Below are 110,311 nucleotides of genomic sequence, written 5' to 3' on the forward strand. Positions count from 1 at the left end.
GACGCGGATCATCAGTTCGACGAGGTCCAGCCCCGTGATGCACTCCGTCACCGGATGCTCCACCTGCAGCCGCGTGTTCATCTCGAGGAAATAGAAGCTCTGGTCCTTGCCGACCACGAACTCCACCGTGCCCGCGCTCTGGTAGTTCACGGCCTTGGCCAATTGCACCGCCTGCGCGCCCATCGCCTTGCGCGTGGCATCGGTGATGAAGGGCGAAGGCGCCTCTTCGATCACCTTCTGGTGGCGCCGCTGGATCGAGCACTCGCGCTCGTTCAGGTAGATCACATTGCCATGCGAATCGCCCAGCACCTGGATCTCGATGTGGCGCGGCTCCTCGACGAACTTCTCGATGAACACGCGGTCGTCGCCGAAGCTGTTGCGCGCCTCGTTGCGGCACGAGGTGAAGCCCTCGAAGGCCTCCTTGTCGTTGAAGGCCACACGCAGGCCCTTGCCGCCGCCGCCGGCCGAGGCCTTGATCATCACGGGATATCCGATGTCCTTGGCGATTTCGACAGCGCGCTCGGCTGTCTCGATGGCGTCGTTCCAGCCGGGAATCGTGTTGACCTTGGCTTCGTTCGCGAGCTTCTTCGAGGCGATCTTGTCGCCCATCGCAGCGATCGAATAGTGCTTCGGTCCGATGAAGGCGATGCCCTCTTCCTCGACCTTGCGCGCGAAGGCTTCGTTCTCCGAGAGGAAGCCGTAGCCCGGGTGCACCGCCTCGGCGCCCGTCTGCTTGCAGGCCGCGATGATGCGGTCGGCCTGCAGATAACTCTCGCGGCTGGGCGCGGCACCGATGTGCACGGCTTCGTCGGCCAGCTCGACGTGGCGGGCCTCCTTGTCGGCGTCGGAGTAGACGGCGACGGTGAGGATGCCCATCTTCTTCGCGGTCTGGATGACGCGGCAAGCGATCTCACCGCGGTTGGCTATCAGGATCTTCTTGAACATGTTCTTCTTCTCCGTGCCGTTCACAGCGGAATGTTCCCGTGCTTGCGCCACGGGTTCTCGAGCTTCTTCTCGCGCAGCATCACGAGCGAGCGGCAGATGCGCTTGCGCGTCTCGTGCGGCAGGATCACATCGTCGATGTAGCCGCGTGCACCGGCCACATACGGGTTCGCAAAGCGTGCCTTGTATTCGGCTTCGCGTGCAGCGAGTTTCTCGGGGTCGTTCTTGTCTTCGCGGAAGATGATTTCCACCGCGCCCTTGGCGCCCATCACCGCGATCTCGGCGCGCGGCCAGGCGAGGTTGACGTCGCCGCGCAGGTGCTTGGAAGCCATCACGTCGTACGCACCGCCGTAGGCCTTGCGCGTGATGACGGTGATCTTCGGCACCGTGCACTCCGCATAGGCGTAGAGCAGCTTGGCGCCGTGCTTGATGATGCCGCCGTACTCCTGCCCGGTGCCGGGCATGAAACCGGGCACATCGACGAAGGTGACGACCGGAATGTTGAACGCATCGCAGAACCGCACGAAGCGCGCGGCCTTGATGCTGCTCTTGATGTCCAGGCAGCCCGCCAGCACCAGCGGCTGGTTCGCCACGATGCCGACCGTCTGGCCTTCCATGCGCGCGAAGCCGATCACGATGTTCTTCGCGTAGTCGGGCTGCAGCTCGAAGAAGTCGCCGTCATCCACCACCTTGAGGATCAGTTCCTTGATGTCGTAGGGCTTGTTCGGGTTGTCGGGCACCAGCGTGTCCAGCGAGTAGTCGGGCCGGTCGGCCGGGTCGCCCTGGCCGTTGTTGCCCAGGCGCACCGGCGGCTTCTCGCGGTTGTTGAGCGGCAGGTAGTTGTACAGGCGCCGCAGCATCATCAGCGCCTCGACGTCGTTCTCGAACGCCATATCCGCCACGCCGCTGCGGGTGGTGTGGGTGACGGCGCCGCCGAGTTCCTCGGCCGTCACGGTTTCGTGCGTCACGGTCTTCACGACCTCGGGGCCGGTGACGAACATGTAGCTGGAGTCCTTCACCATGAAGATGAAGTCGGTCATGGCCGGCGAATACACCGCGCCGCCTGCGCACGGGCCCATGATCATGCTGATCTGCGGCACCACGCCCGAGGCCATCACGTTGCGCTGGAACACGTCGGCATAGCCGCCGAGCGAGGCCACGCCCTCCTGGATGCGCGCGCCGCCCGAATCGTTCAGGCCGATGACCGGTGCGCCGACTTTCATCGCCTGGTCCATCACCTTGCAGATCTTTTCGGCATGCGCTTCGCTGAGCGCGCCGCCGAAGACGGTGAAGTCCTGGCTGTACACGAACACCAGGCGCCCGTTGATCATTCCGTAGCCGGTGACCACGCCATCGCCCGGGATCTTCTGCTCGGCCATGCCGAAATCGACCGATCGGTGCTCGACGAACATGTCCCACTCTTCGAAGGTGTTGTCGTCGAGCAGCAGCTCGATGCGCTCGCGCGCGGTGAGCTTGCCCTTGGCGTGCTGCGCGTCGATGCGCTTTTGCCCGCCGCCCAGACGCGCCTGGGCGCGGCGCTTTTCGAGTTGTTCGATCAGTTCTTGCATGGTGTGCTTCCGAAGCTGTGGTCTTGAATGAGATGGCTCATGGCCTGGCCGTGATGGCCGCTGCGGCGAGCAGGCTGCGCGCCGCGGTCGATGCGGGCAGCGCGCCCTGCGCCACCTGCTGGGTGAGTTGCGGCAGCAGTTCGCGCACCTGCGGGTGCTGCCTGAAGGCTTGCTTCAGCCCCGCGTCGATGCGTTCCCACATCCATGCGGTGGCCTGCTTTTCGCGGCGCTTGGCGAGCTTGCCGTTGGCGGTCTGCAGTTGCCTGAATTCGGTGACGGCATCCCAGAACGCATCGACGCCCGTGCCCGCCAGCGCGCTGAGCTGCAGCACCCTGGGCAGCCAGAAGCGCACCTCGGCACCGCTGTGCGCGTCGTGCACCGCATGCGCGTGGTCGGGGTTGCCCTGGTGGCCGAAGAGGCGCAGCGCCGAAGTGATCTGCGCCTGCGCGCGCGTGGCGGCATCCTTGTCGATGTCGGCCTTGTTGATGACGACGAGGTCCGCGAGCTCCATCACGCCCTTCTTGATCGCCTGCAGGTCGTCGCCGGCGTTGGGGAGCTGCATCAGCACGAACATGTCGGTCATGCCGGACACGGCGGTTTCGCTCTGGCCGACGCCCACGGTCTCGACGATCACGACGTCGTAGCCGGCGGCCTCGCACACCAGCATCGCCTCGCGCGTCTTCTCGGCCACGCCGCCGAGCGTGCCGCTCGACGGGCTCGGGCGGATGTAGGCGCGCTCGTGCACCGAGAGCCGCTCCATGCGCGTCTTGTCGCCGAGGATGGAGCCGCCCGAAACCGTGGACGAGGGGTCGATAGTGAGCACCGCGACGCGATGGCCCTTGTCGATCAGCAGCAGGCCGAGCGTTTCGATGAAGGTCGACTTGCCGACACCTGGCACGCCCGAGATTCCGAGGCGAAAGGAATTGCCGGTGCGCGGCAGCAGCGCTGTGAGCAGCTCGTCGGCTTGCGCGCGATGGTCGGTGCGGGTCGATTCGAGCAGCGTGATCGCCTTGGCGATCGCACGGCGCTGCATGGACGCAGCGCCGGAAACAATGCCGTCCAATAAAGCGGAAGGAGCCAAGGATCGGGACGAAACGGTATTCATATCCTCCCCCACCAACCGTTCGGGCTGAGCTTGTCGAAGCCGGGGCTGTGTGGTGGATAGCCCCTCGACAGGCTCAGGGCGAACGGTTGCGGCGGGGCTAACAGTTGTAGTTGTATTGGGATGATCGACGGTTTCGGTGCGAACAAGGGCTCCGCGACTATCCCCCGCCCGTTCGGGCTGAGCTTGTCGAAGCTGTCCCCGCGCGCCGCTGGACTTCGCCAGTTCCTTGATGCGGTCCCATTCGCCCCGAATCAAGGCCTCCTTCTTCGCCCGTGACCACCCCTTGATCTGTTGCTCGAAGGCTATTGCCTCTTCACGCGCTTCGAACTCACCCTGCCATACGAGTTCGAGCGGCTTGCGCATTGCGGTGTATCCATCATTTCCATCGACGTGCTGACGCAGCCGAATATCTATGTCGTCGGTATGGCCCGCGTAGTACGAGCCATCCGAACAGCGCAACAGGTAGACGAAAAAGGGTTTCACAAGGATGGTGGAAGGCTTCGACAAGCTCAGCCCGAACGGGTGGTTGCATGTGAACGGACATCTGAAGGGGTTGTGGCGCCCTGGACGCGCCAGCGGTAATGCAGGTCGACGCCCTCCTCGCCTTCGAGCACGAAGCCGTGGCGCAGGTAGAAGCGGTTGGCATCGCTCTGCACGAGCGCGGTGAGCTTGATGTCGAGGTTCTTCTCTCTTGCCTCGGCTTTGGCCCAGCGCATCACCCATTCGCCGATGCCGCGGCCCTGGAAGCCGGTGCGCAGGTACAGGTGATCCAGGCGCAGCGCATCGGCGCCCTCGGGCTTGAGCGTGACGAAGCCCACGCGCTGGTCGCCGTCGAGCACGATGTGATGCATGAACGGCACCACGAAACCAGCGCTCAGCCGTTCGCGCGAACGCGTGAGGTCGAAGCGCCCGACACGCTCCAGGCTCGGGCGCATCGCATCGATGCGCACGGCCAGCATGTCTTCGAAATCGCTGGAATCCACGGGCTGCAGCGACAGCCGCGACAGGAGATCGCCCACGTCTGGCGTCCCGCTCAGGCCGCGACCGCCGCGCGGATCTGCTCCAGCACGTCCTTCGCGCTGGCCGGGATCGGGGTGCCCGGTCCGTAGATGCCCTTGACGCCGGCTTCGTAGAGAAAGTCGTAGTCCTGCCGCGGAATCACGCCGCCGACGAACACGATGATGTCGTCCGCGCCCTGCTTCTTGAGCTCATTGATGATGGCGGGCACGAGGGTCTTGTGACCGGCTGCGAGGGTGCTCACGCCGACGGCATGCACGTCGTTCTCGATGGCTTGCCGCGCGCACTCTTCGGGTGTCTGGAACAGCGGCCCCATGTCCACGTCGAAGCCCAGGTCGGCGAAGGCCGTGGCCACCACCTTGGCGCCGCGGTCGTGTCCGTCCTGCCCCAGCTTGGAGATCATCACGCGCGGACGGCGCCCCTGCGCTTCGGCGAAGGCGTTGATTTCGGTCTTGAGGTTTTCCCAGCCTTCGGCCGAGTCATAGGCAGCTGCGTACACACCGGTCACCTTTTGCGTGTCGGCCCGATGGCGGCCGAATGATTTTTCGAGCGCGTCCGAAATCTCGCCCACCGTGGCGCGCAGGCGCACCGCGTCGATGCTCAGCGCGAGCAGGTTGCCCGTGCCGTTCTCGGCCGCTTCGGTCAGCGCATCGAGCGCGGCCTGCACCTTGGCGGTGTCGCGCGAGGCGCGTATCTTCTGCAGCCGCGCCACCTGCTGATCGCGCACCATCACGTTGTCGATCGAGAGGCTGTCGATCGCATCCTCGTTCTTGAGCTTGTACTTGTTGACGCCCACGATCACGTCCTTGCCCGAGTCGATGCGCGCCTGCTTTTCTGCGGCGGCCGCCTCGATCTTGAGCTTGGCCCAGCCGCTGTCGACCGCCTTGGTCATGCCGCCCATCGCCTCGACCTCTTCGATGATGGCCCAGGCCGCATCGGCCATGTCCTGCGTGAGCTTCTCCATCATGTAGCTGCCGGCCCAGGGGTCGACCACGTTCGTGATGTGCGTCTCTTCCTGGATGATGAGCTGCGTGTTGCGCGCGATGCGCGAGCTGAACTCGGTGGGCAGCGCAATCGCTTCGTCCAGCGCGTTGGTGTGCAGGCTCTGCGTGCCGCCGAACACAGCGGCCATCGCCTCGATGGTGGTGCGCACGATGTTGTTGTACGGGTCCTGCTCGGTGAGCGACCAGCCCGAGGTCTGGCAGTGCGTGCGCAGCATCAGGCTCTTGGGGTTCTTTGGCTCGAACTCCTTCATGATGCGGCACCACAAAAGGCGCGCGGCGCGCATCTTGGCCACTTCGAGATAGAAGTTCATGCCGATGGCCCAGAAGAAGCTCAGGCGCCCGGCGAAGCCGTCGACATCGAGGCCCTTGGCCAGCGCGGTCTTCACGTATTCCTTGCCGTCGGCCAGCGTGAATGCGAGTTCGAGCGCCTGGTTCGCACCGGCTTCCTGCATGTGATAGCCGCTGATGCTGATCGAGTTGAACTTGGGCATGTTCTCTGCCGTGTACTCGATGATGTCGCCGATGATCCGCATGCTCGGCGCCGGCGGAAAGATGTAGGTGTTGCGGACCATGAACTCCTTGAGGATGTCGTTCTGGATGGTTCCGCTCAGCTGGTCCTGCGCCACGCCCTGCTCTTCGGCCGCGACCACGTAGCCCGCGAGCACCGGCAGCACGGCGCCGTTCATCGTCATCGACACGGAGACCTTGTCCAGCGGGATCTGGTCGAACAGGATCTTCATGTCCTCCACCGAATCGATCGCCACGCCGGCCTTGCCGACGTCGCCGGTCACGCGCGGATGGTCGCTGTCGTAGCCGCGGTGGGTGGCCAGGTCGAAGGCCACGCTCACGCCCTGGCCGCCCGCAGCCAAAGCCTTGCGATAGAACGCGTTCGATTCCTCGGCGGTCGAGAAGCCGGCGTACTGGCGGATGGTCCAGGGGCGCACCGCGTACATGGTGGCCTGCGGGCCGCGCAGGTACGGCTCGAAGCCGGGCAGCGTGTCGGTGTACTTCAGGCCCTGCAGGTCGGCCGCGGTGTAGAGCGGCTTGACGGTGATGCCGTCGGGCGTGATCCAGTTCAGCGCATTCACGTCGCCGCCCGGTGCGGACTTGGCAGCGGACTTGGCCCAGGCACCGAGGTCGGCGGGCTTGAAGGTGGGTTCGGGTGTGCTGCTCATGAGGGGGACGCCGCTTTGCAGTTGTCTTGCAGGGGATTACGGAGGGATTCGCAAATTCGCTTGCAGGGATTTGCAAGCCGGCCGCGAGTCTAACCGATCCGTAATTATTAATTCAAACCCAATTTTTGCGGTACATTCCTGCCCATGTCCGCTGTCACCCTCACCCCGCGAGCCCTCTACGAAGAGGTGGCCGAGCTGCTGCGCCAGCGGATTTTCCGCCGCGAGCTGGAGCCCGGCAGCTGGATCGACGAACTCAAGCTGGCCGAGGAATACGGCATCAGCCGCACCCCGCTGCGGGAAGCCCTGAAGGTGCTTGCCGCCGAAGGGCTGGTGACGATGAAGGTGCGCCGCGGCGCCTACGTGACCGAGGTGTCCGAGCAGGACCTGGCGGACGTCTATCACCTGCTCTCGCTGCTGGAGAGCGATGCGGCCGGCGTGGTCGCCGAGCGCGCCACCGATGCCGAGCGCGCCGAGCTGAAGAAGCTGCACGCCGAGCTCGAAGCCGCCGCCGCGCCGGGCAAGGAAGACCGGGAGCATTTCTTCGCGGTGAACGAGCGCTTCCACATGCAGTTGCTGGCCATCGCCAACAACAAGTGGCGCGACCAGATGGTGGCGGACCTGCGCAAGGTGATGAAGCTCAACCGGCACAACTCGCTGCTGAAGGCCGGGCGCATTGCCGAGTCGTTGGCGGAGCACCGGTCGGTGATGGCCGCCATCGAGGCACGCGACGCCGCGGCGGCCATGGCCCGCATGCGCGAGCACTTCACGAGCGGCCTCGAAGCGGCCGCATAGGCTCACCCCCAGGCTTCGCGCACTTCGTGTCGCTTCGCCTTCCCCCTTCCGGGGGCGATACCTGCGGCCCGGCAAAGCCGGTTCCGCGGTATCCCGCGAAAAGGCACGCCTTGTTTGCGTTCAGTCGCGGATGGCTGTGCCGGCTTCGGCCGCGATCCGCCGGGCCGCTTCCAGCAGCCGGGGCGCCACGCGCTCCAGCATGACGTCCTTGGGCAGCAGGTAGGCGGGGCCGCCGCAGCTCAGCCCGTAGCGTTCGCCGCGCGGCCCCTGCAGCGCAAAGCCGAGGGCGTGGATGTGGGGATGCCACTCGCCGAACGAGCTGCAGTAGCCCAGGCGCTCGTATTCCTCGATGCCCGCCATCAGCCGCGGCGCCACGGAAAACCAGTTCTCGCCCGTCTCGATGCGGATCTGCTCCAGCAGCGCGTCGCGCTCGGCCTGCGGCAGTGCCGCCAGGTAGGCCCGGCCCGCAGCCGAAGTGGTGATCGACAGGCGCGAGCCGACCTCGATGCGCGAACTGATGAGGGCGGAACGCGGCCGCAGCGAATCGATGACGAGCAGGTCGAGATCGTCGCGCACGCCCATGTGGATGCTGGCGCCCGCGAATTCGGACAGCTCCGTCAGGTGCGGCCGCGCCACCGTTCGCAGGTCGAAATGCAGCAGATAGCGGCTGCTCATGTCGAGCAGCGCCGGCCCGAGGCTGAAACGCTCGCTGTCGCGCGACTGGCGCAGGTAGCCGGCGCCTACCAGCGTCGCGGTCAGCCGCGAGACGGTGGCCTTGGGAATGCCCGTCGTGTCGGCCAGATCCCGGTTGCCCATCGGGGCGGCAGCCATCCCGATGGTCTTGAGCAGTGACAAGCCGCGTGCGAGCGCGCTCACTTCCTCTTTGCTGCCAACAGCTTCACTCATGAAGAACCTTTTTTGTTTCCCTGACCTCTTTATTCTTGAGCAAAAACAGGTGCACAAGCCACACTTGTTGTTGCATTGTTTCGGAACCATGTTCCGTTAAAAGACGATGAAATGCCCCGATACAGGGGCTAAAAAGGGCGTTTTCGGGCAAACAAAGACACGAAATCTCCGAGTTGGAGAAGGCCCGAGTGAGCGGTGGAAGCAGAAAGCCGGCCTCGGCGGCCGGCCCGGTCAGGCGGCCTGCGCGACCGGCTCGTGCGCCAGCGCCATCACCTCGTGCGGCGGACGCGTCTTCATCCGATGGTCGCTCCAGACCTGCCGCCAGCGGCGCGCACCGGGCAGGCCGTTGCGCAGGCCCAGCATGTGGCGCGCGATCGACGACCACTGCGTGCCGTGCTCGGCCGCCTCGCGAACCATGTAGTCGCACATCAGCGACTCCACCTCTTCGCGCGTCAGCGGCTGCGGCGCGGCGCCGAAGAATTCGGCGTCCCACTCGGCCAGCCACCAGGGGTTGTGATACGCCTCCCGCCCGACCATCACGCCATCGAGCAACCGCAGGTGTTCATGCACTTGTTCGTTGACGGAAATGCCGCCGTTGATGGAGAACTTCAGGCCTGGAAAGTCGTGCTTCAGCCGATGCACCAGCGCATAGCGCAGCGGCGGAATTTCGCGGTTCTGCTTCGGGCTCAGGCCCTGCAGCCACGCGTTGCGCGCATGGACGATGAAGGTATCGCACCCCGCCTCGCTCACTTGGCCGACGAAGTCGCGCACGAACTCGTAGCGCTCGATCTTGTCGATGCCGATGCGGTGCTTGACCGTGACGGGCACGCTCACCACATCGACCATCGCCTTCACGCAATCGGCCACCAACTGCGGCTCGTTCATGAGGCAGGCGCCGAACGCGCCGCGCTGCACGCGCTCGCTCGGGCAGCCACAGTTGAGGTTGATCTCGTCGTAGCCCCATTCCTCGCCGAGCTTGGCGCAGTGCGCGAGGTCGGCCGGCTCGCTGCCGCCGAGTTGCAGCGCCACGGGATGTTCTTCAGCGTTGAAGCGCAGGTGCCGGGGCACGTCGCCATGCACCAGCGCGCCTGTCGTCACCATCTCGGTGTAGAGCAGCGCGTGGCGGGACATCAGGCGGTGGAAGTACCGGCAATGACGGTCCGTCCAATCCATCATCGGGGCAACGGAGATGACCTTCTCTTCCAAAACGCGTGATCCTGTGGTGTCGACATCGGCCCGGACATCGGGCAGAGAAGGCGGCGATTTTCTCACGCGGCCAGCGCGAGCGCCTCGGTCAACTGCTCGACCGTATAGGGCTTGCGCAGCCAGGCGGTCCCCGGCAGCGGCTTCGCCGGTTGCGCCTGCCCGGTCACGAAGATCACGGGCACGCGGTAGTCGCGCAGCAGCCGCTCGGCCAGGTCGTGCCCCGACAGTGCGGGCAGGCCGATATCGACCATCACCACATCGAAGGCGCCCTCGAAGAAGCGCGAGATCGCGGCCTCGGCGCTTTTGACGCCCGTGGCCCAGTGCCCCAGGGCCTCGAGCAGTTTCAGGGTGGCAGCGAGCGTGTCCGCGTCGTCCTCCACGAGCAGTACACGAAGCTTGGGTGGCGGGGCATTTGTCATTGCGTGACATTTTTCCAGACAACAAGGCCTGCTGCAGCCACCTGGGCCCACCACCCTACAGGGATGTACGACAGATGGCGGCGTTGTCTTACTCGGCGCCGGGAGTCCGTCCCGACAATGACGTCCTCGGCCGAGACAAGCCGATGGACCGCACCTCGCTTTCGTACACAACAATGACCCGCATCTATCTCATAGAAGACAACCCTCTGATCGCGACGACGCTGACCGACGGGCTGCAAGCATTTTCCGAATGCGATGTCATCGGCACCGCAACCACTTCCGATGAAGCCATCGACTGGCTCAAGGCCAACCCCGGCGAATGGGATGCGGCGGTGATCGATGTATTCCTCGCCAAGGGCAACGGCCTGACCGTGGCGCAATACCTGAAAGACAACAAGCTGCCCGAGCAACGTACCGTGGTGCTCATGAACTATGCGACCTCGGAAGTGCGCGAAGGCGCGCTGTCGGCGGGCGTCGACGCTGTGTTCGACAAGTCGCTGCAACTGGAGGCCTTCTACGACTTCTGCGCGAAGCTGAACATCACGCCCCGGCGCTGACACAATCGGCCGCGTGCCGATCTTCAAACACTGCCTGCCCCTTGCAAACACCCTTGCAATCACTCTTGCACTGACGCTCACGCCGGCCTTCGCGCACGCGGCCGACCCGCTTCTCCTCGTCACTTCTCCTTCTGCCCTGCAAGCCGCCGAAAAATCGGGCGCCAGCTTCGCCCACTGGATCGGCGATGCGCCCGCGTCGCCCGAAGGCATCGCCACCAACCAGGCCTTGATGCGCTCTGCGGCCTGGCAATCCATCGCCACGACGCTCGGCGAAAGCCTCGCGCGCATCCAGCGCACGGACAAGCAGGCCGGCGTCGGCATCTCGCGCTATCCGCACCGGCTGTTCGATGTGCGCTGGCTCGCGAGCCCCGATGCTTTTTTCGAACTGGTCGGCGTGGCCAACCGCATGGACCGCCGGCCGTTCCAGAACGGCGCATGCGGCGAGACGCGGCTCGTGTACCGGCTCGCCTATCGCACCGCAGCCATGCAGTCGCGCCTGCCGATGACCATCAATTTGGAACTGCGCGGCGATGCACCGGATGCGAACGGAAGCTGCGCCAGCGCCGCGCGGCTTTGGCAACCGCCGCAGGCTTCGATGAAGGACGAGGCGCTCGGCCGCTGGCTGGTGTCGACAGAAGGTCCGCTCGCACCGCAGCGCCTCGCACCCGCGCGCATCGCGCAGGTCACCACCAACCTGCAGAGCGTGCGCTGGCCTTCCGCGGTGCGGCCCGATCTCGGCGGCCATGCCGAGTACATGCTGCGGGCCTTCCGATGGAACGCCGGCACGAAGCGCTTCGATGTGGCCCCGCTCGAGAACACGCCCGATGTCGCGCGCCTGAAGGCCAACGCGCCGCTGCGCAAGGAACTTCAGCAGTGGCTGCAGCAGCCCGCCAACCTGCGCGCGCTGGACGAAGCCTCGGTGCAGATTCCTGAAAAATTCCTCGCGACGGAATCAATCTCCGTTGCGCCGCGCGGCCTTGCGCGCCTTGCGAACCGGCCGTTCGCGCAGGTCTTCTCACCCGGCGAGTGGCAGGCCGTGCCCGGCAGCCGCACGCTGCAATCGCCGCAGGCCGTGCTGCGCCGGCTCGACGATCTGAGCTGCGCGGGTTGCCACCAGAGCCGCGCGGTCGCGGGCTTTCATCTGCTGGGCATCGACCGGCGCGGCGCATCGCGCACCTTCACGACCGGCAACGCGCTCGCCTTGCCGCACTCGCCGCATCTGCAGGACGAACTGGCGCGCCGCGGCACGTATGTGCGCGCCGCGCTGTCGACGCCGCAGCCCGATCCGTTCCGGCCGCTCGCCGAGCCGGACGTTCCAAACCCCGCACCCGAGAAAGCCACCGTCGGCGCAAGCTGCGAACCCACGCGCATCACGCAGTCCGCCAACCCGTGGCTGGACCGCGCCGAAAAGCTGCCGCGCGTCGCGTGCGAAGGCGTGTTCTCCGTGTGCGAGAAAACCTCGGTCGGCTTCCCCGGCGGCATGTGTTCGGGGCCGTGCGATCCGCTCGACAAGAACGGCACCTGCGGCGGCATCGCCATCCTCAGCGACTTCAACCAGTGCCTTGCCGCGAGCAAGCCCTTCGGTGAATGCCTCGCCAAACACACGCGCCCCGGCAACCTGCGCAGTTGCTCGGTGCAGCAGCCCTGCCGCGACGACTACATCTGCGCACAGGCCGAGGGCCAGCCCGAGGGGCGCGGTGCGTGCATTCCGCCTTACTTCCTTTTTCAGATGCGGGTGGACGGCCACTCCTGAGATCGCTCATTCGTTCGATATTGGCCGCATCAGGTTTCGGAGATTGCTTATCGCAGCGGCTTTAGCGATGCGAGCCACTTCAGCCACTGTTTCAGGAACCAGCTTGGAAAACCGCCGGGTGGCTATCGGAAAGCGCTGGATTGAGGCTTAGCTCGTTCGAGTGAGGTGTGGTCAACGCATGTACGGAGCCAATCCTTTCCACTCAAGTCATCGGATAGCGCAAAGTGATTGGCTGCCTAAGCCCACGATCGGCAAAAGCCGACACATAGAAAGCACTCACTCGATCAACCAACTCGTCGCGGTGGAGCGGCGTCAAGCCAGGAAAAGGCATCGTCATCAAGCTCGTTTGAAGCAACGGATGGTCGGCATTCAAGTTCATCGAGCCGCCGGTCGCCTGCTCGTAAGCAAGTTTCAGCGTGAACAGTTCGAGGGGAAAAGATTGCGACCACCCCCCGAGATCCAGGATAGATGCGTACTGCGATGGCCTGCGCCGGTTGACAGCGTCGATTCCGTCATACCCCAGGCACTGCGCAACCCGGTAATCGCAATAGTCCACCAGTGCTGCTGCGAAGCTTGCCGGATTGTGTGCAGTGGTCAACAACGGGCCATACGCTTTCCAAGCGGAGACATCTTTGGAATCCGGCCAGCGACGAGTTGCAAGAGTGACCTGAAGCATCTCAGTGAATTCCCGGCCAGGGGTGTCAGCTTTGTAGTCGTAAGCGTTCTTGATCACACCGCCACTGAGAAAAAGATTGCACAAGTGCAGTGCGATCCAATTGGAGAACTCTGCTTCACCGCACGCTGCCGCCAAGCCCTGCCAGTTCAGCATTTCATAAAAGGCGTCGTCTGGCACCACGTCGCTCCAGTTCCCGGTCGATCGCTCGGCAAGGTCAAGCTCGACATGCCAGTAGAACAATGCAAAGGCTCGTCGAAGCAGAACATCCGCCTCGGAGGTGGCGTTCCAGCGCGCAACGATGGCAGTGCACGCCGCGTCTAATGCAATTGAGCGCGAGTACCCGATCGCTGGGCTAATTCGCCCCTGTGCGAGGTTAGCGTCAAAGCTCAAGACTGAACCGAGTGAGTGTCTTTCTCTTTCGACAAGTCCTGCTTGCTTCCAGATTGCTTGTACCGATTCAGCACGGTTGCCTTTTTCGGGTTTGATCACACGGGCCATTTTTTTGCCTCCACACCGCTCATTTTGATTTTGGGATCAATGGCCACGTAGTCAACGAACTGCACGGTCCTTGGCACTGGGCACGCCTGATGCCCGCTCTTGTGATGCATGGGTTCTATGCCAGTGTCCAGTGGGCTTTACTGTTTCCTCCTTGGGCAAGTCCGAGGTCATCAAGACCAAGTTTGCCATCGGTTCTGCTGCATCGCCATGCTGGTAGGCCGCACCGGCCACCACTGCATCGTGGCCACAAAAAACATCGCTTGCCATTAGATCGCATGCGATCTAATATCCGGCCCATGCCTTCCAAGCACCTCCCCGCCCAACCCGCCGATGCCCCTGTGAGCGATCCGCTGGCATTGGACGAGCAGCTCTGCTTCGCCGTGTACTCCACGATGCTGAGCCTCAACAAGGTGTACCGCGGCCTGCTGCGCGACCTGGACCTGACCTACCTGCAGTACCTCGTCATGCTCGTGCTGTGGGAGAAAGATTCGGTCAACGTCTCCGAAATCTGCAAGCGCCTCGCGCTCGAAACCACCACCCTCACCCCCTTGCTCAAGCGCCTCGAGGCGCGCGGACTCATCCAGCGCGTGCGCTCGGCATCGGACGAGCGTCAGGTCATCGTGTCGCTCACCACAGAAGGCCGCGCGATGCACAAGGAGGCCCGCGCGTTGCCGGCCTGCGTGGCCGAAGCGATGGCGCTGGAGCCCCAGGACATCGGCAACCTGCGCGACCAGTTGCTCGCACTGCGTTCGAACCTCGACAGGAACGCGTGATGGCTCGCCGCATCCGCCTTCCTGTTTGCTCAAGCCATTTATATCGCATGCGATATTAATACATGCGATCTGAATTCAGGCCTTCGTCTATCTCCTCCCTCTCCACCACGTCATCGAAAGAACGCACCATGTCCGCCAACAGCCTGAACAATTCCACCGCCACCCGCCGCAGCCTGCTGCTCGGTGGCGCCTCCGTTGCAGCCGGCGCCCTCGTGGGCACCGGCTTCTCGTCCGCGGCATCCGCCGCTTCCACCGCCGCGCCGAAAGCCGGCGCGGTTCCCACCTCTTCACTCAAAGGAAAGCAGACCATGAGCAACATCATCACGACCAAGGACGGCACGCAGCTCTACTTCAAGGACTGGGGCCCCGCCACCGGCCAGCCCATCGTGTTCAGCCACGGCTGGCCGCTCAATTCCGACAGCTGGGAATCGCAGATGCTCTTCCTCGCCTCGCAGGGCTATCGCGCCGTCGCGCACGACCGCCGCGGCCACGGCCGCTCGAGCCAGCCCTGGAACGGCAACGACATGGACACCTACGCCGACGACCTCGCCACCGTCATCGAGACGCTGGACCTGAAGAACGCCGTGCTCGTCGGCTTCTCGACCGGCGGCGGCGAAGTGGCGCGCTACATCGGCCGCCACGGCACCAAGCGCGTCGCCAAGGCCGCGCTCATCTCGGCCGTGCCGCCGCAGATGCTCAAGACCGCCGCCAACCCCGGCGGCCTGCCCATCGAAGTGTTCGACGGCCTGCGCGCCGCGCAATTGGCCAACCGCTCGCAGTTCTACAAGGACGTGCCCTCGGGCCCCTTCTTCGGCTTCAACCGTCCGGGTGCGAAGGTGTCGCAAGGCCTCATCGATTCGTGGTGGGCGCAGGGCATGCTCGGCGGCCACAAGAACACCTACGACTCGATCAAGGCGTTCTCCGAAACCGACTTCACCGAAGACCTGAAGAAGTTCGACGTGCCCACGCTCATCATCCACGGCGACGACGACCAGATCGTGCCGATCGGCGCCGCGGGCCTGGCCTCGGCCAAGCTGGTGAAGAACAACAAGCTCATCGTCTACCCCGGCGCGCCGCACGGCCTGACCGACACGCACAAGGACAAGTTCAACGCCGACCTGCTGGCGTTCATCAAGTCCTGATCGAGCGATCGGCCCGGTGCGGCATCAGGCGAGATAGCCACCGTCCGCGGTGAGCGCCGCGCCCGTCACGAAGCCCGCATCGGGCCCCGCGAGGTACGCCACGAGGCTGGCGATCTCGCTGTCCTTTCCCATGCGCCCCAGGGCGATCAGCGGGCGCACGCGTTCCCCGATCTCGCCCTGCGGCGACATGTCGGTGTCGGTCGGCCCCGGCTGCACCACGTTCACCGTGATGCCGCGCGGGCCCAGGTCGCGCGCCAGGCCGCGCGTGAGCGAAGCCACCGCGCCCTTGGTCATGCTGTAGACCGACGAGCCCGCGAAGCCGCTGCGGTCCGCCGTCACGCTGCCGATGGTGATCACGCGCCCACCCTCGCCCATGTGCGGCACCGCGGCCTGCGTGGCAACGAACACGGCGCGCACGTTGACAGCCACCATGCGGTCGAAGTCGGCCAGCGCGTAGTTGTCGACCATGCCGTGAATCAGGATGCCGGCGCTGTTGACCAGCACGTCGAGTCGACCGAAGGCCTCCACCGTTCGCGACACCGCCTGCTGCACCGCTTGCGCGTCGGCGCTGTCGGCCTTGATGGCCAGCACCTTGCCGCCCTGCGATGCGATCTCGGCCTCGAGCGCCTTCGCCTTTTCTTCGGATGCTGCATAGGTGAATGCGACGGCAGCGCCGTCCTTCGCGAGGCGGCGCACGATGGCCGCGCCAATACCGCGAGAGCCGCCGGTGACCAATGCGGCCTTGCCGCTCAATGCTGAAGACATAGTGTTTCGTCCTTTTTTAACAGATCGATTGATCCATAATAGAGTCAAAAAATGCGCCCGCAAGGGCGCTCTTCGATTTGCCCGCCCGCCGCCTACTTCAAGCTGCGAACCGCCACCTTCACCACCCCGCGCAGCGTCTCGGCCGGGGCACCGCCACGCGCCGCGATCTTCAGCCCCGAGAGCGTGGCCGACACGAACTGCGCGGCATCCCGCGTATCCACCGCCTTGACGATTTCGCCTGCCGCCTTCGCCTCGGTAATGCGCCGCTCGATGGCCGAGAGCAAGGTGCGGCCCGCCGTATCAGTGAGCAACGACACCTCTGCATCCGAACGGCCGAATTCGCAAATGGCACCGATCCCCAGGCAGCCGGGCTCCGCATCGGTGCTCGGCTTGGAAGCCATCGCGTTCAGCATCGCCTCGATGCCCTTCAGCGGCGAACTCGCGCCGTTGAGCACGCGGATCTGCTCGGCCACGCTGCCCGCGATGTAGTACTGCAGCGCCTCGAGGTACAGCTTTCGCTTGTCGCCGAAGGTGTCGTACATGCTCTGCCGGCTGATGCCCATGGCCTTGAGCAACACCTCGGTGGAGGTGCCGTCGTAGCCGAGGTCGGAGAACACGGGGATCGCGCCCTGAAGGGCGGTCTCGCGGTCGAATGCTTTGGGTCGGGCCATGGGCGCGGAGTATAGATAATTTCGGATCGAATTGTCCATAACCAAGCAATGCCTGCTTGGGCGCAAAGGCTCCTCTTGTTATTTGCGGTGCGCGACGAATATCGCGCCGCATGTACCATCGCCGCCGACGAAAGCCAGCCGCAGAGCCGCACCGCACACGACCGCCTGCGCACGACGGCGATCCGCGCGCAAAGCCAGGCGCGCGAGAGCGGGGAGATCGAGGACGACACCTACCACCGGCTCGAAGAGGAGATGGATTGGGCGGAGCTCAATGCCATTCCTGCCGACGACGTGAGGTTGCAGAGCGTGTAGCGTCTGCGCCCTTCTCTTGCTCCTTCCCCTTCCGGGGGAAGGTTGGGATGGGGGCACGACGGCGTTCAATTCATCGCAGCGCTTTGTCGAACGCCGCTTGCCCCCACCCCCGCCCTCCCCCGGAAGGGGAGGGAGAAAAACCAGGCATCACGCCTCCTCGTACCACCTGTCCTTCGCCAACATCACCCGGTGATGCCCATGCCCCGACGGCATCATCGGAAAGCAGTTCTCCTGCGCCGCGACCTGCACGTCCAGAAAGAACGGCCCTTCGCTCGCGAGGCACTCGGCCAGCGCGGCTTCGAGCTCAGCCGGCTCCGACACCCGCCGCGCCCCCCATCCGAACGCCTTCGCCAGCGCCACGAAATCCGGCAGCGCCTCGTTCCAGCTATGGCTCAGACGGTTGCCGTGGTTCAGCTCTTGCCACTGCCGCACCATGCCCATGTAGCCGTTGTTGCACAGCACCAGCTTCACCGGCGTGCGGTGCTGCACGGCAGTCGACAGCTCCTGGATGTTCATGAGCACCGACGCATCGCCGCTCACGCACACGCACAGCGCATCGGGGTGGCCGATCTGCGCGCCGATGGCCGCGGGCAACCCATAGCCCATCGTGCCCGCGCCGCCCGAGGTGAGCCAATGCCGCGGGCTGTCGAAGCGCAGGTACTGCGCGGCCCACATCTGGTGCTGGCCCACATCGGTCGAGACGATCGCATCGCGCCCGCTGCGGCCGATGGCCTGCTGCAGCGACGACACCAGCTGCTGCGGCAGGATCGCATCCGCGCGCGGCTCGAACTTCAAGCAATCTTCCGCCCGCCAACGCTCGATGCGCGCCCACCACGGCGCCAGCCGCTCGGGCGCGAAGCCCTGTTCGGGCAGCAGCGCCAGCACCGCATCGAGGATCGCCGCGCAGTCGCCCACCATCGGCACATCGACCTGCACGACCTTGTTGATGCTCGTCGGGTCGATGTCGATGTGGATCTTTCGCGCATGCGGGCAGAACTCGTCGAGCTTGCCGGTCACGCGGTCGTCGAAGCGCGCGCCGACGCACACCACCAGGTCGGCCTCGTGCATCGCGAGGTTCGCTTCCAGGTTGCCGTGCATGCCCAGCATGCCGATGAACTTCGGGTCCGATGCGGGGAAGGCACCGAGCCCCATCAACGTCAGCGTGCAGGGCGCGTGCAGTCGGTTCACCAACTGCGTGAAGGCCTCGCAGGCCGCTGGCCCCGAGTTGATGAGCCCGCCGCCGCCGTAGAGCACCGGCCGGCGCGCGGTCGAGAGCAGGTCGGCCGCGCGCTGCAGCATCGCCTTCGGCGGCAGCGCCGCCCGGCTTGTGCGCAGTGGGCGCAATGGCGTCGAGGCGCCACCGTGACCCAGGCGCATCAGCTGGATGTCCTTCGGCACATCGAGCAGCACCGGCCCCGGCCGGCCCGTCGATGCGATTTCGAGCGCGCGCCGCACCAGCGCCGGCACGTCGTCGGCCGCGCGCACCTGCTGGTTCCACTTGGTCACCGAGCGCGACATGCCCAGCGCATCGCTCTCCTGAAAAGCCTGCGTGCCGATCACCGCCGTGGCCACCTGCCCGCTGATGCACAGCACCGGCACCGAATCGCTCATTGCATCGAGCAGCCCCGTGATCGTGTTGCCCACCCCCGGCCCCGAGGTGACCAGCACCACGCCGACCCGCCCCGTGCTGCGCGCATAGCCCTCGGCCGCATGCACCGCCGCCTGCTCGTGGCGCACCAGCACATGGCGCAGCCGCGGCTCGCCGTGCAACGCGTCGTACAGCGGCAGCGCGGCGCCGCCGGGGTAGCCGAAGATCGTGTCGACGCCGCACTCGACCAGCGTATCGAGCAGGGCCTCCGCTCCGTTGCGCACACGGGGGGGCGCTTCGGGGTGAAGGGACAGGGAGGCCGTGAGGGGCAGAACGTTTGGATCAAGCAATCTCATGCCGTCAATTCTTCCGTTATTGATGCAGAATTTGCTTCATTCTTTTGGCTCTTTTGGTCCAATTTATGAAAACCAATCGGAAAACATCAACTTCTGAAGAAGGATCTTTCGACAAGATCGACATGGCCATCCTCCGCGTGCTGCTGCTCGATTCGCGCAAGACCCTGCAGGAAATCGGCAACGAGGTCGGCTTGTCGCCCACCAGTTGCTGGACGCGCATCAAGAAGCTGGAGGCGCAAGGCGTCATCAAGCGCTACACGGTCGATGTCGATCCGGCCAAGCTCGGTTATCACGATTCGGTGATCGTGCAGGTCACGCTCGAGAGCCACACCGACGAGACGCTCTACGACTTCGGCCGCGTGCTCGCGACCATTCCCGAGATCCAGGAGGCCTACCTCGTCTCGGGCGACTACGACTACTACATCCGCATCGCCGTGCGCGACACGCGCGACTACGAGCGGCTGCTGCGCGAAAAGCTCTACAAGATTCCCGGCATCCGGCACAGCAAATCGCACTTCGTGCTGCGGGTGCTGAAGGAAACGAGCGTGCCCGTCATCTGAAGGTGCGGGCATCGCGTTGACCTGAACTCCCCCAAAGGATCTTCGGATGTTCGATTTCTTCAAGAAGAAAAAACCGCCAGCCGCGGCCGCCGCCCCCATCGAGACCGGCCCCGCCGTTCCCCTACCCCTTGCCGGACGCAAGGGACACGTCGGCGCCATCGAGGCGGTGACGCTCGACGGCACGATGTACTTCTTCGGCTTCGACTTCAGCAGCGACCTCGTGCTCTCGCCCCTCATCGCAGACATCGACCTCGCCGCGCGCTTCGCGAGCCAGCACATGGCGCAGCGCGATGGCGCGCACGACGAGGCCTACTGGCGCGAACTCGCGGGCTACGCAGTCGATGGCTCCGAGTTGGCGACCGAAACCGAGAGCCGCAGCTTCAGCACCGAGTCGCTGGCAGCGGCCATCGCAAGCCTCGCTCGCGTGCGCCGCGAAGGCACGGTCGAGCCGGGCTTCGCCATCGAGTACCACCTGCGCTACTTGCTCGGTGCCGCAGGCGGATGGGAAGTGCCGGAAGAAGTCGGCGACGAGGATGCCGACGAATGGATCGACGTCATCAGCGGCAACGAACCGCTGGCCGAAGGCACGACGCTGACGGGCATCGCCGACCGCCTGCAGGCGCACCTGAACGCGCTGGTCGATGCCGCGCCGGGGAACTGGGCTGCGAAGTTCGCGGTATTGAAGGGATGAAAAGCTGATACCGGATTGCGTTCGGCGTTCGGCGTTCGGCGTTCGGCGTTCGGCATTCGGCATTCGGCATTCGGCATTCGGCATTCGGCATTCGGCATTCGGAAAGACAAACCCATAAATCCGTTCACGCTGAGCTTGTCGAAGCGCCGCGCAAGGCTTCGACAAGCTCAGCCCGAACGGTTTGGGCTCAGCCCGAACGGTTTGGGTTCAACCCGAACGGCTTGGGCTCAGCCCGAACGGCTTGGGCTCAGTCCGAATGGTTTGGCTCAAAGCCGCACCAGTTCCACCCGCCGGTTCTTCGCCCGCCCCGCCTCGTTGTCATTCGGCGCCACCGGCTCCGCCGCCCCCGCGCCGCGCGTCGTGAAGCGCCGCGGGTCCACGCCCGCCTTCACCAGCACACCGATCACCGCGACCGCGCGGCGCTTGGACAAGTCGTCGTTGTGCTTCGCTTCGCCCTGCGCATCGGTGTGCCCCACCACGGAGAGCTTCAGCGGCGGGTTGTTGCGCATGAGCTTGGTCATCTCGTCCAGCGTGGGCTGCGACTCGGGGCGAATCACGTCTTTGTCGAGATCGAACAGGATGCCGTAGAGGTTGATGCGCCCCGTCTCGGCCAAGCTCTTCTGCATGGCCGAGGCATCGACGAACACGATCTTGTCGCCATCCATCGCCTTGCTTTCGACCACGCGCACGAAGGCGTGGCTGCCGACATCGGCGTTGTGCTCGGCCAGCGCGATGCTCGCGTACACGGTGCCGGTGGGGCCGGTTTTCTTCGCGAGCAGGTAACGCCCGCTCACCGAAAAGTAGTTGCGCACGTAGTCGCCGCTCTTGCCCAGGCGCGGCCATTCGGGGTCGTCGAAGGCGAGCGCAAAGTCGTAGGGCGTGTTGGTGTCCACGCTGTTGGGGCGCTTCTGGTAGCAGGAGGCGTTGGCGGTGCCGCAGGTGAAGAGCATATCGAAGCCCTTGGCCTTCAGGCTCGCCTCGTAGTTGCGCTGCACTTCGAGCAGCGAGCGGCCGGCCGGCAGCTTGTAGTGATAGAGCGAGATCTTGCCCTCGAGCTTCAGCAGATCGGGCTTGCCGCCGCCCCAGTTCTGGAACGGCTCCTTGATGAGCCCGACCTCGTCGTACGCCGTGACCTTGGTGCCGTCGAGCACCGCGCCTTCGTAACGGCCGACGAGGGGGTGGTCTTTTTCGGGTGGTGCGGCGGCGAAGGCGGCCGTGCAAAAAAGCACGGCCATTGCAGCGAGGAAGGCGAGCTGTTTCATCGGAAACGTCGGAAGGACGTAAGAAGCGGCGACGCCCGGAATGCTAGGACGGGCACGGGCCGTTGTGCATTCGACGGACGGCCTATGCCGTGAGCCGTGAGCCGTGAGCCGTGAGCAGTCGGTCGAGGCACGGGCTCTGCTGGCAGGACGCGGCGACGGCTGACAAACGCATGAGGCCGGATGTCGCTTACTGATTTGGAGGGCGCCGGTGCATCGCGTGGTGAGTCACGCGCTCACCTGAACGAGCCGGTACAGGAGATTCCCGCATGCCAGCAGCGACACACAAAGCGATTCTGGAAAAGGCCAACGCGGCCATCGAGAAAGGCGACTACGACGGATTCCTCGCGCACTGCACCGAGGACACGGAATGGACCTTCGTCGGCGACCGAACACTCAGCGGCAAGCGAGCCGTTCGCGAGTGGATGGCGACGGCCTACACCGAGCCACCCAAGTTCGACGTCCATCACCTGATTGCCGAGGGCGACATCGTCACGGCGCTGGGCGAGATCACGTTGAAGGACGAAGTAGGCAAGGAAACGCGCCATGCGTACTGCGATGTGTGGCGATTTCGTGAGGGCAAGATGGCCGGGCTGCATGCGTTCGTCATCGAAGGGGCGCTGCAGGGCGGGGGCGCTGCGAAGGCGCGGTGACTGTCGCTTGCCTGCATCGGCCGCCATTCGCAGCGACACCGGCGTCAGACCCGGCTCGTGACGACTGATCGATAGCGCCGCGCACTTCAGCCATCAGCAACTTGCGACGCTGAAAAAGCGAAACCTGCGCGATCCGCGACTTACTAGCGGATTCAGTTTCCCCGCCCGCGCGGTCTCTCTCTAAAGTGGACGCCCCTGTCGCTCGGCGACGCACTGTATGGAGCAATGAAGGCGCTGAACACAACGCGCTTTTTTTCTGAAAGATGACCGCTTCGCCTCGCGGCGGCCATCGGTGCCATGCGCACTCGATGGAAAACGCGAGGCACAAAAGGCGACGGCCGGGATGTGTCAGCACCCCAGCCGTCTAACCACATGACGTGCAACAACTCTGAAAGCGAGCACAACAAATGGCTAAACGAATTATGGCCGGGCACCCTGCACCGGCACCCCGCGGCAAGTCGACCAGCGGCACCGCCCCCACCATCACGGACGGACCCAGCGCGGCAGACCTTCTGGAGAACAGGCTGGAGCAGTTGAAGTCGCTGCTGTGGTGCTGCTACAGCGAAGGCATCGACTGGTCCCGCGGCGACGGGCCGAAGCATCTGGAGAACGTGATGTGGCTCGCGGCGGATATGGTGGATCAGGCGGCGGAGTTGCATCAGCGGTGTTTGGGCGAGCGGGCTGGACTGGCCTGATTGATGTGGGCATGCTCCGGCTGACGGAGCATGCGCAGGAGCCCCCGAACGGCTCCCGCCTATGGCAGCATGCGGCGGCGGATTCAACCGGCCGCACTCTCTTTAAATGAAGCATCACATGTCTATTACTTCTGGTGTTCGCAAAGCTTTAATTGGCGGACTCTGTTTACTAGCTGGCGCGACTGCTTTCTCCCAATGGCCATCATCGAATGTTCTAGATCTAACTTACAAGACGCAAGGCACTGCTCTCCCCGTGGCTGCTTATCGGAATATGAGCACCACCGAATTCAGATCGATGGTGCGCAAGGCTTTTCAAGAATCGGGCTTCACCTTCGTTTCTGCAAATGCGCAAAAAGACAAGCCCACGGTCATTCGTTTTGAGTTGGTCGTCGATCCGAACACGGAGATAAATCCGACGATCCTTGTGTCCATCGACGAGTCGCTGTTGGACAGTAGAAAAAATTGCAATCCGTGCTTTTTGAGATTCACTGAAATCAGCAACGAGCAGGAAATGAAGGCGCTTCCCTGGATGATGCAATACAAGCTGACCTCGCTTCTCTTACCGGCAATCGACACAGCGTATTCAAATATCGAGTTGACCGGTCGCACTCATCTGGCGCCGTCGTTCAGCTTCAATTACAAGTCCCAGTGGAAAGGGGAAATAAATCTATTCGGCAACTCCTATATCGGCATCAGCTTGCCCGATCTCAAGGAGCGCTTGATCAATGCATATCGGAGTGCTGGCTTTACGCCGATTGAGAATGACGCCAACCTGAAATCTTCCGAACTCGATCTGATTTTCAGCTTTCCCATAGACCCGACCAAAGACGGCGGCGCCATTTATAAATTAAAAATCAACAGCCAGTTCGATGCAAACGGACACTGCTATCCGTGTGAGATCGCTGAAAACTACGATCCCTACCAGCGACTTCCTCCCGCGGGTTTGTCTGGAGTTTTCGATCGCGCAACCTTGGAATCCAGATTTTCGGCCGCCAGGAGTACCGCGTTTGAAAACATGCGGATTGATCTTGAAAGCTATTTGCGACCTCGCTCTGGATTTACAGTGCCGACCAAATTGGCACCCCTTGGATCACCTCGCCCTCCGCCCACCCCGATCGCTGTGACATGACGACGCAGGCGCAGCCCGTATTTGGCAACACCGGCATTGCAGCAACGCGGCAAGAGCACTGGCTGATATTTATCAATTTGTTTGTAGCTTTATCAGCCGGGGCATTGGCATCGCTGTCTGCCCCGATGATGCTGGCGGTTCTTTATATTGATATTTGGCTTTTTGCCAATCCTCATATCATTGCGACCTACACGCGCATCCGCCAGATTTCGCCGAGTATAAAAACTCATTGGGTTTTGATTTTTGCCGCACCAGTTTTAATAGCAGGGGGCCTAACGATCATCGCTCTTGCTTATGAAGCGGCCGGACTGCTGGCTCTCTATTTTGTGCTTCAGGCGTTTCACGTGACTCGCCAGAGTTACGGAATAGCAAGACGCTGCGACCGCCAGTTGCAGACGCCTTATCAAAGGCTGCCGTATTTTCTGATCTATATTTTTCCCGTTTGGGGATATTTACATCGCGGCGCGCAGGCATCCGATAGTTTCTTGGGATATCCGATCTGGCTACCACCTGTTCCGCAAGAGCTAGCCTTTGCAATTGGGGTTGTGGCTGTCGTTGGCGCATTGTTTTGGTTTGCACGCCTGTGGCATTGCAGGAGCGCGGAGCAGGAAAACTCTCTCTTCAGCAGTTTTGTGCTTTCCCACCTATTGGTTTCGCTGGTCAGCTATATATTGATCAATGACATTACCCTAGGCTGGCTGGTAGTCAATGTTTGGCACAATATCCAGTATCTGGTATTTGTCTACCGCCAACAGCGGAGCGATATCAAGGCGAACGACAAATCCGGCAAATTGGAGAGCACCCTAGCGGCTCGAAAATCAATATTTGAAATCTTGAAACGCCCGGCCGCATTTTTCCTCGGATGCTTGACCGTAGGGGCGATTTTTTATGTCGCTGCCGACAGGGTCGGCGAAAGCCTGATTTGGCTGGGATTCCCCACTATTCTTATTGCCCACCTTATCCTGAATTTTCATCATTATTTGGCGGACGGCTTTATATGGAGGCGTCGCCATACTGGCAATAATGTGCAGCCACAGATCCCCTCTCAACAACACCCCTCAATTCATGACTAGATTTGCCTTGCTCTTGGCGATAGGGTTCATCGCCGTTTCCGCGGCATACGCACAAGGAGAAAAAGTGCACATGAAGTCATTTGGAATCGGTTCCTTTGAATTCCCGATTCCCGGAAACTACGAAATCAAGCAAGGGCCACAGGCCACAGAGTTAATGGACAAGAGTGCTGGGCGCACGATCACAGTCGGAACCGTGTTACGCCCCTCTGGCAACGATCCGGCGGTGGCAGAAGCAATCGAGCAGATAGCGGGATTAACAGAGCGCAGTTGGCAACGCTTTGCCCAAACCGAGGGCGGCCGCGTGGTGGTGCCATTTAGGCGGAGCGACATTGGACCGGCGCTGTCTGTGTTGTCCATGGCAACCGAGTTCACGACGGCGAGCGGTGCTGAGTACTACATCAACGTAGCGGCAACCGATGGAAGCGAGATCGCAGTGGTCACGATCGAGGGCTCCGGAAGTGCGAAGGTGGCCCATGAATTCTTGTTGCCGCTCGCAGAAGCGGTTCGATTTGCTCCCGGCGATCGGAAACGCTGATCACGCAGGTAACGGTCGCTACCGCAAAGATGTCCGAGCCAAATGTGTAGGCCATCGCGATCTAAAGCGCGCCTGGGACCGCGCTTGGATATTCGGCATCAGCCCTGCCCGGAAGCCAAACCACCGGCTCCGCCCTTGGCCTTCCGAAACAAGATCACCACCCCCGAAATCAAAAAGTAAACAGCCCCCACCCCCGCATACCCAGCCAACGTCTGCACCACAGGCGCCGCACTCCCCTGCTGCGCCACAAAAAACCCGCCGGCCAGCGCCGACTGAGCCCCGCTGAGCATCATCACCCACTGCCCTTTGTCGCTCTTGCGCCGGCGAATTGCAGTCGCCAGTTGAAGCAGCCCCGCGACGATGGCCCACGCGCCAAAGATCGCCAGAATGAGCTGCAGCTTGAGCCCCAGCGAAACCGCGACGGCCACGGTGACCAGCGCGCTGATCCAGGCGTTCAACACCTGCGTGGGGTTGGCCTTGGCGCCGCCCGTCATCCGCGCGTCCCACAGGTTGGCCAGCGCGTCCCATGCGGGGTAAACGACGAGCAGCGCGGTCGCCACGACGGGCGAGCCCTTGGCGACGGTGAAAGCAAGCGCGACCCACACAAAGGAAAAGGCAGCGCGCGTGAAGTAGAGCTTGCGCAGCCACGCGGCGCGTTGAAGAAGCGGTTGAAGTTGGAGTGGCGACTGATTGGTGTCTGACATGGCAATGGCGGTCGAGGCCGCGAGATTGGAACGAAGAGGAAGAAAAAGAAGAAGAGAAAAAGCCCGTCGCCCCGAGCGGAGCGGCTGCAGCCAATTCTGTTTGGCCCCTCCCAATCGCGGTATCGGTCGAATGACCGACAAGGGCGCCTTGAAATAAATCGACTGTGCGATCCTGTGCTTTTGCCCCTCCCCTCCCCGCCGCCTCCGTGATGCCAGACGACACCACCATCGCCGTATTCGACGCCGTGCGCGCCCTCGCCTTCATCGGCGACCTGAGCATGGGCCAGCCGACCGACCATTCGCTGCGCACCGCGTGGCTCGCGGGAATGATCGCGACCGAGGCCCGCTGCGACCCTTCGCAGATCGAAGCCGCCCGGCACGTCGCGCTGCTGCGCTGGTCGGGCTGCACGGCCAATGCGCAGGAGTTCGCGGACTTCCTGGACGACGACGTGCAGGGCCGGCAAGCCATGCTCGCATCGCAGAAGCCGCGGGCACCGCAGCAGCAGCAGCAACAGCAGCAGCACCAACAACAACATCAACCGCGCAGCGCGGCCATCCCGAGCGCGATGCTCGACATGGCCAGCATCCATTGCGAAATCGCCGGCGACATCGCGAACACGCTGGGCCTCCTCCCCGACACCGAAGCGGCGCTGCGCGCGATCTTCGAGACCTACGACGGCGGCGGCGTGCCCGGCCTGCTGCAAGGCGACGAGGTGCCGCTCGCAACCTACGTCGTGGCGCTGGCGAGCGACCTCGAAATCTTCAGCCGCCTCTACGGGCTCGACGAAGCGCTCACGCTGGCCCGCGGACGCGCGAACAGCGTGTACCCCGGCGCGCTCGTCGACGCCAGCACGCCACACGTCGCGACGTGGATGAAGACGCTGGACGCCCCCACCCCGCCGTGGACCGATGCGGCCGACCAGCCCGCATCGATGCTGCAGCGCGTCGGGCTGGAGCTGGTGGGCGACGTGATCGATCTCAAGCTGCCCTGGATGACGGGTTACTCCCGCCGCGTGGCCCAGCTGGCGCGCGATGGCAGTGCGCACGCGGGCCTGGACGAGGCCCTGTGCCACCGCACGTACAAGGCCGGGCTGATCCACGGCATCGGCCGCGCGTCGGTGCCCAACGCGATCTGGAACGCGCCCGAGCCGCTGCCGGCTTCGTCGCTGGAGCGCATGCGGCTGGTGCCGTACTGGACCTCGCGCGCCGCAGGGCAAATCGACGGGCTCGCGGCCGAAGCGGAAATCGCGTCCTTCGCTTTCGAACGGCGCGATGGCTCGGGTTACTACCGCGGCCGGTCGGGCACGGCGATGCCGCCGGAGGCGCAGTTCGTCGCGGCGGCCGAGCGGTGGGTTTCACTTCGCACGCGGCGTCCGTGGCGGGAGGAGTTCAGCGAAGCGGAGGCGCTGGGGTGCATGAAGGAAGACGTGGAGGCGGGGCGCTTCGATCAGCACGTTGTCGATGCGCTGCTTGCCTGCGCGATGTCGCATGCGCCTTCGAGGTCCGCGGCGCCGCAACAGCAGCGCGGCGAGCAGGCTTTGTCGGAGCGCGAACTGGAGGTGCTGCGCTGCATCAGCAAGGGCGAGAACACCAAGGAAGTCGCTCGCGCGCTGGGCATCAGCCCGCGCACGGTGCGAACGCATGTCGAGCGCGTGTTCCTCAAGCTCGAATGTTCGACGCGCGCGGCCGCGACGTTGAAGGCGGCGACCCGCGGGCTGATCTGAAGGCAGGCTCCGGTCGATAGCGGCAACGGCGAGCGAGCGCCATGACGCCCTTGCCGCCTTTTTCTTTCGCCGGCTAGTGCCACCAGGATGCGATTCGGGCCGGAGTCGAAAGACTCCGCGACCGGCATCGCTTCCACCCGCCGGCGCAAATTTTCATCGTCACGAACGCTTCATGTCGGCACTAAAGAATCGCGCCGTCACATGACCTGAGTACGACCTGACCTCACGATGAAAACCGCAAAAAACACGCCCTTCCCCACCGTTCCCCTCGATCTTCCCCAGCGCCGCACCTTCCTGCGGCAGAGCTTCGCCACCGCGGGCGTGGTCACGCTCCCGGCCTTTCTCGCTGCCTGCGGCGGCGGCGGCAGCAACGGCGTTGCCTTCCCGCCGATTGCCGGTGCGCCGCCCGCACCTTCGCCTTCGCCCGCCCCGGCGCCGACACCCGCCCAGCCGCCGGTCGAGCCGCCCGTCGTCAAGAAGAGCCCCTTCGCGGAGTTCTCGGCGCTGCAGCCCGCCGATGCCAACGGCGTGATGCTGCCCAAGGGCTTCACCTCGCGCATCGTTGCGCAGTCGGGCGCCATCGCCGCAGGAAGCTACACATGGCATGGCTCGCCGGATGGCGGCGCGACCTACCCGACCGCCAACGGCGGCTGGATCTACGTGAGCAATTCGGAAATCAGCAAGGCCGGCGGCGGTGTCGGCGCGTTGCGCTTCGACGCCAACGGCACGGTGGTCGATTCGTACCCGATCCTGAAAGGCACAACGACCAACTGCGCTGGCGGCCCCACCCCCTGGAACACCTGGCTGTCGTGCGAGGAACATTCCAGCGGCATGGTGTGGGAGTGCGACCCCACCAAGCCCTGGGTCGACGCGAGCAGCGCCCCGAGCCTGCCGGCGCTGGGCCTCTACGCGCACGAGGCCGTGTGCGTGGACCCCGTTCACAAGACGCTTTATCTGACCGAAGACGCATCCCTCGGCCGCGTCTACCGCTTCGTGTGCGATGCGAGCGACTGGCCCGAAGGCGCCCCGCGCGCGGCAATGAAGACGGGCCGGCTGCAGGTGCTCAAGATCAAGGACATCGCGAGCGACATCGACCTCGCCGATCCGGCCAAGCCATATCCGAAGGACTTCGGCCAACCTTTGGCAGTGGAGTGGATCGATGTCAACGACCCCCACATGGCGCAGGCCGGCGTGCGCTCGAGCATGCGCGCGGCAGGCCGCACGCCGCCCGGTGCCGGGTTCCGGAAGGCCGAGGGCATCTGGTTCTTCAACGGCATCGTGTACTTCGTGACCTCGTACAACGCGCACATCTGGGCCTACGACACGCAGAACCAGACGCTCGAGGCGATCTACGACGGCATGAACAAGGACCCCGCCACGCACTCGATCGACGAGCCGGACAACCTCACGATCTCGGCCCTCGGCGACATCCTGGTGGCGGAAGACGCGGGCAACCTGGAAATCGGCGTGCTGCGGATGGAATCGGGCACCTCCCAGCCGCTCGTGCGCCTGGTCGGCCACGACGACAGCGAGGTCGTCGGCCCCGCCCTGTCGCCCGATGGCAAGCGGCTGTATTTCAGCTCGCAGCGCGGCACCGGGGGAGCGGGCATCACCTTCGAGATCACGCTGCCATCCGCGGCGAAGTAAGGCAAGGCCAGACAGACGTTCAGCACGGCGCAGGAAGACCGATCGACGGTCGATCCTGCGGCCGATGCGTTTGCCATATGGCGCCGCCGCGGTTGTCGGCGTAAGCTGAAATCCGGCCGACCAGCCAAGGTGATGGCCCCAGCAACCACCGCTGTGCCGACTTGTACGAAAGGACCGTTTATGTTGTCCGACTCGTCTGTCACGACCATGCTCCCCGTCAAGGACATGGACCGCGCCCGCGCCTTCTACGAGGGTTGCCTCGGCCTGAAACCCGGAGGCCTCCGGCCCGACGGCAAGTTCGTCTACGCGGTGGGCGGCAGCACGCTGTCGCTGTTCCCCAGACCGGAGGGAACCAAGGCCGACCACACGGCGATCAGCTTCCAGGTCGACGACATCGCCGCCAGCATCGCGAACCTCAAGCGCGCCGGCGTGGTGTTCGAGGACTACGACTACCCCGAGCTGAAGACCGTCGACCACGTCTGCGTGCTCGGCTCGGAGAAGGCGGCGTGGTTCAAGGACACCGAGGGGAACTACCTCTGTATTCACGAGGACATTGCAGAGGGGTAGCGGCGACGCGACGGGCGCCGGTCGGGCGGCGTCCGGGAGGCGCCGAATTTTTGCGGCACGATGCAGTCATTTGTGAGCTGGCAATGACCTTGTCTACCCGGGCGCACGCGGCGAGCAATGCGCGCACATCAGCCACGACGCAGACTCGTCTCGCTTGTGCCGGCCGTAGAGTGCTATCGCTAGACGACTCTGACGCCATTCGAACAATGAATTCAGTCCCAACCGAACTCTTCATCGACCAAGGCTATCTACGGTTCGAAGGCTTCCATCCGAAGAAGCACGTGGCGAGCGTCAAGCAGAAGCTGCTGGACGAGCTCAAGCGGCTGAAGGCGTTGCCCGGAGGAAAGAGCCTGCCGGCTTCGCTGCAACGGCTGCCAGTCTTCCAGCAGATCGGAAAGCTCTCGGCGCTCGTCAAGGTTCCGGGCCTGCATCAGGCGCTGGTAACGCCCGACCTCATCGAATACGTCACGCGACTTGGCGGGCGGGCGCCCTCTGCCGTTCAGGACACGCAGCTGCTGCTCTCGCCGCCCAACCAAGGCGCCTCGACGCTCGAGGGATTGAACTGGCATGTCGATGTGTCGGCGCCGACGCAAGGGCCGCTGCCGGGCATCCAGGCCTTCTTCCTCATCGATGACGTGGCACCCGGCGGCGGCGCAACCCTGGCGTTGGCCGGCTCGCATCGTGTCGGCACCCCGGGGCAAGCCACGGCCTCGCGGCTGCGCGAGGTGCTGAAGACGCCGGGAGACCTTGCGCGAAATCTTGAGCAACTGGGCATCGGCATCGTCGAGATGTCGGGCCGCGCGGGCGACGTGTTCCTGATGGACCTGCGCCTCTTGCACACGCCATCGGTCAACTCAACGAAGAACGTGCGGATGATGGCGACGGCTCGCTGCTTCTTCTCCAACGGCATCTGAAATCCCCGTCGCCGCACGGCAGGCAAGGCGGGCTTGCGCACGGTTGGACATAGGCCGTTTGGACGACTTCATCCGCCAAAAGAACCCGATAAGAATCCGTGCTTTCGGCTTCACTGGAGTGCCGCGATGTCCCTGACTTTCCACGATGGAACGAGTCTGCTCTACCGGAATTACACGAACCACAGGGCGTGGAACAGCACGGCCCTGCTGGGGCTGAACCCGGGTCGCAGCTACGACAAGATGCTGATCGACGACTACAACAACGAAGCCAAGATGAGGGAACTGTTCTCGCGTCCCGGCGCGCAGAACTGCTGTCCGGGCGGCGTGGGCGCCAGCAGGCTGGGCGACTATGTGAATTCGGATGTGCGCAACGTGATCGTCGTGAAGGGCCTGCACCAGTGGGTCGAGAAGGTCGGCACGGGCAGCGCGCGCTGGGGCTCCAACTTCCAGCTGCACATCACCTTCGGGCTGGACGGCCAGCTCTGGCACCTGTACGCGACCTACTACGGCGACTCGCAGAAGGTCACGTTCAGCAGCCAGTGCTCGGCGGGCGAAAAGGTCTCGCACACCGACCACGAAGGGTTCAGCAAGCAGGGGCGCAGAAAGTAGAGGAAGAGAAGGAAGAAGAGGAAGAAGAAGCAGGCGAGCGCACGCCCTGTGCGCTGGCTACCCACACGACGGCTCATCCCGCGTCGGGAGGCGCATCCTTCTTCAGATCGGCGAACTTGGCCGCCATCGTCGGGTTGCCCCGCGTGAGCTTCTTGATCGTCACGTCCTGCGCCTTGTCGTTCGCCAGGCGAAGGTTGCGGTCGGTGCCGAGCAGCGCCTCCTTCGTTTTTTGCAGGTGGTCGATCGACTTGTCGATCTCTTCGATGGCGGTCTGGAAGCGCCGCGAAGCCAGGTCGTAGTTCTTCGCGAATGCGTTCTTGAACGTCTCCAGCTCGTTTTCGAAGTTGGTGACGTCGATGTTCTGCGCCTTGAAAAGCGCGAGCTCCGACTTGTACTTGAGCGAGTTCATCGCGGCGTTGCGCAGCAGCGTGATGATCGGCAGAAAGAACTGGGGCCGCACGACGTACATCTTCGGGTAGCGGTGGAACACGTCGACGATGCCGGTGTTGTAGAGCTCGCTGTCGGGCTCCAGCAGCGAGACCAGCACCGCGTATTCGCAGCCCTTCTCGGTGCGGTCCTTGTCGAGCTCTTTCAGGAAGTCTTCGTTCCTGTTCTTCGTGGCGGTGCGGTCGCTCTCGTTCTTCATCTCGAACATGATCGAGACGATCTCGGTGCCCGCCTCGTCCGCATCGCGAAAGACGTAGTCGCCCTTGCTGCCGGAGCGCGCGTCGTTGTCCTTCTCGAAATACGCTCGCGGAAACGCCATTGCCCGGATGCGGTTGAACTCGGTTTCGCAGTGCTGCTCGAGGGTCTCGCCGACCATCTTGGTCGAGAGGCGCGCCTTCAAGTCCTTCAGGCGCTCGATCGCGTCGTCGCGGTCCTTGATCTGCGTTTCGTACTTGTCCTTGAGCGACTTCTCGGCGAGCTGCTTTTCGAGTTCGGCCCGGCCAAGGCCGCTCCTGAGTTCGTCGCGCTCCTTCTCGACCACGCTCACGGCCTGGGTCACCGCGAGCCGCTGCGCCACTTCGATGGCGTCGAGCTTGGCCTTCAGCGACTGAATCTCCGCGTCCTTGGCGGCAGCGCCCCGCTCCAGTTCGCTCGCGTGCTTCGCCTGGGCCAGTTCGGCGGCGGCCCGCTTTTCTTGCCGGGCCCGTTCGAGTTCGCTGGCGAGCGCGTCGCGTTCTTTTTCGATGGCGCCGAGGGCTTCGCTCACCGCGAGTTTTCGCGCGACCTCGCCGGCATCGAGGCTGGCTTTCAGCTGCTGGATCTCGGCGTCCTTGGCTGCGGCGGCCGCCTGCAAGCGGCTGGCGGCCTGGGCCTGCGCGAGTTGGACGGCATTGCGCTTGTCCTGCGCGGCCAACTCGAGGCGCTCGTGCAGTTGCTTGTCGAAGTCGCTGTCGCGAACCTGCTTCAGGATGTCGGCGTACCCGGCCTCGTCGATCTTGAAGGCTTTCCCGCAGTGCGGGCAGATGATTTCATGCATGACTGATTACTCGTGTGTGTGGGGTGCAACCTGCACGCGCGCGGCGGGCCTCGATTCGTTTCATGATCGCCCGCACCGTGATGGCTTCAGGGCCGAATCGTGCCACGAGGGCGAACGCCAGGCCCCGGCCGCGCGGCTGCTCGCTATCGCTGGCCAAGGCTAGACTTGTGCCTCGGCCAGGACCAGACACTCGCTGCGCCTCCGCCAGGCGGCCAAGAACAAGTCCCTTCCCCTGGCCGCCATCACCCGCCCATGCACTCGACCGGAACCCTGCGCGGCATCGCCGCGATGCTGTTGGCTTGCGCCTTCTTCGCCTGCATGGACGCGCTGCTCAAGAGCCTGGCCGGACACTACCCGCCGGTGCAGGTGATGGCACTGCGCGGTCTCACGGCCTTGCCTTTGGTGTGCCTCTACATCGCCTGGCGGCGCGAGGCAGGTGGCGTATTCAACCGCCGGACGCGCTGGCGTCTGCACCTGCTGCGCACCGTGCTCAACATGACGATGCTCGTGCTGTTCGTCTATGGCCTGAAGTCCCTGGGCCTTGCCGAGGCCTACACGCTCACTTTCATCGCTCCGCTGCTGATGGTGCTCATCGCCGTGCCGCTGCTGGGCGAGTCGGTTCAGCCGCGGCATTGGATCGCCATCGGGCTGGGCTTCATCGGTGTCGTCATCGCATTGCGGCCCGAGCAAGGGGCCTTTCTCTCGGCGGGTGCCGTGGCGATTCTGGTGGCCGCCATCTGCTATGCGCTGTCGAACGTGCTGGGCCGGCTCATCAGCCGCACCGAACCGAGCGCGGCGCTGGTCTTCTGGGCCACGGCCGGCATGGCGGTCGGCGGCGGTCTGCTGTCGGCGCCGCAATGGGTGCCGATCCAGGCGGAGCACACGTGGGTGCTTGCAGGTCTGGCCATCAGCGGATTTCTGGGCCAATTGGCCATCGCCGAGGCCTTTCGGCACGGACAGGCTGCTGCCATCGCCCCTTTCGAATACAGCGCCCTCGCCTGGGGGCTCTTGCTGGACTGGCTGTTCTGGCAAGCCACGGCCGATGTGTGGACGCTGGGCGGCGGCGCGTTGATCATCGCGAGCGGGCTGTGGTTGGCGCGAAGCGAGGCGCCGAAGGCTGCGGGGAAGAAGCGGCAGGCGGCTTGAATTGCGGCGAAGCGCGTGTGCGAAGCCAGATGTCTTTGCAGCAAGTTCAAGCGAGGATCTTGAGTGGCTGGATGACGGGTTGAGGCCGGGAGTTCTGGATGCGGTGAGCGGCTACGGTCGGCCAAAACCAGCCATCTAGCTCGTCACTTAAATGAACTCCGTAACCCTGGGTCGAGGGCAAGACTTGTCGCTTTGCGCGTTTCGCTGCCCGCCCGCCTGCTCCAGGTACTCGACAAACCCGTCGAAGGCATTCAACAAGGGCTGGAACCGCGCCGCAACGCCTTCCAGTTGGCGCAAGGCGTAGCAGGTCGCCTCCAGCGTGGACAGTTGGTCGGGCCCATGGGCTTTGCGGATACGGTAGTGCGACGGCGGCAGGTTGTGCAGGGCCAAGCGGGGCAACTGTTGCAGTGCCGGGCTTTGGTAGAGCATCTTTCGGCTTTTGCGCCAGGTGCCGTCCAGCACCACAAGGCGCAGGCGCGACGGGGCTTGCGGCCACTCGGGCTGTAGCGGGGTTGGAACCCGCAGGTCCGGGGCGGTATCTTGCAGACTGTCCGGGTACAGCAGCAGCGTGTGCTTGCCGTCCACCGGCCAGACGGGCACGGCAAATGCCTCACCCACCACCAAGCGGGAGTGCTGCAAGCTGAGGTGCAGCAGGCGGGCACTGCCTTTGGCCTGGTGTACCTCCAGCGGATGCTGCAGCACCAATACCTCCACCGCGTGGGCGGTGGGCACGACCCAGCGGCAAATGCAGCCGCTGCGCGGGCGCAGGCAAGCGGTGCACTGGGGGCGTGGGACCAAAGCGGCGGACATGGCTGAATTTTATTCAGCGTGCCCGTGGCAGCCTCGTCACCAAACCCAACTCAAATCGTCATCTCGGTCCGTCGATCGGTTTGCGTTGAATCGCCTCTTGATGCTCTTCGGTGTCGGGCGGCCGCTACTCGCGAAACCAGATCTTGAGCGTCACATAGACCGCATAGCTCAGGCCCAGCAGGAACCAAGCGAGGGTAAACATGTTGGCCCAGTAATCGCCGGCGTTTGCCGCCAGGGTGTAGATCTGATTCCTGCAAACCTTGCCGACGCATGGCACCTCACCCCGAACCAGCGCGCGCAGTAACGCAAACAAGAGGTAGCAGGCTATGCCAGTAATCACGAGCAATCCCACCGGCCCTACAAGTCCTTCGGTGCGCTCGCCGCTCTCATTCCAACGCGGCTTCCGAAGCAAGTTTTGCCCGAATCTATAGCAGGCAAATCCGAGCAGGAGCATCAGCGAGTAGTAAATGAAGGAGCGCATATCCAGCGATTCGTTGTGCTGCTGCGGAGCAGCAGCAAATGAGGTGCGGGGATGCTATCCGATCAACGCCTGCGCATTACCCCGCTACGCGTTGTGCGATGGCGCCTCGCCTGCCGGAATCGGTCATGCGGCTACTACGGTACGTGCGGAGCTCCGAAGCAGACTCACCACGCTCCCGGCCAACGCGGCCAGCGCCGCGATCCCGAGCCCCCAATGCACCGCGTTCTGCGGCGACAGCAACGCGAATGCCAGGCTCATCCCCAGGCTGCCGAGCGTCAGCCCCGTGAGTCGCGCCGTGCCTTGCGCGCCACCGGCCGCGCCGCTGCGTTCCTTGGGTGCCGAGAGCAGCATGTTCTGGTTGTTGGGCGTCTGGAAGAAGCCGAAGCCCAGGCCGGCGAGGCTCGTGAATACCGCGATCGGCAAGGCCGGGTTGCCGTGCAGCGGCCACAGCGCGCACAAGGCCAGGCCCAGTGCGAAACACGCACTCCCTGCCGCGCACAACCATGCGGTCGGAACGCGCTGGGCCAGGCGTGCCGACAGCGGCGCGGCCAGCATCACCGCCAGGGGCCACGGGGTCATCAAGAGGCCGGCGGTCACCGCGCTCTGACCGAGTTCGTGCTGGATGTAGAACGGCAGCGCGACAAGGGCCGCCATCTGGCCGGTGAAGCAGCACACGGACGCAATCACCGACACCCGAAAGGAATGCACGCGCAGCAGGTCGAGCGGAATCAACGGTGCCGCCTTGGGCATCTCGCGCCGCACCAGCAAGACCATGCAGACGGCCGACAGCGCGAGCATCGCGCCGCCTTGCAGCGGATGAGCCACGAGTCGATCGCATCCCATGACGAAGGCAGCAAACAGGGCCGCATTGAGCGCGATGCTCCACACGTCGATCTGGCGCGCCGAGCGCTGCGGGCTCGGCAACGCCGCGCAGGCGACAAGCACGACAAGGCCGATCGGCAGGTTCACCGCAAAGAGCCACGGCCAGCCTGCCACCGAGAGCAGCAAAGCGCCAAGGGTGGGCCCCGCTGCCGAAGCGGCCGCGACAGCGAGCGCATTCCAGGCGATGGAGCGCGCCAGCAATCGGCGCGGATAGGTGAAGCGCAGCAACGCAAGCCCCAGCGGCATCACGGCCGCGCTGCCCAGGCCCTGAAGGCACCGCGCGGCCACGAGCCACGGCAGCGAAGGGGCCAGTGCGCACAGCACCGATGCCGCAGTGAACAGCGCCACGCCACCGGCGAACACACGCCGATACCCGAACCGCTCCCCGATGGCAGAAGCCGGCAACAGGAACATCACCACGGCGAGCTGGTAGGCGGTGACGATCCAGACGGCATCGGCGGGTGCTGCCTGCAATTGCTGCGCGATGCTCGGCAGCGCGATGTTGGCGATGGCGCCGTCGAGCACCACGAGCACACCCGCGCCCAGGATCGCGGCGACGGCCGCGAGGCGCCGGGGCAGCGGCAGGCCATCGGCGTCGTGCGCCGCGTTCGCCTCGGGGGTCTGGGCGGCGCGGGCCGGGGTGGAAGAAGAAGCGTTCGGTTGAAGCGTGGATGACAACATGATTGGCAACTGGAGGAGGCACGCTTTATCGCGTCGGGTCAGCTTAGGACCGCGCACACGGGTTGCCCAGCGCGTGGCGCGCAGCTTGTTCCTGCATGCGGCGCCTGTCGAAACCGGCGCAGCCGTGATAGCTTGCGGGCCATGCCGACAGACACCGACCTGAACCTGCTGTTCGCGTTGAACGCGCTTCTTTCCGAAGTCAGCGTCGCGAAAGCCGCCGAGCGCCTGGGCCTGAGCGAGTCGGCCATGAGCCGCGCGCTCGCGCGGTTGCGGGAGTCGACCGGCGACGAGCTCCTGGTGCGCGCGGGCCGCGCAATGGTGCTCACGCCGCATGCGCTGGCAATGTGCGATCGCGTGCGGGAGCTGGTGCAGGAATCACGCGCGGTGCTTCACCCCGCCGGCGCCGACTTCAACCCGCGCACGCTCCAGCACCTCTTCACCATTCGGGCCAATGACGGCTTCATCGAAGGCTTCGCGCATCAGCTGGTGGCGCGCGCCGCGCACGAGGCGCCGGGCGTTCGCCTGCGCTTCGCGCCCAAGCCCAACAAGGACGTTCGCCCCCTGCGCGAAGGGTTGATCGACCTGGACATCGGCGTGCTCGGCGAGTCCGGCCCCGAGGTGCGCGTGCAGGCGCTGTTCCGCGACCACTTCGTCGCCGTGGTGCGCGAAGGCCATCCCCTGCTCGCCGCGCCCGGAATCACTGTCGAGCGCTACGCGGCCTGCGACCACGTGGTCACGTCGCGCCAAGGCCGGACCGAGGGGCCGGTGGACGTCGCACTCGCGGCGATAGGCCTGGTGCGCAATGCCGCGGTCGTGGTGCCCAGCTTCAGCACCGCGTTGTCGATCGCGGCCGCGACAGACATGGTGGCGCTGATCCCGTCCTCGTACTTCGAACACCTGAGGGCGCGCGGCACGCTGCACTCGTTTTCGCTGCCGATGCCGACGGAGCAGATCACCGTCTCGCAGATGTGGCATCCGCGCCTGGACCGGGACCCTGCGCATCGGTGGCTGCGCGGCGTGGTGCTGGAGGTTTGCCGGCCGTTGAACGAGCCGGCGAAAGCGCCGTGATACTGCGTTCGCGCTTCGGCCTTGCAGGTCGGCTTCATGGCCCGGCCCCACGTGGCAGAAACCGAAGCTTCGTTGTCATTGCCGCGTCGAGCGGCGGCTTCTAGACTCGCCGCTCGATCCGCGCCCTGAACAGGTCAGGACGCCTATCCATTTTTTCCGCAACGCCTTGCACCAAGGAGTGAGCAGCATGTCATCAAAGCTTCGATTGAGGATCTCGATGTCACTGGACGGTTTTGTCGCCGGTCCGAACCAGAGTTTGAAAGAACCGCTCGGCACTGGCGGCGAGCAATTGCACAAGTGGGTGTTCGGCCTGGAGGCCTGGCGGCGCCCGCATGGCATGGAGGGCGGCGTGGTCAACGAGAGCACGCCGGTGATGGAGGAAGTGCTCGCCAATATCGGCGCGACGATCATGGGCCGCAACATGTTCGGCGGCGGGCGGGGGCCGTGGAACACGACCGATCCGTGGAACGGCTGGTGGGGCAGCAATCCACCCTTTCGCCACCCGGTGTTCGTGCTGACGCATCACGCGCGCGAGCCGTTGGTGATGGAGGGCGGCACGACCTTCACCTTCGTCACCGATGGGATCGAAAGCGCGCTGGACCAGGCCCGGCGTGCGGCGGCTGGAAAAGACGTGGCGCTCGCGGGCGGTGCCCATGTTGCGCGCCAGTATCTGAAGGCGGGCCTGGTCGACGAAGTGCAGCTTCACCTGGCGCCCACGCTGCTCGGTGATGGTGAACGCTTGTTCGAGGACGCCGATGCCCTGAAGGGCCTTGCGATGGTGAAGACGGTCGCGACGCCGGATGTCGTGCATCTGAAATTCGCGAGGAAATAGAAGGAGAAGCAGAAGGCATCGGTCATTCTGGAGACTGCGTATCGACGTGTCTGGAGAACGCGATCTGCATTGAGGCGGAGATGGTGAAAGCGCTTCGGGTTATGGCTTGTGCGCCCCTCGTGCGGCGCGCAAAATCGCGCTCCCGACCTGGAGGATGGAACATGACGATTCCGTACTTTGTCCTGACGCGCGATCAGCGCGAAGTTCCTCTGAATGTGCTTGGCACGCACGTCACCGTCCTGGCTTCGAATGCGGCAACCCAAAGCTATGGGATCACTTTTCAACAGGGTAGCGAGGGAACCGGCCCGCCGCCGCACAGCCACGATTGGGACGAATCCTTCTACGTCCTCGACGGCGAGATCGACTTTCACTGCGACGGGCGCGTTCACGCGTGTCAGCCTGGAACGCTCGTGCATGTGCCGCGCGGAACGGTGCACGGGTTTCAGTACGGCAAAGGTGGCGGGCGGATGCTGGAGATCACCGGGCAAGGCGCGTTGGCTGCTCAGATGTTTACCGCCGTTGACCACGAGATTCCAGCGGGGCCGCCTGATGTGCCGGCACTGCTGGCTGTTCTCGAGCGCCATGGGGTCACTGTGGCGGGCTGAGCGGCGCGCTGGGTTCGAAGAAATACGGATTGCTCTACAGCGAAGGGCACCTCCTTCTGCTTGCGGCGCCGCCCGGGCGCGGCGAGTGTCCGGGCGTGGGCCGATTGCTTTCCAAGCTTGTACGATGCACTTCAACCCAGGGGCGTACGCTCCTGCGCGGCACCAGCAAGAAGGAATCCACGTTGAACCAGAGTGCGAACCCTGTCCCCGATGAAGACACTGCCCCCGATGCGCCTACCGTGTTGGTCGGAGCCGGTGCCGCCAAGCCCTTCAATGAAGAGCAACGTCTCGCGGCCCTGCACCGCTACCAGGTGCTCGACACCACTGCAGAGCAGGCATACGACGATGTGACGACGCTCGCGTCGGCCGTGTGCAAGACGCCGATCGCGCTCATCTCGCTCATCGACCAGGACCGCCAATGGTTCAAGTCGCGCGTCGGGCTGGGGGTCAGCGAGACGCCTCGCGAGCTCGCGTTTTGTGCCCACGCCATCCTGCAGCCGGACGAGGTGTTCGAGGTGCGCGATGCCCAACTGGATCCGCGTTTTGCCGGCAGCCCGCTGGTGACAGGCGAACCCGGCATCCGGTTCTATGCGGGTGCACCGTTGGTCACCGCGGACGGGCTCCCGATCGGCACCGTCTGCGTGATCGATCGCGAGCCGCGCGCCTTGGCGGCGTCAGAACGCAAGGCGCTGCAGTCGCTCGCCCGACAAGTCGTCGCGCAGCTCGAGTTGCGGCACGCCATGGCCGGCCTGGAGCTCGAGAGCATGACCGATCCGTTGACGTCGCTGTGGAACCGCCGCAGTCTGGACCGGCGACTGCACGCGGCCTGGAATCTCCATGTCCGCGAGGCCGCACCGCTGAGCCTGCTGATGATCGACCTGGACCATTTCAAGCGCATCAACGACGCCCACGGTCATCCCACCGGCGATCGGGTGCTGGTGCAGGCCGCGGCCATCATCCGCGACCAGATCGGCCACGACGGCCTCGCCGCCCGCTTTGGCGGGGAAGAGTTTTGCGTCGTGCTGCCAGGCATGGATGCCGGGACCGCACAGCAACGCGCCGAGCAGTTGCGGCGCGCGCTCGAGGACGCGTCCTGGCCCGATGTCAAAGTCACTGCCAGCATCGGTGTCGCGACCGCCACGGCTGACGAAGATGGTTCACCCAACGTGATGCTCACGCGCGCGGACCGCGCGCTGTATGTCGCCAAGCGGGACGGCCGCAACCGCGTGCGCCACTTCGAGGGTTGGTCCTGATCGCGCCCCCTCACCTGCCCTGAGGCGGCGATGCCAAGCATTCCCCTCAGGACGTGTGGCGCTTGCGCATCCGCACTTCCACCTCACGCGTCGCGTTGCGCAGCAACTCGATGATCACCTGAGTCCGGCGCTGGTTCAGGCGCTGCGTGAGAGCCGCCACGCTCAGGGCACCGACCGCATGGCCCATCGAGTCGCGGAAGGCGACGCCCACGGCACGCACTCCGAGGCTCACGCGGTTCTGGATGACTGCCGCGCCGTCCGCGCGTGCTTGAGCGCATGCCGCGTCCAGATCCGACGCGGTGAGCTTCCCGAAAGCGGACAGATTCGGCGTCACGCGCTGGATGATCTCCAGTCGCTCCTCTTCGCCGATCGCTGACAGGATCGCGAGCCCACCCGCACCCACGCCCAGCGGTCGCCGGCTGCCGACCTCCAGCACCAATGCGCGTATCGGGAACTCGCCTTCGCGCCGGTGCATGCACACCGCGTCGAAGCCGCTGCGCACCACCAGGTAGACCGTGTCGCCGGTCTCCTGCGCGAGCGAACCCATCGCGCCGTCGCACAGGTCGCGGATGTCGTGCATGGTCGAGCCGGCCACGCCGAGCTCGAAGGCGAGCGCACCGAGCCGGTATCGGCGGGTCTGTGCGTCGTGCACCGCAAGGTTCTCGGCAATCAGTTGCGCCAGCACGCGGTGTGCCGAGGGATGCGGCAACTGTGCCTTGGCCGCCAGTTCGGTCAGCGCCAGGCCCTTGCGGCCGGCAGTCGCCAACAGCTTGAGCAACGCGACACCCCGCTTGAGGGAGCCTGCATCGGAAGTTGTTTTCGTGTTCATCTATCGGACAGATACCTGTTTTGTTTTCAGCTATTAGAAAACAATCCGGTCAGCAGCGCGCACAGCCATTCCGATAAACGGACATAAGGCGGAAGCGCTGCCAAGCCTCGACGAGATTCGGCCCGACCGACCCACCAGGAGACAACGACATGAAATTCCAGAACAGCTTTCGCTGGATCGCCGCCGCGCTCGGCGCGGCCTGCCTGCTCGGCGCCGCGGGCGCGATTGCGCAAGGCGGCAAGGTGCGCATCGCCGTCGTCACGCCATTGACCGGCCCCCTTTCGGTGGTGAACGGTCCGGGCCAGAACGCCGCGCGCATGCTGGCCGACGCCATCAACAAGGGCGAGCTGCCGGCACCGTACAACACCGGCAAGGGGATGGGCGGCAAGGAAGTCGAACTGATCTTCCTCGACGAGAACGGCGGCAACGCGAAGCAGGTCGCGGAGTTCCGCGGGCTGGTGGAGCGGCAAGGCGCAGACGCGGTGATGGGCTTCGGGTCGGCCGCCACCTGCGTGGCGATCGCACCGGTGGCCGAGGAACTCAAGGTCCTCACGGTGATGTCCACCTGCGCAACGCCGCGCATCTTCGAGGACGGCAAGTACGAATACGTCTTCCGCACGACGGGCTCCACCACGATGGACAGCGTTGCGCTCGCGCTGTACGCGCAGGCCCGCATGCCGGCCGCAAAGACGGTGGGCCATATCAACCCGAACTACGCGTTGGGGCAGGATGCATGGCGCGATTTCAGCGCCGCGCTCAAGTCGGTGAAGCCCGGCATCGAGGTGGTTGCCGAGCAATGGCCGACGCCGGGTTCGGGGCAGTACGCGGCGGAGATCTCGGCGCTCGCCACCAAGAGGCCCGACATCATTCACACGTCGATGGCCGGTGCCGACCTGGAGGCGTTCTTCACCCAGATGCGCCCGCGCGGCCTGCATGAGCGCTCGAAGATCTATGCGCCGCTGCTCGAACTGTCCATGTACCGGATGGGCGCACAGGTTCCAGACGGCGTGGTGTTCACCGCGCGCGGCACCAACGGGCTGTTCGCGCCCAAGTCGGCGCTCAACGACTGGTTCACGGCCAACTACCAGGGCCGCTACAAGGACGCGCCGGTCTACACCGCCTACCAGTACACCAATACGCTGCTCGCGCTCAAGGCCGCCTACGATAGCGCAGCCAAGGCTGGCGCCACCGGCACGCCGGCCCTGATCAAGGCGCTCAAGGGCCGAAGCATCGAGACCCCGAGCGGCACCATCCGCCTCGCGTTGGGCAACGGCCACCAGGCCATCCAGGACATGGCCGTCGGCGAGGCCTTCTACGACGTCGAGAAGAAGACGGTATCGGTGCGCAATGCCATGCGCTTTCCGGCCGAATGCGTGAACCCGCCCGAGGGGATCAAGAGCGAGGCCTGGCTGGCGGGCGGAATGGCGGGGCGCAAGTGCGAAGGCACGGTCGCCGCCAAGTGATCCGGAACCTTGGCTGACCGACCATGTCGACACTGCTCACCATCCTCATCGACGGCCTGATCTACGGCGCCTGGCTCTTTCTCGTGGCCGCCGGGCTCACCCTGATCTTCGGCGTGATGAAGGTCCTGAACATCGCGCACGGCAACCTCTATGCCATTGGCGCGTATGTCGCCGCCACGGCCATGGGCTACTGGTTCGCCGACCGACCGCCCTCCTTCGCCGCCTTTGCGATCCAGCTCGGCACGGCCGTGGTCGCCGGCACCGCGCTTGGGCTGGCGCTGGACCGCGGCGTGCTGCGCCGCCTGCGGGGGCGCGACGAAGTGTCGCTGGCGCTCGCGACCTATGCGCTGCTGCTGGTGCTGGACGACGTGATCCAGTTCGTCTGGGGCACCTCCGCCTATCCGGCCAGCGCACCCTACGGCCTGCTGGGCAGTTCGGAGATCAACGGCCTGCGCTTCAACAACTACGAGTTCGTGCTGCTCGCCGCCGCGGCCGCGGTGGGGCTGCTGCTGTGGTGGCTGCTGCAGCGCACGCACACCGGGCGCTGCCTCGCGGCCATCATCCGTGATCCCGAGATGTCGGCCGCCATGGGAATCAACGTCGAGCGGCTGTACCTGGCGACCTTCATGCTCGGGGCGGTGCTTGCCGCGCTCGGCGGCGCCCTGACCGCGCCGATGATCCAGGTGGCGCCGGGCCTCGGTGCCGAGGTCATCGTCGTGACCTTCGCGGTGATCGTGATCGGCGGCATGGGCAGCATCCCGGGCGCCGCCGTCGGTGCGCTGGTCGTCGGGCTGGCGCGCGCCGCAACCATCCATCTGTTCCCCTTTGCCGAAGTGTTCATCGTCTATGCGGTGATGGCACTCGTGCTCGCCGTCCGGCCCGAGGGCCTGTTCCCCCAAGCCGCGCTGAGAAAGATATGAACTCCCTTCGCCGAACCGACGCATCCCTCCTCGGGCTGCTGGCCATGTTGTGCGCAGCCGCCTTCATCGCACCGAGCTGGCTGATGAGCCTGCTGGCCGTGGCACTCGCCAAGGGCCTCGTCGCACTCGGGCTGCTGCTGCTCCTGCGCGCCGGCCTGGTGCCCTTCGGCCACGCGCTCTACTACTGCCTGGGCGGCTATGTCGCCGGCCTGGGCACGCCCTGGCTCGGCATCCGCGACACCCTGTTGCTGCTTGCGCTTGCCAGCCTGCTCTCCGGCGGCGTGGCCTTCGTCGCCGGCTTCCTGATGCGGCGCTACCGAGGCATCTTCTTCGCGATGCTGTCGATGGCGCTGTCGATGATCCTGTACGGCGTTCTGCTCAAGTCGCAGAGCCTGGGCTCATCGGACGGCTTCACGGTGGCGCGTGCATCTTTCTTCGCTGTGCAGACGGCGGGCGTGGGCGCGATCCGCTCCGTCTACCTGCTCACGGCGGTGGTCACGCTGCTCGCTGCCTGGGGGGTTTCGCGCTACCTGACGACGGCCATGGGCCACGTCGGCCCCGCGATCCGCGAGAACGAGGTTCGCGTGGCGTACCTCGGCTGTTCGCCCAGCCGGGTGATCCACATGGAGTACACGGCCTCCGGTGCGCTGGCCGGCGGCGCGGGCGCGCTCGTCGCCATCCTGGTCGGCCAGGTCGATCCGGGCATGGGCTTCTGGATGACCTCCGGCGAGTTCGTGTTCATCGCGATCCTCGCCGGTGCCGGCGGCATCTGGGGATCGCTGGCCGCGGCCTTCGTGCTCGAAGGCATCCATGCGCTGGCGTTCGAGTACGCCCCGCAGTACTGGAAGTTCGTGCTCGGTGCGACCCTGCTGCTGCTGATCGTGCGCTTTCCGAGCGGGCTGTCCAGCATGCTGGCGAATCGCGCCGGGGCCCGCTCATGAGCACGGCACCGCTGCTCGAAACGCGCGGGCTCACCATCCGCTTCGGTGCCGTCGTGGCCGTGAACAAGGTCAGCGTGCGCATCGACAGGGGCGACGTCGTGGGCCTGATCGGAACCAACGGCGCGGGCAAGACCACCTTCCTCAACATGGTGACCGGCTACCTGCGCCCGACCGGCGGCGAGATCCTGCTCGACGGCCGCAGCACGCTGGGGCGCAGTCCGCGCGAACTCGTGGCGCACGGCATGGCGCGTTCGTTCCAGGTTCCGCAGCTCTTCCCCGAAATGACGGTCCGCGAGCACCTTCTCTTCGCCCTGGCGCTGGCCGACGGCTCCACAGGCGGCTTGCTGAAGCCGCTGCATTCCGCACAGCGCCAGGCGCGCGCCGACGAGGTGCTCGGGCGCTTCGGCCTGCAGGCCATCGGCGAGCGGCCGGTCAACCTCGTTCCCCAAGGGCAGCGCAAGCTGATCGATATCGCCATGGCCCTGTCGCTGAAACCGAAGCTGCTGTTGCTCGACGAACCCACCAGCGGCGTGTCCTCCGCCGAGAAGATGCCGTTGATGGAGGTCGTGTTCGACGTCATCCGCGCGAGCGGCGTCACCGTGCTCTTCGTGGAGCACGACATGGACGTGGTGCGCCGCTACGTGACGCGCATCCTCGCCTTCCGCGACGGATCGATGATCGCCGACGGCGCCCCCGGCGAGGTCATGCGCGACGCCCAGGTGGCTTCGGCGGTGCTGCGCGGCAAGGCGCCTGCCGCCCTCGCAAGGGCAGGTGCCGCATGATCGAGACGCGCAAGCTTTGCGTGGCTTTCGGGCCCGTATCGATCCTGGAGCAGGTCGACCTGGATGCACCCCCTGGCGCGGTGCTGGGCGTGGTCGGCCACAACGGCGCAGGCAAGACCACGCTGATGCGCACGCTGATCGGCGCGCTGCCCGTCGCCTCGGGCGAAGTCCGGCTCGACGGCATCGATGTCACCGGCTGGCCCAGCCGGCAGCGTGCGCGGCTGGGCATCGGCTACATGCCCGAAGACCGGCGGCTGATTCCCGAGCTGACGGTCCGGGCCAACATCGAGCTGCCGCTGGAGGTTGCCGGGCTTGCCGGCGCCGAGCGCAATCGCCGCGTGAGCGGCGCGCTCGACATGATCCCGGAGCTCGCACCGCTGATCCAGCGGCGCGGCAACCAGCTTTCCGGCGGGCAGCAGAAGCTGGCCGCGCTGGCACGCGCCATCTGCCAGGGCCAGCGCCTGCTGCTGCTCGACGAGCCTTTCGAGGGCGTCGCGCCGGCGCTCGTGCAGCGCCTCGTCGAGGTGCTGCGCGCCCTTCGGCGCCAGGGCCCGACCATCCTGGTCACCGACTCCGAGGGCGCGAACCTCGAGGGCCTGTGCGATCGGCGCTTCACCATCGAACGCGGCCGCATGCGGCCGGACGACTCCCTCCATCACAACCCAGAGGCTCTTCCGTGAACACGTCGCAAGACTATGACTACATCGTGGTGGGCGGCGGCTCCGCCGGCTGCCTGCTGGCCAACCGCCTGTCCGCCGATCCGTCGCAGCGCGTGCTGCTGATCGAGGCCGGTGCGCGCGACAACAGCATCTTCATCCGCATGCCGGCCGGCTTCAGCCGCGTGTTCGGCACGCACCGGATGTGGGACTACCAATCCGAGCCGCAGGCCGGCCTGGGCGGCCGTACCGCCTTCGTGCCGCAGGGCCGCACGCTGGGCGGCAGCGGCTCCATGAACGGCATGATCTACATCCGCGGCGATCGCCAGGACTACGACGACTGGCGCGACGGCGGCTGCAGCGGCTGGGGCTACGAGGACGTGCTGCCGTGGTTCCGCAAGTCCGAGGGGAACCAGCGCCTGTCCGACGCGTACCACGGTGCCGCTGGCCCCCTCAAGGTCATCGACACGCCCTACCGCCATGCGCTCAACGCGGCGTTCGTGCGCTCCGCGCAGGAGATCGGCCTGCCGTTCAACCACGACTTCAACGGCGCCTCCCAACTGGGCGCCGGGTTTTATCAGATCACCTCCTTCGAAGGCGAGCGCGGCAACACGGCGCGCTTCTTCCTGCGCCCCGCGATGGGACGCCCGAACCTCGAGGTGCGCACCGACCTGACCGCCGCCCGCGTGCAGTTCGACGGCACGCGCGCCACCGGCATCGAGTGTCTGGAGAGCAAGGGGCATCACGCCGCCGTTGCCTTCCGCGCCAGGCGCGAGGTGATCCTCTGCGCGGGCGGCCTGGGCAGCGCCAAGATCCTGCTGCAGTCGGGGGTCGGGCCGGGCGCACAGCTGCAGGCGGTCGGGGTTCCCCAGGTGAAGGAGCTGGCCGGCGTCGGCCGCAACTACCAGGACCACCTCGAAGTGCCGGTGTATGGCCAGACGCGCGAGCCGATCAGCCTCTTCGGACACGACCGCGGCCTCTCGGCACTGCGGCACGGCGCGCAGTGGGTTCTTTTCAGGAGCGGCCTGATGACCTCGAACGTGGTCGAGTCGGGTGGCTTCTTCGACACCGATGGCGACGGTCGCGCGGACATCCAGTTCCACGTGCTGCCGGTGCTGGTCGGCGATGCGGACCGCGCGCCGCCGATGGTGCACGGCATCACGCTCAACCCCTGCCAGCTCGCACCGAAGTCGCGCGGCGAATTGCGGCTGCGCAGCAGCGACCCGCTCGACCTGCCGTGGCTGGATGCCGGCGCGCTGGCCGACGAGGACGACGTGCGCGTGCTGCGCGAAGGCGTGCGGCTGGCGCGCCGGATCCTGGCTGCGCCGTCGCTCGCGGCGCTGGTGAGCCGGGAGATCGAGCCGCTGCCCGAGTTCGCCGGCGATGACGACGCCGACATCGATGCCCGGGTGCGCCACTACGCCAAAACCGTCTATCACCCCGGCGGCACCTGCAAGATGGGGACCGATGCCATGGCAGTGGTCGACCCGCAATTGCGCGTGCACGGCCTGCAGGGACTGCGCGTCGCCGACGTGTCCGTCATGCCGGCCATCCCGCGCGGCAACACCAACGCCGGCACGATCATGATCGCCGAGCGGGCCGCCGACTTCATCCAATCCGAAAGGGCCTGAGCATGCTTCAGAACAACCTGGGGCTGCTGGGCGCAGCCACCCGCACGGCACTTGAACAAGAGCCGCGCGTCTTCATCGGCGGTGAGTGGCAGACCATCTCGAACAGCCTGCCGGCAGTGGATCCGAGCAGCGCGATACCGGTCTCCCGCATCGCAGCCGCCGGCGCGGTGCAGGTCGATGCGGCTGTGCGCGCCGCACGCGCCGCCTTCGAAACCGGCCCCTGGCCGCGCATGCGTGGCGCCGAGCGGGAAGCCCTGCTGCGCCGGCTCGCCGACCTGATCGAACGCGACCGCCAGACGCTGGCCGAACTGGAGGTGCTCGACGTCGGCATGCCGATCTGGATGGCGCGCGACCTGAACGTCGGTGGCGCGATCGGCGTGCTGCGCTACATGGCCGGGTTCGCGGGTCGCGCGAACGGCCGCACCGTCCAGGTCGGCGTGCCGATCCCGGAATCGGCCTTCTTCGGCTACACGCAGAAAGAAGCGCTGGGCGTGGTCGGCGCGATCATCCCGTGGAACGTGCCGCTGATGATGTCGGTGTGGAAGCTCGCACCCGCGCTCGCGGCGGGCTGCACCGTGGTGCTCAAGCCGTCCGAGGAAGCCTCGCTGAGCGTGCTGTACCTCGCAGGGCTCGTACGCGAGGCCGGCTTCCCAGCGGGTGTGGTCAATGTGGTCACCGGCACCGGCCCCGAGGCCGGCGCGGCGCTCGCGGCGCATCCAGGGCTGGACAAGATCACCTTCACGGGCTCGACGCGCAGCGGCATCCAGGTGGCGCTGGCCGCCGCGCGCAACGTCACCAAGGCCACGCTCGAACTGGGCGGCAAGTCGCCGCAGATCCTCTTTGCGGACGCCGACCTGGATCAGGTCATCCCGGGCATTGCCGGCAGCATCTTCCTCAACTCCGGACAGGTGTGCGTGGCGGGGTCGCGGCTGTACGTGGACCGGCGAATCTACGACGAAGCCGTCGACCGGCTGGCGCGGCACGCCGACGCGATGCGGCTCGGCCCCGGCCTGGCACCCGATACCGAACTCGGGCCGCTGGTGAACGCCCGCCAGCAGCAGCACGTGCTCGGGCACCTGGACGCCGCCCGACGCGCCGGCGCCGAGCTGCTGACCGCCGACCCACGCATCGATGCCGCGGGCTTCTATGTGCGCCCCAGCGTGATCGCGGTGGCGGACCAGGCCGCCTCCATCGTGCGCGAAGAGCTGTTCGGCCCCGTCATCACGGCCACGCCGTTCGACAGCGTGGACGAGGCCGTGCACATGGCCAACGACACCGACTACGGCCTCTCCGCCTGCCTGTGGACGCGAGACCTAGCGACGATGCACGCGGTGGTGCCGCGCATCCGCTCGGGCAAGGTGGCCGTCAACACCGAACCGATGCCCTGGCCGGGGCTGCCGGAAGGCGGCCGGGGCGCGTCGGGCTACGGGCGCGACCTGGGCGAGGAATCGTTCGAGTCGTTCCTGGAGACCAAGTCCGTGCTGGTCCGCTACGCCTGAGCTCTTCATTCCCTAATGCGAACCATCAGCAAACCATCATGACTTTTTCACAGCCCGGCGCATCCGATGCGCTGAACGGCAAGGTCGCCGTCATCACCGGCGGCAGCAGCGGCATCGGTGCCGCCACTGTCCGATTGCTGGCCGCATCGGGTGCGGCGGTGGTCATCGGCTTCAACCAGGGCGAACAACGCGCCGAGCTGCTGCGCAGCGAGCTGCCCGGCGATGGGCACCGGACCCTGCACATGCCGCTGGCCGACAGTGGCGCGCATGCGGCGCTGGCGGATTCGCTGCGGGCCGCATACGGCCGCATCGATGTCCTCGTGAACTCGGCCGGCTTCACCCAGCGCATTCCGCACGCCAGTCTCGAGGCACTGACGCCCGAGCTCTTCAATGAGATCCTGCTGGCCAATGCGGGCGGGCCGTTCTCGATCATCCGCGCGCTGATGCCCCTGCTGCGCGCCTCGGGTGCCGCCACCGTGGTGAACGTGTCGTCGGTCTCGGCCTTCACCGGCCTGGGCAGCAACATCGCCTACTGCGCGGCCAAGTCGGCGCTGGACACGATGACGGTGTCGCTGGCGCGCGCCTTCGGCCCGGCCGTGCGTTTTCTCAGCGTGTCGCCGGCCTCGGTCGACACCGATTTCGTCCAGGGGCGCAACCGCGAAGAGCTGGAGGCGAAGGCTGCGGCCACGCCGCTGGGGCGCATCGTCACGCCGGAGGACGTCGCGCTTTCGGTGCTGGCTTGCGTGACGCACCTGCGCACCGCCACCGGCACGCGCATCGTGATCGACGGAGGGCACAGCCTGTGAACCCGATGCTGAATGCCACCCACGACCCGGCCCTGCGCAGCTGGGTCGCCTCGGCCAATGGGGCCGGTGCCGAGTTCCCGATCCAGAACCTTCCCTTCGCCGTGTTCCGGCCGTTGGACGGCAACGGGCCGCCGCGCTGCGGCGTGGGCATCGGCGACCGCATCCTCGACGTCGGCGCTTGTGCGCAGCACCTCGACGGACTCGCCAGGACGGCCGCGCTCGCGTGCCGCGCCCCGGCGCTGAACGACCTGATGGCGCTGGGCGCACCGGCCGCTTTGGCCTTGCGCGCAGGCGTGTCGCAACTGCTGGCCGAGCGCGCCGACTCCGAGTCCGATCGTGACGCCGCCAGCCGCGCGCTGCTGGGCCTGGACGAGGTGCAACTGCTGATGCCGGTGAAGGTCGGCGGCTTCACCGATTTCTTCGCGTCGATCCACCACGCGACAAATGCCGGCCGCCTGTTCCGCCCCGACATGCCGCTGCTGCCCAACTACAAGCATGTGCCCATCGCCTACAACGGCAGGGCCAACAGCGTGCGGGTCAGCGGCGCGCCGGTGCAGCGCCCCTTCGGCCAGCTCAAGGGGCCGGGCGATGCGGCGCCGCGCTTCGCACCGGCCCAAAGGCTCGACCACGAGGTCGAGCTCGGCGTCTATGTCGGCGCTGCGTCCACGCAGGGACGGCCCATCGCGATCGGTGATGCATGGCAGCACGTGTTCGGCTTCTCGCTGCTCAACGACTGGTCGGCGCGCGACATCCAGGGCTGGGAATACCAGCCCCTGGGGCCGTTTCTCGCGAAGAGCTTCGCGACGACGGTGTCGCCCTGGGTGGTCACGGCCGAGGCGCTGGCGCCCTTTCGCGTGCCGGCAGTGGCCCGGCCCGCGGGCGATCCCTCGCCTCTTCCCTACCTGTGGGACGACGCCGACCAGCGCCACGGGGGGCTTCGCATCGTGCTCGACGCCCACCTTCGCAGCGAACGGATGGCCGCTGGCGGCCTGCCGCCGATGCGCCTGTCGCGCTCCGACACCGGCCTTCTCTACTGGACGGTTGCACAGATGCTGGCGCACCACACGAGCAATGGCAGCGCGCTCGACACCGGCGACCTGCTGGGCTCCGGCACCGTGTCGGGCGAGAGCGCCGATGCGCTCGGCAGCCTGCTGGAGATCACATCGGGCGGCAGCCGGCCGCTCATGCTGCCCGGCGGCGAGCAGCGCACCTTCCTTGCCGATGGCGACGAAGTGATCCTCAGCGGCCGCTGCGAATCGCCGGGCCACGTCGCCATCGGCTTCGGGCAGTGCAGCGGCATCGTGCGTGCCGCACGGAATTGATCCACAGGAGAACAACGCATGATCGTCGAACAGAGAACCTATACGACCCATCCCGGCAAATGGCGCGACTACCTCGCGCTCTATGAAGCCGAGGGACTGGAGATCCAGAAGCGCATCCTCGGCCGCATGGTGGGCTACTACCGGTCCGAGACCGGCACGCTGAGCCAGATCGTCCACATGTGGGCCTACGAAGACATGAACGAGCGCACGCACCGGCGCCATGCGCTGATGGCGGACCCGGGCTTCAAGGCCTATGCCGCGAAGATGCTGCCGCTGCTGCAGAACCAGGAGTCGCGCATCCTCGTGCCGGCCGATTTCTTCGCGCCGCGATGGCAACAGTGACCCGCACCATGCAGGAAGACACATCCATGGCGCGCAACGAACCTGCCGCAATGGCCTACCAGAGCGGCTTCGGGAACCAGTTCGCGAGCGAGGCCCGCCCGGGCGCGCTGCCGGTGGGCCGCAACTCGCCGCAGCAGGCGCCCCTGGGTCTGTACGCGGAGCTGCTGTCGGGGACCGCGTTCACGGCCCCCCGCGAACACAACCGGCGGACCTGGATGTACCGCATGCAGCCCAGCGCAATGCACGACGCCTTCGTGCGGATCGACGACGGACGCTGGCGCAGCGGCCCGTTCAACGAGGCCGAGACGCCGGCGAACCGCCTGCGCTGGGATCCGTGGCCGATGTCCGGCGAAGCGGCCGATTTCGTCGATGGCATGGTCACCATCGCAGGCAATGGCGATGCGCATGCGCAGACCGGCTGCGCCGTGCATGTCTACCTCGCCAATCGCTCGATGGAAAAGCGCTATTTCATGGACTCGGACGGCGAGCTGCTGATCGTTCCGCAGGCGGGCGCGCTGCTGCTGCACACGGAGCTCGGAAAGCTGCATGTGCAGTCGGGCGAAATTGCGCTCGTGCCCCGTGGCATGCGATTCAGGGTCGAGCTGCCCGAGGGCGATGCGCGCGGCTATGTCTGCGAGAACTATGGCGCGCCGTTCCGGCTGCCGGAGCTCGGCCCGATCGGCTCGAACGGCCTGGCCAACGCCCGGGACTTCCTTGCGCCGGTTGCGGCCTTCGAAGCCGACACGGGTCCGGTGCGCATCGTCAACAAGTTCCTCGGCCATCTTTGGGAAGGCGGCCAGCCGCACTCTCCGCTCGACGTCGTCGCATGGCATGGCAACCTCACGCCGTGCAAGTACGACCTCGCGCGGTTCATGGCGATCGGCACCATCAGCTTCGATCATCCCGACCCGTCGATTTTCACCGTGCTCACGTCAGGCACCGACACGCCGGGGGTGGCGAACTGCGACTTCGTGATCTTCCCGCCGCGCTGGCTCGTGGCCGAGGACACCTTCCGTCCCCCATGGTTCCATCGCAACGTCATGAGCGAACTCATGGGCCTGGTGCGCGGCGTCTATGACGCCAAGGCGGAGGGTTTCGTCCCCGGCGGCATGAGCCTGCACAACTGCATGCTGCCGCACGGCCCCGATGCCGCGACGTTCGACAAGGCAAGCGCCGCGGAGCTCGCCCCCCACCGCATCCGGGACACGCTGGCCTTCATGTTCGAAAGCCGGCATGTCTTCAGGCCCACCGCCCAGGCCCTGGCCGCCAGCAACCTGCAGGCCGGCTACGACGCTGTCTGGCGGGGCTTCATGCCCGGCCATCGGTAAGTCAACAAAAAAAGGAGATAGACATGGTTCAGATCAGCAGACGCAGCTTCGTGGCCAGCGCGGCCGGAAGCTTGCTGGTGCCCCCGGCGCTCGCTCAACATGACAGGTACCCCGCGCGCCCCCTCCAGTTGACGCACGGCTTCGGTGCGGGCGGCAATGCGGACGTGGTGTCCCGTCTCTTCGCGCAGAAGATGCAGGACGTGCTCAAGCAGCCCGTGGTGGTCGACATCAAGAGCGGCGCGGGCGGCACCATCGCCAGCGACTACGTGGCCAAGTCGAAGCCGGACGGCTACAACCTCGTCATGCTGACCGGTGCGCACACCGTATCGGCCGCGCTTCGCAAGTCGCTGCCCTTCGACGCGGTGCGGGATTTCTCGTTCATTTCCACCGTGACGAGCTTTCCCTTCGTGATCGCGGTGCGCGCGGAGCATCCTGCGCAGAACCTGCAGGAACTGCTCGCGCTCGCGCGGAAGAAACCCGAAGAGGTGACCTTCACCTCCGTCGGCGTCGGCTCCACTCAGCACATGGTGGGCGAACTGCTCGGCGTAACTGCCAGCGTCAAGCTGCTGCACGTGCCCTACCGCGGCGGCGGGGCGCCGGTGCAGGCCGTGATCGCTGGCGACGTGGACGTGCTGGCCGATACGCTCACCGTCGCCTCGCCGCACATCAAGTCGGGGCGGTTGCGCGCGCTCGCCGTCACCAGTGCGCAGGCTTGGCCGTCGATGCCCGGGGTCCCGCCTGTATCGGCTGTGCTGAAGGAATTCGAGGTCCGTTCATGGCTGGGTCTCGCGGCCGCAGCCGGCACGCCACTGGAGATCGTCGATCTGCTCAACAAGGCGGTCAGGACGGCAGCGGAAGCCCCACCTGTCAAGACCACGCTGTTCAACTTGGGGAGCGAGTCTGCGCCGTCGTCGTCGGTTCAGATGACCGGCATGGTCAAGCAGGAGATCGAACGCTGGCGCTCTGTGGTCGCCAAGGCCGGAATTCAGCCGCAATGAGCGCCACCGCTCTCATCCGAGTCGTCGGGCTGTGCGGCAGCCTGCGAAGCGCTTCGTACAACGCCATGGCGCTGGGGCTTGCCGGTGATTGCATGCCGGCGGACATGACGATGGAAGTGCTCGATTGGCGAGCGCTCCCGGCCTTCGACGCGGATCTCCTGGCACGCGGCATGCCCGATGCCGTTGCGTCGCTCGTCGCGCGCATCCGCAGCGCCGATGCGGTGCTGATCGCCACGCCCGAATACAACTTCTCGGTACCGGGAATGCTGAAGAACGCTCTCGACTGGGTGTCGCGCGCGGAAGACCAGCCCTTCCGGCGGAAGCCAGTCGCAATTTTGTCTGCGGCGACCGGCCCTCTAGGGGGTGCACGTGTGCAATACGAACTGCGCAAGATCCTGCTGTTCCTCGATGCCCTGGTCTTGACGAAGCCCGAGATTTTTATCGGTCACGCGTCCTCGAAGTTCGATCCGCAGGGGCGCTGCACCGATGCGACGACACGCGATTTCGTGACCGCGCAGATGACGGCATTCCAACAGTGGTGCATCGAGACCCGTGCGATGCAGGTCGGGGCTGGGACAGAGCGAACGGTATGGAAGTAGCGACGAAGATTCTTGTCTGGCGAAGACCTGGCGGATCGCGTAGGGAATTAGGGCGGCGCAGGTTTCCGTACACGCGGCACTTGTCCGCGTTGGAGAAAGCTGTACAGCCGCTTTAGCGCCCGAAGCAGTCACAAGGACGACTCGAAAGCAGTCCTCCGACTGATGCAGCGTGACCCTTCAGTTGCCACCATGAACTAGCAGAAGGCATGCACACTGACGAGAAATCGACCTCGATCTCCAGCGGCGACGCACGTTCAGCGCCCGTCGCTGCTCGACAACTCTCTCACTCGACGACTTGGTGAATTGAGGTACGTCGTACGTGAAAGTTGGGAGACCTTGGCTTGCTGCAGTAGATCGGCCGTGGCCTGAGCGAACTGCTCCACATCAAAGCTCTTCGGCCGTCGCTTAGCTTGCGTAATTCTGTGGACCGCGATTCGCAACGCATCTGCATACGCAGTGAGTTGTCCTTTCGGCGTGAGATTTTTTATCTCGTGCCAGTCGAGCTGGCCAACACTCCAGACCTCTTTGACCTTGTGCCGGTACGACACGTACCCGTCTGCCTTTGCAAAGAAATTGCTGTGGCTCCACGATGCGAAGTCCGCCACCTCAAGCAATAGAACAAATCCTTCAATGGATGAGCCGAATGACATGGGGAGGAGAGAGTCGCTCAAGTGCGCGTCGATGGCCGGCGTGTAGAGCTTCCATCGGCCCTTTTCCGTCTGCCAGTGCTCGGCCGGCCATGCATTGCTCTGTGCCTTCTGTGCACCCAGGTGCAGCACCTCGATGCCGGCGGTGAGGAAAGTTCGAAAGCGCATGTGTTCACTCCTCCTGGCTGGACTCGGCTGACTGGTTGTTGTCCGAGACTGGTTTGGTGCGCCCGCGCTGCGTGAGGCGGGGCTGATGTCCGGCCCTGGCCGATAGTACCCATCCACGATGGGTGCACCAACCGCCCGCAACCAATCTAAGCCGACATCGAAACACCAAGCGAGCGTCTGCCCGTAGTCGATCTACGTCAGCCCGGCATACCGCTCGGAGACCTGTCCGCCACCGAATTTCAATCTCCTCAGCCGCCACAACTCCCCGCAATCCACTCCCTCACCCACCGATGCCCCGCATCCCGATGCCGCCTCTCATGCCAAAGCATCGCCATCTCGTACCCCGGCACTTCCAGCGGCGCCTCCACCACGCGTAGTCCCGGCGCGCCGCGCGCCAGCCGCTCGGGCAGCATCGCCACCATGTCGGTCTCGGCCAGCACCGACATCATGAAAAGAAAGTGCGGCACCGACAGCGCCACGCGCCGCGCCAGTCCCACCTGCGCCAGCGCATCGTCCGTCGGCCCGATAAAACCGCCGCCGCTCATCGACACCACCACGTGCTCCATCGCGCAGAACTGCGCGAGCGTCGGCCGCCGCTTCAACCGTGGATGCCCTACCCTCCCCGCCAGCACATAGCGCTCGTTGAACAGCACCCGCCGATGCAGCCCAGCCGGCGCGCCCACACTCGTGTGAAAGAACAGATCGATCTCCCCGTGCTCCAGCTGCCGCGCCATGCGCGAGGGCACCGCCTCCACCACGGCCAGCCGCGTATTCGGCGCTGCCTTGCGCAGCCCGGCGAGCGCCGGCAGCAGGATCGCCGACTCGGCGTAGTCGGCCGCGGCCACGCGCCAGGTGGTGGTCGCCTCGGCGGGGTCGAAGGGCTTGGTGGGCGCCACCGCGCGGCCCAGTGACTCCAGCGCTTCGCGCAGGGGCTCACGCAGTTCGTCGGCACGCGCAGTCGGCCGCATGCCGCGTTGCGCGGGCACCAGCAGCGGATCGGCGAACGCCTCGCGCAGCTTGGCGAGCTGCACGCTCACCGAGGGCTGCGAGAGGTTCAGCCGCTCGGCGGCGCGGGTGACGTTGCGCTCGGCGAGCAGCACATCGAGCGTGATCAAGAGGTTGAGGTCTAGGCGGTTGAAATTGTTCATGGCAATGGCTGGAATTCGAACTATTCATTTCCAATATATCGCCACCGCTCCTAACCTGCGTGCATGTTCTTCATTCCACAGGCAAATCAACCGTGAAAGTCCTTCTCGTCCACGCCCACCCCGAAGCCCGTTCGCTCAACGGTTCGCTCAAAAACTTCATGCTGGAGCGCCTCACGCAAGCCGGGCACGAAGTGCAGGTGTCCGATCTCTACGCGATGCAATGGAAGGCGCCGCTCGATGCGGCGGACTTCCCGCACGTCGAGCCCGGCGCGCATTTCGATCCGGTGCTCGATTCGCTGCGCGCCTTCGAAGATGGCACGCAGCCCGAAGACATCGCCGCCGAGCAGGCCAAGCTGCTCTGGGCCGATGCGGTGATCTTCCAGTTTCCGCTCTGGTGGTACTCGATGCCCGCGATCCTCAAGGGATGGGTCGAGCGCGTGTATGCCTATGGCTTTGCCTATGGCATCGGCGAGCATTCCGACACGCACTGGGGCGACCGCTTCGGCGAAGGCACGCTGGCGGGCAAGCGCGCGATGCTGGTGGTCACCACCGGCGGCTGGGCGCCGCACTACAGCCCGCGCGGCATCAACGGGCCGATAAACGACCTGCTGTTTCCCATTCACCACGGCATCCTCTACTACCCGGGCTTCGAGGTGCTGCCGCCGTACGTGGTGTACAGCACGGGCAAGGTCGATGACGCGGCCTATGCGCGGATCACCGAAGAACTCGGTGATCGTCTCGATGCACTGTGGACGACGACGCCCATCGCCTTCCGCCCGCAGAACGCGGGCGACTACGAGATTCCCGCCCTCACCCTGCGGCCCGACGTTGCGCCGGGCCGCACCGGGTTCGCGGCGCATGTCTCGGATTGACTAGGGCAGCACCGGGTTGGCCGCTGCGTTCGCAATCGCCGCATCGGCATCGACGCGCAGCATGAAGCGCCTGGCCACCAGGTCGTTGGCCGCGTTGGTCACTGCCGCGACGTAGCCCGCCTGGTCGGTGTAGCGCTCCTGCAGCGAGAGCCGCGGGTCGGTCGTGCCGGCGCGTTGCGCAGTGGTCTTCACGAACGGAAAGTACGCACCGAAGAGCCCCGCCTGGTCGATGGTCCCGGGCTTGTTCGTGTAGTTCCAGCCGGTGTTGGTGCCAACGGGCACGGCCACGTCGATGCTGCGGATGCCGGCAATGTCGTTGCCATCCGCATCGACCTGCGGCACGAGGATCGCGTAGTCGCGGCCGAGGTACGCGGGCGGCACCTGGGTGGCGATGCCGGTCTCGTCCTGCGGGCGATAGTTCGGGCCCCAGTCGAGCAGCGAATAGGTGTTGACCAGGCCCGTGTAGTTCGCGCCCGGAACGGCAGGAAACTTCACCTGCGCCGGGCGCACGAGCGTGGCGTTCGCGATCTTGGGCACCTGGCTGTCGGGCGGCGTGGTGCCGCTCACGACCCATTCCTCGAGGTTCTGGTACAGGGCGCGCACCACGGGGATGACGCTCGTGTTCGCGTTGGTCGTATAAAGCGCGCCGGCACTCGCGCCCGGCAGCGAGGCCAGGCCCAGCAGGTGGTGCGTGCTCGCGTAGTAGTAGATGCGCGCGTTGGCCGGCTGCACCAGGTCTGACGTGCCCCACGCATCGGTGAGCAGCGGCGAGCCTTGCAAGGTCCAGAACTCCGTGCCGCTGAAGCCGATGAAGAGCTTGGGGCAGGTGCCGCTCGCCTCGCAGCGCGAGAGGATGCCGCCGCGGCGCTGGGCCACGTCGTCCACGTAGTCCTTCGAGAGACCGCGCGTGCCGGCCTGGCCGAAGGCCGTGTGGTCGGTGCGCACGCCACCACCGCCGCCGGGAATGGAGAAGCGCATGTTGATGTTGGTCTGCCGCGCCGCGATCTGCGCGAACACGCCGTCGAACACCTTCTGGCCCGCACGGTCCTCGTTGAAGCCGAGGTGCACGAAGGTCTTCATGAAGTTGCCGCACTGCGAGACGCCCGAAGCGATGGTGTTCTTGATCGCCGCGGCCACGGGGTTGGCCGTGCCTGCCGCATCGCTCGCGTCGCGATGGAAGAAGGTGATCATGTCGCGCAGCGCCGCGAGGCCGAGGCCCATGACCTTCGGATCTTTCGCGATGTAGACCAGCTCGTACATGTAGGCCGGGTCCCATTTGTCCTTCAGGCACACGTTGGTCTCATCGGGCGTGCCGGGGAATGGCGCGCTCGCGCCGCATTTGGCGAACTTCCATTCGCTCGCGGGAATGAGCTGGCGCGCATCGCCCTCGTTGATGCGGCGCGTGAGCACGTAGCCGGGCTTGGTGTTGTCCAGGCTCGCGGTCGCGTAGGCCTGCATCGCGGCGTTGAAGGGGCCACCGGGCAGCGGCAGCGAATCGTTCGTCGCCACCGTGGGCAGCAACTCAGCGCGGTAGGGGCCGGTGATGGTGCTGCCATCGGCATTCTTCGCGACCGGCACGTTGAGCGTGAGCTTGCCGGCGGCTGCGGGCACGTCGCCCTGCCACGCGGCCGTGAGGAACACGTAGCCGCGCGAGGCGAAGTACGGATCGAGGTTGACGATGTTGCCGCGGTTCGGTGCGTCGTAGCGCAGCACGCCGCTGGCCTTCGTCATGTCCTTGGGTTTGAAGAGCACGAAGTCCGACGTGTACTCGACCTTGCCGTTGGCGTTGAGCGGCGCGAGCTGCAGGTCTTGAATGATCGCGTTGCGCGCGTCCTTCGGGTCGACCTCGCCGGTGAAGGTGCCGCTGATCTTTTCGTAGGCGCCCGCCGCGCCGAAGGTGCCGGGCACGTCTTCGGTCTTGCTGATGGCGAGCTTGAACTTCGGCGCGGTGGCGGCCGGCGGTTGCGTGGTCGGTGGCGGGTTGCCGGCGATGGGCGGCAGCACGAAGCCCCCGCCTCCACCGCCGCTTCCGCCGCAGGCGCTCAGAAAAAGGGCGGCCGAAGCCACCGTGGCAGCCGCAAGGCTCCAGCGTTTCATGGTTTGTCTCCTGTATTTTTAGGGGTCGATCAATAAGCAACCGTCCGGGCTGGGCTTGTCGAAGCTTTGCGCGGCGCTTCGACAAGCTCAGCGTGAACGGATGTGCTTTTTCAAAAGCACATCCGTCATGGGGCGGCCGGACAGGCCGGCTGGGTCACTCGGCTTCGATGCCGGCGGCCTTCACGATGCGGCCCCACTTCTGCGATTCGCCGGCCTGGAACTTCGCCAGTTCCTCGGGCGAGCTGGTGAACACCTCGGTGCCGGTCGGTTCGTAGAACGCGGTCTTCGCCGACTCGCTCTTCGCGGCCTTCACGAGCAGTTCGTTCAGGCGCTTGACGACGGCAGGCGGCGTTTTCGCGGGCGCATAGGCGGCGAACCAATAGCCCATCTCGTAGCCCTTCACGCCGGCTTCGGAAATGGTGGGCACGTCGGGCGCGAGCGGCGAGCGGCTGGCGCTCGACATGCCCAGCGCACGCAGCTTGCCGCCCTTGACCTGCGGCAGGCCCGTGGCGGTGTCGGTGATCATCATGTGGATCTGCCCGCCGAGCAGGTCGGTCACGGCCAGCGTGTTGCTCTTGTAGGGCACGTGCAGGAGCTTGATGTCGGCCATCTGCTGCAGCAGCTCGCCGGCCATGCGGCTGGACGAACTGCCGCTGCCGAAGCTGTACTTGCCCGGCTCCTTCTTCGCGAGCGCGACGAACTCGGCCACGGTCTTGGCGGGGAAGGACGGGTTCACCACCATGATCTGGCCGCCCTTGCCGAGCGCGGCGATGGGAGCAAAGTCTTTCACCGGGTCGTAAGGCAGCTTCTTGAAGAGGTGCTCGTTGGCGGCGTGCGTGGTGTTGGTGGTGATGAGCACGGTGTAGCCATCGGCCGGCGCCTTGGCGACGTTCTGCGAAGCGATGAAGCCGCTCGCGCCGGCCTTGTTGTCGATGATGACGGGCTGCTTGGTCTCGGCCGTGATGCTGTTGCCGAGCGCGCGCGCGATCTGGTCGGTGGCGGTGCCGGCCGCGAAGGGCACAACGAAGGTGATGGACTTCTCGGGGAAGGCCTGCGCGTGGCTCAACAGCGGGGCCAGTGCGAGTGCGGTAGTCAGTACGGCGAGGGGAAATCGTTTCATTGTTTTGTCTCCGGATGGATGAGTAGTAAGAAAAAAAGGAACGCCGTCGCTACGGTCCCGCGAGCAGCGCCTCGAGCGCGCGCGGTATCTGGATCGGCATGTCGAGCAGCAGGAACGAGAGCGCCTTGCCATGCGCATCGAGGTTCAGCGCATCGTTGACGCCGCCGTCAAGCACCGCATCGAGCACGAAATTCATCGCGTGCAGCCTGGGCAGTACGAAGCGCTGCACGTGCGATGGCGCGCGGTGGCGGAATTGCGCGGCCACGCGCTCGGGCGTGAGCTGTTCGAGCAGCAGCGGATAGAACTCGGCGCGCCATGCGATCACGCTGATGTTGGAGCGGTCGCCCTTGTCGCCGGTGCGGCCGTGGGCTGCACGGTAGAGCGGGACTTCGATCATGTCGTCTATCGCGTTCATGCCAGCGCCTCCGCGTCGAGCAGCTCGAAGCGCACCGGTACCGATTCGCGCGGCAGCAGGCACGAGAGCGTGTTGAGCCGTGGCGTGAGTGCAGTGCGCACGCCGCCTCCGCCTGCCGGTCCGCAGGTGTAGAGCGCCATCACCTCGCGCGCGAGGCGCTCGGCCTGTGCGCGGTCTGCATGTGTGGCGGCGACGCGCAGGCGCACATCGCGCAGGCCCCTGTCGGGTGTGTCGGCGAGCGCGCGGCCGGCGTCGTCGCCGAGGATGCTCAGTGCGCCGATCAGGTCGACGCGCACCGCGAGGCCGTCGAGCCGCTTGCGCAGCACGTCCGCCGCGAGACGGGCGCGGGCTTCGGCGCGCGGGCCGGCATAAGAGATCTCGCCCTCGGCCAGCCAGCCGCCTTCGTGGCAGACGTTGACCTTGTAGTGACTGGGCCGCGCATGGCCGCGCACGCCGGAAAGTTCGACACGGTCCTTGCCGGGCAGCGCGCGCACCTCGGCTTCGGCGATGTCGGCGATCACGTCGGGCGTCAGGTAGGCGGCCGGGTCGTGTACCTCGTAGAGCAACTGCTCCTTCACCGTGGCTTCGCTCACGAGGCCGCCGGTCTTGTCGGCCTTGCCGATGGTGCAGTGGCCGTCGGCGTCGATCTCCGCAATCGGGAAACCGACCACTTCGAGCCCGGGCACATCCTTGTAGCCCGGGTCGGCAAAGTAGCCGCCGCAGACCTGCGCGCCGCATTCGAGCAGATGGCCGGCCATGGTGGCGCGGCCGAGGCGGTGCCAGTCGTCGGCGCGCCATCCGAAGTGGGACATGGCCGGACCGACGGTGAGAGACGGGTCGGCCACGCGGCCGCACACAACGATCTGCGCGCCTGCATCGAGCGCGGCGGCAATGGGCTCGGCGCCGATGTATGCGTTGGCACTGACGATGCGCAAGCCCTCGACCTGCGGGCCGAGCGCATCCTTCAGCAGCGCGCGATGCTCGGTGCCGGAAAGGTCATCGCCCTCCACCACCGCGATGCGCGGCGCCTCGGCACCCAACTCGCGCGCCATGCGGGCGATGTGTCGCGCCGCTGCCCGCGGGTTCGCCGCGCCGAAGTTGCTCACGATGCGGATGCCGTGCGCAAGGCAGCGCGCGAGCACGGGCCGCAGCATCGCATCGAGCAGTGGCTCGTAGCCTGCCTCGGGGTTGTCGCGGCGGCGCAGTTGCGCGAGTGCCAGCGTGCGCTCGGCCAGCGTCTCGAAGATCAGAAAGGCGCGCTGCCCGGCGGGGCCATCCGCAAGCCGCGCGATCAACGTATCGACCACCGGCCCGGCCGCATCGGTGCGGTCGCCGGAGAAACCAGCCGCGCAGCCGATCAGCAAAGGGGGCAGTGATTGGGCATTCATCGAGGTGCAATGTAGGCAAAGGGTTGCGATCCGTAAAATCGAAAATCCGGATCGATTGATCTGCATTTCAAATAAAAAGGCCCGAGACATGAGAAAGACGCCCGACCTCTCCACGCGGCAACTGCGCGCCTTTCTCGCGCTGGCCGAGCACCGCAACTTCACGCGTGCGGCGCAGACCAGCCACCTGTCGCAGCCCGCATTCAGCGCGCTCATCCGCACGCTCGAAGACGCCATCGGCACACGCCTCTTCGACCGCGACACGCGCAGCGTGCAGCTCACGCCCGAAGGCCGGCTCTTCGAGAGCTCGGCGCGTCGCCTGCTCGACGACATGGGCAGCGCCATGGGTGACCTGGCCGACCACGTGGAGCGCCGCAAGGGCCGCGTGCGCATCGCAGCCCTGCCCTCGCTCGCGGCCGGCTGGCTGCCCACGGTGTTCGCGGAGTTCATGCAGGCCTGGCCCGGCATCCGCATCGACCTGGACGATGCGCTGTCCGATGCCTGCGTGGCGCTGGTGCGCAGCGGCCAGGCCGATTTCGCGCTCGCGGCCTCGGGCACGGCGGCCGACAGCGACCTGCTTGCGCGCAAGCTCTGCACCGATCGCTTTCACCTCGTGTGCCGCGCCGACCATCCGCTCGCGCACGAAGCACGCCTCACGGTGAAGAAGATCGCGCCATGGCCTTTTATCCAGATGGCGCGCAACAGCAGCGTGCGGCAGGCGCTCGACGCTGCGCTGCACCCGCTACGGCTCAATGCGGTGTTCGAGGTCGAGCACCTGGCCACGGTGATGGGTCTGGTGGAGGCCGGGCTGGGCATCAGCGTGGTGCCGGCGCTCACGCTCTTTCACTTTCGGCGCGAGACGCTGGTGACGCGGCCGCTGCCGCTGCCTGCGCTCACGCGCACGCTGTATCTGGTGCAGCGGCGCGAGGGCAGCCTGTCGGTGGCGGCGCAGACGTTGCACGACCTGGTGGTGGCGCGGCTCGGGTCGCTGCGGCTGGACTGAGGCGTTGCTGCGGCGCGTTTTGTTTTGGCTCAATCCGCCGTTCATCGAGCGCGCGAACGAATGACTGAACAGCCAGATCGACTGCTCAGGATCAGGCCAACTCGGCCTCGGTGTCCACGCTGGCTGCGCCAGCGGCATCCTTCTTCGCCGCGTCGGCCAGCGCGGCGCGCGCGGTCGGGTTCGGCGTGGGCTCGGCGATCTTGTGCAGCGTGTTGCGGTCGGTATGCCGAAACGGCTCGGGCTTGCCGCGCACATCGAGCAGCGTGACTTGCTCGTACGACCAGCTCGCGTTGTCGTGAATCGTCACGGAGATGTCGTAGCGCAGCGTCTTGAACGCATGCTCCAGGAACGGGTTCGAGAGGATGCCGTTGGTCGCCGCGCCGCGCACCGCTTCGAGCTTGAACGACTTCGCATCGGGCGCCGCATGCCCCATGGCCATGACGGCCTGGCCGCGCGGAATCGTCAGCGTCTGGATCACCGTGCCGGTGGCGGCCTCCCAGAGCCAGTAGCCGACCTGGTCGTGAAAGCTCTCGACCTCGTCGGGCTTGACGATGCGCACGTGGTAACGCAACCCGTAGAAGATCTGCGGCCCGTTGGTCTGCGCATCGATGGGCTGGAACTCGGCGTGCTCGATATAGGCCTCCGTTTCGGGGCCGTCTTCCTTCGGTGCCACGTCGTGGCCCGTGGCACTGGTCCAGATGCCGGCGAGGCCGGTGAGCGGGCCCAGGTTCGAGAGCGTGTGCGGATCGGGTTCGGGTTCTGTGTAGATGTCGTGGGGATAATCGGCCATGTTTTTTCCTGGATCTGGGTGTGACGGGCGGAAGTATCGCCAAAAGAGGGCGTCCGGCTGCCGGATTCTTCTTGCTCCCTCCCCTTCCGGGGGAGGGCTGGGGTGAGGGCAAGCGGCGCGTCCATCGAGCGCTCTGCCCGCCCCCATCCCAGCCTTCCCCCAGAGGGGGAAGGAGCAAGGCCCGGTCCTTCCCGGGTTTCCCCCCACATCAAAATGAGGTACGCACCTCAAAATCCGCCCCATGCCCTCCAGCACCCAGCGACTTCCCCTGCAAACCGGACGGGCCACACTCAGCGACGTGGCGCGCGAAGCCGACGTGAGCCTGGCCACCGTGGACCGGGTGCTCAACAAGCGCACCGGCGTGCACGCGCGCTCGATCGCGCAGGTTCACCAAGCCGTCGAGCGGCTGAACTACCGCCCTGACCCGGCGGCCGCTCGCCTCGCACGGCCGCATCCGCACCGTGTGAGCTTCCTCCTGCCCTCGGGCAACAACACCTTTATCGAGATGCTGCGCGAGCAGATCACCGGCAGCAGCGGCTGGATGGAAGACCACCGCGTGAGCGCGCAGACGCACCAGGTCGATGTGTTCGAACCGCAGCGCCTCGCGCGCCGCATCCTCGCGCTGCGCGGCCAGTGCGACACGGCCGTGGTGATGGCGCTCGACCATCCGCTGGTGCAGGCGGCCATCGACAAGCTGGTGGCGCAAGGCATCGCCGTGATCACGCTGGTGTCGGACGTGCCGAAGTCGCAGCGCCGGCACTTCGTGGGCATCGACAACGTGGCTGCCGGCCGCACCGCGGGCACGCTGGTCGGCCGCTTCTCGGGCCGCGCCAAGGGTGAGGTCGGCGTGATCGTGGGCAGCCTCTCGCTGCGCGACCATGCCGAGCGCAGCCTGGGCTTCAGCCAGGTGATGGCGGCGGAGTACCCGGGGTTGCGCGTGCTGCCGCCGGTAGAGGGCAAGGACGACCCGAAGCTCGCGCGGCAACTCTCGGCGCGCCTCCTGGCCGCGCATCCGAAGCTGGTGGCGCTCTACAGCGTGGGCGCGGGCAATCCGGGCATCTCGGCCACGCTCAAGGCGAGCGGGCGCGCGGGAAAGATCGTCTTCGTCGGCCACGAACTCACACCCGCCGCGCGCGCCGATCTGCTCGACGGCACGATGGCCGCGGTCATCAACCAGGACGCGGGGCACGAGATCCGCTCGGCCCTTCGACTGGCGATTTCGCGCCTCACGCGCGAGCCGGTGCATGCGGACCAGGAGCGCATCCGCATCGACATCTACCTCAAGGACAACCTGCCGTGAACGCGGCGGCGCTGCCCTCCTCCGACTGACCCAACTTTTTTTGCAGGAGCGTCGACATGGCCACCAACATCAAGGGCCCAGGCATCTATCTCGCGCAGTTCGCCAGCGACAGCGCACCGTTCGACTCGTGGGCGTCGATCACGCGCTGGGCCGGCAGCCTCGGCTTCAAGGGCGTGCAGATTCCCTCATGGGACGCGCGCATCTTCGACCTGAAGAAGGCGGCTGAATCCAAGACCTACTGCGACGAAGTGGCCGGCATCGCGCGTGAGAACGGCGTGGAGATCACCGAACTCGGCACGCACCTGCAGGGCCAACTCGTGGCGGTGCATCCGGCGTACGACGAAGCCTTCGACGGCTTCGCGCCCGAGGCCTATCGGCGCAACCCGGTGGCGCGGCAGGCGTGGGCGGTGGAGCAGATGCTGTTCTCCGCGAAGGCCTCGCGCAACCTGGGGCTCAAGAGCAACGTGAGTTTTCCGGGAGCGCTCGCGTGGCCGTACCTCTATCCGTGGCCGCCGCGTCCGGCCGGACTGATCGAGGCCGCGTTCGACGAACTCGCCAAGCGCTGGCATCCGATCTTCGATGCCTTCGAAGACGCCGACTGCAACGTCTGCTTCGAGCTCCATCCGGGCGAAGACCTGTTCGATGGCGTGACCTTCGAGATGCTGCTGGAGCGCGTGAAGAACCATCCGCGCTGCTGCATCAACTACGACCCGTCGCACTTTCTGCTGCAGCAACTGGACTACCTGGAATTCATCGACATCTACCACTCGCGCATCAAGGCGCTGCACATCAAGGATGCGGAGTTCCGCCCCACGGGCCGACAGGGCGTGTACTCGGGCTTCCAGCCGTGGGTGAACCGCGCGGGGCGCTTCCGGTCGCTGGGCGACGGGCAGATCGACTTCGGCGCCATCTTCTCCAAGATGGCGCAATACAACTACGACAGCTGGGCCGTGCTCGAGTGGGAGTGCTGCCTGAAGCACCCCGAGGACGGCGCGGCCGAGGGCGCGGAATTCATTCGCCGCCACATCATCCGCACGACCGAGAAAGCCTTCGATGACTTCGCGGGCGCCGAGACCGATACCCAGCAGCTTCGCCGGATGCTGGGCCTGGAGACGACGACGGCGAAGAAGTAGTCAGCAACCCAACGCGCTGGCTTTATCTATTTACAACGAAGGAGACAAGAGACCATGACGAACAGAAGAATCTTTTCGGGCATCGCACTGGCCGTGTGCGCCCTCGCCAGCATGCCCGCGCTGGCCCAGAACAAGGCGATGGTGATGGGCGTCTCGGTGCCCGCCGCCACGCACGGCTGGACCGGCGGCGTCGTGTACTGGGCCAACCGCACCAAGGCCGAACTGGAGAAGCAGTACCCGGGCATCAAGGTCTTCGTGAAGACCGCGGGCTCGGCCACCGAACAGGCCAACCAGGTGCAGGACCTGCAGACGGTCAACAAGATCGACACGCTGGTCATCCTGCCCTTCGAATCGGCGCCGCTCACCAAGCCGGTGGCACAGGTCAAGTCCAAGGGCGTGTTCGTGACGGTGGTCGACCGGGGCCTGACCGACCCGAACGCGCAGAGCGCCTACGTGGCCGGCGACAACCCGGGCTTCGGCAAGGTGGCGGGCGAGTACATGGCCAAAACGATGGGCGGCAAGGGCAACGTGGTCATCCTGCGCGGCATTCCGACCGTCATCGACAACCAGCGCGTGGACGCCTTCAACGAAGTGATGAAGGCGAACCCCGGCATCAAGGTGCTCGATGCCAAGCACGGCAACTGGAACCGCGACGATGCGTTCAAGGTCATGCAGGACTACCTCACGCGCTTCAAGCAGATCGATGCGGTGTGGGCCTCCGACGACGACATGGCCGTAGGCGTGCAGAAGGCCATCGAGCAGGCCAAGCGCGACGACGTGAAGCTGGTGGTGGGCGGCGCCGGTGCCAAGGGCTACATCAAGAAGGTGATGGACGGCGACAAGATCGTCTCGGCCGACGTGACCTACGCGCCGAGCATGATCGCCGACGCGATGAACCTCACGGCGAAGTCACGCGTGGAAGGCGGTGCAATGCCGGCGACGACGATCATTCCTTCGGTGCTGGTGACCAAGGAGAACGCGGCGAAGTACTACTTCCCCGACTCGCCGTTCTGAGCCCGGGCCACATCGCATCGCAACGCATCACTTCACCCGAACCGGGCGCGCGCCTCCTGCTGCGCCCGGTCGATCGCCGCGTGGTTCGACTCGGCCCAGCGGTCCACGGCCAGCAGCGTCTTGCTCAGCGACAGGCCTAGCGCGCTGAGCCGGTACTCCACATGCGGCGGCACCGTCTGCCGGTCGTCGCGCAGCACCAATCCATTGAGCTCCAGGTCGCGCAGGGTCTGCGTGAGCATCTTCTGCGAGATGCCGCCGACCTGGCGCAGCAGTTCGTTGTTGCGCAGCGGCTTGCCGCGCAGCAGCGGAATGACGAGCAGCGCCCACTTGTTCGCGATGAGTTCGAGCACGCGGCGCGAGGGGCAGCCGGCGCTCCACACGTCGGCCGCGGCTTCAGCCTCGTCTGCCACAGGCACGAGCGTTTTCGACGACGGCTTTTCAATTCCCATGGTTACCGGAAGGTACGTACTTGTTGATGCGTGAACCGACGGGAAGTATCGGGTTTCGCTCTTCCCCGCACGCAACAAGGAGTCTTTCATGGGATGGATTTTTCTACTGGCCGCCGGCCTCGTCGAGATCGCGATGGCCGCGGCGCTCAAGCAATCGGAGGACTGGACGCGGCTCGTGCCCTCGGTGCTCGGCGTGCTCACCGCGCTCATCAGCATCTTTCTCTTGGCCAAGGCGCTGCGCTACCTGCCGCTCGGCCCGGCCTACGCGATCTGGACCGGCATCGGTTCGGTCGGCGTGGTGCTGATGGGCGTGCTGTGGTTCGGCGAGGCGCTCTCGGCGGCGCGGATGGGCTGCATCGTGCTGGTCATTGCGGGCTCGGTGGGCTTGCGGCTCACCGAAGCCTGACTCGGAAAGCGCCGCCGCGGCCGTGATTTTGGAACTTCGGTATTCGTTATCAACGAGAGTGGATGGCCTTTAACCACTCCGGCACTGGGCCGATTCGCAGGGGGCTTCAAACCGTCACGACATGGGAGCAAGATGCCCGTCCGCCGATTTCTTGCCGTCACCCCGACCTGACCGAAGGAGCCTGCTCATGCTCGCCACTGCAGAACGAACCATCAAGATTCCCGGCCCCGACCATGCCATCACCATCGCGCGCAATCCGCACCGCGTCGTGGTGTCGGTCGACGGTTGCGTCGTTGCCGATACGCGCGAGGCGCTCACGCTGCGCGAGTCGCACTTCGGCACGGTGCACTACATCCCGCGCAGGGACGTGAAGATGTCGCTGCTGGAGCGCACCCAGCACGCCACCTACTGCCCCTACAAGGGCGAGGCCAACTACTACAGCATTCCCGCGGGCGGCGAGCGCTCGGTGAATGCGGTGTGGACCTACGAGGCGCCCTACGACTCGGTCTCGCAGATCAAGGACCACGTGGCCTTTTATCCGGACCGCGTGGGGCCGATCGAAGAACGCATCGTCTAGCCTCCGTCCCCTGAGTCGACATACAAAAAAGCCGGACCCCGCTCTCGCAGGGTCCGGCTTTTGTGCGTTCGCTCGCCGATGACGGCGAGCGAAGGCGCGGTGCCGTGGGTTACAGCGGCAGTGCGTCGCCGCGAGCGGCGGCGCGGGCTGCGGCACGCACCGTGGCGCGGTCCACACCGCTGGCCAGCACCGGAGCGACACGCGACGAGGCGCCTTCGGCATACGGGTTCTCGCTGCGTGCAGCGACAGCGGCTTCGGCGCGAACGGCGGCGCGGCTGGTAGAGGAGACGAACACTTGCGCAGGGCCTGCGTTGGCGCCGGTGGCATACGGGTTCGCGCTGCGAGCGGCAACCACGGCCTGGCTGGCGACGTCGGCGCGGCTCGCGGTGGAGTTCACTTGCTGCACGCCTTCGTAGGTTTCGGCGTGGGCGGCACCGGCGACGGCCATCAGGGCAACAGCAACGGCGGAGAGGAGCTTGGAGGCATTCATTTCGATTTCCTTCAGTTCAGTTCAAGTTCAAGTTCTTGCTTGGTTGATTTCGAACCGGTCTTGGGTGGGTCACCGTCCCTCCGGGGGCGGCCACTCGCTCGGGGCCCTGTTCACTCGGATCCATCAACTGAGTGGCTGGTCCGTGAGATGAATTGTGCGCCGCCATCTAAGTAAAAACCCTCGGCAAAAGGAACCGCGGTGTTCACAACCGGGAAACAATCGTGGCCTGCACGGCCGCCATCTGCCGCGCCACGCTCAAGGCGGCAGCAACAGCGGCCCGCAGTTCTCGTCCGCCACGAACACCGCCACCAGCTTCGCGGGCTTCACCGGATCGGGGTTCTCCGCGAAGACATGCAGCGTGCCCGGCGGCTCGAAGAAGGTCTCGCCGGTCTTGTACGTGCCGACCGGCCCGCCGCCCAGCTGCGAGCGGATCGTGCCGCCCAGAATGATCGCGGTCACCGAGCCCGGATGCCGGTGCGCCGGCGAATAGGCGAGCGGTGGAAAGTCGACGATGACCGTGGTCACCGACTTGCCCGGCACATGCGGCAGCGCCTCGCACGAGATCACCTTCGTCGAAGTCGCGGGCCGTGCCGCCTCGCCCGAACCCGCGGGTGCGGGGGCGGACGAGAACATCGGCCGGCTCACCGCGCTGCACACATCGTCAAGCCATTGCACGGCGTCCTGCTTGCTGCCATGCGGCATCAATGCCCAGCCCGCTGCCAGCATCACGGAGAGCGCAGCAACGCCGGCCGCGACTTGGTTGCGATGAGGAAGTCGTGCCGCCTTCATGCCGCGAGCCCCTTGGGCAGCCGCAGCGATGCATACCAGCCCAGCTCGCGCCTGGCCTTCTCGCTGATGACTTCGGCGTTGTCCTCGGCGATATTGAAGACGCCGCCCTCCGCATGCCGCAGCGCCATCACCGCCGCCCAGGCCGCGGCCTCCACATGGACCGGGCTCGCGCCCTTGGGAACAGCCGTCGACGTGCCCGGCCCGTAGATCTGCCCGTAGCGCAGCACCGTGGCCTTGATGCCGACGGCCCCCAGCACGCTGCGCTCCAGCGCCGCCACGCCGCCCACGCTCACGCGGCGGATGCCATCGGACTCGAGGTCGAGTGGATCGTCCTCGACGTGCGGCCTCTGCCCCGGCGCATAAGCCCAGGCGATGCTCTGCGCGACCAGCCGGTGGCTGCCCGCCGCCAGCGCCGCGGCCACGAGGTTGCGCGTGCCTTCGGTGCGCACGCGGGCGTTGCGATGCGCCGCTTCGGCCATCAGCTTCGGATCAAGATCGGCCGGCAAGTCGGTGAGCTGGTGCACCACGATCTCGGGCCTGATGCGAAGCAGCGCCGCGCGAAGCGCCTCGGCGTCGAACACATCGACGACGACCGGCGTCACGCCACGGGCTTCGAGCGCCTCTGCGCGGTCGGCGCGGCGGGTGCTTCCGTACACGTCATAACCGGCCTCGGTCAACAGCGGAACCAGTGCGGCGCCGATGGCACCGGCCGCGCCCGCCACGAATATCTTCTCGCGCATTGCATGTCCTTTTCTTGCTGGAAGTTCTGGTCGATGGCGCAATCCTAGGTTTTCGATGTCCCATCAAAAAGAGGCAAGATTCGTCAGAATGACAAGGCCATGATTCAACACAAGACCGCTTCCACTGCCCTTCTGGAGATCGACCGCAGCACGCCGACACCGCTGTACCGGCAGATCTACGCGCGCTTCAGAACCGCCATCGAGCAGGGCGTGCTCCATCCGGGCGACCGCGTGGCCTCCGCGCGCGACCTGGCGAGCGAGCTGGGCGTTTCGCGCGGCACCATCGAGACGGCCTACAACCTGCTCATGGGCGAAGGCTATTTCTCCTCGCAAGGGCAAGCGGGCACGGTGGTCTCTCCCTCGCTGCCTTCGCAACGCCCGGCGCGGCGCGAACGTCGGCGGAGCGAAGCCCCCACCGATGGCGAAGTGCTCGCCGATGCCGCGCCTCCGCCGCCGCTGCAACTGGGCATTCCGGCGCTCGATGCTTTTCCGCGCAAGCTCTGGGCGCGCCTCACCGCCCGACGCGCGAGGGCAGCGACCGCGGCCGACATGTTCTACGGCAACCCCTCGGGCCATGCGCCGCTGCGTGCGACGATCGCGGCGTACCTGCTGGTGTCGCGTGGCGTGTCGTGCAAGCCTTCGCAGGTCTTCGTGACCGGCGGCTATCGCGCGTCACTCTCGCTCATCGCGCACACGCTGCTCGACAAGGGCGATGCGGTGTGGGTCGAAGACCCGGGCTATCCGCCCACGCAGGAAGTGCTGCGCAGCAAGGGCATGCGCGCAGTGCCCGTGCCGGTGGACGACGAAGGCATGGTCGTGGCGCGCGGCATGCGCAAGACGGCCGCCGCGCGAATGGCGATCGTCACGCCGTCGCACCAGGCGCCGCTCGGCGTTTCGATGTCGCTCGCGCGCCGGCTGCAGTTGCTCGAATGGGCCTCGCGGAACAAGGCCTGGATCGTCGAAGACGACTACGACGGTGAATACCGCTATGCCGGCCCGCCGCTGCCCGCGCTCAAGAGCCTCGACGGCCACGACCGCGTGCTGTATGCGGGGAGCTTCTCGAAGGTGCTGTATCCGGGCCTGGCATTGGGCTATGTGGTGGCGCCCGAATCGCTCTCTGCCGCTTTCGCCGAAGCCGCGCGGACCGGCTCCAACGGCAGCCCGCAGATCACGCAGGCCGTCGTCGCGGACTTCATGCGCGGCGGTTATTTCCCGCGTCACCTCAAGAAGATGCGCCTGCTCTACGCGCGGCGGCGCGGCATGCTCGTGGCCGCGCTGCTCAAGGCCTTTGGCGACGAGGTGCGCATCGACTTGAAGAGCGGCGGCATGCATCTCATCGCGCGCTTCGACAAGCGCCGCGAACGCGATACCGAACTGGCCCGCCGCGCGCAGTTCGCGGGCCTCAACTGCCAGCCGCTTTCGATGCGAGGCACGGCGAGCTTTCGCGACGAAGGGCTGCTGATGGGCTTCACCAACATCGGCTCGGCCGCAGAGGCGAAGCAGCTTTCGACGAAGCTGCGCGCAGCGCTGGTCTCACGCTGAAATACGGGCGATGCGAGCCTCGGTCCACGAGTTGTAGATCGTGAATTTCGCCGCTCAAAGATTGCGCAATTGACACCCGAAGAGCGCCCGTTCGGCGTTCGCCTACGCCACACAACCGAAGCTGCATTTGTTGGCGCGAATCAAGACTTCGTGATGCGCGCAAAGGCCACATCGCACGCGCTCTTCTCTAAAGTGAATGCCCCTGCCACTCAACACCCCACCAAGGGAACAAGGAAGGTGCCACACCCAGCGACCCGCATGAATGGATGAATCGCTTCGCCTCGCGGCGAGTTGTCGATGCGAAAGCAGCGATGCAAATGCGAGGTATCAAAGGCGACGGCCGAGGTGTTGTAGCACCCCGGCCGTCTAACCAAAAACGTGCAATTACCTCTAAAGGAGCGCACACCAATGGCTACCAAGACTATAGCCCGGCCCCGCACGCCGGTATCCCCCAAAGAGAACGCCCAGGACGCGGCGGACCTCCTGGAAAACGCCCTCACCCAACTCGAATCCCTGCTGTGGATCTGCTACGGAGAAGACATCGACTGGCACACCGGCGAAGGGCCTCGGCATCTGGACAACGTGCTGTGGCTCGCAGCCGATATGGCGCGGAAGGCTGGGGAGTTGTTTCAGGTGAGCGAGGCCGAACGGCGGAAGCCGCCCGCAACCGAGAGCTGACGATTGGTTGTGTGTGCCGGGGGCTGCGATGGATCGCAGCCTGTTCATCGGACGCGCACAGTTCCCGGGCAGAACGTTCGTCGGTAAAGTCACCCGCGCGGCCCGACATGGACGCCGCCTCTCCCAAACAAACGACACCACTCAACGGAGACCCAAGACATGGCAATCAAGCGGATGGACAACGTGCTGATCGTTGTCGACGACCTCGAGGCAGTGAAGGCGTTCTTCATCGAACTGGGCCTCGAGCTCGAAGGCCAGACCACAGTCGAAGGGCCTTCCGTCGGGCAGCTCATCGGGCTTGGAGATGTCCGATCCACCATCGCGATGCTGCGCACGCCCGATGGGCAGGGCATCGAACTCGACAAGTTCCACACGCCGGAGGCCGTGAGGTTCGGGCCTGTCGATACGCCGGTGAACGCCCTGGGCATTCGCCGCGTCATGTTTGCCGTCGAGGGCATCGATGACGTCGTCGCGCGGATGCAGGCACATGGCGCAGAAATCATTGGGCAGATGCAGTACGGGGAGTCGTACCGGCTTGCTTATGTTCGCGGGCCTGAGGGGATCATCGTGGGACTTGCAGAGCAGTTGGGCTGAGGGTCAACGGTCAACCTCCCGCTGCCCGGCAAGACGCTTTGACTCAGCCCGCCTCCTCATCCATCGCAGCAGCACCACGATCCTTGATCCGCGTGACCTGCGACAGCACCGCATCTTCACTCGTCATATCCGGCCGCTGCCCCTTGTAGACCGGCTGCTCGAACTTGCCGCCCGCATAGCGGTACAGATAGCGCACCTCGACCAGCGTGCCCACAGCCGGCAGCGTTTCGTTGGGCGGCACGGTCACGTTGCCCATGTCGACCATCGCGCCGGTCTCGTCGCGCAGCCCTACCGCCACCGAGCGCTGCGCGTTCACGCGAATCACCTCGCAGGTCGCGCTCTGGTTGAACTTGAACTTCAGGCTCGTGGTGCTGCGCCCCGCTGCAAACGGCGCGGCGAGCGCCTTGAGCACATAGCCTTCACCATGCGCAGCCAGCAATTGCGCGGCGCGGTGGCGCTTGCCTTCGGCGGTGGTTTCGAGATCGAGCACCACCATCCACGGCAAACGTGCGGCTGCCTTCTGCAGATGGCCGAAGCGTTCGATGAAAGGCGCGCCGCGCAGGTCCTGCCCATCGAGCTCCAGCAGATCGAAGGCCTTGAAGGCATCGCCCACATGCTCGCCCGCGATGACGGTGCGGCCCGTCGATGCGGCACCGGCCGCACCGGTCCAGGCCTGCGGAATGTCGACGAAGAGCCCGCGGCGGTTGGTGCCGCGCACCGTCTCGCCCTCGATCAGCAGGATGCGGTTTTCGCCATCGGCTTTTTCCTGCAGGCCCCAGCCCGCGTCGTCGAAGTAACGCGCGACCTGCTCTTCGAGGATCAGCGTGGGCAACTGCGGCAGCTCGCCGCTGATGCGGCCGGCGAGGTCGGTCGAGGTGTAGAGCGCACCCGACTGGTCCGGCGTGTAGCCCTTGGAGGTTTTCTCCTTCACCACCTTTTCGTAGATCTTCAACGCCGCTTCGAAGGCGACCGGGCTGCTGGTCTTGGTGCCGGTGGCGAGCGTGCCGCCGCGACGGCCGTTGCCGTAGTCGACCACCCAGCCGTCGTCCTTCGGGCGCAGGTGGACCTGGTAGACCTTGTCGGAGCCCTGGCCTGTGAAATAGAGAAAGCTCGACTGGGCGCCTTGCTCGCCCGACGATTTTTCGGCGGGCGCAGCTGAAGGTTTCACCTTGGTCGGGGGCTCCGCTGGCTGCGAGCTCAACTCCCGCAGATCAACCTCCGGCCGCATCGCCGCCGCTCCATTCCACCGCACCTCGAACCCCGCCTTTCGGAAGCGTTCGACGATGAGTTCGCCGACGCGCAGCATGTCGGCATCGGCGCCCTTCGGCGCGCCCCAGAAGGCGAGCGACAACTGGCTCGAGCGCTTCGCGCGATTCAGGTCCTGCCGCGTGTAGAAACAGAAGCCGTGCACGCCGGCCGCCTCGCCGCCGCGCTCGTGGAAGGCCTCGGAGCAATCGGAGAAACCATCGGACTGCGTCTGCCCCGCATCCTGCAGCGCGACGAGCCCGGCCTTCGTCAGCACATCGAACACCTCGTCGATCCTCGCCTTCGCGGCGCGCCATTGCGCGGTCGTCATCTTCACGGGATCGGGTTCGGGCGGCGGCGGTTCGGGAATCGGCTTGCCCGTGACGCGCGCCAGCAGCTCGACCACCTCTTCCATCATCGCGTTCACCGTCACGTGGTTGCCGTGGCTGTCGCTCACGTCGGCGTTGGCGCCGGCATCCAGCAGCAGTTGCACCGCATCGGTCGTCGGCGCGAATTCCGCTGCGAGATAGAGCGCGGTGCGGCCATCGGTGCTGATGTATTCCAGCGGGCTTCCGGCTTCGAGCAGCAATCGCAACACGGCGAGATTCGGTTCGACCTCGGTCTGGTTCGACCCCATCGCGGCGCACTGCAGCGCGGTGAAGCCCTGCTTGTTCACGGCGGCCATGTCGGCCCCGGCTTCGATGCATGCACGCACGGTTTGCACATCGCCTTCGCGCGCGGCCTCGAAAATCTTCTTCGGATCCATGGCACTCCCTGTGTGTTGGTTTTTTGATTCTGCCGCAGGCACACGGCACGACATCGCGCCACATGGCACTTCACAGGCCGCGCGAACCTCGCTACATTCGACCCCTCGATTCACAACACAGACCGGAGGTGCGCGATGGAAGACACTGCTATTCATGCCCCCACCCCTCTACGGTTTGTTGTCGGGTCGATCATCAAGAACTGCTGCTGAAGCGCCTCCTGCGCAGCCTGTGCCCCTGAAGGCATAGCAGCCAGCCGGTTCGATCCTTGCGGCGTTCTGCCGCGACAAACCGCCCGATTCAAACGCCGCCGCTGGCACGCCTGTGCGTGCCGCGCGCGATCCGTTCATTTTTTCGAATCAAGGCCAACCATGCTTGAAACTCGTGCCGCCGATGCGCGGCAGTTTTCGATTTCCGTTTTCGATCCGCAGCAGGCGTCCGCCCAGGAGTGGTCGAAATTCCTCGTCTACTGGCGCCTGCGCAACGAGGAAGACTTTCCGGGCGAGCCCGTGCCGAGCGACGCCCACATCGAGCAGAACATGCGACAGCACATACCGCTGTTCGCCGTGCATCGCATCCAGGTGCGGGACGCAGAAGGCGACATCGCGGGCAACCTCAACATGGGCGTTCGCCGCGAAGGCACGCCCGACTACGAAGCCCATGCGCCCTTCGTCAACATCACAGGCGGCGTACGGCAACTCCGCAGGCGCCAGGGTGTCGGCAGCCTCTTGCTGCGCGAGTTGCTCGCGTTGATGGATGCGCAAGGCAAGACCACCGCCACCTTCAACGTTCACCTCCCCGAGAGCCACGCATTCCTTGCCGCCATCGGTGCGCTCGAAAAGCACCGCAGCATGGAAAACCGCATGGCCTTCGCCGGCCTCGACGACGGCGCACTCGCCCGCTGGCGCGCCGAAGCGCTCGCGCCCGGCCACGGTCTGCGCCTGGAAATCCACGCAGGCCGCGTGCCCTTCGAGCGCCTTGCCACGCTGATGGCGCCGCTCTCGGCGCTGCTCGAAGACGCGCCCACCACCGGTCTCTCGCGCCCGCCCATGCGCTTCGAGCTCGAAGACTTCCGCGCCTGGTATGCCGAAATCGATCGCCGCGGCGGCGAGCATTTTCTCGTGCTGCTGCTCGATGGCGACGAGGTGGCCGCGGTGTGCGATGCGAGCTGGAACCAGCTCTACCCCGACCGCATGTTCCAGCGGCTCACGGGCGTGGCCCGCCACTGGCGCGGCAAGGGCCTGGCCAAGGGCGTGAAGGCGTTGATGCTGCAGCTGGTGCGCGAGCGCCACCCCGAGGTGGTGATGGCCGTCACGCAGAACGCGGAGGTCAACGCACCGATGCTCGCCATCAACCGCCAGCTCGGCTTTGTCCCGCACAGGCATGATGGGGCCTACCAGATCGGCACGGAAAGCCTGAGAGCCTTCCTCTCGGCCCGTTCGCCGGCATCGCGGGAGGCGCGCACTTGAAAACACCACAAAGACTGCAGACCCTCGTGGACGAGGGCCTGATCGATACCGTCGTACGCCAGCTCATGAGCGGCAAGGAAGCCATGGTGTATGTCGTGCGCTGCGGCGAGGAAACGCGCTGCGCCAAGGTCTACAAGGAGGCCGACAAGCGCAGCTTCCGCCAGGCCGTCGACTACACCGAGAACCGCCGCGTCAAGAACACGCGCGAGGCCCGCGCCATGGCCAAGGGCACGAAGTTCGGCCGCCAGGTGACCGAAGCCATCTGGCAGAGCGCCGAGGTCGATGCGCTCTACCGCCTGGCCGCCGCTGGCGTGCGCGTGCCGACGCCGCACAACTTCCTGGAAGGCGTGCTGCTGATGGACCTGGTGACCGACGCCAACGGCGACGCCGCCCCGCGCCTGAACGACGTGGCCTTCTCGCCCGAAGACGCCCTGTTGCACCACGCGAGCCTCTTGCGCGAAGTGATGCGCATGCTGTGCGCGGGCGTGGTGCACGGCGATCTCTCGGAGTTCAACGTGCTGCTGGCCGAAGACGGCCCGGTGATCATCGACCTGCCGCAGGCCGTGGACGCCGCCGGCAACAACCACGCCAAGCGCATGCTGCTGCGCGACGTGGAGAACCTGCGCAACTTCTTCGGCCAGTACGCGCCCGCGCTGCTGAAGACGCACTACGGCGACGAGATCTGGCAACTCTACGAGCGCGGCCTGCTGCGGCCCGAGACGGAGCTTTCAGGCACCTTCGTGCGCGAGACCGGCCCGGTCGATCTGAGCAACGTGCTGCGCGAGGTGGACGATGCGCGCGCGGAAGAGGCGGCGCGGCTCTTGCGCATGCAGACGCCGCGACAATAGCGGGCCGCTCACGCCCGCCTCGATGACCTCCAACGCCCTGCTCCAGCGCCAGCCGCTTTTCTTCAACGCCACCACCGCCGTCCGCCAGATCGCCAGGGCCGCGGCCTTCGTGGCGCTCGGCGTCGGCTCGGCGGCGCATGCGGCCGGCATCCGCCTCGAAGACGACCGCGGCACCACGCTCGAACTGCAGGCGCCGGCCAAGCGCATCGTGTCGCTGATGCCCTCGCTCACCGAGACGGTCTGCGCGCTCGATGCGTGCGACCGGCTGGTCGGTGTCGATCGCCACGCCAACTGGCCGGTGTCGGTGAAGAAGCTGCCGCAGGTCGGCGGCATGGACGACGCGAACATCGAGCGCATCGTCGCGCTCAAACCCGACCTCGTGCTGGTGCGTCCGCGCAGCCGCGTTGCCGAGCCGCTGGAGCGCCTCGGCATCAAGGTGCTGGCGCTGGATGCAAAGACCCACGCCGACATGCGGCGGGTGATGGAAACCGTGGCGCGCGCCACCGGCAAGCCCGGCGCGGGCGAGGCGGTCTGGCGAACGCTCGACGCACGGCTCAACGCCGCGCGGGCCCGAGTGCCGCTCGGCTGGCAGGGGCGGCGCGTCTATTTCGAGGTGCACGGCGGCATGGCGGCGGCGAGCGAAAGCTCGTTCATCGGCGAGACGCTCGCGCGGCTGGGCCTCGCCAACGCGGTGCCGGGCACGCTCGGTCCGTTCCCGAAGATGAGCCCCGAATTCGTGGTGCGCGCCGACCCGGACGTGCTGATGGTCTCGGCGCTCGGCGAGATTTCCTCAATGGCTTCGCGGCCCGGCTGGTCGGCCATGAGTGCCATCCAGCGCGGGCGCGTCTGCAGCTTCGCATCGGCGCGCTTCGACCTGATGATGCGGCCCGGCCCGCGGCTGGACGAAGCGGCCGATGCCATCGTGAACTGCCTCGCCTCGCTGGGCAATCCGCCGCGCTGAGCGCTTCGACCTCCGCACGATTCATGACCATGACAACCACGCCATCCGCCTCGGACTTCACGCACGGCGAACTCACGACGCTCTGGAACCGGGCCTACGAGGGCTACTTCGTGCCCGTCCACTTCGACGAGCCGCTCTTCGCACGGCACCTGCGGCGCGCGGTGGTCGACCTGACGCTGTCCCGCGTCATCGCGGCCGACGGCACCGCCTGCGGCATCTCGCTCGCCGGCCGGCGCGGACTGCGCGGCTACCTTGCGGGCTTCGGCATCGCGGACACGCACCGTCGCCGCGGATTGGCGCGGCAGCTCATCGACGCGCAGGTCGAGGCCTGGTCGAAGGCGGGGCTGCAGCGCGTCTTTCTCGAAGTCATCGCGCAGAACCCGGCGCGCACGCTGTACGGCCAGGCGGGCTTCGATGAACTCAGAACGCTCGACGTGCTGGAAGGAAGCTTCGAGGCGCAGAGCACCGTCACGGCGAAGACGCTCGACCATGCCGACCTCGCGGCCGTGCATACGGCTTGCGCAGCGGTCTCCCGCCCCACATGGCGCCGTGAACTGCCGACAGTGTTGGACGCCATCGACAACGAGACCGCCATCGCACTCGGCGTGACGCGCGGCGCAGCGGTCGTCGCCTACGTCGTCATTCCGCCCACCGGCAACACGCTGCCCGACGCCGCGGCCATCGACGAAGCCGCGGCCCACGGGTTGCTCGATGCGCTCGCCACCACCCGCCCCGGCATCCGCTGGCGGCTGGTCGACGAGCCCACCGGCAGCCCGCTCTTCCATGCAGCCACTGCGCGCGGCGCAACGGCTGTCATCCGCCAGATCGAAATGGCGTTGACCATTCACCGACCCGTCAACGCCCGGCCCTCCCCATGAAATCCCGTCAAAAGCAGCCCACCTCTTCCACCCCGTTCATCCGCGTCGGCCCGAGCGGCATCCACGGCCTGGGCGCCTTTGCGACCCGCGACCTGCCGGCGGAGGCGTTTCTCGGCCTCTACGAAGGCCGCCGCTACACGAAAGAGGAGATCGCCGCCAGGGCCTGGGACGACCAGCTCACCTACCTGTTCACGCTGTCGAACAACGAGACCATCGACGGCGCCAAGGGTGGCAACGGCACCCGGCACCTGAACCACGCCTGCGAGCCGAACTGCGAGGCCGTCGAGGAGTACGACGAAGCCGGCGAGATGGTGCTGAAGTTCCAGACGCTCGTGCCGGTGAACGCGGGCGACGAGTTGTTCATCGACTATTCGCTGACGGCCGACGACGGCTCACCGCCATCGAAGTACCCCTGCCATTGCGGCTCGCCGAACTGCCGCGGGACGATGCTGGCACCCGTGGACGACACAGGGGGAAAAGACGTCGCAACCGACGCCGCGCCCGCCAAGCCATCGCCGTTCAGCGACCTGCCGTGGTGAGCTGACAGAAGCCGCCTTCAGTGCGACTCGGCCTTCAGGCCGCGCAGTTGCTCTTCGGCCCGCTCCAGCTCCGCGCGGATCGTGCGGATTTCCTGCTCCAGTTTCTCGATGCGCGCCGCGCGGCCCTGCGCGGGCGCAAGCGCCACGCAGCGCGTCTGGAGTGCGGCCAATTCGTCGCCGAGTTCGCGCCGGCGCAGCATCTGGCCGCGGGAGCGGGCGAGCGCCATGTCGCGCTCGAGCACCGCTTCCTGCGCCTTGCAATCGGCCGCATCCAGCGGCTCGGGCGGCGTCGTTTGTGCGAAGGCGGGCATGGCCAAGGCCCATGCAAGGGCGAGGAAGCAGGGTTTGAAGCGCATGCCGCGAAGGTACCCGAAACACATCGTGTCTGGGGCGCCCGGCCCTATGCCATGCGGGCGAAAAGGCGCCGCAAACACCGGCGGTTCGCTCAAGACGCCCCTGGGGCAGAAAGGTAGCGCGCCTGCCAACGCACCGCGAGTTGCTTCGCGCGGTGCAGCGGCACGCGCGCCGCTTCGAAATCGACCACGCAGGCAAAGTCGGCTGCTTCGGGCCGCATCGGGCTCTCGTTGCTGCGGCCATCGGTGAGCAGCCACAGCCAGCGCTGGCGTGCCGCACTGTGTGCGAGTAACTGGTCGGCGCGCTGCACGCCGAGCGCGAGCGGCGTGCCACCGCCGGCGGCGATGGGCGCGATCCAGTCGTCGTTCCAGGCGCTGGCGCGGCGCGGCGGCAGGCGCAGCTCGACCACCTCGCCGGCAAAGCACAGCAGCGCCACATGGTCGCGCCGCTGGTAGGCCTCTTCCATCAGCGACAGCAGCAGGCCCTTGGCGCGCGCGAGGTTGCCGTCGTTGCGCATCGAGGCGGAGCAGTCGAGCAGAAAGCAATGCAGCGCGCCACTGCGGGCCTGCAGCGGGCGGCGACGCAGGTGTTCCGCGCGCAGCGTATCGGCGCCGCGGTTCGCCAACGTGCGCGGCCAGTCGAGCGCGGCCCCCGGCGATGCGGCGCCGTGCCATGCGTCCCGTTGCCTGCCCTGCCTCCAGTCGCCCTGGCGCGCGCCAGCGGGTGCGGCGTCCCGGAGGCTCAGGCTTTTTTTGGGAGGGCCTGCTGCGCGGTTTGCGAAGAGATCAGCGGGCGCAGCGGCTTGACGCGTTCGATACCGACGGGCTCGGGCGGCATGGCGCCCCAGTCCTGGTCGCCTGCGTTGTTCTGGCCGGTGCCGCTTGAGTTCGGCGCGCGCTGGGTGTTTGGGGGCACAGAAGCCGACGCCGATGCCAATGCCGCGCCTTCGGCTTCCGGTTTGCGGCGATGCAACAGCACGGCTTCGGCCACGCACTGCACGTGATCGGCGGTGATGGCCGCCGCGCCCTTCCAGGCCGCGAGCGCGCGCGCCGAGCGCAGCATCACCAGATCGGCGCGCAGGCCGTCGACCTGCGCCGCGATGCACAGCGCGCCGACGGCTTCGTGCACGTCGTCGCCGTAGGGCAGCGCGGAGGCATCCGCGACGATGGCGCGCGCCTTGACGAGCGCAGCCGCAAGCGCGGCTTCCGCCTCCGCATGCTTCGCGCGAAAGCCCTGCGGATCGACATCGAACGCGAGCCGCGCGCGCACGATGCCTTGCCGCTCGGCCGCGTCCTCGATGTTGCGCAACTGCACGCACAGCCCGAAGCGGTCGAGCAGTTGCGGGCGCAGCGTGCCCTCCTCCGGGTTCATGGTGCCGACCAGCACGAAGCGCGCCGCATGCCGGTGCGAGATGCCGTCGCGCTCGACCACGTTGACGCCGCTGGCCGCCGCATCGAGCAGCGAATCGATCAGCGCATCGGGCAGCAGGTTGATTTCGTCCACATACAGCACACCACCGTTCGCGCGCGCCAGCAGGCCGGGCGCGAACTTGAGTTCGTGGCCCGCGAGCGCCTGCCCGAGATCGAGCGTGCCCACGAGGCTTTCGAGGCTCGCCCCCAGCGGCAGCGTGACGAAGGGCGCGCCCGGCAGCAGTTCGGCCAGCGCACGCGCCGCCGTGGTCTTGGCCGTGCCGCGCGGGCCTTCGATCAGCACGCCGCCGAGGCCGGGGTCGACCGCGGCCAGCAGCAGCGCCTGTCGCAGGTGCGGTTGACCTGCGATCGCGGAAAAAGGAAAAGGCACCGGCATCGAGGCGGCAGTGGTCATCGGAGGGTTCCTTCCATCTGCTGCTCGTGGTCGAGCAGCAGGTTTTCGAGTTGGGTCTGGTAGTCGCCGGGCGATTCCCACAGGCCGCGCTGCATGGCTTCGAGCAAACGGCTCAGCATGTCGTGCAGCGCGCGCGGATTGTGTTGATTCACGAAATCGCGGGTGTCGGCATCGAGCACGTAGGCATCGGCCACCATCGCGTACTGGTGGTCGCCGACCACGCGCGCGGTGGCGTCGAAGCCGAAGAGGTAGTCCACCGTCGCCGCCATCTCGAAGGCGCCCTTGTAGCCGTGGCGCTTGACGCCGTCGATCCACTTCGGGTTGACCACGCGCGCGCGGATCACGCGGCTGATTTCTTCCTTCAGCGTGCGCACGCGCGGTGCCTGCGGGTTGCCGTGGTCGCCGTGGTACATCGCCGGCTGCTGGCCGCTCAGGTGGCGCACGGCGGCGGCCATGCCGCCCTGGAACTGGTAGTAGTCGTTGGAGTCGAGCAGGTCGTGCTCGCGGCTGTCCTGGTTCTGCAGGACGACGTTCATGGTGCGCAGGCGCCGCACCAGCGCGTCGGCTGCGGGCACGCCGTCGCTGCCCTGCCCGTACGCGTGCGCGCTGCCGCCTACGTAGGCGTTGGAGAGATCGTTGTCGGTCTGCCAGTCGCCGTGGTCGAAGAGCGGCTGCAGGCCGGAGCCGTAGCTGCCCGGCGCGGAGCCGAACACGCGCCAGCCGGCTTGGGTGCGAGCGTCTTCGGCGGTCGAACCTTCTGCTTCGAGCGCGGCTGCTTCCCGCAGGATGCGTGCGCGGATCGGGTTGCGCTCGGCGTCCTCGTCTTCCTGCGCAGCGACGGCCTGCACCGCGGCATCGAACATCTGCACGGCATTGGGAAAGGCATCGCGGAAGAACCCCGAGATGCGCAGCGTCACATCGATGCGCGGACGACCGAGCCCGACCGTGGGCAGCACCTCGAAATCGACCACCCGCTGGCTGCCCGGTGCCCACTTGGGCCGCACGCCGATCAACGCGAAAGCCTGCGCGAGATCGTCGCCGCCGGTGCGCATCGTGGCGGTGCCCCAGACCGAGAGGCCAAGCGCCACGGGGTAGTCGCCGTGCTCCTGCAGATGGCGTTCGACCAATTGAGCGGCGGACTTGAGGCCGAGCATCCAGGCGGTGGGTGTGGGGATGGCGCGCGTGTCGACCGCGTAGAAGTTGCGGCCGGTCGGCAGCACGTCGGGGCGGCCGCGCGAAGGCGAACCGCTCGGGCCGGGGGGGACGAAACGGCCTTGCAACGCGCGCGAAAGCTGATGCAGCTCGTGCGGGCCGCAGGCGTCGAGCGCGGGCGCGAGGCTTCGTTCGATGCGGCCCATCACGGCAGCGGTGTGCGGCATGTCGGGCGGGCACACGTTTTCCTCAAGCAAGCGCTGTGCGAGAAGCTCCAGCCGCTCCCGCGTGTCGCCGTGATGCCGCCATGCATCTGCACTCACCGATTGCAGCAATTCAGGCCGCGTGCCTTGCCATGGCTTGGCCGCGTCGATGTCGAGCGGATCGAAGGCTTCGCCCGGCAGCAGGTCCTGCGCCATCGCGCCCAGCAGACCGGCATTCGCACCCGTGCCGTCCGCGGACGGATACCGTGCGAGCGCGAGCAGCGTGTCCCGCCGCAGCCGCGCCTCCGGCGAGGCGCCGAACACATGCAGCCCGTCGCGAATCTGCGTTTCCTTCAGCTCGCACAGGTACGCATCGACGCGCGCCAACACCGCATCGTCTTCTGCGCCCGGCATGCCCAGCTCCTCGACCAGATGCTGCGCCCGCACGGCCGCGAGGATCTGCGCGCGCAGCACCTTCGCGCGCCGCGCATCGACCAGCAGCGCGTCGTAGTACTCGTCGACCTGGCGCTCCAGGTCCTGCAGCGGGCCGTGGTTCTCGGCGCGCGTGAGCGGTGGCATCAGGTGATCGACGATGACGGCCTGCGTGCGCCGCTTGGCCTGCGCGCCCTCGCCCGGGTCGTTGACGATGAAGGGGTACACGTTCGGCAGCGGCCCGAGGATCGCGTCGGGCCAGCAGGTCTGCGAAAGCGCGATGCTCTTGCCCGGCAGCCATTCGAGGTTGCCGTGCTTGCCGACATGCACGACCGCGTCGATGGCGAACGCATCGCGCAGCCAGAAATAGAAAGCGAGGTAGCTGTGCGGCGGCACGAGTTCGGCGTCGTGGTAGCTCGCGTAGTCGGCGGCGCCCAGCGTGCCGAGTGCGCGTGCGGGCTGAATGCCGACGAACACGCGGCCCAATCGAAGCCCGGCGATCATGAAGCGGTCCTGGCGCAGCATCGGGTCCTGCTCGGGCGTGCCCCAGCGCGCATCGATGGCACCGGCCATGCCTTCGGGCAAGGCCGCGAGCCGCGCGCGGTAGTCGGCGAGCGCGTAGCTCTGCCAGGCGGGGCGCGCAGACCATTGGGCGGGATCGTTCGCGATGCCCTCCTGCAGCGTCTGCATCAGCGCATCGCCATCGGCAGGGATGCCATCGCCGAGCACATAGCCCTCGGCTTGCATCGCGCGAAGGATCGCGATCACCGAAGCCGGCGTGTCGAGCCCCACGCCACTGCCGATGCGCCCTTCGCTGCCTGGATAGTTCGCGAGGATCAGCGCGATGCGCTTGTCGGCCACTGGCAGGCTGCGAAGGCGACACCAGCGGCGCGCCAGCTCGGCCACGAAGGCGATGCGATCCGGCTCGGGCTGGTAGCTCACCACCTCGGTCTGCGTGAGTTCGCAGCGGTGCGAGAGGCCCTTGAAGCTCACGGCGCGCGTGATGATGCGGCCGTCCATTTCGGGCAGCGCGATCTGCATCGCGATGTCGCGCGGGCGCAGGCCCTGGCTGTCGGCCAGCCAGTCTTCGCGATTGCCGCCGCTCACGATCACCTGCAGCACCGGTGCATCGCCGGCGAGCGCGAGGGCTTCGCCTGTGTCGTCCTGTGCGCCCTGCCCCAACGCGGCGAAGGCGGTGGTATTCAGCACGAGTTGGACATCGTGCTCGCTGCACAGGCCGCGAAATGCGGACAGGCACAGCGGGTCTTTCAGCGAATCGAGCGCGACCGGGAGCGGGTTCAATCCTTCAGCATGCAGCGCGGCAGCGAGCGCATCGAAAGCTGCCGTATTGCCCGACAGCAAGTGAGATCGATAGAACACCAGCGCCACCACCGGCGCATCCGCATGCCATCCGGCGCGCAGGTCGTCGATGCCGGCCACGGTGTGCGCCGCATCGATGCCGCGCGGCACATGCAGCGCAACCTGCGGCAGGCTGCGCGGCGGCAGCGGCGCCTCGCCGTGGCCGAGGCCATGGAAGGCCACCGCGCGCAGGAACTGCATCGCGTTGCCCGCACCGCCCGCGCGCATGTACTGCCAGAGCTGGCGGCCGACCGCACGCGGCACCGTGCCGCGCGCGAGCAGGTCTTCGTCTTCCTGCAGGTCGCCCGAGAACATCGCGAGCTGCTGGCCCTTGCGCTTGGCCAGCTCTTCGAGCTGCTGCAACCCGTAGGCCCAGGCCGACTCGGCACCCAGGTGATCGACCACCACCACGCGCGCATGCTGCAGCACCTCGTCGACGTACAGGTCGAGCGAGGCCGGCTGGCGCAGGTACATGAGGTTGGCCAGCCGCAGCGACGGGTAGCCGGGGTCGGTGGCCGCCAGCGCCGTGCGCGCAGCGGCGAGCAGCGCGAGCGTGGTGTCGGCCGAGCTGAGCACCACGATGTCGCCCGGCGTCTGGTCGAGCCGGGTGACGACGCTGTCGTCTTCGACGAAGCGTCCGGGCTGGGTGCTCAGCAGGTGCATGGGGTCAGGCTGGCACGGCGGCCACGCCTTCGAGCGCCTTGCGCAGCGCGCCTTCATCCAGGTCTTCGCCGATGAACACGAGGCGCGTACGCTGCGCTTCGTCGTCGCGCCAGCGGCGGTCGAAGTGATGGTCGAAGCGGCGGCCCACGCCTTGCACCAGCAAACGCATCGGCTTGCCCGGAACCGCGACGAAGCCCTTCACGCGGTAGATGGTGTGCTGCTCGACCAGCGCGGCGAGCGCGGCCAGGAGAACGTCGCGGTCCACCGGCGGCAGATCGATCACGAGCGAGTCGAACTCGTCGTGGTCGTGGTCTTCCTCGTGGTCGTGGTGGCTCTCGCGCAGGTGGATGGTGGTTTCGGCCGCCCGGCCCTGGCCCAGCAGCAGCGCGAGCGGCAGCTTGCCTTCGGTGGCGGCGACGATCTTCACCTCGGGCGGCAGCTCTTCGCGCACCAGCGCCTCGACCTGCGCGCGCGTGGCGTCGTCCATCAGGTCGGTCTTGTTGAGCACCACGAGGTCGGCGGCCGAGAGCTGGTCTTCGAAGAGCTCGTGCAGCGGCGATTCGTGATCGAGGTTGGGGTCGGCGCGGCGCGCCTCGTCGACGGCTTCGGGGTTCTCGGCAAACTGGCCCGAGGCGGCGGCAGGGCCATCCACCACGGTGACCACCGAATCGACGGTGAAGATGTTCGCGATGTCCGGCCACTGGAAGGCCTGCACCAGCGGCTTGGGGAGCGCGAGGCCCGAGGTCTCGATGATCACCGCGTCGATGTCGCCGCGGCGCTCGGCCAGTTGCAGCATCACGGGCAGAAACTCTTCCTGCACGGTGCAGCAGACGCAGCCGTTGGCCAGCTCGTACAGCGCGCCTTCGCGCTCGTTGCCTTCATCGTCGCAACCGATGCCGCAGCCGCGAAGGATTTCGCCGTCGATGCCGAGCTCGCCGAACTCGTTGACGATCACCGCGATGCGGCGGCCTTCGGCGTTGCCGAGGATGTGGCGCAGCAGCGTGGTCTTGCCGCTGCCGAGGAAGCCCGTGACGATGGTGACGGGGATCTTGGCGTTGCTCTGTGTCATGGAATGGATGCGTTCAAGCGCCTGGGCGCGAAGATGGATGGCGGCACGCCGCAGCGCGCCGCGAGGGAACTGCCGGCGCGGACGCGTGGCGATGGAGAGATTCGAGTCAGACGCCGCCGTACAGGCGACGCTCGACGAAGACCGTGCCCTGCAGCCGGCGCCAGCCCTTGGCGGCGGCCAGCACGCCCAGGTCGACCAGCGGCTCGACGAGCACGACGGTCATGTAGGCAGCGCCGAAGCTGGCGATCTGGCTGAGGTTCTCAAGGCCCGTGCCGCGTCCGTAGAGCGCCCAGAAGCCGACCCAGACCACGATGCCGCCCTGGTAGGCCACCGACAGCTTGAAGGCCTGCTGGTAGCTCAGGTCCACATACGCCACGTTCTTGGGAATGATGCGCTGCGCCAGCGCGGCCGTCGCGAACAGGGGCACCAGCAAGGTGGTGACGTTCATGCCGAACTGCGGAATGTCCTGCGGCTCGAAGAACAGGCTCTGGATCAGCAGCCCGCCCGCTAGGCCAATGGCTGCCGGCGCGAGCCCGAACACCAGCAGCAGCGTCGTGCCGAGGATCAGGTGCACCTCGGAAACACCCACCGGATGGTGCGGCAGCACTTCGAAGAAGCAGAACACCAGCGCGACGGCAATCGCCGAGCGCAGCGCCAGGGCGGCGATGCCGTCCTTCAAGACGGTGTCGAAGGCAACCTTGCCCGTGTAGGCCAGCGCGGCGGCGGCTGTCGCGTAGCTGAGGAAAATCTTGGATCCGTCGACTAGACCTGGTTCGATGTGCATCGAGCACCTCCTTTAGTGCACCGCAGTGCGAAAGTTGATTGTTCGTGGATGGGATGGATCACGCAAGCGCCGTCATGACCGCTGGAGCGCGCGCCGCGCTGCCGGCACCGCCGACGCCTTTGGCTTGCGCCTCAGTCGCCGCCAGCCGATCACCACGCCGCTCGCCGACGCGACGGCGCCGACGATCGACAGCAGCCAGACGACGATGTCCCAGGCGGGGCGGTAGTGGATGAGCCACGGAAAGTCGAGGCTGTGCGCCGCGTTGAAGAGCCAGCGGTTCAGCCGCGTGTTGCGGTTGCTGCTGCCCGCGACCTGGCCGCTCGCCGGGTCGATGTAGACCCAGCTGTGCGCAGCATCGCCGAACGTGAGGCGCCATACCGGCACGACGCGGTCGCGGTGGTGGCCGTACCAGTGGAAATCTTCACGCGTCAGCAGGGTGGCCTCGGCGATGGGAGCACCGGGGCGCAGGCGGGCGGCGGTGCGCACGATGTCTTCGCGGCCGATAGCGGCGGGCGCACCGGTGGCGGCATCCACCACGCGTGTGCGCGCCTGTGCATCGCGCAATTGCCAGAGCGGCTTGCCGTCGAACCACAGCAGGAGCGCCTCGCGCGGGGCCTCCGCGCCCTCCTCCACGGATCGCACCGCCATCGGCCACGGAACCGGCAATGCGTCAGCGCCGGTGTAGCGAGCCATCGCGGCGGCATCGACCGGGTTGCGTTCGAACCAGCCGTTCGGATTCATAGACAGCCAGCCGCTCACGATCCAGGTCAGCACGAAGAACCCGCCGATCAGCCCGGCGATGTGGTGCCAGGCCATCCAGCCGGTGTAGGGCGTGACGGCGCCGTTGCGAAACCGCCGGCGCAGGCGAACGCGCAGGATGCCGATCACGATGCCCGTGACGGCCGAGACGATGCAGGCGGCCGACAGCCACACCACCACGTCGTGCCACAGCGGCGGATCGGCGCGAATCGGCGTGAAGTAGATCCAGTGCGGCACGGAGCCCAGCCAGTTCCAGAAGCGCTCGGAGCGCGTGGTGTCGCGCACCACCTCGCCCGTGCGCGAGGACACGTAGAGCTCGGTGCCGGCGGCGTCGCCGAGTTCGATGCGGTGCAGCGGGCGCAGCGGGTTCAGGCCTTGCGGCACGGTCCACTGGTCGCGCTCCAGGGTTTCGGCCCAATGCGCACCGTTCTGGCGCGAGAAGCCGCGCGCGATGGTCTCGGCGCGTGCGGCATCGACCGGCCCCAGCAGTTGGCCGTCGCGGGCCGAGACGGCAAAGCGCTGGCCGCGCGCATCGACGATGCGCCACACCGGGCCGGCATCGGGCACGTCCTGCCGCATCTCCAATGCGATGCGTCGCGGCGGCTGTGCGCGCGCGGCGGCCGGCAAGGCATCGAGCGCCGCCGATGGCGCGACGACCGCCTGCTCGAACTTCAGCGGCGCCAAGCCCGCGAGGCGTTCCGGCTCGGTGAGCGAGGGATAGCCCACGTACATCATCACCACGCCGGTGACGAACCACATCACGAACAGCAGGCAGCCGCCGATGCCGAGCCACCGGTGCGTCCAGTAGAGCCAGTGGCGAATCCGCGGCCAGGCGCGGCGCCATGCGGAAGCCAACAACGACCGTTCAGCTTGGCGCTCCTCCAACCGTTCAGGCTGAGCTTGTCGAAGCCCTGCGCCGCGCTTCGACAAGCTCGGCGTGAACGGGCTTTTATTGTTTGGCACGGCTTGAACTCGCTCCAGCGTCAGAATTTCACCAGCGCTGAAACTTCGACCGAGCGCGGCCGGCCCAGCAGCCATTGGTTGCCGCTGTTCGAGAACGACAGCGGGTACGTGCGATTGGCCAGGTTGTAGGCGCGGAACGCGAGCTTGAGCGACGGGTTGGCCTGCCAGCTCACACCCGCATCGACCACGGTGTAGGAGCCGATCTTGCGCGAGTTGGCCGCATCGACCTGGCGCGAGCCGACGTAGCGCACACCGAAATCGGCCTCCCACTGGGGCAGGAAGCGCCAATTGAGGTCGAGGTTAGCGGCCTCTTCGGGCACGCCGAACGGCGTGTTGCCGGCGCGCGAGATCACGCGGCCGCCGACGACCTCGTTGAAGTCGTCGTAGCGCGCACGGAGCTTGGCGATGTTGGCTTCGAGCCTGAGCGTGGAGGTCAGCGCCAGATCGAGCGTGGCCTCGATGCCTTCGGACGACTGCTTGCCTACCTGCTGGTTGACGGTGGGGTCGCTCGCGGAACGCGAGAGCAGCTTGTCCTTCTCGAGGCGGTAGGCCGCGATGGACCAGGCGCCGCGGCCTTCGGCCAGTTGGCGCTTGTAGCCGATCTCGACCTGCTTGCCGGTGCTCAACTCGAACGGAGCCTGCGTGGCCGATGTGCTGATCACCGAGGTCAACGGATCGGCCGCGCGCGCCACCTGGGCGTAGAACGACTGCGAGGCATCGGGCGCATACACCACGCCGAGGCGGCCGGTGGCGTACGCGAAGGTCTTCTGGAGGTTGTTGGCGGCGTTCTGCAGGTCGGTGCGCACGACCTTCGCGCGGTCCCAGCGCAGGCTACCGACCACCGACCATTGTTCGTTGAAGGCCAGCTTGTCTTCGGCGAAGAAGGCGTAGGTGCTGGTCTTGGTCTTGTAGCGCGGCGTGTAGGCCACGGGCGAGGCGTAGTAGCCAGGGTTGAAGACGAACGGTTCGACCACCGAGCGGCCGCCGTACGGCGAATCGTTGGTGTGCTGGAAGTCGATGCGGTTCGCATCGAAACCCACCAGCACCTGGTTCTTCAGGCCGAACAGCGAGTGCTTGAAGGTGGCGTCGGTGCGGTTGCCGATCTGCTCCTGGTCATGGCCGATTTCCAGGTAGTCGCCGCGCGTCACGCGGCGCGTGGTGGCGTTGTAGGTATAGGTCTCGCTGTTGCGCCAGTGGCGCTTGCTGTCCAGGCGGTAGAGCTGGTTGCGCACGGTGACGGTGTCGCTGGGCGTCCATTGGGCATCGAAGCGGGTCCAGCGGTCGCGATACTTGATCTCGGCGTCGTCGGGGTTGTAGTTCTGCTCGCGGGTGAGGCTGCTCACGCGGCCGTTGATGAGCGGCACGCCGTAGTAACGCTGCGGCGACTGGCGGCCCTCGTCGTGCGAGAGCGTGAATTGCAGCTGCGGCGACACATCGAGCCGCACCGCGCCGCCCACGGCCAGGCTCTCGGCATCGCCGCGCACCATGAAGCCGTCGGTCTTGCGGTGGCTGATGTCGAAGCGATAGGAAAGCATGTCGTTGATCGCCCCGCCGCTGCCGAAGGCGACCTGACGCGTTGCATCGGAGCCCGCCGTGACGAGCGCCTCGTTCTGGATCGGGCCGCGCGTGGGCTTCTTGGGCACGACGTTGATCGCGCCGCCGATGGCGCCTTCACCGAACATCACCGACGCCGCGCCGCGCAGCACCTCGATGCGATCGACCGACCAGGTATCGAACGGAAAGGTGACGGTGCCGGCGCCCGCATAGAGGCGCGTGCCGTCGAAAAGCTGCATCACCGAGCCGTGGCCGGTGAAGCCGCGGGCCGCCAGGGCCGTGCCGCCGTTGCCGGGGCCGGGCGAGCCGGTGATGCCGGTGGCGCGGGTCACCGCTTCGACCACCGAAACATCGCCGCGTGCGCGGATGGTGTCGCCTGTCAGCACCTCGATGCTCGCGGGCGTTTCCAGCGGCGTGAGGCCCAGGCGGCTGCCGGTCTGGGTGGGCTCGTCCATCGCGAGCGGCGTGTGGCGGCTGGCTTCTACCTGCACGGGTGCGAGGCTGTTGTTGTTGCCGCTGTTTGTCGCTCCGGCCGGCTGGGCCAGCGCGCTGCCTGCGCCGAAGGCCAGTCCCACGCCCAAAGAAAGACGTGAAAGGCGTGCCCATTGCAATTGCGGCAATTGCGGCAGCTGCGGCAGCTGCGGCAACGGCGGCAACGGCGCAACCGTGCGACCGCGCGCCGGCGATGCTTGACCCATGTGACTTTTCCTCCGACCTGCGTCCCCGCAGGCTCCCGACCGAATGAGGACGTCGAGGGAGGCGGCTGAGGGCGGGCCGGTTCGCGCAGAGGGCGAAACGGCATGCCCGGACCCGCACTCCCGCAGCGTCCGAAAGCGGTTGCGAAGGCCGGTATCCGGGCTTGCGGAGCGCGCCGATGGCACTGTGCGTGCGCATCGAAGCCGAAACCCTCGCCTTCCCACGCAAAAGCGCAGTGGCTGCCGATGCTCAAAAGAAGAGAGACATCGACGCGAGGTTTTCCAGATCCGCTGACCGTTGCGGGGGCAGCGCAGGAATGGATGCGTCCGTGAAGACGCAGCGCACCTGCTTCCCGTTTAACCCCCAAGCCATGGAATGGCATGCGGGGCACCTTCGAACCGTGCGAGCTTGCTGATAAAAGATTACAAAACTCGACGGCCGGAATTATAGGGAGCGCCTCGGGGCGAGGCCGGCACCCCGGCGTCCCTGAGGCTCAGGCGGTTTTTCCCTCCGCGCCGAAAAGCCGCCGCATCACCGCTACACCGGCGACCAGCGCGTTCGAATAGCTGGCGTAGGGATCGTGCGCCGCCTCCAGCGGCACGTAGACATGGCGCCGGTCGTTTTCAGCCGCATCGCCGTCGGCCGCTTCCTCCATGAGCACCCAATAGAACTCGCCCGCTTCCAGTTCGTGGACGGTGAGCGCGATGTTTCGTGATGGGGACATGGAAAGACGGTTCATGCAGCGGGTTTTCTGTCAATGAATGGGCGAAGAGCGCGGTTGACAGCTTCCGGGCTTCTCCTACAGAGCTCGCCAGTGGCGCGAACTAGTGTTGTCTGCAGAGACCTTCCTCAAGAAAGAACCCGGAGGCAACATGAAGCACTTCACCCTGGAGTCGAACATGCGCGCCAGCATCGGCGGCGCGTTCTATCCGAGCGGCTATTCGATGGTGATGTTCCCGAGCGCCGACGACGCCGACCGCATCGGCCATCGGTTGATCGAGAACGGCGTGAGCGGCGACGAGGTCTACCTGATCGACGCCGAAACGGTGCTGCGAGAAATCTCGCCGACCGTCAGCGACTCGGACAACCCGCTGCCCTCCGCCGGCACCGATGCGGCCACCGTGCGCGCCTACACCAAGCTCGCGCGGGAAGGCCATACGGGCCTTCTTGTCAAAACGAAGGACGAAGCGGCAGCGAACCAGATGATGGAACTGGTGCGTACCGTGCCCTATTCCATCGCACAGCGCTACCGCACGCTGGTCATCGAAGATCTCTGAAACGGCGCCCGCCCTTCGGACTTCAAGCCGGCACGGCCATCGACGCCGCGCGCTGCACGACGTCGCGCGCCATGGCCTGGGCGAGTTCATGCTCGCCGAGGAAGACCGTGACGGCCGTTTCCTGCTTGAGCAGCGTGGCTTCCTGTTCGTTGTGGCTGCGGATCACGGTCTGGATCGCCGGGTTGAGCGTGCGTGCGGTCTCGATCATCTGGCGCACGTTCAGGGTGTCGGGCGTGGCCACCACCAGCACGCGGGCGCGGGCGATGTGCGCCTGGATCAGCACGGCCGGGTCCGCCGCATCGCCCCACACGGCGGCGATGCCGCCCTCGCGCAGCTTCTCGACCAGTTCGCGGTTCTGCTCGGCCACCACGTAGGGAATGTCGTTCGCCTCGAGCTCGGCCGCGATGCGGCGCCCGACGCGGCCATAGCCGACCAACACCACCTGCCTGGACAGGTACTTCGCTTCGGTGGTCATCGGCAGTTCGGCCAGCGGGTCGCTGCGCGATTCGAGCTTGCGTGCGAATGAGGAATGCGCGTGCAGCCACTTCTGCATCGGCGCGATGAGGCTGAACCACAGCGGGTTGGTCGCAATGGAAATGAGCGCGCCCGCGAGCACGAGGCTCTGCCCCTCGACCGGCAGCAGGCCCAGCGACACGCCCAACCCGGCCAGGATGAAAGAGAACTCGCCGATCTGCGCGAGGCTCGCGCTCACCGTGAGCGCCGTGGCCAGCGGGTAGCGGAACCCCAGCACCAGCGCGCAGGCCGCGAGCGACTTGCCCAGCACGATCACCAGCACCACCGCGAGCACCTGCAGCGGGCGATCGATCAGCACCGAGGGGTCGAACAGCATGCCCACCGACACGAAGAACAGCACCGCAAAGGCATCGCGCAGCGGCAGCGACTCCTGCGCCGCCCGGTGGCTGAACTGCGACTCGCGCATCACCATGCCGGCAAAGAAGGCGCCGAGCGCGAACGACACGCCGAAGAGCGCCGCCGAAGCGAAGGCGATGCTCACGGCGGCCGCCACCACGCACAGCGTGAACAGCTCGCGCGAGCCGGTTCGGGTGACCTGCCAGAGGATCCACGGGAACACGCGCCGGCCCACCACGAGCATCAGCACGACGAAGCCGCCGACCTGCAGGAGCGTGAGGCCGAGGGTCTGCCAGAGCGGGTCCGCGGGGCCGCCGCCGTTGTCGGGGGTGCCGCCGAGCGCGCCGGCCAGCGGGGGCATGAGCACCAGCACGAGCACCATGGCGAGGTCTTCGACGACGAGCCAGCCGATGGCGATGCGGCCGGTGAACGAATCCAGGATGCCCAGGCTCTCGAGCGCGCGCAGCAGCACGACGGTGCTGGCCACCGAGAGCGCGAGGCCGAACACGAGTGCGGCGCCGGGGCTCCAGCCCCACCACATCGCAAGGCCGCCGCCGAGCAGCGTGGCGACGGCGATCTGCGCCAGTGCGCCGGGCAGCGCGATCTTGCGCACGGCCAGGAGGTCGTCGAGGGAGAAGTGAAGGCCGACGCCGAACATCAGCAACATGACGCCGATTTCGGCGAGCTGCGCGGCAATGCTTGCATCGGCCACGAAGCCGGGAGTGAAGGGGCCGATGATCACGCCCGCGAGGAGGTACCCCACGAGGGCCGGCAGCCGCAGCTTGGCTGCCAGGAAACCGAACACCAGCGCGAGGCCGAGGCCGGCGGCAATGGTGTTGATGAGGGAAACGCTGTGCGGCATCTCTGCATTTTGCAGGAACGAGGGGTGGCCCTTCATGTCAATGCCCTCTGACCGGCCTTCGGTCTTGCTCCCTCTCCCGTTTGCGGGAGAGGGAGCAAGACAAGAGCCTCAGCCGGCCATCTTGCTGTCGCGGGCGCCTTCCAGCACTTCGGGCTCTTGCGATTCGACCCAGCTCTCGTTGTTCAGGCCCGCCTGCAGACGATTCATGTCGAGCTCGTTGGTCCACTTGGCCACCACGATGGTCGCCACGCCGTTGCCGATCAGGTTGGTCAGCGCGCGGGCTTCCGACATGAAGCGGTCGATGCCCAGGATGAGCGCGAGCCCCGCCACCGGCACGTGGCCCACGGCCGAGAGCGTCGCAGCCAGCACGATGAAGCCGCTGCCGGTGACACCCGCCGCGCCCTTCGAGGTGAGCAGCAGCACCGCGAGCAGCGTGATCTCCTGCACCAGCGTCATGGGCGTGTTGGTCGCCTGCGCGATGAACACCGCGGCCATCGTGAGATAGATCGAGGTGCCGTCCAGGTTGAACGAGTAGCCGGTCGGGATCACGAGGCCCACGCAGGTCTTGTTCGCGCCCAGGTTCTCCATCTTTTCCATCATGCGCGGCAGCACCGATTCGCTGGAGGACGTGCCCAGCACGATCAGGAGTTCTTCCTTGATGTACTTGATGAACTTCCAGATGCTGAATCCGTGGAATCGCGCAATGAGCCCGAGCACCACGAAGATGAACAGGAGGCAGGTGAGATAGAACGTGCCCATCAGCTTGCCCAGAGAGAAGAGGCTCCCCACGCCGTACTTGCCGATCGTGAAGGCCATGGCGCCGAAGGCACCGATGGGCGCGAGCTTCATGATGTAGCCGACGATCACGAAGAGCACGTGCGAGCCCTTCTCGATCACGTCGAACACCAGCGTGCCGCGGCCGCCGAAGCGGTGCAGGGCAAAGCCGAACAGCACCGCGATCAGGAGCACCTGCAGGATCTCGCCCTTGGCGAAGGCATCGACGATGGTGCTGGGAATGATGTTGAGCAGGAAGTCGACCGTGCCGGTCATCTTGCCCGGGCCGGTGTAGGCGGCGATGGCCTTGGTGTCGAGCGTGGCCGCATCGATGTTCATGCCGGCGCCGGGCTTGAGCACGTTGACCAGCACAAGGCCGACCACCAGCGCGATGGAGCTCACGACCTCGAAGTACAGGAGTGCGAGGCCGCCGGTCTTGCCGACCTTCTTCATGTCCTCCATGCCGGCGATGCCGACCACCACCGTGCAGAAGATGATCGGCGCGATGATCATCTTGATGAGCTTGATGAAGCCGTCGCCCAGCGGCTTCATGCTCTCCCCGATTGCCGGGTAGAAATAGCCCAGAAGCACGCCGATGATCACCGCGGTGATCACCTGCACATAGAGGGAGCGGTAGAGCGGGAGCTTCTTGGCGGATGTGTTTGTTGTGTGTTCCATGACTTGCCTCCGGAAGGGTTGAGAACTGTAGGCTCGTATCGGGTGTTTTCCATTCGTAAAAGCCACATCGCAGGAACAAAAAAACCCGCCGAAGCGGGTTTTTCGATCAGGTTGCGGTCAGCATCAGAAGGTGTGAATGAACTCGGCGTGCCCGAGCAGCACGCTCAGGCGCGCCCGATCAAGGCGCAAAGCGCAGCCATAGCTTGAGCTATGGCGAGCATTTGCAACGCGGAGCGGGTGTGCCTGAGCGGGATGAGCGGGCATGACGGGTTCGTTCATACCTTCTTAATGCATGTGGAGGCCGCCGTTGACCGAGAAATCGGCCCCGGTGGAGTAGCCGCCTTCGTCCGTGGCCAGCCACGAGATGATCGAGGCGATTTCGCTCGGCTCGCCCAGGCGCTTGACCGGGATGGTGGCCACGATCTTGTCGAGCACTTCCTGGCGGATGGCCTTGACCATGTCGGTGCCGATGTAGCCCGGGCTCACGGTGTTGACCGTCACGCCCTTGTTGGCCAGCTCCTGCGCCAGCGCCATCGTGAAGCCGTGCATGCCGGCCTTGGCCGCCGAATAGTTGGTCTGGCCCGCCTGGCCCTTGGCGCCGTTCACCGAGCTGATGTTGATGATGCGGCCCCAGCCCTTTTCCACCATGTCGCCCACCACCTGCTTGGTGACGTTGAACATGCTGTTGAGGTTGGTCTCGATCACCGCGCTCCAGTCCTCGGGCGTCATCTTGAGGAACATGCGGTCGCGCGTGATGCCGGCGTTGTTGACCAGCACGTCGATGGGACCATGCGCTGCCTTGGCGGCAGAGAAGGCCTCGACGGTGGATTGCCAGTCGCCGACATTGCCGACCGAGGCATGGAACTCGAAGCCTTCGGCTTTCTGTTCGGCGAGCCACTTGGCGTGGTCGCGTGTGGGGCCGCAACCGGCGACCACGGTGAATCCGTCTCTGTGCAGACGTTGGCAGATGGCTGTTCCGATGCCACCCATGCCCCCGGTGACATATGCAACTTTCTTGCTCATGAAATTTCCTTGATGTTTGCTTGGCAAAAGCCTGAACGGCCGCCTTCACTCTAGCCATTTTCACGCCACCGACCTCTGAGGAAAACACTGAGCCAACCTTGCAACCAGCTGTCACGGAGCGCTGCAAAGGTGCAACCTATATGCTCAGCTCTGTACGCTCTTGCTCACGCATCGACCTCAAGGAGTTCGAAAGTATGAATTTCGGGATCATCGTATTCCCCGACGTCGAGGAACTCGATTTCGTCGGCCCCTGGGAAATGCTCACCATGTGGAGCAAGCTCGCCGCGGGACCTGAGAACTGCCTGATCGTCGCGGAGAAAACCGGGCCGGTGGTCTGCGCCAAGGGGCTTTCGATCAATCCGCACGTGTCGTTCGCCGACTGCCCGCCCCTCGATTACCTGCTCGTGCCCGGCGGCATGGGCACGCGGCGCGAGGTCGACAACCCCGCGATGGTGCAGTTCCTGGCCCAGCAGGCGCCGGGGTGCAAGGCGCTGCTGTCGGTATGCACCGGCGCCTTCGTCTTGCATGCGGCGGGCCTGCTCGCAGGCAAGACAGCCACCACGCACTGGGGTTCGCTCGATCGCCTGCGGGCGCTGGGCGACGTGAAGGTGGTCGAACAGCGCTTTGTGCAGGACGGCGACACCTGGACTTCGGCCGGTGTCTCGGCCGGCACCGACCTGATGCTCGGGTTCATCGCGCACACCGCCGGCGAGGAAGCCGCCGCCAAGGTGCAGTTGCAGTCCGAGTACTACCCGGCGGACAAGGTCTACGGCAACACGGCGAGCCACGAGCGTGCGCCGGCGTATGTGCGGCAGCCGGGCGGCAAGCTGCGGAAGACGCCGTGAGCGCTGCACCTTCTTCAGAACTCGAGTCGCTCGCCGTGCTCGCCGCCCGTGTCGGTGCGACGCTGCGCGAACGGCGGCAGACAGTAGCGGTCGCCGAGTCGTCGGCGGGCGGCCTCGTCTCGGCCGCCCTGCTCGCGATTCCGGGCGCATCGGCCTTCTTCCTCGGCGGCGCGGTCGTCTACTCGCGCCGCGCCGGAAAAGCACTGCTGGGGCTGACGCGTGAAGACATCGGCGACATGCGCGGGGAAACCGAGCCCTACGCCCGCTTCATCGCGGCCCGCATCCGCGAGAGCCATCGCGCGACCTGGGGCATCTGCGAGAGCGGCGCGGCCGGGCCTTCGGGCAGCCCTTATGGCGATGCGCCGGGGCATGTGTGCGTGGCTGTCGCGGGCGCAGTCACCGTGAGCCGGACCATCGAGAACGGGACCACCGACCGCCCCGCGAACATGGCGCTGTTCGCGCGGCAGTTGCTCGCGCTGTTCGACGAGACATTGCAGGCTCAGCCCGCGCCCGCCTCGGCCTGAACCTCAATCCGCCTGCACGCCCGCAGCGCGGATCACCTTGCCCCACTTGTCGATCTCCGCCGCGAGGTGCGTGCGCAGGCTCTCGGACGTGACCTTCTCCATCGGCACGGCCTCGGTGCTCAGCTCGGCAAAGCGCTTTTTCACCATGTCGTCCTGCAGCGCGACGCGCAGGGCCGCATTGAGCTTTTCCATCACGGCCGGCGGCGTGCCCTTTGGCGCGTACACGCCGTGCCACACCTTCACGTCGAAGCCCTTCAGGCCCTGCTCATCCAGCGTCGGGATGTTGGGCATGCTCGACAGCCGCTGCGGCGTGGTCACGCCGAACACCTTCACGCGCTGGCCGTCCTTGATGACCGGCGCGGTCTGCGTGGTCTGGTCGCACAGGAGATCGACCTGCCCGCCCATGAGGTCGTTGAGCGCCGGGCCCGCGCCCTTGTAGGGCACGGTGGTGAGCTGCACACCGATCTGGTGCGCGAACAGCAAGCCGCACAGCTGCGACACCGCGCCGATGCCGGCGTTGGCGAGCGTGACCTTGTCCTTGTTGGTCTTCACGTAGGCCAGCAGCTCCTGGAAGTTGTTGGCCGGAAAGTCCTTGCGCGAGAGCAGCGTCATCGGCACGTCCATCACCTGGCCGACGTATTCGAAGTCTTTCAGCGGGTCGTAGTTGAGCTTCTTGTAGAGCGCCGGCGCGGTGGCCATGCCCATGTGGTGGATGAGGATGGTGTAGCCGTTGGGCGCCGCCTTGGCCACGCGCGCCGGTGCGATGGTGCCGCCTGCGCCGACGGTGTTCTCCACGATCACCGGCTGGCCGAGCGACTTGGCCATGGGAATGGCCAGCATGCGCGCCACCACGTCGGTGGGGCCGCCGGCCGAATACGGCACGACCATGGTGATGGGCTTGTCGGGCCAGGGGGCCTGCGCGGTGGCCGGCGATTGCGCGGCCATGAGGCAGGCGCCCAGCGATGCGGCCAGCAGGGTTCGTGTTTTCCAGTTCTTCTTCAGGTTCACTTTTTGTCTCCTAGGTTGTTGGATCTGTCTTCTTCTTTCGAAATCAGGAAGGCGGCTGCGCATCGAGGGCGAGCAGGCGTTCGGCGAGGCGCACCACCGGCGCATCGACCATGCGGCCGTCGAGGCTGACCACGCCGCCGCCGGCGGACCGGATCGCGTCGATCACGCGGCGCGCCCATGCGAGCTCGTCGGCGCTCGGGCCGAGTGCGGCGTGCACAGGCGCGACCTGGTCGGGATGGATGCACAACTTGGCGCCGAAGCCACCGCGGCGTGCGCGTGCGCGTGCGGTGTCGGCGGCGAGGCGTTGCAGGTCGCGCCAGTCGGCGGTCACGCCATCGATGGGTGCGGGCAGGCCGGCGCGGCGCGTGGCCAGCAGCAATGCGAGGCGCACGGGCACCAGCTCGGCTTCGTCGGCATCGCAAGCCAAACCGACATCGGCCTGAAAGTCGAGATTGCCGAACGCGAGCCGGAGCACCTGCGGGGCCGCTGCGAGTTCATCGACCGCCGCAAGGCCCGCCGCCGATTCGATGAGGGGTACGAGTTGGCCTTGCGGGCCGATGGCCTCGGCCAGCCGCTGCAGATCACCGGCGCGCTCGGCCTTGGGCAGCACCACGCCCGCAATCAGGCCTTGCCCGACCAGCGCGGCCACGGCGGCGCGGTCGTCGTCATGCCATGGCGTGCCGCTCGCATTGATGCGCACCAGCAAGCGTTGGCGGCCCGCTTCCGGCAACGCGGCGAACGAGGCCACAAGGCCCTCACGCGCCGACGCCTTGCGCTCGGGCGCGACCGCGTCTTCCAGATCCACGATCACGCCGCCCGTGCCCGCAGCCAGCGCCCGCGCATGACGCTCGGGCCGGTCGGCGGGCACGAAGAGAAAGGTGCGCGCGAGCGCGAGCGGCGTTGTGCTCAAACCGCCCTCGCCTCGCGCAGCGCCGCAATGTCCGCATCGCTGCGCCCGAGCGCGCGCAGGATCGACTCGGTGTGCTCGCCCACGGCAGGAATCGCATCCATGCGGTAGTCGAATGCGCTCTGCCGCCCGGCCGGCAACAGCGCTGGAATGTCGCCCGCCGGCGAACCCACCTGCCGCCACCGATCGCGTGCCTGCAGTTGCGGATGCGCCCAGAGCCCGGCCATGTCGTTCATGCGCGCGTTGGCGATCTGCGCGGCATCGAGCCGCTCCAGCACCTGCGCCGTGCTCAGCGCGCCGAAGGTCTCCAAGATGATCGCGCGCAGCGCCTCGCGGTGTTCGTTGCGGCGCGCGTTGCTGTCGAAGCGCGCATCGGTCGCGAGCCCCGACTGCAGCAGCACCTTCTCGCAGAAGGTGCGCCATTCGCGCTCGTTCTGCAGGCCCAGCATCACCGTGCCGCCATCGCCCGCGGGAAACGGGCCGTAGGGGTAGATGGTCGCGTGCGAGGCAGCGCTGCGCGGCGGCGGCGGCGCGCCTTCGTAGGCGTAGTACATCGGGTAGCCCATCCACTCGGCGAGCGATTCGAGCATCGACACGTCGATGTGCGAGCCCTTGCCGGTCTTGCCGCGCTGGAGCAGCGCCGCGAGGATGCCGGTGTAGGCGTACATGCCGGCCGCGATGTCGGCGACGGAGTTGCCCGACTTGCACGGATCGCCCGGCGTGCCGGTGACCGAGAGAAAGCCCGCCTCGCTCTGGATCAAGAGGTCGTAGGCCTTCTTGTCGCGGTACGGGCCGTCTTCGCCATAGCCCGAGATGTCGCAGACGATGAGGCGCGGATGTTTTGCCTGCAACGCCTCGGCGCCGAGCCCCATGCGCGCGGCGGCGCCGGGGGCGAGGTTCTGCACCAGCACGTCGGCATCGGCGACCAGCTCCTGCAGCACCGCGAGTGCGGCGGGTTGCTTCAGGTCGAGCGTGAGGCTTTCCTTCGAGCGGTTCACCCAGACGAAGTGCGAGGCTTCGCCGCCGACGCGCCCGTCGTAGGCACGCGCGAAGTCGCCCACCTCGGGCCGCTCCACCTTGATGACGCGGGCGCCGAGGTCGGCCAGTTGCCGGGTGCAGAACGGCGCGGCGATGGCGTGTTCGAGCGAGATGACGGTGATGCCGTCCAGAGGTCTTGTCATGTGTGTGTCTTTCCTCAGGCCAGCACGGCCGTGGCCCGCATCGTGAGCCAGCCGTCGGCGTCTTCGCCCCAGAGGCTGAAGGTCTTGTTGTCGCTGCTGCCTTCCGTGGGCTTGCCGTGCACGCGGAACGGCGCGATGTCGAAGGTCGGCCGCACGGCGCGGAATTCGAAGCGCGCAAGCTGCGCGCCCGGCACGTTGCGGCGCAGCAGGTCGACCAGCAGCGTCGCGATCAGCGGGCCGTGCACGATCAGGCCGGGATAGCCCTCGACCTCGGTCACGTAGCGGCGGTCGTAGTGGATGCGGTGGCCGTTGAAGGTGAGCGCCGAGTAGCGGAACAGCAGCACGTCGTCGGGCACGATCTCGCGGCTGAAGGCGGCGTCCTTCGACGCGGGCGTGGGCGGCGGCGTCTTCTCGCCGGGCGCGGCGGCGGCACGGTAGACGATGTCGTGCTCTTCGGTCAGCGCGAGGCCGCGCGCGTTGCGCACCTCGTGGCGCACGAGCACGAAGACGAGTTCGCCGGTGCGGCCGGCTTTGTGGGTGACCGAAGCGATGGTCGAGGTGCGCTCGACCTTGTCGCCGACCTGCAGCGGATTGCTCGCTTCCCAGTTCAACCGCCCCCCCGCCCACATGCGGCGCGGCAGCGGCACGGGCGGAAGGAACCCGCCGCGCTTCGCATGGCCGTCTTCGCCGATCTCCGATTGGCGGTGGTGCGGCAGGAAGTAGAGCCAATGCCAGAGCGCGGGCAGATGCGTGCCGGCTTCGGGCGGCGCGTCGTCGCGGTCGAGCGTGGCGGAGAGCGCGCGCACGGGCGCGGCAGTGATGTCGTCGACGAGCGTCTCGCTGCGGCCTTGCCAGCCCTGGAGCTTTGCAAGCGCTTCGGCGTCGATCAGAGGGGAGGAAGTGTTGTCTTGCATCCGGTCTCGGTGAAGTTCGTTCATACGGATTCCCGATCAGTCATGAACCGTTCGGGCTGAGCTTGTCGAAGTCGTGCGCAGCGCTTCGACAAGCTCAGCGTGAACGGCTGTTGTCGAACTGCGCTCGGCATCAATCGACCGCGGCGCCGGAGGCCTTGACGATCCGCGCCCACTTGGCGAGGTCGTCCTGCAGCAGTTTCGAAAATTGCTCGGGCGTGGTGGGCGCCGCAATCTCGACGCCCTGCTGGTCGAGCTTGTCGCGCAGATCCTTGGCGGCCAGCGCCTTGCGCGTCGCGTCCTGCAGGGTGGCGAGCACGTCAGCCGGCACGCCCGCGGGCGCGAAGAGGCCGATCCACAGCGTGCCGTTGTAGCCCGGCACCGCCTCGGCGATGGTGGGCACGTCGGGCAGCACCGGCGAACGCTTGTCGCCGCTTACGGCCAATGCGCGCAGCTTGCCGGCCTTGATGTGCGAGAGCGCCGAAGGCAGGCTCGCGAACACGATGGGCAACTGGCCGCCCAGCACGTCGTTGAGCGCGGGCGCCACGCCCTTGTACGGCACGTGCTGCATGGAAATGCCGGCCATGCTGTTGAGCATTTCGCCGAGCAGGTGGTTGAGCGTGCCGTTGCCGGCCGAGGCGTACTGATAGTTGGCGCCCTTCTCGCGCGCGAGCTTCAGGAACTCGGCGAAGTTCTTCGCGGGAAACGTGGGGTTGACCAGCAGCACGTTGGGCACAGCGCCAATCAGGCCCACGGGCTTGAAGTCCTTCACCGGATCGAAGCCCGGGTTCTTGTAGAGCGCGGGGTTGATCGCCTGGCTGCTGCTGATGGTCATGAGCAGCGTGTACCCGTCCTTCGGGCCCTTGGCGACGAGCTGCGTGCCGATGTTGCCGCCCGCGCCGGGCCGGTTGTCGACGACCACGCTGGCGTTGTTCATCACCTCGCCGAGCTTCTGGCCGACGAGGCGGCCGACGATGTCGTTGGTGCCGCCGGCCGCCTGCGGCACGACGAGCGTGATGGGGCGCGACGGATACGGCTGTGCAGTGGCGGGGCTCGCGGCGATCAGCGTGGCTGCTGCCGCAAGCGAAAGAAGCGCGAGGGCGCGGAATGTCATGTCTTTGGCTCCATGGCCTCATGGTCGTAGGCCAAGCCACCGCGCGCAATCTGCGATTTCGGAACCCAGGCTTCTGGATTTCCGAAGGCTTGGCTACGATGCGCCATGCTTTTCGACCTGACCGACCTGCGCCTTTTTGTCGCCACCGCCGAGCTCGGCAACCTCACGCGGGCGGCCGAGCGGCAGCACCTGTCGCTTGCGGCGGCCAGCGCGCGCATCAAGGCGCTGGAAACGCAGGCGGGCCTGCAACTGCTGCAGCGCGAAGCGCGCGGCGTGCGCCTGCTGCCGCCGGGCGAAGCCTTTCTTCACCACGCGCGCCTCGTGCTCAACCAGACCGAACAACTGCGCGACGACCTGCTCGAGTACGGCGGCGGCCTGCGCGGCCATCTGCGCGTGTTCGCCAACACCACCGCGGTGACCGATTTCCTGCCCGAAATCCTGCCGGGCTTCCTCGCGCAGAACCCGCGCATCAACGTCGACCTTCAGGAAAAACCGAATGCTCAGATCCCACGCGGCGTGCTCGACGGCCGCGCCGACATCGGCATCGTCGCCGGCCGCGTCGACACGCTCGGGCTGGAGGCGATCCACTTCAGCACCGACCGGCTGGTGCTGGTCACCTCCCGCAAGCACCGCTTCGCCAAGCGCCGGAAGATTTCATTCGCCGAGACGCTCGATGAAGACGCCATCGGCATGCAGCAAGGCAGCACGCTGCAGACCTTTCTCGCGCAGATCACCGACAACCTCGGCAAGCGGCAGAAGCTGCGCATCCAGTTGAGCAGCTTCGATGCGATGTGCCGAATGATCGGCAGCGGCGTGGGCATCGGCGTGGTGCCTGAGTCGGCGGCGCGGCGCAACCAGGAGAGCATGCAGCTCGCGCTGATCGATCTCAGCGATGCGTGGTGTGTGCGGGAGCGGTATCTGTTGGTGCGCAGCCGGGCGGCATTGCCGGTGTATGCGCAGGCGCTGGTCGATACGCTGTGCCGGCATTACGCGGCGGGCGAAACGGCTTCGGCGGGCGTCTGAAAAAGCCTTTTTCTTGTGGTATTGCGCCAACTTGCAGGCGGCATCTCAGGCCTGCGATCTCATCCCCATTTTCTGTGCACAACTTTGGGGACAACTCATGTGGAGCCTTGTAAAACGAATTTAACTCATTGATTTACAAAGAGATTCCACACTTTGCTTAAAAATCAGGCGGTGAACAAGATGCGCCGCCGTCGCCCCATTCAGCGCTGCATGGCACTCACTTCGGGGTGTCGAGCTTGTCCTGCGTGCGGGTTTCGAAATCGGCGGCGTCGTGGCGCTCTTGCAATTGGCTCTCGGGCTGGCCCCAGGCGCGGTTGACCATGCGGCCGCGCTGCGCGGCGGGGCGCTGCGCGATTTCATCGCTCCAGCGCCGCACGTTCTTGTATTCGCTCACCTGCAGGAATTCGCCCGATTCGTAGAGCTGCCCCTTGGCGAGCGCGCCGTACCAGGGCCAGACGGCGATGTCGGCAATCGTGTAGTCGTCGCCGGCGAGGTAGCGGCTCTCGGCCAGCCGGCGGTCGAGCACGTCGAGCTGGCGTTTCACCTCCATCGCGAAGCGGTCGATGGCGTATTCGATCTTCGTCGGCGCGTAGGCATAGAAGTGCCCGAAGCCGCCGCCCAGGTACGGCGCGCTGCCCATCTGCCAGAAGAGCCACGACAGGCATTCGGCGCGCGCCGCCGGCTCGGTCGGAAAGAACGCGTTGCCGAACTTCTCGGCCAAGTACTGCAGGATCGCGCCCGACTCGAACACCCGGATCGGCGTGGCGCCGCTGCGGTCCATGAGCGCGGGGATCTTGGAATTGGGATTCACCGCCACGAAGCCGCTGCTGAACTGGTCGCCCTCGCTGATGCGGATCAGCCAGGCGTCGTACTCGGCGCCCGTGTGGCCCAGCGCCAGCAGTTCTTCGAGCATCACCGTCACTTTCACGCCATTGGGCGTCGCCAGCGAATAGAGTTGCAGCGGGTGCTTGCCCACCGGCAGGTCTTTCTCGTGGGTCGCGCCTGCGATGGGGCGGTTGATGTTCGCGAAGCGGCCGCCGCTTTCCTTGTTCCAGGACCAGACGGTGGGCGGCGTGTAGGCGGTCGTGCCATTCATGCGATGAGTTCCGAAAGTTGGACAGACGATGATCATTCTCTATGACTGCGCCACGGCGCCGAGCCCGCGCCGCGCGCGCATCCTGCTGGCCGAGAAGGGCATTGCCCACGAGACGGTGCAGGTCGATCTGGTTCGTGGTGAGCAATTGGGCGAGGCCTACCGCGCGATCAATCCGCAGTGCACGGTGCCGGCACTGCGCACCGAGGAAGACGGCCTGCTGACCGACAACGCCGCCATTGCGGCCTGGCTCGAAGCGCAGTACCCCGAACCACCGTTGATGGGCCGCACGGCCGCCGAAAAAGCGGAGATCGCGAGCTGGAACTGGCGCATCGAATTCGAGGGTTTGCTGGCGATCGCCGAGACGATGCGCAACGGCTCGCCGGCGCTGGCCGGCCGGGCGCTGCCGGGTCCGGTGAACTATGCGCAGATTCCGGAACTGGCACAGCGCGGGCTGGCGCGCGTGCAGCATTTCTTCCAGACGCTGAACGACCGGCTGGCCGGCCGCGAGTTCGTCGCCACCGACCGCTTCAGCCTGGCCGACATCACCGCCGTGGTGGCAGTGGATTTCGCGCGCATCGTGCGGGTCAAGCCCGGGGAACAGCACCCCGAGATCGTGCGCTGGCGCGCTGCGATGGCCGAGCGGCCGTCGATGTCGCGCTGAGCGACGACGACGGCGCGCTTGGCGATCAACGTTCGATAGTCAGCGCGACGCCCATGCCGCCGCCGATGCACAGCGAAGCAATGCCCTTCTTCGCGTTCTGGCGCTGCATTTCGTGCAGCAGCGTCACCAGGATGCGGCAGCCGGACGCGCCGATCGGGTGACCGATGGCAATCGCGCCGCCGTTCACGTTGACCTTGTTCACGTCCCACCCCATTTCCTTGTTCACCGCGCAGGCCTGCGCAGCGAAGGCTTCGTTGATCTCGAGCAGGTCGAGATCGGCCGCCTTCCAGCCGGCGCGCTGCAGCGCCTTGGTCGATGCGGGCACCGGGCCCATGCCCATGATGGCGGGGTCGAGACCGGCGGTGGCGTAGCTGGCGATGCGGCCGAGCGGCTTCAAGCCGAGCGCAGCGGCCTTCTTGGCCGTCATCACCATCACGGCGGCGGCGCCGTCGTTCAGGCCCGAGGCATTGCCCGCGGTCACGCCGCCGGCCTTGTCGAAGGCGGGGCGCAAACCGGCCAAACCTTCGGCGCTGGTCTTGCGGTTGATGAATTCGTCCTGGCTGAAGACGACCGGATCGCCCTTCTTCTGCGGAATGCTCACGCCGACGATTTCGTCCTTGAACTTGCCGGCATCCTGTGCGGCGGCGGCCTTGGTCTGGCTGGCGAGCGCGAGTTCATCTTGCGCGGCGCGGTCGATGCCGTACTTCTTGGCGACGTTCTCGGCGGTGATGCCCATGTGGTACTGGTTGTAGACGTCCCACAGGCCGTCCACGATCATGGTGTCGACCAGCTTCCAGTCGCCCATGCGCTGGCCGTTGCGCGAGTTGGGCAGCACGTGCGGCGCGGCGCTCATGTTTTCCTGGCCGCCGGCGATCACGATCTCGCTGTCGCCCGTGGCCACGGCCTGCGCCGCGAGCATCACGGCCTTCAGGCCCGAGCCGCAAACGGCGTTGATGGTGAGCGCCGGGGTTTCCTTGGCGCCGCCGCTCTTGAGCCATGCCTGGCGCGCAGGGTTCTGGCCGGCACCGGCCGCCAGCACCTGACCCATGATGGCCTCGCCGACCTGCTCGGCCGTGAGGTTGGCGCGCGCAATCACTTCCTTGATGACCAGGGCACCCAGCTCGGTGGCTGCAATGCCGGCGAGCGAGCCGCCGAACTTGCCGACCGGCGTGCGTACGGCCGAAACGATGACGATGTCTTCCATGAGGTTCTCCGTTGAAGTGATTTGAAATCGGGGGTGTGGTTGTTCGGTCGGGATCAGGCTCTTGCCTTCACATAGCGCCCTGGCGCCGGTTCGATGGCCTTGTAGGCCTTGCCGTTGCCATAGACCTTGGGTGCGGGAATCTGCTTGCCCGCGTGGCCCTTGAGCCATTGTGCCCAGTCGGTCCACCAGCTGCCCGGGTGCTCCGTCGCTCCCGTGAGCCATTCAGCTTGCGTCTTCGGGAACTTGCCGTCCTCGCGAATCCAGTGGCTGCGCTTCTTCTTCGCGGGCGGGTTGATCACGCCGGCAATGTGGCCGGAGGCGCCCATCACGAAGCGCTTCTTGCCCGGCAGCAATTGAGTCGATGCATACGCGCCGCCGATCGGCACGATGTGGTCTTCGCGCGAGCCGTAGATGTAGGCCGGAATGTCGATCTTGCCCAGGTCGATCTTCTGGCCGCACACCGTGAGCGCATTCGGCTTGGCGAGCTTGTTCTCGTGGTACGTGTTGCGCAGATACCAGGCGTAGAACGGGCCCGGCAGGTTGGTGGCGTCGCTGTTCCAGTAGAGCAAATCGAAGGGCGGCGGCGTCTCGCCCTTGAGGTAGTTGCCGACCACGTAATTCCACACGAGGTCGTTCGGGCGCAGGAAGCTGAAGGTGGAAGCCAGGTCGCCGCCCGGCAGCAGGCCGCCCTTGCCCAACTGCATTTCGCGGTACGCGACCATCGGCTCGTCCACGAAGATATCGAGGATGCCGGTGTCGCTGAAGTCGAGGAACGTGGTGAGCAGCGTGACCGAGGCGGCGGGCTTTTCGCCGCGCCCCGCGAGCACGGCCAGCGCGGTGCTGAGGATGGTGCCTCCGACGCAGAAGCCCAGCGTGTTGATCTGCTTGCTGCCGCTGATGTCCTGCACCGTGTGGATCGCCTGGATCGCGGCGTTCTCGATGTAGTCGTCCCAGGTGGCCTTGGCGAGCGATTCGTCGGGGTTGCGCCAGCTCACCACGAACACCCGGTGGCCCTGCTCGTTCGCATAGCGGATCAGCGAGTTCTCGGGCTGCAGGTCGAGGATGTAGAACTTGTTGATGCAAGGCGGCACCAGCAAAAAGGGCCGCTCGTACACCTTGGCGGTGAGTGGCTTGTATT

The 110,311-nt window shown here is 66.2% G+C and carries 107 protein-coding genes, 2 pseudogenes and 1 riboswitch (2 of these 110 cut by a window edge); of the genes and pseudogenes, 57 read left to right on the forward strand and 52 right to left on the reverse strand.

The window, feature by feature from the left end; all coding sequences use genetic code 11:
• The 6 genes and pseudogenes from accC to scpA form a co-directional block, all read right to left on the reverse strand.
• Positions 1-945, reverse strand: partial view of an acetyl-CoA carboxylase biotin carboxylase subunit gene (gene accC, locus VARPA_RS18765; RefSeq protein ID WP_013542167.1) — the beginning only. Its footprint begins 1,104 nt before the window's first position; the window shows 945 of its 2,049 coding nt (coding positions 1-945); the start codon lies at positions 943-945; its stop codon lies off the left edge, out of view.
• Positions 946-965: 20 nt separating this feature from the next.
• On the reverse strand, positions 966-2,510 hold the full coding sequence (locus VARPA_RS18770; RefSeq protein ID WP_013542168.1) for an acyl-CoA carboxylase subunit beta: 1,545 nt from the start codon (positions 2,508-2,510) through the stop codon (positions 966-968).
• 37 nt (positions 2,511-2,547) lie between these two features.
• On the reverse strand, positions 2,548-3,591 hold the full coding sequence (gene meaB / locus VARPA_RS31390) for a methylmalonyl Co-A mutase-associated GTPase MeaB (protein ID WP_013542169.1): 1,044 nt from the start codon (positions 3,589-3,591) through the stop codon (positions 2,548-2,550).
• 297 nt (positions 3,592-3,888) lie between these two features.
• Positions 3,889-4,098, reverse strand: a pseudogene (locus VARPA_RS31680) (GIY-YIG nuclease family protein); the annotation flags it as partial.
• Positions 4,099-4,124: 26 nt separating this feature from the next.
• Complete coding sequence (locus VARPA_RS18780) at positions 4,125-4,634, reverse strand: GNAT family N-acetyltransferase (RefSeq protein WP_013542170.1); 510 nt, start codon at positions 4,632-4,634, stop codon at positions 4,125-4,127.
• A 14-nt stretch (positions 4,635-4,648) separates the two neighbouring features.
• Entirely contained in the window at positions 4,649-6,811 is a 2,163-nt protein-coding gene (gene scpA / locus VARPA_RS18785) for a methylmalonyl-CoA mutase (protein WP_013542171.1), read from the reverse strand.
• Between the two features lie 144 nt (positions 6,812-6,955).
• Here scpA and VARPA_RS18790 point away from each other — a divergent pair, with 144 nt between their 5' ends.
• The gene (locus VARPA_RS18790; protein ID WP_013542172.1) at positions 6,956-7,603 is read left to right on the forward strand and encodes a GntR family transcriptional regulator; all 648 of its coding nucleotides are present in this window, start codon (positions 6,956-6,958) and stop codon (positions 7,601-7,603) included.
• A gap of 120 nt (positions 7,604-7,723) precedes the next feature.
• On the opposite strand, the gene VARPA_RS18795 is transcribed toward VARPA_RS18790, so the two are convergent.
• The 3 genes from VARPA_RS18795 to VARPA_RS18805 form a co-directional block, all read right to left on the reverse strand.
• Positions 7,724-8,509 carry an IclR family transcriptional regulator gene (locus VARPA_RS18795; protein WP_013542173.1) on the reverse strand — a complete coding sequence of 262 codons (786 nt, stop codon included), beginning with the start codon at positions 8,507-8,509 and terminating at the stop codon, positions 7,724-7,726.
• A 231-nt stretch (positions 8,510-8,740) separates the two neighbouring features.
• Positions 8,741-9,715, reverse strand: a complete 975-nt coding sequence (gene dusA, locus VARPA_RS18800) for a tRNA dihydrouridine(20/20a) synthase DusA (protein ID WP_013542174.1) — start codon at positions 9,713-9,715, stop codon at positions 8,741-8,743.
• 62 nt (positions 9,716-9,777) lie between these two features.
• Positions 9,778-10,134 (reverse strand): response regulator, encoded by a 357-nt coding sequence (locus VARPA_RS18805; RefSeq protein ID WP_013542175.1) that lies wholly within the window; start codon positions 10,132-10,134, stop codon positions 9,778-9,780.
• Positions 10,135-10,307: 173 nt separating this feature from the next.
• On the opposite strand from VARPA_RS18805, the gene VARPA_RS18810 reads away from it, so the two are divergent.
• The 3 genes and pseudogenes from VARPA_RS18810 to VARPA_RS30675 form a co-directional block, all read left to right on the forward strand.
• Entirely contained in the window at positions 10,308-10,691 is a 384-nt protein-coding gene (locus VARPA_RS18810) for a response regulator (RefSeq protein ID WP_041942954.1), read from the forward strand.
• Between the two features lie 13 nt (positions 10,692-10,704).
• Positions 10,705-12,444, forward strand: a complete 1,740-nt coding sequence (locus VARPA_RS18815; protein WP_013542177.1) for a hypothetical protein — start codon at positions 10,705-10,707, stop codon at positions 12,442-12,444.
• A 39-nt stretch (positions 12,445-12,483) separates the two neighbouring features.
• Positions 12,484-12,588 (forward strand): annotated as a pseudogene (locus tag VARPA_RS30675) (helix-turn-helix domain-containing protein); the annotation flags it as partial.
• A 58-nt stretch (positions 12,589-12,646) separates the two neighbouring features.
• On the opposite strand, the gene VARPA_RS18820 reads toward VARPA_RS30675, so the two are convergent.
• Entirely contained in the window at positions 12,647-13,618 is a 972-nt protein-coding gene (locus VARPA_RS18820; RefSeq protein ID WP_013542178.1) for a hypothetical protein, read from the reverse strand.
• 296 nt (positions 13,619-13,914) lie between these two features.
• Between VARPA_RS18820 and VARPA_RS18825 the strand changes: the two genes are divergently transcribed.
• Positions 13,915-14,391, forward strand: coding sequence for a MarR family winged helix-turn-helix transcriptional regulator (locus VARPA_RS18825; RefSeq protein WP_013542179.1), 477 nt, complete (start codon positions 13,915-13,917; stop codon positions 14,389-14,391).
• A 128-nt stretch (positions 14,392-14,519) separates the two neighbouring features.
• Entirely contained in the window at positions 14,520-15,533 is a 1,014-nt protein-coding gene (locus VARPA_RS18830) for an alpha/beta fold hydrolase (RefSeq protein ID WP_013542180.1), read from the forward strand.
• Positions 15,534-15,557: 24 nt separating this feature from the next.
• Here VARPA_RS18830 and VARPA_RS18835 read toward each other — a convergent pair whose 3' ends face one another.
• Positions 15,558-16,298: a 3-oxoacyl-ACP reductase family protein gene (locus tag VARPA_RS18835; RefSeq protein ID WP_013542181.1), complete on the reverse strand. Its 741-nt coding sequence runs from the start codon at positions 16,296-16,298 to the stop codon at positions 15,558-15,560.
• A gap of 92 nt (positions 16,299-16,390) precedes the next feature.
• Positions 16,391-16,969: a TetR/AcrR family transcriptional regulator gene (locus VARPA_RS18840; protein ID WP_013542182.1), complete on the reverse strand. Its 579-nt coding sequence runs from the start codon at positions 16,967-16,969 to the stop codon at positions 16,391-16,393.
• 48 nt (positions 16,970-17,017) lie between these two features.
• Between VARPA_RS18840 and VARPA_RS18845 the strand changes: the two genes are divergently transcribed.
• The gene (locus VARPA_RS18845) at positions 17,018-17,281 is read left to right on the forward strand and encodes a hypothetical protein (protein ID WP_041942956.1); all 264 of its coding nucleotides are present in this window, start codon (positions 17,018-17,020) and stop codon (positions 17,279-17,281) included.
• 147 nt (positions 17,282-17,428) lie between these two features.
• Here the strand turns inward: VARPA_RS18845 and ilvB are convergent, their stop codons facing one another.
• Positions 17,429-19,225 (reverse strand): biosynthetic-type acetolactate synthase large subunit, encoded by a 1,797-nt coding sequence (ilvB, locus tag VARPA_RS18850; protein WP_013542183.1) that lies wholly within the window; start codon positions 19,223-19,225, stop codon positions 17,429-17,431.
• 65 nt (positions 19,226-19,290) lie between these two features.
• Between ilvB and VARPA_RS18855 the strand changes: the two genes are divergently transcribed.
• A complete protein-coding gene (locus VARPA_RS18855; protein ID WP_200861435.1) occupies positions 19,291-19,785 on the forward strand; it encodes an Lrp/AsnC family transcriptional regulator in 495 nt (164 codons plus the stop codon).
• Between the two features lie 46 nt (positions 19,786-19,831).
• On the forward strand, positions 19,832-20,476 hold the full coding sequence (locus VARPA_RS31140; protein WP_013542185.1) for a hypothetical protein: 645 nt from the start codon (positions 19,832-19,834) through the stop codon (positions 20,474-20,476).
• 266 nt (positions 20,477-20,742) lie between these two features.
• Here the strand turns inward: VARPA_RS31140 and VARPA_RS18865 are convergent, their stop codons facing one another.
• Positions 20,743-21,738 carry an OmpA family protein gene (locus tag VARPA_RS18865; protein ID WP_013542186.1) on the reverse strand — a complete coding sequence of 332 codons (996 nt, stop codon included), beginning with the start codon at positions 21,736-21,738 and terminating at the stop codon, positions 20,743-20,745.
• A gap of 266 nt (positions 21,739-22,004) precedes the next feature.
• Between VARPA_RS18865 and VARPA_RS18870 the strand changes: the two genes are divergently transcribed.
• From VARPA_RS18870 to VARPA_RS18890, 5 genes are all read left to right on the forward strand, one after another.
• A complete protein-coding gene (locus VARPA_RS18870) occupies positions 22,005-22,388 on the forward strand; it encodes a nuclear transport factor 2 family protein (RefSeq protein WP_013542187.1) in 384 nt (127 codons plus the stop codon).
• Positions 22,389-22,795: 407 nt separating this feature from the next.
• The gene (locus tag VARPA_RS18875; protein ID WP_013542188.1) at positions 22,796-23,083 is read left to right on the forward strand and encodes a hypothetical protein; all 288 of its coding nucleotides are present in this window, start codon (positions 22,796-22,798) and stop codon (positions 23,081-23,083) included.
• A gap of 118 nt (positions 23,084-23,201) precedes the next feature.
• Positions 23,202-24,212 (forward strand): hypothetical protein, encoded by a 1,011-nt coding sequence (locus VARPA_RS18880; RefSeq protein ID WP_234974778.1) that lies wholly within the window; start codon positions 23,202-23,204, stop codon positions 24,210-24,212.
• A complete protein-coding gene (locus VARPA_RS18885; protein ID WP_013542190.1) occupies positions 24,209-25,285 on the forward strand; it encodes a hypothetical protein in 1,077 nt (358 codons plus the stop codon). The genes VARPA_RS18880 and VARPA_RS18885 overlap by 4 nt, the downstream gene beginning before the upstream one ends.
• A complete protein-coding gene (locus VARPA_RS18890) occupies positions 25,278-25,820 on the forward strand; it encodes a hypothetical protein (RefSeq protein WP_013542191.1) in 543 nt (180 codons plus the stop codon). Before VARPA_RS18885 ends, VARPA_RS18890 begins: the two co-directional genes overlap by 8 nt.
• 98 nt (positions 25,821-25,918) lie before the next feature.
• On the opposite strand, the gene VARPA_RS18895 is transcribed toward VARPA_RS18890, so the two are convergent.
• Positions 25,919-26,524 (reverse strand): DUF308 domain-containing protein, encoded by a 606-nt coding sequence (locus VARPA_RS18895; protein ID WP_013542192.1) that lies wholly within the window; start codon positions 26,522-26,524, stop codon positions 25,919-25,921.
• 209 nt (positions 26,525-26,733) lie between these two features.
• Here VARPA_RS18895 and VARPA_RS18900 point away from each other — a divergent pair, with 209 nt between their 5' ends.
• The 5 genes from VARPA_RS18900 to VARPA_RS18920 all read left to right on the forward strand — a co-directional run bounded on the left by VARPA_RS18900 (position 26,734) and on the right by VARPA_RS18920 (position 31,985).
• Positions 26,734-28,248: an HD domain-containing phosphohydrolase gene (locus tag VARPA_RS18900; protein ID WP_013542193.1), complete on the forward strand. Its 1,515-nt coding sequence runs from the start codon at positions 26,734-26,736 to the stop codon at positions 28,246-28,248.
• A gap of 228 nt (positions 28,249-28,476) precedes the next feature.
• Entirely contained in the window at positions 28,477-29,895 is a 1,419-nt protein-coding gene (locus VARPA_RS18905) for an alkaline phosphatase PhoX (protein WP_013542194.1), read from the forward strand.
• Positions 29,896-30,075: 180 nt separating this feature from the next.
• Positions 30,076-30,462, forward strand: coding sequence for a VOC family protein (locus VARPA_RS18910; protein WP_013542195.1), 387 nt, complete (start codon positions 30,076-30,078; stop codon positions 30,460-30,462).
• Between the two features lie 206 nt (positions 30,463-30,668).
• Entirely contained in the window at positions 30,669-31,376 is a 708-nt protein-coding gene (locus VARPA_RS18915; protein ID WP_013542196.1) for a phytanoyl-CoA dioxygenase family protein, read from the forward strand.
• 126 nt (positions 31,377-31,502) lie between these two features.
• The gene (locus tag VARPA_RS18920; RefSeq protein ID WP_013542197.1) at positions 31,503-31,985 is read left to right on the forward strand and encodes a hypothetical protein; all 483 of its coding nucleotides are present in this window, start codon (positions 31,503-31,505) and stop codon (positions 31,983-31,985) included.
• Positions 31,986-32,058: 73 nt separating this feature from the next.
• On the opposite strand, the gene VARPA_RS18925 is transcribed toward VARPA_RS18920, so the two are convergent.
• On the reverse strand, positions 32,059-33,468 hold the full coding sequence (locus VARPA_RS18925; protein ID WP_013542198.1) for a DUF2130 domain-containing protein: 1,410 nt from the start codon (positions 33,466-33,468) through the stop codon (positions 32,059-32,061).
• A gap of 252 nt (positions 33,469-33,720) precedes the next feature.
• On the opposite strand from VARPA_RS18925, the gene VARPA_RS18930 reads away from it, so the two are divergent.
• Positions 33,721-34,614: a DMT family transporter gene (locus tag VARPA_RS18930; protein ID WP_013542199.1), complete on the forward strand. Its 894-nt coding sequence runs from the start codon at positions 33,721-33,723 to the stop codon at positions 34,612-34,614.
• A gap of 147 nt (positions 34,615-34,761) precedes the next feature.
• Here VARPA_RS18930 and VARPA_RS18935 read toward each other — a convergent pair whose 3' ends face one another.
• The 3 genes from VARPA_RS18935 to VARPA_RS18945 form a co-directional block, all read right to left on the reverse strand.
• The gene (locus tag VARPA_RS18935) at positions 34,762-35,424 is read right to left on the reverse strand and encodes a tRNA-uridine aminocarboxypropyltransferase (protein WP_013542200.1); all 663 of its coding nucleotides are present in this window, start codon (positions 35,422-35,424) and stop codon (positions 34,762-34,764) included.
• A 124-nt stretch (positions 35,425-35,548) separates the two neighbouring features.
• A complete protein-coding gene (locus VARPA_RS18940) occupies positions 35,549-35,905 on the reverse strand; it encodes a hypothetical protein (protein WP_013542201.1) in 357 nt (118 codons plus the stop codon).
• 123 nt (positions 35,906-36,028) lie between these two features.
• Positions 36,029-37,468, reverse strand: coding sequence for an MFS transporter (locus tag VARPA_RS18945; protein ID WP_013542202.1), 1,440 nt, complete (start codon positions 37,466-37,468; stop codon positions 36,029-36,031).
• A gap of 141 nt (positions 37,469-37,609) precedes the next feature.
• Here VARPA_RS18945 and VARPA_RS18950 point away from each other — a divergent pair, with 141 nt between their 5' ends.
• The 4 genes from VARPA_RS18950 to VARPA_RS18965 all read left to right on the forward strand — a co-directional run bounded on the left by VARPA_RS18950 (position 37,610) and on the right by VARPA_RS18965 (position 41,226).
• Positions 37,610-38,536 (forward strand): LysR family transcriptional regulator, encoded by a 927-nt coding sequence (locus VARPA_RS18950; RefSeq protein WP_013542203.1) that lies wholly within the window; start codon positions 37,610-37,612, stop codon positions 38,534-38,536.
• Between the two features lie 187 nt (positions 38,537-38,723).
• On the forward strand, positions 38,724-39,368 hold the full coding sequence (locus VARPA_RS18955; RefSeq protein ID WP_013542204.1) for a dihydrofolate reductase family protein: 645 nt from the start codon (positions 38,724-38,726) through the stop codon (positions 39,366-39,368).
• Positions 39,369-39,529: 161 nt separating this feature from the next.
• The gene (locus tag VARPA_RS18960; protein WP_013542205.1) at positions 39,530-39,973 is read left to right on the forward strand and encodes a cupin domain-containing protein; all 444 of its coding nucleotides are present in this window, start codon (positions 39,530-39,532) and stop codon (positions 39,971-39,973) included.
• A gap of 29 nt (positions 39,974-40,002) precedes the next feature.
• Complete coding sequence (locus tag VARPA_RS18965) at positions 40,003-41,226, forward strand: GGDEF domain-containing protein (RefSeq protein WP_234974782.1); 1,224 nt, start codon at positions 40,003-40,005, stop codon at positions 41,224-41,226.
• 46 nt (positions 41,227-41,272) lie between these two features.
• Here VARPA_RS18965 and VARPA_RS18970 read toward each other — a convergent pair whose 3' ends face one another.
• Complete coding sequence (locus VARPA_RS18970) at positions 41,273-42,055, reverse strand: IclR family transcriptional regulator (RefSeq protein ID WP_013542207.1); 783 nt, start codon at positions 42,053-42,055, stop codon at positions 41,273-41,275.
• A 149-nt stretch (positions 42,056-42,204) separates the two neighbouring features.
• Here VARPA_RS18970 and VARPA_RS18975 point away from each other — a divergent pair, with 149 nt between their 5' ends.
• From VARPA_RS18975 to VARPA_RS19035, 13 genes are read left to right on the forward strand one after another with little or no spacing between them, the layout of a single operon-like run.
• Entirely contained in the window at positions 42,205-43,518 is a 1,314-nt protein-coding gene (locus VARPA_RS18975; RefSeq protein ID WP_013542208.1) for an ABC transporter substrate-binding protein, read from the forward strand.
• A 23-nt stretch (positions 43,519-43,541) separates the two neighbouring features.
• A complete protein-coding gene (locus VARPA_RS18980; protein ID WP_013542209.1) occupies positions 43,542-44,438 on the forward strand; it encodes a branched-chain amino acid ABC transporter permease in 897 nt (298 codons plus the stop codon).
• On the forward strand, positions 44,435-45,379 hold the full coding sequence (locus VARPA_RS18985; protein WP_013542210.1) for a branched-chain amino acid ABC transporter permease: 945 nt from the start codon (positions 44,435-44,437) through the stop codon (positions 45,377-45,379). Before VARPA_RS18980 ends, VARPA_RS18985 begins: the two co-directional genes overlap by 4 nt.
• Entirely contained in the window at positions 45,376-46,161 is a 786-nt protein-coding gene (locus VARPA_RS18990) for an ABC transporter ATP-binding protein (RefSeq protein ID WP_013542211.1), read from the forward strand. Before VARPA_RS18985 ends, VARPA_RS18990 begins: the two co-directional genes overlap by 4 nt.
• The gene (locus VARPA_RS18995; protein WP_013542212.1) at positions 46,158-46,841 is read left to right on the forward strand and encodes an ABC transporter ATP-binding protein; all 684 of its coding nucleotides are present in this window, start codon (positions 46,158-46,160) and stop codon (positions 46,839-46,841) included. Before VARPA_RS18990 ends, VARPA_RS18995 begins: the two co-directional genes overlap by 4 nt.
• Complete coding sequence (locus tag VARPA_RS19000; protein ID WP_013542213.1) at positions 46,838-48,448, forward strand: GMC family oxidoreductase; 1,611 nt, start codon at positions 46,838-46,840, stop codon at positions 48,446-48,448. The genes VARPA_RS18995 and VARPA_RS19000 overlap by 4 nt, the downstream gene beginning before the upstream one ends.
• A 2-nt stretch (positions 48,449-48,450) precedes the next feature.
• A complete protein-coding gene (locus VARPA_RS19005; RefSeq protein WP_013542214.1) occupies positions 48,451-49,947 on the forward strand; it encodes an aldehyde dehydrogenase family protein in 1,497 nt (498 codons plus the stop codon).
• 38 nt (positions 49,948-49,985) lie between these two features.
• Positions 49,986-50,753 (forward strand): SDR family NAD(P)-dependent oxidoreductase, encoded by a 768-nt coding sequence (locus VARPA_RS19010; protein ID WP_013542215.1) that lies wholly within the window; start codon positions 49,986-49,988, stop codon positions 50,751-50,753.
• Positions 50,754-50,758: 5 nt separating this feature from the next.
• A complete protein-coding gene (gene fahA, locus VARPA_RS19015; RefSeq protein WP_144299012.1) occupies positions 50,759-52,075 on the forward strand; it encodes a fumarylacetoacetase in 1,317 nt (438 codons plus the stop codon).
• 18 nt (positions 52,076-52,093) lie between these two features.
• Entirely contained in the window at positions 52,094-52,417 is a 324-nt protein-coding gene (locus VARPA_RS19020; protein ID WP_013542217.1) for an NIPSNAP family protein, read from the forward strand.
• Between the two features lie 26 nt (positions 52,418-52,443).
• Positions 52,444-53,745: a homogentisate 1,2-dioxygenase gene (gene hmgA, locus VARPA_RS19025; RefSeq protein ID WP_013542218.1), complete on the forward strand. Its 1,302-nt coding sequence runs from the start codon at positions 52,444-52,446 to the stop codon at positions 53,743-53,745.
• A gap of 23 nt (positions 53,746-53,768) precedes the next feature.
• Complete coding sequence (locus tag VARPA_RS19030; RefSeq protein WP_013542219.1) at positions 53,769-54,743, forward strand: tripartite tricarboxylate transporter substrate binding protein; 975 nt, start codon at positions 53,769-53,771, stop codon at positions 54,741-54,743.
• Positions 54,740-55,342 (forward strand): NADPH-dependent FMN reductase, encoded by a 603-nt coding sequence (locus VARPA_RS19035; protein WP_013542220.1) that lies wholly within the window; start codon positions 54,740-54,742, stop codon positions 55,340-55,342. Before VARPA_RS19030 ends, VARPA_RS19035 begins: the two co-directional genes overlap by 4 nt.
• Positions 55,343-55,596: 254 nt before the next feature.
• Here VARPA_RS19035 and VARPA_RS19040 read toward each other — a convergent pair whose 3' ends face one another.
• Together VARPA_RS19040 and VARPA_RS19045 are read right to left on the reverse strand one after the other, a co-directional pair.
• On the reverse strand, positions 55,597-56,157 hold the full coding sequence (locus tag VARPA_RS19040; RefSeq protein WP_013542221.1) for a hypothetical protein: 561 nt from the start codon (positions 56,155-56,157) through the stop codon (positions 55,597-55,599).
• Between the two features lie 248 nt (positions 56,158-56,405).
• Complete coding sequence (locus tag VARPA_RS19045; RefSeq protein ID WP_013542222.1) at positions 56,406-57,305, reverse strand: LysR family transcriptional regulator; 900 nt, start codon at positions 57,303-57,305, stop codon at positions 56,406-56,408.
• A 92-nt stretch (positions 57,306-57,397) separates the two neighbouring features.
• On the opposite strand from VARPA_RS19045, the gene VARPA_RS19050 reads away from it, so the two are divergent.
• Positions 57,398-58,177 carry an NAD(P)H-dependent oxidoreductase gene (locus VARPA_RS19050; protein ID WP_013542223.1) on the forward strand — a complete coding sequence of 260 codons (780 nt, stop codon included), beginning with the start codon at positions 57,398-57,400 and terminating at the stop codon, positions 58,175-58,177.
• On the opposite strand, the gene VARPA_RS19055 is transcribed toward VARPA_RS19050, so the two are convergent.
• The 4 genes from VARPA_RS19055 to VARPA_RS19070 all read right to left on the reverse strand — a co-directional run bounded on the left by VARPA_RS19055 (position 58,178) and on the right by VARPA_RS19070 (position 63,197).
• On the reverse strand, positions 58,178-60,274 hold the full coding sequence (locus tag VARPA_RS19055; protein WP_013542224.1) for an alpha/beta hydrolase domain-containing protein: 2,097 nt from the start codon (positions 60,272-60,274) through the stop codon (positions 58,178-58,180).
• 154 nt (positions 60,275-60,428) lie between these two features.
• Complete coding sequence (locus tag VARPA_RS19060) at positions 60,429-61,394, reverse strand: Bug family tripartite tricarboxylate transporter substrate binding protein (RefSeq protein WP_013542225.1); 966 nt, start codon at positions 61,392-61,394, stop codon at positions 60,429-60,431.
• 49 nt (positions 61,395-61,443) lie between these two features.
• Positions 61,444-61,809, reverse strand: a complete 366-nt coding sequence (locus VARPA_RS19065; RefSeq protein ID WP_013542226.1) for a hypothetical protein — start codon at positions 61,807-61,809, stop codon at positions 61,444-61,446.
• Positions 61,806-63,197 carry an acyclic terpene utilization AtuA family protein gene (locus VARPA_RS19070; RefSeq protein WP_013542227.1) on the reverse strand — a complete coding sequence of 464 codons (1,392 nt, stop codon included), beginning with the start codon at positions 63,195-63,197 and terminating at the stop codon, positions 61,806-61,808. Before VARPA_RS19070 ends, VARPA_RS19065 begins: the two co-directional genes overlap by 4 nt.
• 88 nt (positions 63,198-63,285) lie before the next feature.
• On the opposite strand from VARPA_RS19070, the gene VARPA_RS19075 reads away from it, so the two are divergent.
• Positions 63,286-64,197 (forward strand): LysR family transcriptional regulator, encoded by a 912-nt coding sequence (locus VARPA_RS19075; protein ID WP_013542228.1) that lies wholly within the window; start codon positions 63,286-63,288, stop codon positions 64,195-64,197.
• A gap of 91 nt (positions 64,198-64,288) precedes the next feature.
• On the opposite strand, the gene VARPA_RS19080 is transcribed toward VARPA_RS19075, so the two are convergent.
• Positions 64,289-64,987, reverse strand: a complete 699-nt coding sequence (locus VARPA_RS19080) for an FABP family protein (RefSeq protein WP_013542229.1) — start codon at positions 64,985-64,987, stop codon at positions 64,289-64,291.
• A 241-nt stretch (positions 64,988-65,228) separates the two neighbouring features.
• On the opposite strand from VARPA_RS19080, the gene VARPA_RS19085 reads away from it, so the two are divergent.
• Genes VARPA_RS19085 through VARPA_RS19095 form a run of 3 tightly spaced genes read left to right on the forward strand, consistent with a single transcriptional unit; the run spans position 65,229 to position 68,434 of the window.
• Positions 65,229-66,287, forward strand: a complete 1,059-nt coding sequence (locus VARPA_RS19085; RefSeq protein WP_013542230.1) for a LacI family DNA-binding transcriptional regulator — start codon at positions 65,229-65,231, stop codon at positions 66,285-66,287.
• A gap of 56 nt (positions 66,288-66,343) precedes the next feature.
• The gene (locus VARPA_RS19090) at positions 66,344-67,420 is read left to right on the forward strand and encodes a sugar phosphate isomerase/epimerase family protein (RefSeq protein WP_013542231.1); all 1,077 of its coding nucleotides are present in this window, start codon (positions 66,344-66,346) and stop codon (positions 67,418-67,420) included.
• 54 nt (positions 67,421-67,474) lie between these two features.
• Complete coding sequence (locus VARPA_RS19095; RefSeq protein WP_013542232.1) at positions 67,475-68,434, forward strand: ABC transporter substrate-binding protein; 960 nt, start codon at positions 67,475-67,477, stop codon at positions 68,432-68,434.
• A 32-nt stretch (positions 68,435-68,466) separates the two neighbouring features.
• Here VARPA_RS19095 and VARPA_RS19100 read toward each other — a convergent pair whose 3' ends face one another.
• Complete coding sequence (locus tag VARPA_RS19100) at positions 68,467-68,883, reverse strand: winged helix-turn-helix transcriptional regulator (protein WP_013542233.1); 417 nt, start codon at positions 68,881-68,883, stop codon at positions 68,467-68,469.
• Positions 68,884-68,971: 88 nt separating this feature from the next.
• Between VARPA_RS19100 and VARPA_RS19105 the strand changes: the two genes are divergently transcribed.
• Together VARPA_RS19105 and VARPA_RS19110 are read left to right on the forward strand one after the other, a co-directional pair.
• Positions 68,972-69,289 carry a DMT family transporter gene (locus VARPA_RS19105; RefSeq protein ID WP_013542234.1) on the forward strand — a complete coding sequence of 106 codons (318 nt, stop codon included), beginning with the start codon at positions 68,972-68,974 and terminating at the stop codon, positions 69,287-69,289.
• Between the two features lie 187 nt (positions 69,290-69,476).
• Positions 69,477-69,866 carry a DUF427 domain-containing protein gene (locus tag VARPA_RS19110; RefSeq protein ID WP_013542235.1) on the forward strand — a complete coding sequence of 130 codons (390 nt, stop codon included), beginning with the start codon at positions 69,477-69,479 and terminating at the stop codon, positions 69,864-69,866.
• A gap of 109 nt (positions 69,867-69,975) precedes the next feature.
• Here VARPA_RS19110 and VARPA_RS19115 read toward each other — a convergent pair whose 3' ends face one another.
• From VARPA_RS19115 to VARPA_RS19125, 3 genes are all read right to left on the reverse strand, one after another.
• Positions 69,976-70,356, reverse strand: coding sequence for a hypothetical protein (locus VARPA_RS19115; protein WP_013542236.1), 381 nt, complete (start codon positions 70,354-70,356; stop codon positions 69,976-69,978).
• A gap of 255 nt (positions 70,357-70,611) precedes the next feature.
• Complete coding sequence (locus VARPA_RS19120) at positions 70,612-71,145, reverse strand: cupin domain-containing protein (RefSeq protein ID WP_013542237.1); 534 nt, start codon at positions 71,143-71,145, stop codon at positions 70,612-70,614.
• Positions 71,142-71,885 carry an NAD-dependent epimerase/dehydratase family protein gene (locus tag VARPA_RS19125; protein WP_013542238.1) on the reverse strand — a complete coding sequence of 248 codons (744 nt, stop codon included), beginning with the start codon at positions 71,883-71,885 and terminating at the stop codon, positions 71,142-71,144. The genes VARPA_RS19120 and VARPA_RS19125 overlap by 4 nt, the downstream gene beginning before the upstream one ends.
• A gap of 99 nt (positions 71,886-71,984) precedes the next feature.
• On the opposite strand from VARPA_RS19125, the gene VARPA_RS19130 reads away from it, so the two are divergent.
• The 3 genes from VARPA_RS19130 (at position 71,985) to VARPA_RS19140 (ending at position 74,699) form a co-directional block, all read left to right on the forward strand.
• Positions 71,985-73,427 carry a PLP-dependent aminotransferase family protein gene (locus VARPA_RS19130; RefSeq protein ID WP_013542239.1) on the forward strand — a complete coding sequence of 481 codons (1,443 nt, stop codon included), beginning with the start codon at positions 71,985-71,987 and terminating at the stop codon, positions 73,425-73,427.
• Positions 73,428-73,835: 408 nt separating this feature from the next.
• Entirely contained in the window at positions 73,836-74,105 is a 270-nt protein-coding gene (locus tag VARPA_RS19135; protein ID WP_013542240.1) for a hypothetical protein, read from the forward strand.
• A 159-nt stretch (positions 74,106-74,264) separates the two neighbouring features.
• A complete protein-coding gene (locus tag VARPA_RS19140) occupies positions 74,265-74,699 on the forward strand; it encodes a VOC family protein (RefSeq protein ID WP_013542241.1) in 435 nt (144 codons plus the stop codon).
• 43 nt (positions 74,700-74,742) lie between these two features.
• On the opposite strand, the gene VARPA_RS30685 is transcribed toward VARPA_RS19140, so the two are convergent.
• Positions 74,743-76,710 (reverse strand): DUF6891 domain-containing protein, encoded by a 1,968-nt coding sequence (locus VARPA_RS30685; RefSeq protein WP_013542242.1) that lies wholly within the window; start codon positions 76,708-76,710, stop codon positions 74,743-74,745.
• 369 nt (positions 76,711-77,079) lie between these two features.
• Here VARPA_RS30685 and VARPA_RS19155 point away from each other — a divergent pair, with 369 nt between their 5' ends.
• The 5 genes from VARPA_RS19155 to VARPA_RS19175 are packed head-to-tail and all read left to right on the forward strand — an operon-like array spanning position 77,080 to position 81,403.
• Positions 77,080-78,177, forward strand: coding sequence for a GNAT family N-acetyltransferase (locus tag VARPA_RS19155; protein ID WP_013542243.1), 1,098 nt, complete (start codon positions 77,080-77,082; stop codon positions 78,175-78,177).
• Positions 78,174-79,025 carry a PA4780 family RIO1-like protein kinase gene (locus tag VARPA_RS19160; RefSeq protein WP_013542244.1) on the forward strand — a complete coding sequence of 284 codons (852 nt, stop codon included), beginning with the start codon at positions 78,174-78,176 and terminating at the stop codon, positions 79,023-79,025. Before VARPA_RS19155 ends, VARPA_RS19160 begins: the two co-directional genes overlap by 4 nt.
• A gap of 22 nt (positions 79,026-79,047) precedes the next feature.
• A complete protein-coding gene (locus VARPA_RS19165; protein ID WP_013542245.1) occupies positions 79,048-79,986 on the forward strand; it encodes an ABC transporter substrate-binding protein in 939 nt (312 codons plus the stop codon).
• Positions 79,987-80,009: 23 nt separating this feature from the next.
• Positions 80,010-80,864 (forward strand): GNAT family N-acetyltransferase, encoded by an 855-nt coding sequence (locus VARPA_RS19170; protein ID WP_013542246.1) that lies wholly within the window; start codon positions 80,010-80,012, stop codon positions 80,862-80,864.
• Positions 80,861-81,403 carry an SET domain-containing protein gene (locus tag VARPA_RS19175; RefSeq protein ID WP_013542247.1) on the forward strand — a complete coding sequence of 181 codons (543 nt, stop codon included), beginning with the start codon at positions 80,861-80,863 and terminating at the stop codon, positions 81,401-81,403. Before VARPA_RS19170 ends, VARPA_RS19175 begins: the two co-directional genes overlap by 4 nt.
• A 17-nt stretch (positions 81,404-81,420) precedes the next feature.
• Here VARPA_RS19175 and VARPA_RS19180 read toward each other — a convergent pair whose 3' ends face one another.
• The 9 genes from VARPA_RS19180 to VARPA_RS19220 form a co-directional block, all read right to left on the reverse strand.
• Positions 81,421-81,759, reverse strand: coding sequence for a DUF1090 family protein (locus tag VARPA_RS19180; protein ID WP_234974784.1), 339 nt, complete (start codon positions 81,757-81,759; stop codon positions 81,421-81,423).
• Between the two features lie 89 nt (positions 81,760-81,848).
• Positions 81,849-82,382, reverse strand: coding sequence for a vWA domain-containing protein (locus VARPA_RS19185; RefSeq protein WP_013542249.1), 534 nt, complete (start codon positions 82,380-82,382; stop codon positions 81,849-81,851).
• A gap of 116 nt (positions 82,383-82,498) precedes the next feature.
• Positions 82,499-83,581: an ATP-binding protein gene (locus VARPA_RS19190; RefSeq protein WP_013542250.1), complete on the reverse strand. Its 1,083-nt coding sequence runs from the start codon at positions 83,579-83,581 to the stop codon at positions 82,499-82,501.
• Positions 83,578-87,390, reverse strand: a complete 3,813-nt coding sequence (gene cobN, locus VARPA_RS19195) for a cobaltochelatase subunit CobN (protein ID WP_013542251.1) — start codon at positions 87,388-87,390, stop codon at positions 83,578-83,580. The genes VARPA_RS19190 and cobN overlap by 4 nt, the downstream gene beginning before the upstream one ends.
• 4 nt (positions 87,391-87,394) lie before the next feature.
• Positions 87,395-88,459, reverse strand: coding sequence for a cobalamin biosynthesis protein CobW (gene cobW / locus VARPA_RS19200; RefSeq protein ID WP_013542252.1), 1,065 nt, complete (start codon positions 88,457-88,459; stop codon positions 87,395-87,397).
• A gap of 106 nt (positions 88,460-88,565) precedes the next feature.
• Complete coding sequence (locus VARPA_RS19205; protein ID WP_013542253.1) at positions 88,566-89,243, reverse strand: energy-coupling factor ABC transporter permease; 678 nt, start codon at positions 89,241-89,243, stop codon at positions 88,566-88,568.
• Between the two features lie 72 nt (positions 89,244-89,315).
• On the reverse strand, positions 89,316-90,857 hold the full coding sequence (locus VARPA_RS19210; RefSeq protein ID WP_013542254.1) for a PepSY domain-containing protein: 1,542 nt from the start codon (positions 90,855-90,857) through the stop codon (positions 89,316-89,318).
• A gap of 128 nt (positions 90,858-90,985) precedes the next feature.
• Positions 90,986-93,217: a TonB-dependent receptor gene (locus VARPA_RS19215; RefSeq protein WP_013542255.1), complete on the reverse strand. Its 2,232-nt coding sequence runs from the start codon at positions 93,215-93,217 to the stop codon at positions 90,986-90,988.
• Between the two features lie 128 nt (positions 93,218-93,345).
• Positions 93,346-93,625: riboswitch (cobalamin riboswitch) on the reverse strand.
• Positions 93,626-93,708: 83 nt separating this feature from the next.
• Positions 93,709-93,939 carry a hypothetical protein gene (locus VARPA_RS19220; protein ID WP_144299013.1) on the reverse strand — a complete coding sequence of 77 codons (231 nt, stop codon included), beginning with the start codon at positions 93,937-93,939 and terminating at the stop codon, positions 93,709-93,711.
• 148 nt (positions 93,940-94,087) lie between these two features.
• Here VARPA_RS19220 and VARPA_RS19225 point away from each other — a divergent pair, with 148 nt between their 5' ends.
• Positions 94,088-94,492, forward strand: a complete 405-nt coding sequence (locus tag VARPA_RS19225) for a hypothetical protein (RefSeq protein WP_013542257.1) — start codon at positions 94,088-94,090, stop codon at positions 94,490-94,492.
• Positions 94,493-94,514: 22 nt separating this feature from the next.
• On the opposite strand, the gene ybaL is transcribed toward VARPA_RS19225, so the two are convergent.
• The 3 genes from ybaL to phbB all read right to left on the reverse strand — a co-directional run bounded on the left by ybaL (position 94,515) and on the right by phbB (position 98,699).
• Positions 94,515-96,224: a YbaL family putative K(+) efflux transporter gene (ybaL, locus tag VARPA_RS19230; RefSeq protein WP_041943844.1), complete on the reverse strand. Its 1,710-nt coding sequence runs from the start codon at positions 96,222-96,224 to the stop codon at positions 94,515-94,517.
• Between the two features lie 108 nt (positions 96,225-96,332).
• Positions 96,333-97,676 (reverse strand): dicarboxylate/amino acid:cation symporter, encoded by a 1,344-nt coding sequence (locus VARPA_RS19235; protein WP_013542259.1) that lies wholly within the window; start codon positions 97,674-97,676, stop codon positions 96,333-96,335.
• 285 nt (positions 97,677-97,961) lie between these two features.
• Complete coding sequence (phbB, locus tag VARPA_RS19240) at positions 97,962-98,699, reverse strand: acetoacetyl-CoA reductase (protein WP_013542260.1); 738 nt, start codon at positions 98,697-98,699, stop codon at positions 97,962-97,964.
• A 194-nt stretch (positions 98,700-98,893) separates the two neighbouring features.
• Here phbB and VARPA_RS19245 point away from each other — a divergent pair, with 194 nt between their 5' ends.
• Both VARPA_RS19245 and VARPA_RS19250 read left to right on the forward strand, forming a co-directional pair.
• The gene (locus VARPA_RS19245; RefSeq protein ID WP_013542261.1) at positions 98,894-99,544 is read left to right on the forward strand and encodes a DJ-1/PfpI family protein; all 651 of its coding nucleotides are present in this window, start codon (positions 98,894-98,896) and stop codon (positions 99,542-99,544) included.
• Entirely contained in the window at positions 99,541-100,068 is a 528-nt protein-coding gene (locus VARPA_RS19250; RefSeq protein WP_041942960.1) for a CinA family protein, read from the forward strand. The genes VARPA_RS19245 and VARPA_RS19250 overlap by 4 nt, the downstream gene beginning before the upstream one ends.
• Before the next feature lie 3 nt (positions 100,069-100,071).
• On the opposite strand, the gene VARPA_RS19255 is transcribed toward VARPA_RS19250, so the two are convergent.
• The 5 genes from VARPA_RS19255 to VARPA_RS19275 all read right to left on the reverse strand — a co-directional run bounded on the left by VARPA_RS19255 (position 100,072) and on the right by VARPA_RS19275 (position 105,189).
• Positions 100,072-101,076, reverse strand: a complete 1,005-nt coding sequence (locus VARPA_RS19255; RefSeq protein ID WP_013542263.1) for a tripartite tricarboxylate transporter substrate-binding protein — start codon at positions 101,074-101,076, stop codon at positions 100,072-100,074.
• A gap of 43 nt (positions 101,077-101,119) precedes the next feature.
• Positions 101,120-101,986: an HpcH/HpaI aldolase/citrate lyase family protein gene (locus tag VARPA_RS19260; protein ID WP_013542264.1), complete on the reverse strand. Its 867-nt coding sequence runs from the start codon at positions 101,984-101,986 to the stop codon at positions 101,120-101,122.
• Positions 101,983-103,164, reverse strand: coding sequence for a CaiB/BaiF CoA transferase family protein (locus VARPA_RS19265; RefSeq protein WP_013542265.1), 1,182 nt, complete (start codon positions 103,162-103,164; stop codon positions 101,983-101,985). The genes VARPA_RS19260 and VARPA_RS19265 overlap by 4 nt, the downstream gene beginning before the upstream one ends.
• Positions 103,165-103,178: 14 nt before the next feature.
• Complete coding sequence (locus tag VARPA_RS19270) at positions 103,179-104,078, reverse strand: FAS1-like dehydratase domain-containing protein (RefSeq protein WP_013542266.1); 900 nt, start codon at positions 104,076-104,078, stop codon at positions 103,179-103,181.
• 130 nt (positions 104,079-104,208) lie between these two features.
• Positions 104,209-105,189 carry a tripartite tricarboxylate transporter substrate binding protein gene (locus VARPA_RS19275; protein WP_013542267.1) on the reverse strand — a complete coding sequence of 327 codons (981 nt, stop codon included), beginning with the start codon at positions 105,187-105,189 and terminating at the stop codon, positions 104,209-104,211.
• A gap of 105 nt (positions 105,190-105,294) precedes the next feature.
• Here VARPA_RS19275 and VARPA_RS19280 point away from each other — a divergent pair, with 105 nt between their 5' ends.
• Positions 105,295-106,212: a LysR family transcriptional regulator gene (locus VARPA_RS19280; RefSeq protein ID WP_013542268.1), complete on the forward strand. Its 918-nt coding sequence runs from the start codon at positions 105,295-105,297 to the stop codon at positions 106,210-106,212.
• A 217-nt stretch (positions 106,213-106,429) separates the two neighbouring features.
• On the opposite strand, the gene yghU is transcribed toward VARPA_RS19280, so the two are convergent.
• Entirely contained in the window at positions 106,430-107,308 is an 879-nt protein-coding gene (yghU, locus tag VARPA_RS19285; protein ID WP_013542269.1) for a glutathione-dependent disulfide-bond oxidoreductase, read from the reverse strand.
• A 28-nt stretch (positions 107,309-107,336) separates the two neighbouring features.
• On the opposite strand from yghU, the gene VARPA_RS19290 reads away from it, so the two are divergent.
• Positions 107,337-107,969, forward strand: coding sequence for a glutathione S-transferase family protein (locus tag VARPA_RS19290; RefSeq protein WP_013542270.1), 633 nt, complete (start codon positions 107,337-107,339; stop codon positions 107,967-107,969).
• Positions 107,970-107,994: 25 nt separating this feature from the next.
• Here VARPA_RS19290 and VARPA_RS19295 read toward each other — a convergent pair whose 3' ends face one another.
• Positions 107,995-109,173 carry an acetyl-CoA C-acetyltransferase gene (locus VARPA_RS19295; RefSeq protein WP_013542271.1) on the reverse strand — a complete coding sequence of 393 codons (1,179 nt, stop codon included), beginning with the start codon at positions 109,171-109,173 and terminating at the stop codon, positions 107,995-107,997.
• Positions 109,174-109,226: 53 nt separating this feature from the next.
• Positions 109,227-110,311, reverse strand: partial view of a class I poly(R)-hydroxyalkanoic acid synthase gene (gene phaC, locus VARPA_RS19300; RefSeq protein ID WP_013542272.1) — the 3' portion only. The gene runs 685 nt beyond the window's last position; 1,085 of the gene's 1,770 nt are visible here — the last part of the coding sequence; its start codon lies beyond the right edge, outside the window — the gene reads right to left on this strand; the stop codon is at positions 109,227-109,229.

The sequence above is a fragment of the Variovorax paradoxus EPS genome, from assembly GCF_000184745.1.
GTDB classification, from domain to species: Bacteria; Pseudomonadota; Gammaproteobacteria; order Burkholderiales; family Burkholderiaceae_C; genus Variovorax; species Variovorax paradoxus_C.

What these genes read in the sequence shown, in the direction of transcription:
- VARPA_RS18770 (WP_013542168.1), bottom strand. Translation starts at nt 2,510, where the DNA reads ATGCAAGAACTGATCGAACAACTCGAAAAGCGCCGCGCCCAGGCGCGT.
- scpA (WP_013542171.1), bottom strand. Translation starts at nt 6,811, where the DNA reads ATGAGCAGCACACCCGAACCCACCTTCAAGCCCGCCGACCTCGGTGCC.
- VARPA_RS18790 (WP_013542172.1), top strand. Translation starts at nt 6,956, where the DNA reads ATGTCCGCTGTCACCCTCACCCCGCGAGCCCTCTACGAAGAGGTGGCC.
- VARPA_RS18795 (WP_013542173.1), bottom strand. Translation starts at nt 8,509, where the DNA reads ATGAGTGAAGCTGTTGGCAGCAAAGAGGAAGTGAGCGCGCTCGCACGC.
- VARPA_RS18805 (WP_013542175.1), bottom strand. Translation starts at nt 10,134, where the DNA reads ATGACAAATGCCCCGCCACCCAAGCTTCGTGTACTGCTCGTGGAGGAC.
- VARPA_RS18810 (WP_041942954.1), top strand. Translation starts at nt 10,308, where the DNA reads ATGACCCGCATCTATCTCATAGAAGACAACCCTCTGATCGCGACGACG.
- VARPA_RS18820 (WP_013542178.1), bottom strand. Translation starts at nt 13,618, where the DNA reads ATGGCCCGTGTGATCAAACCCGAAAAAGGCAACCGTGCTGAATCGGTA.
- VARPA_RS18825 (WP_013542179.1), top strand. Translation starts at nt 13,915, where the DNA reads ATGCCTTCCAAGCACCTCCCCGCCCAACCCGCCGATGCCCCTGTGAGC.
- VARPA_RS18830 (WP_013542180.1), top strand. Translation starts at nt 14,520, where the DNA reads ATGTCCGCCAACAGCCTGAACAATTCCACCGCCACCCGCCGCAGCCTG.
- VARPA_RS18835 (WP_013542181.1), bottom strand. Translation starts at nt 16,298, where the DNA reads ATGTCTTCAGCATTGAGCGGCAAGGCCGCATTGGTCACCGGCGGCTCT.
- VARPA_RS18840 (WP_013542182.1), bottom strand. Translation starts at nt 16,969, where the DNA reads ATGGCCCGACCCAAAGCATTCGACCGCGAGACCGCCCTTCAGGGCGCG.
- VARPA_RS18845 (WP_041942956.1), top strand. Translation starts at nt 17,018, where the DNA reads ATGCCTGCTTGGGCGCAAAGGCTCCTCTTGTTATTTGCGGTGCGCGAC.
- ilvB (WP_013542183.1), bottom strand. Translation starts at nt 19,225, where the DNA reads ATGAGATTGCTTGATCCAAACGTTCTGCCCCTCACGGCCTCCCTGTCC.
- VARPA_RS18855 (WP_200861435.1), top strand. Translation starts at nt 19,291, where the DNA reads ATGAAAACCAATCGGAAAACATCAACTTCTGAAGAAGGATCTTTCGAC.
- VARPA_RS31140 (WP_013542185.1), top strand. Translation starts at nt 19,832, where the DNA reads ATGTTCGATTTCTTCAAGAAGAAAAAACCGCCAGCCGCGGCCGCCGCC.
- VARPA_RS18865 (WP_013542186.1), bottom strand. Translation starts at nt 21,738, where the DNA reads ATGAAACAGCTCGCCTTCCTCGCTGCAATGGCCGTGCTTTTTTGCACG.
- VARPA_RS18870 (WP_013542187.1), top strand. Translation starts at nt 22,005, where the DNA reads ATGCCAGCAGCGACACACAAAGCGATTCTGGAAAAGGCCAACGCGGCC.
- VARPA_RS18875 (WP_013542188.1), top strand. Translation starts at nt 22,796, where the DNA reads ATGGCTAAACGAATTATGGCCGGGCACCCTGCACCGGCACCCCGCGGC.
- VARPA_RS18880 (WP_234974778.1), top strand. Translation starts at nt 23,202, where the DNA reads ATGTCTATTACTTCTGGTGTTCGCAAAGCTTTAATTGGCGGACTCTGT.
- VARPA_RS18885 (WP_013542190.1), top strand. Translation starts at nt 24,209, where the DNA reads ATGACGACGCAGGCGCAGCCCGTATTTGGCAACACCGGCATTGCAGCA.
- VARPA_RS18890 (WP_013542191.1), top strand. Translation starts at nt 25,278, where the DNA reads ATGACTAGATTTGCCTTGCTCTTGGCGATAGGGTTCATCGCCGTTTCC.
- VARPA_RS18895 (WP_013542192.1), bottom strand. Translation starts at nt 26,524, where the DNA reads ATGTCAGACACCAATCAGTCGCCACTCCAACTTCAACCGCTTCTTCAA.
- VARPA_RS18900 (WP_013542193.1), top strand. Translation starts at nt 26,734, where the DNA reads ATGCCAGACGACACCACCATCGCCGTATTCGACGCCGTGCGCGCCCTC.
- VARPA_RS18905 (WP_013542194.1), top strand. Translation starts at nt 28,477, where the DNA reads ATGAAAACCGCAAAAAACACGCCCTTCCCCACCGTTCCCCTCGATCTT.
- VARPA_RS18910 (WP_013542195.1), top strand. Translation starts at nt 30,076, where the DNA reads ATGTTGTCCGACTCGTCTGTCACGACCATGCTCCCCGTCAAGGACATG.
- VARPA_RS18915 (WP_013542196.1), top strand. Translation starts at nt 30,669, where the DNA reads ATGAATTCAGTCCCAACCGAACTCTTCATCGACCAAGGCTATCTACGG.
- VARPA_RS18920 (WP_013542197.1), top strand. Translation starts at nt 31,503, where the DNA reads ATGTCCCTGACTTTCCACGATGGAACGAGTCTGCTCTACCGGAATTAC.
- VARPA_RS18925 (WP_013542198.1), bottom strand. Translation starts at nt 33,468, where the DNA reads ATGCATGAAATCATCTGCCCGCACTGCGGGAAAGCCTTCAAGATCGAC.
- VARPA_RS18930 (WP_013542199.1), top strand. Translation starts at nt 33,721, where the DNA reads ATGCACTCGACCGGAACCCTGCGCGGCATCGCCGCGATGCTGTTGGCT.
- VARPA_RS18935 (WP_013542200.1), bottom strand. Translation starts at nt 35,424, where the DNA reads ATGTCCGCCGCTTTGGTCCCACGCCCCCAGTGCACCGCTTGCCTGCGC.
- VARPA_RS18940 (WP_013542201.1), bottom strand. Translation starts at nt 35,905, where the DNA reads ATGCGCTCCTTCATTTACTACTCGCTGATGCTCCTGCTCGGATTTGCC.
- VARPA_RS18945 (WP_013542202.1), bottom strand. Translation starts at nt 37,468, where the DNA reads ATGTTGTCATCCACGCTTCAACCGAACGCTTCTTCTTCCACCCCGGCC.
- VARPA_RS18950 (WP_013542203.1), top strand. Translation starts at nt 37,610, where the DNA reads ATGCCGACAGACACCGACCTGAACCTGCTGTTCGCGTTGAACGCGCTT.
- VARPA_RS18955 (WP_013542204.1), top strand. Translation starts at nt 38,724, where the DNA reads ATGTCATCAAAGCTTCGATTGAGGATCTCGATGTCACTGGACGGTTTT.
- VARPA_RS18960 (WP_013542205.1), top strand. Translation starts at nt 39,530, where the DNA reads ATGACGATTCCGTACTTTGTCCTGACGCGCGATCAGCGCGAAGTTCCT.
- VARPA_RS18970 (WP_013542207.1), bottom strand. Translation starts at nt 42,055, where the DNA reads ATGAACACGAAAACAACTTCCGATGCAGGCTCCCTCAAGCGGGGTGTC.
- VARPA_RS18975 (WP_013542208.1), top strand. Translation starts at nt 42,205, where the DNA reads ATGAAATTCCAGAACAGCTTTCGCTGGATCGCCGCCGCGCTCGGCGCG.
- VARPA_RS18980 (WP_013542209.1), top strand. Translation starts at nt 43,542, where the DNA reads ATGTCGACACTGCTCACCATCCTCATCGACGGCCTGATCTACGGCGCC.
- VARPA_RS18985 (WP_013542210.1), top strand. Translation starts at nt 44,435, where the DNA reads ATGAACTCCCTTCGCCGAACCGACGCATCCCTCCTCGGGCTGCTGGCC.
- VARPA_RS18990 (WP_013542211.1), top strand. Translation starts at nt 45,376, where the DNA reads ATGAGCACGGCACCGCTGCTCGAAACGCGCGGGCTCACCATCCGCTTC.
- VARPA_RS18995 (WP_013542212.1), top strand. Translation starts at nt 46,158, where the DNA reads ATGATCGAGACGCGCAAGCTTTGCGTGGCTTTCGGGCCCGTATCGATC.
- VARPA_RS19005 (WP_013542214.1), top strand. Translation starts at nt 48,451, where the DNA reads ATGCTTCAGAACAACCTGGGGCTGCTGGGCGCAGCCACCCGCACGGCA.
- VARPA_RS19010 (WP_013542215.1), top strand. Translation starts at nt 49,986, where the DNA reads ATGACTTTTTCACAGCCCGGCGCATCCGATGCGCTGAACGGCAAGGTC.
- fahA (WP_144299012.1), top strand. Translation starts at nt 50,759, where the DNA reads ATGCTGAATGCCACCCACGACCCGGCCCTGCGCAGCTGGGTCGCCTCG.
- VARPA_RS19020 (WP_013542217.1), top strand. Translation starts at nt 52,094, where the DNA reads ATGATCGTCGAACAGAGAACCTATACGACCCATCCCGGCAAATGGCGC.
- hmgA (WP_013542218.1), top strand. Translation starts at nt 52,444, where the DNA reads ATGGCGCGCAACGAACCTGCCGCAATGGCCTACCAGAGCGGCTTCGGG.
- VARPA_RS19030 (WP_013542219.1), top strand. Translation starts at nt 53,769, where the DNA reads ATGGTTCAGATCAGCAGACGCAGCTTCGTGGCCAGCGCGGCCGGAAGC.
- VARPA_RS19035 (WP_013542220.1), top strand. Translation starts at nt 54,740, where the DNA reads ATGAGCGCCACCGCTCTCATCCGAGTCGTCGGGCTGTGCGGCAGCCTG.
- VARPA_RS19040 (WP_013542221.1), bottom strand. Translation starts at nt 56,157, where the DNA reads ATGCGCTTTCGAACTTTCCTCACCGCCGGCATCGAGGTGCTGCACCTG.
- VARPA_RS19045 (WP_013542222.1), bottom strand. Translation starts at nt 57,305, where the DNA reads ATGAACAATTTCAACCGCCTAGACCTCAACCTCTTGATCACGCTCGAT.
- VARPA_RS19055 (WP_013542224.1), bottom strand. Translation starts at nt 60,274, where the DNA reads ATGAAACGCTGGAGCCTTGCGGCTGCCACGGTGGCTTCGGCCGCCCTT.
- VARPA_RS19060 (WP_013542225.1), bottom strand. Translation starts at nt 61,394, where the DNA reads ATGAAACGATTTCCCCTCGCCGTACTGACTACCGCACTCGCACTGGCC.
- VARPA_RS19065 (WP_013542226.1), bottom strand. Translation starts at nt 61,809, where the DNA reads ATGAACGCGATAGACGACATGATCGAAGTCCCGCTCTACCGTGCAGCC.
- VARPA_RS19070 (WP_013542227.1), bottom strand. Translation starts at nt 63,197, where the DNA reads ATGAATGCCCAATCACTGCCCCCTTTGCTGATCGGCTGCGCGGCTGGT.
- VARPA_RS19075 (WP_013542228.1), top strand. Translation starts at nt 63,286, where the DNA reads ATGAGAAAGACGCCCGACCTCTCCACGCGGCAACTGCGCGCCTTTCTC.
- VARPA_RS19080 (WP_013542229.1), bottom strand. Translation starts at nt 64,987, where the DNA reads ATGGCCGATTATCCCCACGACATCTACACAGAACCCGAACCCGATCCG.
- VARPA_RS19085 (WP_013542230.1), top strand. Translation starts at nt 65,229, where the DNA reads ATGCCCTCCAGCACCCAGCGACTTCCCCTGCAAACCGGACGGGCCACA.
- VARPA_RS19090 (WP_013542231.1), top strand. Translation starts at nt 66,344, where the DNA reads ATGGCCACCAACATCAAGGGCCCAGGCATCTATCTCGCGCAGTTCGCC.
- VARPA_RS19095 (WP_013542232.1), top strand. Translation starts at nt 67,475, where the DNA reads ATGACGAACAGAAGAATCTTTTCGGGCATCGCACTGGCCGTGTGCGCC.
- VARPA_RS19100 (WP_013542233.1), bottom strand. Translation starts at nt 68,883, where the DNA reads ATGGGAATTGAAAAGCCGTCGTCGAAAACGCTCGTGCCTGTGGCAGAC.
- VARPA_RS19105 (WP_013542234.1), top strand. Translation starts at nt 68,972, where the DNA reads ATGGGATGGATTTTTCTACTGGCCGCCGGCCTCGTCGAGATCGCGATG.
- VARPA_RS19110 (WP_013542235.1), top strand. Translation starts at nt 69,477, where the DNA reads ATGCTCGCCACTGCAGAACGAACCATCAAGATTCCCGGCCCCGACCAT.
- VARPA_RS19115 (WP_013542236.1), bottom strand. Translation starts at nt 70,356, where the DNA reads ATGAATGCCTCCAAGCTCCTCTCCGCCGTTGCTGTTGCCCTGATGGCC.
- VARPA_RS19120 (WP_013542237.1), bottom strand. Translation starts at nt 71,145, where the DNA reads ATGAAGGCGGCACGACTTCCTCATCGCAACCAAGTCGCGGCCGGCGTT.
- VARPA_RS19125 (WP_013542238.1), bottom strand. Translation starts at nt 71,885, where the DNA reads ATGCGCGAGAAGATATTCGTGGCGGGCGCGGCCGGTGCCATCGGCGCC.
- VARPA_RS19130 (WP_013542239.1), top strand. Translation starts at nt 71,985, where the DNA reads ATGATTCAACACAAGACCGCTTCCACTGCCCTTCTGGAGATCGACCGC.
- VARPA_RS19135 (WP_013542240.1), top strand. Translation starts at nt 73,836, where the DNA reads ATGGCTACCAAGACTATAGCCCGGCCCCGCACGCCGGTATCCCCCAAA.
- VARPA_RS19140 (WP_013542241.1), top strand. Translation starts at nt 74,265, where the DNA reads ATGGCAATCAAGCGGATGGACAACGTGCTGATCGTTGTCGACGACCTC.
- VARPA_RS30685 (WP_013542242.1), bottom strand. Translation starts at nt 76,710, where the DNA reads ATGGATCCGAAGAAGATTTTCGAGGCCGCGCGCGAAGGCGATGTGCAA.
- VARPA_RS19155 (WP_013542243.1), top strand. Translation starts at nt 77,080, where the DNA reads ATGCTTGAAACTCGTGCCGCCGATGCGCGGCAGTTTTCGATTTCCGTT.
- VARPA_RS19165 (WP_013542245.1), top strand. Translation starts at nt 79,048, where the DNA reads ATGACCTCCAACGCCCTGCTCCAGCGCCAGCCGCTTTTCTTCAACGCC.
- VARPA_RS19170 (WP_013542246.1), top strand. Translation starts at nt 80,010, where the DNA reads ATGACCATGACAACCACGCCATCCGCCTCGGACTTCACGCACGGCGAA.
- VARPA_RS19175 (WP_013542247.1), top strand. Translation starts at nt 80,861, where the DNA reads ATGAAATCCCGTCAAAAGCAGCCCACCTCTTCCACCCCGTTCATCCGC.
- VARPA_RS19180 (WP_234974784.1), bottom strand. Translation starts at nt 81,759, where the DNA reads ATGCGCTTCAAACCCTGCTTCCTCGCCCTTGCATGGGCCTTGGCCATG.
- VARPA_RS19190 (WP_013542250.1), bottom strand. Translation starts at nt 83,581, where the DNA reads ATGACCACTGCCGCCTCGATGCCGGTGCCTTTTCCTTTTTCCGCGATC.
- cobN (WP_013542251.1), bottom strand. Translation starts at nt 87,390, where the DNA reads ATGCACCTGCTGAGCACCCAGCCCGGACGCTTCGTCGAAGACGACAGC.
- cobW (WP_013542252.1), bottom strand. Translation starts at nt 88,459, where the DNA reads ATGACACAGAGCAACGCCAAGATCCCCGTCACCATCGTCACGGGCTTC.
- VARPA_RS19205 (WP_013542253.1), bottom strand. Translation starts at nt 89,243, where the DNA reads ATGCACATCGAACCAGGTCTAGTCGACGGATCCAAGATTTTCCTCAGC.
- VARPA_RS19215 (WP_013542255.1), bottom strand. Translation starts at nt 93,217, where the DNA reads ATGGGTCAAGCATCGCCGGCGCGCGGTCGCACGGTTGCGCCGTTGCCG.
- VARPA_RS19220 (WP_144299013.1), bottom strand. Translation starts at nt 93,939, where the DNA reads ATGTCCCCATCACGAAACATCGCGCTCACCGTCCACGAACTGGAAGCG.
- VARPA_RS19225 (WP_013542257.1), top strand. Translation starts at nt 94,088, where the DNA reads ATGAAGCACTTCACCCTGGAGTCGAACATGCGCGCCAGCATCGGCGGC.
- ybaL (WP_041943844.1), bottom strand. Translation starts at nt 96,224, where the DNA reads ATGCCGCACAGCGTTTCCCTCATCAACACCATTGCCGCCGGCCTCGGC.
- VARPA_RS19235 (WP_013542259.1), bottom strand. Translation starts at nt 97,676, where the DNA reads ATGGAACACACAACAAACACATCCGCCAAGAAGCTCCCGCTCTACCGC.
- phbB (WP_013542260.1), bottom strand. Translation starts at nt 98,699, where the DNA reads ATGAGCAAGAAAGTTGCATATGTCACCGGGGGCATGGGTGGCATCGGA.
- VARPA_RS19245 (WP_013542261.1), top strand. Translation starts at nt 98,894, where the DNA reads ATGAATTTCGGGATCATCGTATTCCCCGACGTCGAGGAACTCGATTTC.
- VARPA_RS19265 (WP_013542265.1), bottom strand. Translation starts at nt 103,164, where the DNA reads ATGACAAGACCTCTGGACGGCATCACCGTCATCTCGCTCGAACACGCC.
- VARPA_RS19270 (WP_013542266.1), bottom strand. Translation starts at nt 104,078, where the DNA reads ATGCAAGACAACACTTCCTCCCCTCTGATCGACGCCGAAGCGCTTGCA.
- VARPA_RS19275 (WP_013542267.1), bottom strand. Translation starts at nt 105,189, where the DNA reads ATGACATTCCGCGCCCTCGCGCTTCTTTCGCTTGCGGCAGCAGCCACG.
- VARPA_RS19280 (WP_013542268.1), top strand. Translation starts at nt 105,295, where the DNA reads ATGCTTTTCGACCTGACCGACCTGCGCCTTTTTGTCGCCACCGCCGAG.
- yghU (WP_013542269.1), bottom strand. Translation starts at nt 107,308, where the DNA reads ATGAATGGCACGACCGCCTACACGCCGCCCACCGTCTGGTCCTGGAAC.
- VARPA_RS19290 (WP_013542270.1), top strand. Translation starts at nt 107,337, where the DNA reads ATGATCATTCTCTATGACTGCGCCACGGCGCCGAGCCCGCGCCGCGCG.
- VARPA_RS19295 (WP_013542271.1), bottom strand. Translation starts at nt 109,173, where the DNA reads ATGGAAGACATCGTCATCGTTTCGGCCGTACGCACGCCGGTCGGCAAG.